Source organism: Arthrobacter ginsengisoli (assembly GCF_031456935.1).
Lineage (GTDB): Bacteria > Actinomycetota > Actinomycetes > Actinomycetales > Micrococcaceae > Arthrobacter > Arthrobacter ginsengisoli.
The window spans coordinates 1-112,980 of record NZ_JAVDVQ010000005.1 but is presented as its reverse complement, the minus strand read 5'-3'; the positions used below and the strand labels follow the sequence as shown (position 1 = coordinate 112,980).

Here is a 112,980-nt window from a genome sequence, read left to right as displayed (position 1 = left end):
ACACTGACGGCCAACCGCCAGAACGAGGCCAGTGCCAAGCAGAATGAGCAGGTCAAGAAGATCTCATCCTGGGCGGCCATTTTCTTTGCGCCGTCCTTTGTCGCCGGCGTCTACGGCATGAATTTTGACCGGATGCCCGAGCTGCAATGGAGCTTCGGCTACCCCATGGCTATCGGGCTGATGGCCGCCACTGCCGCGCTGATGTACGGCATCTTCAAGAAGAAGGGCTGGCTGTAGCCGGCGCGACCAACGCCGTGGCGGAAAGGGTCGGCGGAAAAGGACAGTCAGCGGCGCTGCCGTGCCAGTGCGACCAGCCGGCTGAAGGCCAGGACAAATACCGCCTCAATCAGCACCATGAGTCCCAGCAACAGCCACTGCTTTTCGCCAATGAAGACAACGGCACCGATCACGACCAGGACGGTTCCCAGGGTCAGCGCGTACACGGCGAAGCCGATGGCCACCTTCGCACTGCGGACCCCCGTACGGAACCCGAAGCCCGCGGGTTCGCCCCCGGGGAAGCCGGCCACGCGGTCGGGTCCGGCAGGCTTGAGCCTGTCGAATTCTTCCCACGGGTCGCGGTCTTGATCCTGTTCGGTCATGCTTCTATTATCCCGCGGCGGCGGCGGTCTGACGGTACCGGTTACCGTTCACCGCCGCCGGCCTGGGGCTTAAAGCCGCTAGGCCACGCGGACGGCGATTTCGCCCGGAGCCGCGCCCTCGACGCCGAACACCAGGTGGCGGTTGGCGATCTTTTCGCTGAAGAACCGGTCGTGGCTGACCACCACGACGGCTCCGGGGAAGTGCACCAGCGCGCGTTCCATGACCTGCGTGCTGGACATGTCCAGGTGGTTGGTCGGCTCGTCCAGCAGCAGCACCGAGGCGCCGGAGAGGAGGCACTGAGCCATGGCGACGCGCGCCTTTTGCCCGCCGGAGAGGTTCCCGATCTTCTGTTTGAGGTCCGCCTCGGAGAACTGGAACATCGCGAGGAAGCGGTTGACGGATTTCTTGGTGGCGCTGAACGCCAGGCTGTCGGGTAGGGCGTTGACCGCGTGGGATACCGTGTCGGCGTCGTCGAGGTCCTCTAGCATCTGGTTGTAGGAGACAAAGCCGGGTCCCTTGGCCCAGGCCACGTCACCGGAATCGGCTCGCTCTTCGCCGGTCAGCACCTTCAGCAGGGTGGACTTGCCGCTGCCGTTGGAGCCGAGGACCACGATCCGGTTGCCCCGGCGGATCTCGAAGGACAGGTCGTCAAACAGCAGCTTCTCGCCGTAGGACTTGCCCAGTCCCTCGACCCGGCAGAGGACGTCCTTGACGTGCAGGCCGCCGTAGATCTCGGTGACGATCTGGTCGACGGGCCGTGGCGTGCGGGACTTCTTGATCTTGGCCAGCTCGTTGCCCAGCCCGCGGCTGGCCGCCTTGGCCGCCTCGCGGCGGTCGGCGATCCCCTCGGCTTCAAAGGCCAGGAGCTCGGATTCGTGCACAAACTGCTGCTCAAGCGTCTTGAGGCGGAACTGTTTCTGGACCACGTACTCGGCGAAGTTGCCCGGGTATTCGTGCAGGTGGAAGTTTTCAACTTCGATGATCCGGGTGACGACGGCGTCCAGGAATTTTCGGTCGTGCGAGACGATGATTGCGGCACCCTTGAAGTCCCGGAACCAGCTTTCAAGCCATTCGACGCCGGCCACGTCCAGGAAGTTGGTCGGCTCGTCCAGCAGCAGCACGTCGGGGCCTTCGAGCAGGATCTTGGCCAGGGCGGCGCGGTTGCGCCAGCCACCGGAGAGCTCGTCGATCGCGCAGTTGCGGTGGGCCCCGTCGAAGCCCAGGGTGGTGAGGACGGTGTCGATGCGCCGCGGGTAGTCCCAGCCGTCGAGCCGGTCCATGTCCTCGAACAGCTCCGCCTGGCGGCCGATCAGTCGGTCGAGGTCGGCCTCCGGATCAGCCGCGATGGATGCGTCGATGCCGGCCAGTTCGGCCTCGATCGCCTTGATCTCGGAAAACAGCGCGTCCAGCACTTCAAGAATCGTGGCTTCCCCGTTGAGCTCGGAGAACTGGGAGAAGTAGCCCACTTTGGTCCCGAGTTCCAGCGTGACCGTTCCGGTGTCCGGTGCCACCTGGTCCAGGGCCAGTTTGAGGATGGTGGTCTTGCCGGAGCCATTCTTGCCGATCAGGCCCACCCGGTCGCCGGCCTCAAGGCGGAAGAAGGCCTCCCGGAGAATCTGGGTGTTGTCGAAGCGCACGCTGACGTCTTGCAGCCGGATCAGGCTCATGGGTATTTCACTCTCGATGTAGGGTTCGGAACGGCGTTGGCGCGTGTGGCGGGGCGCGGGACTAGCGGGCCGCGAGCCGCCACAGCGAGGTGACCTCGGCCGCACGGGCCTCAAACAGCGGATCGGTGCGGTCGGATGCCTTAGGGTGGGTTGGCTTGGTGTCGAACCGTTCCAGCACCGTCAGCCCTGCCGCCTCGAAGGCGCCCAGCAGCTCGTCACGGGTCCGCAGACCCAGGTGCTCGGCCAGGTCCGAGAGGATGAGCCAGGCCTCACCGCCCGGCTCCAGATGGTCGGAGACCTCGTTGAGGAAACGGAACAGCATCCTGCTGCCGGGGTCGTAGACCGCATTGTCCAGGGAGGAATGCGGCGTGGCCGGAATCCAGGGCGGGTTACACACGATGAGCGGTGCGCGGCCGGGCGGGAACATGTCGGTCAGGACGGCCTCCGCACGGTCCTGGAGCCCAAGATTCCGGAAGTTCTCGCGGGCGCAGGCAATCGCGCGGGGTTCGTTGTCCGTCGCCACCACGCGCTGGATTCCGCGGCGGGCGAGGACGGCAGCGAGCACGCCCGTGCCTGTTCCGACGTCGAACGCCAGCACATCCGACGGCAGCGGCGCGTCGGCCAGCAGGTCAACGTACTCGCCGCGGGTCGGGAAGAAGGTGCCGTAGTGCGGATGGATGCGGCCCTGGAGGGCAGGCACGTAGACGCCGTTCCGCCGCCACTCGTGGGCACCGATGGCCCCGACCAGCTCATGCAGGGACACCACCGACGGTTCGCCGATGTCCCCGTACGCCTCCCCGGCGGCCACCTGGATGTCCGGGGAGCGCCGCAGGGGCACCACCGGGCCCGGATTCAATGGAATCAGGAGCAGACCGAGAATGCGTGCACGGTGCGAGCGGGACTGGCGATGCCGGTAGAACTCATCGGCTGGGCTGTCGGCGGCCTTTTTCTTTCCGCTGCCCAGTCGCCGGTCCATGGCGTTGAGGATCTGCCGGGCGTTGTGGAAGTCGCCATGCCAGAGCATCGCGATGCCCTGGGACGCCATCCGGTTCGCCTCATCGGCTGTCAGCGAGTCCGTGACCACTTCCACGCGCGCCGGTGCGGGTCTGCCGTTCGCCGATCGCCATCGCGCCGATTTGCTCTGCCCGCCCTCGGCCCACGTCACGACGCCGGGCTCATCCGCCGCGGCTGTCCGCGGGGGCTTGCCGGTCGGCGTCGGGATTTCCTGGGGGCGGCCGGGCACGGCGGTGGCGATAAGAGTTCCAATCCCAGCGTCCGAGGGCGGAGACTGAAGGTTGCGGCGGGATTCGGCGGCGCCCGGATCCGGTCCAGGCTGTCGGACAGTCGTCCGGTCACGAACCGCGCTTGCTCAGGGCGGATGCTGCCACGTGACGTACCTTCTCAGGATACAGGCGAGGCCGGCAGCCATCCGCGACGGCCGCGGATGCCGGGGCCGGACATGCTCCATCACTGCGGGATGCGGCTCCGCACGATCTCGCTGACGGCCTTGCCGTCGAAGCGTCCGGCGACTTTGGCGGTCACCGGCTTCATCACGGCGCCCAGCTGGCGGATGGTCAGCTCGGTGCCACCGGCAGTGAGGCCAGCGATCACCTCGTCGACGATCGCCTCCACCTCGGCGGTGGTCAGTGCCTTCGGCAGGTAAGCCTCGATGATTTCGGCCTCAGCGATTTCCGCCGCCGCCCGCTCGGACTCCCCCGCCTCGGTGTAGATGCGGGCGGTGTCGCGGCGCTTGGCGGCTTCCTTTTGCAGCAGTGAGGTCACCTGGGCGTCGTCCAGCACAATTGGCGTCTTGCCGGACTTCTCGCGGGTTTCGATTTCGCCCAGGACGTTGCGCACCGTGGTGAGTGCGACCTTGTTGCGGTCCTTCATGTGGCTGACGACGTCGGCGTGCAGGCGTTCTTTCAGGGTGGTCATGATTCTCCTCGTCTCACTGGACAGGATATCGGGCCGCGCCGCCGAGGCAATCCGCCGGCAGGTCACCGGCTGCGGAGGGCCCGGCAGGCGCACGCCTGCTTCCTAGGTTGCCAGGGGCGCCGGAGGCGTCTGGCCGGCGAAGGGTTCCAGCCGCTCCTTGAACTCCTCCCGGTATGCGTCCGGCAGCAGCCCGTTCGCGCCATAGCTGAGCCTAAGCGTGTCCAGTTGCCAGCCCGATTCGGTGGGACGGGTGAGGCGTTCCTCAAGGCGCCCCGTGGCGTCCTTGGCGAGGTCTTGGAAGGTGAAAGACAGCCACTGACCGGCAGGTCCCTGCGCCATCCCGGATACGATCACCTGTGTCTCGGGCGTTTTCCCGCCAAGGTCACTCGTGCGCTGCTCATCAGTCCATTGGTCGAAGGTGTCGATGACGGGCGCCGAGTACCCGTGCCTGGCGATGACCGTCCCGATGATTGCCAACGTGCGCTGCTTGTCCGCCCAGGCCCGGGGCACGCTGGTGCTTTGTGAGGGAAGCGCGTTCATGGCAGTCAGAAGCGATTCACCTCCGAAGTAATTCTGGATCTGATGGACAAACGGGTCGAAAACTTCCTGCCCGTCCGGTGTGGGTGCCCATTCCAGCTGAAGCTGCGCCGTAAGGGCAGCCCTGACCTCCGCGATCATGTCCTGCCCGGCGGCAAGGCCCTCCTCGGGTGTGGGTCCTTGCAGAATTTTCTGGGGATCAACGTCGGCGATGCCAGGATAGTCGTGCCAGTACACGGTGCGCTCCCTGCCATCGGCGTCCGTGACCACAGTGACCCGGCCAACGGCCTGGCTGAACATGTTGTTCCCGGCTGCCACGGCGGGTATGCCGACCAGGGCGCCCGCGATGATGAAGATCGCTGCGGTCCACCGCCTCCGGCTGGACCGGGTTGTGGAGTTCCTGGTCATCTGCTCCCCCAAGCTGTTCGTACCCCGAGGCTACGATGCCGCCGCAGGACCGGACAGGGACGCGGGGTCTTCGGCCGCATCTTTCGGCGGCATCGCCGGTTCGGTGCGACCATGCAGCACCAGAGGCGGTATCACCGCGGCCGGGCTCCGGATCTCTCCGCCACCGAAGGGATCCTCACTGTGCACGGATTCCCCGCAAATGGTGGAGCTAAGGAGATTCGAACTCCTGACCTCTTCGATGCGAACGAAGCGCTCTACCAACTGAGCTATAGCCCCGAAGCAACGCCGGTCCCGAAGGAACGGCGTTGCCGGTGTCCCTAGGCTACAAACTATCCGCGCTCATTGCCAGCCAGCGGCTAAAAGTCTCACCGGCGTGGCGTTCCTGCGGAACCAGATTCAGCCCCGCGCGCAGGAATTTGCCCATCGCGCCGGGCAGCGGGAGCCGTACAAGCCGACCGCGGGACCCGGTGGCCGTCTTCCACTGCCGGGCGAACTCCTCCATCTCCTGGATCTCGGGGCCGCCTATGGTCCTGATGCTGTGGCGCACGCCCGCTGACGGTTCAAGGGCGGCCTCGAGCAGGGCCGCCGCGACGTAGGCCGGCGCAATCGGCTGGAACCGGGCACCCTTGACCACCGGGATGATCCGCAGCCTGGAGCCCGCGGCGAAGATCGATGCGAGCAGCGAATGAAACTGCGTCGCCCGGACCGCGGCCGTCTCAAATCCGGACAGCTCGTAGACCTGTTCCTTGGCTGCCTTCGAGGCGTAGTAGCCGAAGCTGCTCCGGTCACAATTGACGATGGACAGCACCAGTGCCCGGGCAGCGCCGGCGTCCTGGGCGGCGGCGAGCAGCCGCGCGCCGCCGTCGGCGAAGTTCTTCAGCGCCTTCCCGGAGCGACCCTCCAGGCAGTCGATCACGACGGCGGCCCCGGCCACGGCCGCTGCCAGCCCCTCGCCGGTCGTGACGTCGGCGGCGAAGTACTCCGCCCCTGCGGTCCGGGCCGGGGATCCCGGCGACGGCGGATTCCGGCAGAGAACAGCAACACTGTGACCTTCCTTGACCGCCAGCCTCACCACTTCACGGCCCACCTGGCCGGTTCCCCCGGCAACGCAAATTCGTGTCATGCCCTGAGGCTACCCGCCCGCGCCTGAATCCCCACCGCGAACTGCAGGTTATGGGATCTTCCGGGAGCGAAAAACCCCGGGCCGCCATTACTGGCTGCCCGGGGCTTGAAGGAATACTTAGGCCCGGCGTCGCTGCAGGACGTCGTCCAGGTTGCTCAGGGCACTCTGCGCCTTGCCCAGGGGTTTCGGTTCGGTCTCCCCGCCGAGGCTGCCGGCCGGCGTCTGCGGGAGACCCTGCTTGAGCGACGGCCTTCCGACGGCCTTCGGGGCTTCCGGCAGGTCGAGCGGCTCAGGGGCGGCCCGCTCCGCCTTCGGCGCTTCCACGTAGGTGGGCTTGGGGACTTCCACCGGCTCCCAGCTGGATCCCTCAGCGCCCGGAGACTCCTGGGGCCTGCGGACGGAAGTGTCGCCCGAGGCCACGGCTTCCGCGAGGGCCGCCTGGCGCAGTTCCTGGGCCGTCAGGGGCTTGGGTGCCGGTCTGCGGTCTGCGGCGTCGGCCTGGGCGTCAAAGAGCGGACTTTCAGCCCGCTCGCGGGGCTCCACGGACGGCTCCCACAGCGGCGCGCGCTCCGGGGCGGACCGGGCCGGGCGGGCCGGCGCGCTCATGGCCGAGCGGAACGCGGCGTTCATTCGGCGGCGGCGGTCCCGGACCGCGAGCCTGCGAAGCGTGAAGACGGCAGCCACTGCGCCGAGCAAGGCGACAGCGGGCAGCCATACCGGACCGAGGCCAAAGATTCGCAGGGCTGCCGACACAACACCGGTAAGCAGCGACAGCAGACCGGCCAGCGCGAGCGCCAACCGGCCGTAGCGGATCCTGAAGGCCGGGCCGGGAGCGGCGGTCCTGGGGCCGCCGTCGAGCACGCTGGTTCCCGGGACGGACTGGGGGCGCTGCGTAGTGGTCATGGGTTTCTCCTGCTGGGCCGTCATCTTCATGACGTTCCCGGCTTGCGGGGCTGCTGTTTCTAGATCGATGACGTCCGCCACAAGCTCGCCCGCAGGCTGCAGCTGGTGGCGTCCGTTCCGGAGTATGTAGGGGGCAACCCACACAATCCAGAGCGCAACAGCAATGACAAGGATCACAGAGCTGCTAAGAGGGAAGTCCACATCAAAACCGTATGAGCAATGCGCGGCACGGAGCCGCATTGCCCCCGGTGTGTCGCGGGGCGAACTATTAATTGCCTGGATTCACAACGAAAGTGCTGGTCAGGACCGGACTCGCGCTCACGCCGGGCGGTTCTGCAGCCAGCGTTCCAGCAGCCCTTCGGGCACTTCTTCCGAGGTCAGCGCGAAGCTCCTGTGATCGGCCCATTCGCCGTTGATATGGAGAAACCGCGGCCGGTAGCCTTCGTCGCGGAAGCCGAGCTTCTCGACCACCCGCAGGCTGGGACCGTTCTCGGGCCGGATGTTGATCTCCATCCGGTGCAGCCCGAGCCTCTGGAAGCAATAGTCCGTCACCAGCGCCACGGCAGTCGGGGCAATGCCCTGGCCCGCCCGGTCCTTATCCACCCAATAGCCCAGGGTGGCCATCATCGCCGAGCCCCACACGATTGAGGACACCGTCAGTTGTCCCACGATCACAGGTTCCCGGACTCCCGGCGTCCGCGCGGTGATTACAAACGGCAGGGCTGTTGCCTGAGCGGCCTGGGCCTTGAGCGAGCGCACCATCTGGCGGTAGTCAGGCAATCCGCCCCCGGGCAGCGGGTTGGACGCCTCCCAGGGGGCCAGCCACTCACTGTTGCGGGAGCGGACTTCTGTCCACTCCTTGCGGTCCCGGTACCGGATCGGGCGCAACACGAGGTCGCCGCTTTCCAGCGTGACCGGCCAGCTGAAGCCGCCCACCGCCGGAGCTACTTGGTCAGGCTGGGAGCAAGGCTCGCAGCGAAGCCCGGCAGCCACTCCCGCAGGCCGGGACCCAGGTCGTCGCTGTCGCAGGCAAGCTGGACGCAGGCCTTGAGGTAGCTGAGCTTGTCGCCGGTATCGTAGCGGCGCCCGCGGAACACGACGCCGTATACGCCATAGCCTTCACCTACGCCGGCGGCAAGCTCCTGAAGCGCGTCGGTGAGCTGGATTTCGCCGCCGCGTCCGGGCTCGGTGCGTTCCAGCACGTCGAAGACCGCCGGGTGAAGGACGTAACGGCCGATGATGGCGAGGTTGGACGGGGCATCTTTGACGTCGGGTTTCTCGACCAGGTGCTTGATCCGGACGTACTCTTCGCTGCCGATCGTCTCGATGTCGGCGCAGCCGTAAGCACTGATCTCGGAGGGCTCGACCTCAATGAGGGCAATCACCGATCCCCCGGTCTTCGCCTGGACCTCGATCATCGTGCTCAGCAATTCGTCGCGGGCGTCGATCAGGTCATCGCCCAGCAGGACCGCGAACGGTTCATAACCCACGTGCTGCTTCGCGCGGAGGACGGCGTGGCCCAGGCCCATCGGATCGCCCTGGCGCACGTAGTGGATATCACCAAGATTGCTGGCAGCCTGGATGGACTCCAGCTTGGCGGTGTCGCCCTTCGCCTCCAGGGTGGCTTCCAGCGTGGGGACGCGGTCGAAGTGGTCCTCCAGCGCGCGCTTGCTGCGCCCGGTGATCATCAGGATGTCGTTCAGCCCGACTTTGACGGCTTCCTCCACGACATACTGGATGGCGGGTTTATCCACTACGGGCAGCATTTCCTTGGGCATGGCCTTCGTGGCCGGGAGGAACCTGGTTCCGAGGCCAGCTGCGGGAATGACGGCCTTACGGACGGGAGCGTTGGGTGTAGTCACTCGACTAATCTAACGGAGGGACCAAACATTGCGTAATCATTCGGGCCGCCGGGAATCGCCGCTTCCCGGGCCGCATCACACGAAGGGGCAGTATGGCTTCGAAGGACGAGATCCGGGCCAGTCATCGGGCCAGGCGTGCCGCGCTGACGCGGGCCGGGCTGGAGAGCGCGGGTGCCGGCATTGCCCTGCACGGCCTCGCCTGGGCTTCTGACCTGACCAAAGGGGCACCAGGCACCTTCGCGGCCTATCTTGGCGTCGGTTCAGAGCCTCCCACCCTCCCCCTGCTGGCAGCCTTGCACGGGGCGGGGCACCGGATCCTGCTTCCGGTCTGCGAACCCGCCCTGGCGCTGAGCTGGGTGTACTGGACTCCGGCCTCCGAATTCGTCCGGAGCCGCTACGCGCCGATCCAGGAGCCCGTCGGGGAACGCCACGACACAATCGTCATGAAGCACGCCGCCGGCATCTTCCTGCCGGCCACCGCCGTCGACTTTTCGGGCAACCGGGTCGGGCAGGGCGGCGGCTATTACGACAAGTTCCTGGCCGCCTTGACCGATGTCATCCCCGCCGGGACCCAGGAGTCCGACGGCGGGTCGCTTCCGTCCCTGCCGACCGCCGCCGTCGTGTACGACGCCGAGGTGCTGCCCTCCGGCAGCATCCCGGCAGAGTCCTTTGACCGGAAAGTAGCGGCTGCCCTGACTCCGGGCGGTTTGCTGCGGCTGCAGCCGTAGGGCTCCTGGGGCGCCCGGCCGAGGTGATAGAATTAGCACTCAGGCCCTGCGACTGCTAAGGGACGGACCTCGCCGATCGCCAGATCGGCAGAGATCCCGTCCGGACAGCACGGGACCTGCTCGTTTGTCCCAGAGGAGGATTTCCAGTGCCCACCTATGCATACGCCTGCAAGGACTGCAGCCACGCCTTCGAGATCGTGCAGTCGTTCACCGACAGCTCCCTCACGGCCTGCCCCGAGTGCCAGGGCAACCTTCGCAAGAAGTTCAACAGCGTCGGTGTTGTCTTCAAGGGTTCCGGCTTTTACCGGACCGACTCCCGCGACGCCAAGGGCAGCACAGTCTCGCCGGCCCCCGCTCCCGCCCCGGCAGCAACTCCCGCACCCGCCACCGCTTCCGCCAGCTGAGGGTCCTTCGGGGCTGAGGCTGCCAGCCGAGCGCCTTCCGGTTCCCACTTCGGTTCCTTGCGGCCGCGGCAGTTTTCCACATAGCCGCGACTGCGCCCGCCGGCCTCCGTACGCCCGCGTAGCCTCGGATCATGGCCACAATCCCAGCTCCCCGGCCCTCGCTGAGCCTCATCACTGCGGCAGTCTTCGGTGTCTTTTTCGGTGGCGCTTCGCGCCCTTCACCGGTTCGCGGAATCGGCCGTTCCGCACGGCGCCGCCCACCCCGGCCGAACTCCGAAAGCCCTCCGCCGGGGCCACGACCCCCCGGCCAGCGTCCCCGAAGACAGCTGGTTCGGTGGCTGAACCGCCACCGGCGGCTGGCGGTCGCATTACTGCTGAGCATCGCCGCCGGCCTCACGGTGCAGGAGCTGACCCCCGCCCCGGCTGACACGGTCCCTGCGTCCGCCGCGGCACGGGACCTTCCTGCCGGGAAGACACTCGCGCCCGACGATCTGACCGTGCTGAGCGTCCCCCGCGGACTTGTCCCCGGGGGCAGCTATGGCAGCACTTATTCCCTGTCGGGAAAACAGTTGGCGGTGGCGCTCCGCAAGGGCCAGCTGCTTTCGGACTCCCAGCTACTGGGGCCCGGGCTGCTGGCGGGAAGCCCACAGGGATCGGCCGCCGTGCCGCTCCGGATGGCAGATCCCGCCTCAATCCAGCTGCTCTCCCCCGGGCAGCTGGTCAACGTGGTGATGACCAACGGCAACGACTTTGACCAGCCGGCGGCGTCCCAGGTGCTGGCCGCCGCGGTGCCGGTGCTGTGGACCTCAGGTCACGGCGGCGGGGCCGGGCCCTGGCTGGCGACCGGAGAAACCGATGGGCTCCTGGTGGTGGCTGCCGATGCCGAACAGGCGCGTCGTCTCGCCGGTGCGTCCACCCAGGGAAAGCTGTTCTTCGTTCTCGTGGGGGCCGCCCCAGGTTAGGCGGTCCGCCCCGTTACCCCCGGGCTGGGAGCCGCCGGGGCCCGCCCCGGAGGCCAGCCCGGTCCGGTGCACGGTCAGAAGGTTCCTAGCCCAGAAGATTCCTAGCCCCAGTGCGGGGGCTTCTGCTCCTGGAGCCACGAGTCGTGGTCGTAGCCGCCGGGCTCGTCGCCCCAGCGCCGCGGATCGTCTTCAGCGGCCTTGTTCGGCAGGACGCCGGCCGGGACCGCCGCCGGTGTTGCCGTCCGCGGTACACCGTTCTGGTCGCCTTGCTGCGATTCGCCCTTGGCCTGCGACGCGTCGTTGGTATGTACTTCGTCGTGGTTCTGTACTTCGCCGTTGTTCCGGGTGTCGCCGTTCACGTTCATGCGGCCGGCCTCCTTACTGCCCTGATCTGTTGTGTGCTGTTGCGCGCTGTCCGGACTTCCGTACGGGGCGCGCCCTTCCGAGGCCTGCGCTGCGTTGACGGCCAGGTTTTCGACGTCGTCGTCGAAGAAACCCGGTGACGGCTTCCGGTGCGTCGCGGCCGGCCTTTCCAGGCCCAGGTATCCACCGATGCGGTCGGCGCAGGCCGAAGGATCCGTGAAAACCTCTATGGTCCATAGTGGCATGTAGCGCCATCCGAGTCGCTCCAGGAGCTGCGGGCGGAGCCTGCTGCGTTCACGGACCGTCAGGCGGCGGTATTGCTCGGTGCCGTCGGACTCGATCGCCACGGGCCGGGGAATCTCGGCGTCGTCCTGCCCGAGGGTGCTCAGCGGGTCGGCGGCGGCCACCATGTTCAGGGCGCCGTCGTACTGGTGCCAGACGCGGGCACCCCGGGCCCGCAACCGGTCGCCGAGGTCGGCCACGAGCGGGTCCGCGCCAAGGGCCTGTTCGCTGGCAGCGGCCCGCGATGCCGGGCTGCCCAGATCGGAGTTGCCCGCGATTTCACGGTCCAGCAGCTCGTGGAAATCGACTGCGCCGTGGCTCAGCCGGGTCACGTCGAGGTCCTCGGGACGGAAGCAGCTCAGCACATGCAGGGAACGGCGTGCCCTGGTCATGGCGAGGGCGAACTTGGCCCGGCCGCCCTCCGCGGACAGCGGGCCCAGGTTGTGCAGCGCGCGTCCGTGCGGAGTGCGGCCGTAGCCCGGCGAGAAGATCACATGGTCGCGGACCAATCCCTGGGCGCGGTCCAGGTCCACCACCCGGAAGGATTCGTCCCCGGCGGTGAAGAAGCTGGCAAGCAGCGGATAATTGGGCAGCTGGAGCCGGATGGACTCGCCGATCCGGGCGGCGTGCCGGAGGCTGCCCGTGACGACTGCCAGCGATGTGCGCGGCCGCAGCCGGGCGTGCTCGAAGACAAGCTCCACCGCCCGGTTCACTTCGGCGACCACGGATTCGACGCCGTCCTGATCCGCGCTGGGCAGCCCGGTGCCGTCGGGCAGGTACTCCACGGTCAGGGCCCGGTCCAGCCCGGTGGCGGACTGGCCTTCCGGCAGGCGGCGCAGTCCGCCGTCGTAGAAGGCCTTGCTCAGCTGCCGCACGAGGTCTTCATCAACGGCGCGGTAGATGGTCCGCAGGTGCCAGGCGGGCAGCACGGTGGCCAGTGCCCGGTAGGCGCTCTCCACACCCTGGTGGGAGCTCTCGCCGGCGGCAAGCCGCTCGACACTGACAGTGAACGTCCGCGGGCTGGCGATCCGGTCGTCGCCAAAGGCTATGACCTGATTGGCGCGGGCGATGGCCGGCAGGACAGCCTGCAGCGACGTCGCCTCGGCATCGAGGATGACCACGGCGTCGAACCGCTGCTCCGCCGGCAAAACCGCCGTCAGGAGATACGGGCTGACCGACCACACCGGCACCAGCATCGGCAGTAGTTCCGCGGCCTGGCCGGTCAGGGCCGAAAGTGTGACCCGCCCGTCCTTGAGCAGGCTGCGCAGCAGTTCGGCCTGGCGGGGGTGTTCCGCGATCGCCGCCCGCCAGCGCTGTGCCAGTGTCCAGCGCAGCCGGGCCGCACCGCTGGCGATGTGGGCGTTGTCCGCGAGACGGTATTCGGCTTCGAGCTGGCGCAGGGCGTCGCCGTCGGACATGGCCAGGTAATCGTCCCCGCTGATCATGGCTTCCAGTGCCGACTGCCACCAGGCGAGCTCCAGCTCCGCCGCCACCGATCCGGCGGGCACCTCGCGCTCGGCAAGGTCGGCGAGGAGTTCGCCGAGGCCGTGCTCGCGCATGTTCTCCACCAGGAGCGTCCGCTCCGGCAGGGTCTCGAGCGTCCCGGTGTCGGCGACCAGCCGTTCCAGCCGTTCCATGAGTTCTTCATACGGCGTGCGGTGCAGCTCGCCGCCTGCCGCGGTATGCCGGACGGCCTGGCCCAGCTCGGCCAGCTCAGCTTCCAGCTCGCGGTACAGCGCAATGATCTCCCCGATGCCGGACGGGACCGCCGGGTGGCGCTGGGTCGTGGCGTAGTCGGACCACGCGGACCGCTGCTCCTGGACCAGGACCAGGGAGCTGTGCAGGTCGGCGATGTGGACGCCCGGGCGGACGTATTCCTTCGCGACGCGGCGCAGCCGGGAGCGCTGCATGGACGGCATCTCGATGCTCCGTTCGCGCCGCCAGGAGGAGGCTGCGGTGGCGGAAATTAGGTCGTGGACCGGGCGGTCGAAGATGTCCGGGGTGAATTTGTCGAGGCTTTCGCGCACCGCGACCAGCAGTTCAATCTGGTCGCCCCACTCGGCAAACGTGCGGCCCAGGCGGATCTCGGCGTGTTCCGCGACGCCGTTCATCCGTTCCCGCAATTTCGGCAGCTTCCCGGCCACGGAGCGGGCGACCTGCTGGGCTTCCTGGGTTTCCTTGCGGGTCAGCAGGCGGGCGCCGTGCCAGGGGCTTGTCGTCGAGGCCCGGCTGAAGCTTCCCAGTTCGGCCGCCCGGCGCAGCCGTTCGGCCAGTTCCTCGCGGTCCCGGATGCTGTCCAGCACACTGCGCTTAAGCCGGACGGTCGTGGCCGGTGCGGGCTGGATGGAGGTCAGCTCGGCCAGCGACTGCATCGCCTGGTACGGCGAGCAGCCCCAGCGTTGGCGGATGTTGTGCAGCGAGGCGACGTGGTCCCGCAGGGCGTGGCGGTGCTCGATCAGTGTGGTGTGCAGGTTGCTGAGCTGGGGTTCGAGGGATTTCTCGTTGCGCACGATGGCCCGGACCAGCTGGCCCTTGAGCTGCAGCGGCGTGACGTTGCCCGCCAGCTGGAAGAGGGTGGAGTCCAGACCGAGGGTGTCCAGCTCCGCGGAGATCTCGCCCAGGCTGGCACGCCGGTCCCCCACAACCAGGACAGTCTTGCCCTGGTCGACCAGGGCGCCGATGGTGTTGATGGCGGTCTGGGTCTGGCCGGTGCCCGGCGGGCTGCTGACCACGAGCGAGTCCCCGGCGCGGACGGCGTCGACGACGTACTGCTGGTCGGTGTCGGCGTCGAGCAGCAGCAGCTCGTCGGCGGGATCCCGGTCGTCGGTGCTCGGGAAGCGCCCGGCGGTGAGCTCCGGAACCTCCGGCGCCCCGCCGTCGGCGGCACGCGCCAGCGCCGCCACGAGGGGATGGCCCTCATTGATCCACGGGTCCTCGAGGCTTCCGGAGAGGTCGGCGAAGGTGGAGACGAGGAGGTTGTGCTCGATCTCGGCGCCGTGGATCGGCTGGATGAGCGTGCCGAGCCGGTCGAGGACCGGCTGCGGATCAAACCTGGCGGTGCTGTAGGCCATCCGGGTGACGGCACTGACATCGAAGACGATCCCGTGGATGGTCTTCAGGTGCCGGACCAGGGTGGGGTTGATCTTGGCCTGTTCGGTCAGCTGCAGTTCGTAGTCGTCCTCGCCGGGGCGGACCGTGAGCGAGATGGCGGTCAGCATGACCGGGGCCGAGATGCGCTGCGGTTTGCCTCCGACGGCGGACGTCCAGATGACCGTACCGGCCGAGAAGTATCCGGCATCGATGCCGCGGTCGTTGGTGAGCTCGAAGATCTTGGACCGCAGGTTGCGCGAGGCCCGCGCCGCGACGACGTACTGCTGGTGGTCACGGATCAAGGTGGAGAGCCTGGTGCGCCGGCCGGCCATCAACTGGGCCAGACCGGAGGGATGGGCATGGGTCAGGTCGATTGAGCCCTCGGGCGTCTTGGTGAAGCGCAGCATGGTATCTGCTCCGGTGACGGGTTTGAGCCCCGACAGCCATTTCCTGAGCTCCTCGGAGCCCTCGGGGTGGCCTTGACCAACTGACACTGCTGCCTTCTTTTCTGTGCTCGCGTTTACTCTGCTCACGTTTTCTGTGCCCGCGCCGGACGTCCTGGACCATACCGGCATGCTTTCGAGGGTAGCCCGAATCCGGCGCCGGTGAGACTCCGCAACACTGGCGCGACGCAAATTCGACCCGAATTCACCGGATCGCCGGCAGCGGCCCAGGTGGCTGCACAACTCCCTGCCGGGAAGAACCTGACAGACGTAAAATGGCCGGCCTCCTGCGGAGACCGGCCACTTCCCTAGCCGTTAGCAGGCTATTCCCATTCGATGGTTCCCGGCGGCTTGCTGGTCACGTCCAGCACGACGCGGTTCACGCCGTCCACCTCGTTGGTAATGCGGTTGGAGATCCTGGCCAGCAGGTCGTAGGGCAGCCGCGACCAGTCCGCCGTCATGGCGTCTTCGGAGGAGACCGGGCGCAACACGATCGGGTGGCCGTAGGTGCGGCCATCGCCTTGGACGCCGACGCTGCGGACATCGGCCAGCAGGACGACGGGCATCTGCCAGACCTCGTTGTCCAGCCCGGCAGCGGTCAGTTCCGCCCGCGCGATGGCGTCTGCCTTGCGCAGCAGGTCCAGCCGCTCCTTGGTGACTTCGCCGACGATCCGGATCCCGAGGCCCGGCCCGGGGAACGGCTGGCGTCCCACGATTTCCTGGGGCAGTCCAAGCTGGGCGCCGACCGCGCGGACCTCGTCCTTGAACAGGGCGCGCAGCGGCTCGACGAGTTCGAACTGCAGATCCTCCGGCAGGCCTCCCACGTTGTGGTGGCTCTTGATGTTCGCGGCACCTTCGCCGCCGCCGGATTCGACGACGTCCGGGTACAGGGTGCCCTGCACGAGGAACTTGATCTTCTCGCCGTGCGCTGCCGCCTCGGCGATGATGGCCCGCTCGGCTTCCTCAAAGGCGCGGATGAATTCGCGGCCGATGATCTTGCGTTTCGTCTCCGGGTCGCTGACGCCGGCAAGGGCCGACTGGAAGCGCTCCTGTTCGTTGGCGACGTAGAGCTTGACGCCGGTGGCCGCCACGTAGTCGCGTTCGACCTGTTCGGCTTCGCCTTCGCGCAGCAGTCCGTGGTCCACGAAGACACAGGTCAGCTGGTCGCCGACCGCGCGCTGGACGAGGGCGGCAGCGACCGCGGAGTCAACGCCGCCGGACAGGCCGCAAATGACCCGGGCGTCGCCGATCTGTTCGCGGACCCGCTCGACCTGCTCCTCGAGGATGTTGCCCGCGGTCCAGTTCGGTTCCAGCCCGGCGCCCTTGAACAGGAAGTTCTCCAGGACCTGCTGGCCGTAGGCCGAGTGCTTCACCTCGGGGTGCCACTGCACGCCGTAGAGCCGCTTCTCCTCGTTGGCGAAGGCGGCGACGTCAGCTCCGGCGGTCGTCGCGAGGACCTCGAAGCCGTCCGGGGCCTCGTGCACCGAGTCGCCGTGGCTCATCCAGGTGCTCTGGTGCTGGGGCATGCCGTCCAGAATGGAGCGGCCCGCCCCGATGGTGGTGGTCTCGGTGGCGCCGTACTCGCGGAGTCCGGTCTGGGCCACTTTGCCGCCCAGGGCGTTGGCCATGGCCTGGAAGCCGTAGCAGATGCCAAAAACCGGAACGCCGGCTTCGAACAGCTCCGCGCCGACGCTCGGGGCACCTTCGGCGTAGACGCTCGAGGGGCCGCCGGACAGAATGATCGCGGCGGGGTTCTTGGCCAGCAGCTGCTCGGTGCTGAAGGTATGCGGAACCACTTCCGAATACACGTTCGCTTCCCGGACGCGGCGGGCAATCAGCTGCGCGTACTGGGCACCGTAGTCAACAACCAGCACGGGCCTGTGGGACGTCTGGGATGCAGTGGGAGTAGTCACCGTCTAAGCCTACTTTGCGGCACCGTTCACCCGCACCTTGAGAAGCGGGCGCGGGGCCGGAAACGGCCGCCGGGTAAGCGAACTCACATAACAGGGCCCGACGTCGGCCGGCCGGCCGCTGCTCGCGCCGCCGCTCAGTAACGCTGCGGGGCCTCCGGGTTGGCGGCGAGTTCGGCCTCCACCTCGGCGTGGAACTTCTTCTCCACGAAGAAGGACAGGAACGGCACCACTCCGCCGAGCGCCAGGATGATCATCTTCGCAAACGGCCAGCGCATCAGCGACCACAGGCGGAAGGTGGACATGAGGTACACCACGTACATCCAGCCGTGCACAATCAGGACCGCGACGGAGAGGTTCACGCCGCCGATGACCCCGGGCGGTTCGGCGTCGGCGAATCCGAAGCCGAAAGGCTCGCCCGTGACGGCGTTGGTTCCGCCGGCGAAGAGATACTGGCCGAAGGCGTACCGGGCGATCAGTTCGGCGCAGAGCAGCAGAAGCATCGCGCCGGTCAGGTACGCGAGCACTTTGTAGAACTTCAACGCCGACCGGATCTGGGCCTCGGTTCCGCCAAAGCGCCGCTTCTTGCCGCGCGCGCTTCCGGTGGCGCTGGATTGCTGCGTCTGGACGGCAGGCTGGGGCTCGATCATGATTGCACTTTCGGTTCGGAGGGGTGCGGTTCGTGGGGGTCGGGTTCCGGGAGTCGCTGCGCCGCTGTTTCGTGCTCCTCGTCGAGGGCGTCCTCGAGCCCGCGGCGGTAGTCGTCCTTGACCAGGCGCCACCAGATGAACAGGGCGAAGCCGGCGAACACGACCCACTCCGCGGCGTAGAACAGGTTCAGCCAGTTGACCTTCTCGGCCGGGGGCTGCGGGCCGACGTTCAGCGGCTTCGTCTCCCCGCCGGACGCGGCGGCACTGACATCGCTGCCGCCGGCCAGCTCGGTGCCTGCGGCAACAAAGCCGGGGTAGCTGCTGATTTCCCAGATGTTGATGAGTTCCGCCACGGAGACGGCGCTGGCCCGGCCGGGCCCCGCGTCGGTGCCGGTCAGCGGCGCTTCGGACGGCAGCAGCCGTCCGGTCAGTTCAATGGTGCCCGACGGCGGCGCGGCGGCGTCCGCGGGGTCGGCGACCCAGCCGCGGGCGACCGGGATCCAGGTCTGCGGCGAGGCAGCAGCTCCGGTCAGGACGGGGGCGTCTTTGACGGCCAGGGCCGAAACGATCCAGTAGCCCGTGGCGCCGTCGTTCAGCCGGCCCGGGACCAGGACCTGCTTCTGCGGGTCGTAGCTTCCGGTGGCCGTGACGACCTGGTCAGCGACCGAACCGGGGAAGAACTCCCCGGGCCGGAGCACCGTGGTGAGCGGTTTGGGTTCCTCGGTCGTGGTGGCGACGGTCACCTCGGGCTGGGTCGAGCGGCCGAACTGCCACTGGCTGAGCAGCACAAACACCCCGGAAACGACGATCGCGAACACCAGTCCGGCGATCCAGCGGGGTTTGAGGGCAGTTTTCAGCACCCCTTAACCGTACTTCGTCCTCGTGTAGAACCACGAAACGAGGGTGGGCGGCCTGCCCACTCTAGGGGCAGCAGGGTCCCTGCGTGGCGACGGAGTCGACACGAAAGGGCCTGCCCCAATCTTCAGTGGTCGAAGAAGACCAGGCTGGAGTTGATGAGTTCCGCGATCACTTCAGGATCGTAGGCCCGGCGGAGCGATTCGCGGAACGATTCCTTCGACAGGGACCGGGCGAGGGTCGCCAGCACTTCGAGGTGCTCGGAAAAGGAACTGGCCGGGGTCGCGATCAGCAGGATCACGGTCGCGGGCCCGTCGGCGGCGCCGAAATCCAGCGCCCTGCCGTATTTCGTGACGCCGACGGCGATGGAGGTCCGGGAAACGAACTCACTGCGGGCATGGGGCAGGCCGATGCCGCCCGGCAGCCCGGTGGCCAGCTGGTGTTCCCGGGCGTTGACGTGCTTGAGGAAGCCCTCAAGGTCCGAAATGCGCCCGGCGGCGTGCATCCGTTCGGCCAACTGGGTGGCGGCGTCAATCTTGTCGGCGGCGTCCAGTTCGAGGATCACCATTCCGGGGGTGGTGAGCTCGGCGTCATACCGGTCCAATGGTTCCGCCAAGAGTCATCCCTTCGAAGTGGCGTCAGTGCGTCGGCAGGCCCGGGTCGGGGCTGCCGGCGGACGCTCCCGGTCAACGCAGCGGAACGATGTCCTCAACGCCCAATCGTGCAGCGTCAGCAGATTCGTCGTCCGGCTGTTCCTGGCTGAGCCGTTCCGCGTCGACCCGGGCCAGGTAATGCTTGATCTCGCCCTCGCGCTGCGCATCGCTCCAGCCGAGGACATCTCCCATCAGTTTAGCGACTACCGGTGCGGCGGATACACCGCGGTCCCAGGCCTCGATGGAAATCCGGGTCCGGCGGGTCAGCACGTCCTGGACGTGCCGGGCGCCCTCGTGGGTGGCGGCGTACACGGCTTCGGCGGCAAGGTAGTCGTCCGCGCCGGGCAGCGCCTCGCCCAGTTCCGGGTTCTCGGTGATGAGAGCCAGCACCTCCGGTGCCATCGCACCGTAACGGTTGAGCAGATGCTCGATCCGGGCCACATGGACCCCGGTTTCCTCGGCCATCCGGTTCCGTTTGTTCCATGCGGCCTTGAATCCGCTGGCGCCCAGCAACGGAATGGATTCCGTGCAGCTGGGCGGGACGCGTTCGTCCATGCTGCGGGTCGCCTCGTCGACGGCGTCCTTCGCCATGACCCGGTAGGTGGTCCATTTGCCGCCGGCCACCACGACGAGTCCGGGGACCGGGTGGGCCACGACGTGTTCGCGGGAAAGTTTGGCGGTGGAGTCGTTTTCGCCGGCCAGCAAGGGGCGCAGCCCGGCGTACACGCCCTCGACGTCCTCCCGGGTGAGCGGGCGTTTCAGCACCTTGTTCACATGTTCAAGGATGTAGTCGATGTCCTTGCTCGACGCGGCAGGGTGGGCCTTGTCGAGGTGCCAGTCGGTGTCGGTGGTGCCGATGATCCAGTGCCGGCCCCAGGGGATGACGAAGAGGACGGATTTCTCGGTCCGCAGGATCAGCCCCACGGTCGATTGGAAGCGGTCCCGCGGAACCACAAGGTGGATGCCCTTGGAGGCGCGGACCTTCAGTTGGCCCCGGTCAGTGACCATCGCCTGGGTTTCGTCGGTCCACACCCCGGTGGCGTTGATGACCTGTTTGGCTTTGATGTTGAAGCTGGAACCATCCTCGTGGTTGACCACTTTGGCACCCACCACGCGTTCGCCTTCCCGCACGAAGTCGACGACGGACATCTGGTTCACGGCGTGCGCCCCGTAGTACGCGGCGGTGCGGATCAGGTTGGCGGTGTACTTGGCGTCATCGACTTGGCCGTCGTAGTACCGGATGGATCCGACGAAGGCATCGTCCTTGAGGCTCGGCGCGGCCCGGAGCGTCCCCCGGCGGCTCAGGTGCTTGTGGAACGGCACGCCCCGGCGCTGTCCGGTGGAAATGGACATGGCGTCGTACAGGGCGATGCCGGCGCCGACGTAGGGCCGTTCGAGGAAAGGCTTGGTGAGCGGGTACAGGAAGGGCACCGGCCGGGCGAGGTGCGGGGCGAGTGCCGAGAGGATCAGCCCGCGTTCGTGCAGCGCCTCCTTCACCAGGGCGAAGTCGAGCATCTCCAGGTAGCGGAGGCCGCCGTGGATAAGTTTCGAAGAGCGGGAGGATGTACCCGCAGCCCAGTCGTTGGCCTCGACGATGCCGACGCTCAGGCCGCGCGTGACTGCGTCCAGGGCGGCGCCGGTGCCGACAATTCCGCCGCCGACAATCAGGATGTCCAGTTCCTTGCCCGGGTCCGTGGTGCCCCTGAGTACCGCAATTGAAGCTTCACGTTCCGCGGGCCCCAAGGCACCGCCGGCCCTGGGAGAACCGCCAGGATAACTGTTCATCTCACGCCTCCATCCGGATCAAAGCTCGTAGTGCACCACACTACTTCCAAGTTCTCCGGATGGGCAGGGGGCGTCAGTTGCCGGCGTACGGCGAAACGACGACGTCGACGCGCTGGAATTCCTTGAGGTCCGAGTAGCCGGTGGTCGCCATCGAACGGCGCAGTGCACCGATCAGGTTGGACGTTCCGTTGGTGTGGTGGCCGGGGCCGAAAAGGACCTCCTCGAGGGCTCCGACGGTACCGACGTTGACCCTGTCACCGCGGGGAAGTTCAAGGTGGTGTGCTTCCTGGCCCCAGTGCCAGCCCTTGCCAGGTGCCTCTGTGGCGCGGGCGAGGGCGCTGCCCAGCATGACGGCGTCGGCGCCCATGGCGATGGCCTTGACGATGTCGCCGGAGGATCCCATGCCGCCGTCGGCGATCACATGGACGTAGCGTCCGCCGGACTCATCCATGTAGTCGCGGCGGGCCGCGGCGACGTCGGAGATGGCGGAGGCCATGGGCGAGTGGATGCCGAGGGCGCGGCGGGTGGTGCTCGTGGCGCCGCCGCCGAAGCCGACCAGCACACCGGCGGCACCGGTGCGCATGAGGTGCAGGGCCGGGGTGTAGCCGGCGGCTCCGCCGACGATCACCGGGACGTCGAGTTCGTAGATGAACTGCTTAAGGTTCAGCGGCTCGTGGTCCTTGGAGACGTGCTCGGCCGAGACGGTGGTGCCGCGGATCACGAAGATGTCGACGCCGGCGGCCACGACGGTCTTGTAGTGCTCCTGGGTCCGCTGAGGCGTGAGCGAACCGGCAACCGTGACGCCCGCGGCGCGGATCTCCGCGAGCCGCGAGGTGATCAGCTCCGGCTGGATGGGGGCCCGGTAGAGCTCCTGCATGCGCCGCGTGACGGCGGGGCTGTTGGTTTCGTCCTGCAGGGCACCGATCTGGTCCAGTACGGCCTGCGGGTCCTCGTACCGGGTCCAGAGGCCCTCGAGGTCGAGAACACCGAGCCCGCCCAGACGGCCCAGGGCGATGACGGTTTCCGGCGACATGGCCGAGTCCATCGGCGCCGCGATGACCGGCATGTCGAACTTGTAGGCGTCGATCTGCCAGGCGACAGACACGTCCTTGGGGTCACGGGTACGTCGGTTGGGGACGATCGCAATGTCATCCAGGGAGTAGGCACGACGCCCACGCTTGCCACGGCCAATCTCAATCTCGTAAGTCACGTCCCCACTTTACTTGACCCTGACCTTGACCCGGCGTCAGGCCGCACCCCCGGGCCGCGGAGGGCGCGGCGGCGCGAGACTGTCACCTTGCGCTTCCTGGGTGTGGAGAACTCCTCGGTCAAAACCTACTTCTTCGTGGGCGACACCTCAGTGACGACCTCGTAGCATCAGGCCGGGCACCAGGAATAGGCATGCTCTCCCTTCCCGGGAGGACATGCCCATTCTTTATGCCCGCGAGTGGGCATAGCGGCACTTTGTCCACCGGACCTGGCTCGCGGAGGGCATGTCCCGCGGGTGGCTGACCGGGAGCAGAGGCTCCCGGCCCCGATCTGCCTCTCAGGCCCCTTCGGCCTCGTCCACGGCGAGCTGGGATTCGAACATGCGGAAGTAGCGGCCGCGCAGGGCCACGAGTTCCCTGTGGGTGCCCTGTTCCACGATCCGGCCGTCCTCGAGCATGTAGACGATGTCCGCCTTCTCGATCGTGGCGAGGCGGTGGCTGATGGCGATGAGGGTGCTGCTGCGGTCGGCGAAGAGCCGGGTGAAGATCCGGTGCTCCGCGAGGGCGTCGATGGCCGAGGTCGGCTCGTCCATGACCATGAAGGAGGCGTTGCGGTAAAAGTTCCGTGCCATCGCGAGCCGCTGCCACTGGCCGCCGGACAGCCCGCTCCCCTTCCGTCCGCGCGGATCCTCCATCCAGTTGCTCACGTGGTTGTCCAGCCCGTTGGGCAGTTTGTTGATGAATTCGAGGGCCTCGGCGTCGGCCGCGGCGCGGCGGATCCGCCCGTCGTCGCGCGGTACATCGACGTCGCCGAAGAAAATGTTCTCCGCCGCCGTGGCGAACTCGTACTTCAGGAATTCCTGGCTGAGCACCGCCAGATGGCGGTGCCAGGACTTCACGGCGACACCGGCGAGGTCGACGCCGTCGAGCAGCACCTGCCCGGTGTCCGGGCGGTAGAGCCCGGCCAGGATCCGGATCAGGGTGGACTTGCCGGCGCCGTTCTCCCCCACGATCGCGATGTGCTGGCCCCCGCGGATGGTCATCGAAATGCCCTTGATGACCTCCAGTTCGCTGCCCGTGTAGGTGAAGTGGATGTCCCGCAGCTCCACGGTCCGGGGCGCCTGCCGCAGCGGCGGGGCGTGGTCCGAGTGCACCGGCAGCGCCATGAACAGCTCGTAGTCCTTGAGGTTCGCGAGGTCCTCGTCGATCGAACTGAGCGAGGAAACGAGGCTGTTGGCGGTGGACAGCGCCCGGCTGACGATTTGCTGGACGTAGAGGAACTGCCCCACCGGCTGTGCCCGGGCGATGATCTGCCCGACCACCCAGATCAGCGACACGACCTCCGCGCCGTACTGCAGGGCGTCCGCGGCGAGCTGTTTGGGGATGTAGCGCTTCTGGAAATCCAGCCGCCGGCGTTCATCCGCGTCGCGCAGCCGGGAGCGGAGCTCCATGAGGTACCCGACGATCCCGTAGAGGCGCATCTCGGCGATGTGCTGGGGCCGCAGGAGGTTGGTCTCGATCATCCGCCGCTGCCGGCGGGAATCGATCTGGGTGTTCCAGTGCGCGATCTGCTCGCGGGAAAGCTTGAACTGCAGATAGACGCTGGGCACGATCGCCACCAGGACGATCACCGCGATCCACCAGCTGACCAGCAGCAGCGCACCGATCGCCAGGATCACCGAGACGAGCTGGGTGAAAATGGCCGCGATCCGGTCCAGGACCCGGGCATAGGAATCGGAGAAGCGCTTGGCCCGGTCGTACAGGTCCACCGTTTCCTTGTCGTCGTAACGCCAGAATTCCAGGGCCAGGAACCGCTCGTACATCAGGTCGCCGACGATCGCGCCGACCTTGAAGCTCATGAGCTGCTGGATGTACCGGTCCACGCTGCTGAACGCACCCCAGAACAACCCGAGCGCGGCCGTGATGATGACGTACACAACAGCCTGCTGCCCGGCCGCGGCGTCGCCGGCGTAGGCGGCCGCGAGGGCCGTGGTGGTCAGCGCGGCGAAGTAGGTGGTGACGAGCGGCAGCAGCGCCGAGATCAGCGAGCCCGCAACTTTCATCACGACGGCGGCAGGCGAGGCCCGGAAACTCACGCGGAGCACTTGCGCCACCGCGCGGGCGTACGGCCGCAGCGCCAGTTTGCGCTTCGGCTCACGGGCGGGCAGGAGTTCGGACATGCCTCCAGCCTAGGACACGGTCCTGCCCAACTAACTCGCAGCAGGGGCCGTTATGAGCGTCCAAAACGGCCCCTGCTGCGAGTCAGTTGGGTGAATGTGGCTGTGCGCGGTTAGCGCGAACCGTAGTTCGGTGCCTCCACCGTCATCTGGATGTCATGCGGGTGGGATTCCTTCAGCCCGGCCGCCGTGATCCGGACGAACTTCCCGCGGGCCTTCAGTTCCGGCACGGTCGGGGCACCGGTGTAGAACATGGTCTGGCGGAGGCCGCCGACCAGCTGGTAGGCAACCGAGGCCAGCGGGCCACGGTAGGCCACCCGGCCCTCGATGCCCTCCGGGATCAGCTTGTCATCGCCGGAGACGTCGGCCTGGAAGTAGCGGTCCTTGGAGTAGGAGGTGTTCTTGCCGCGGGTCTGCATGGCCCCGAGAGATCCCATGCCGCGGTATAGCTTGAACTGCTTGCCGTTGACGAAGATCAGGTCACCCGGGGACTCATCGCAGCCGGCCAGCAGGGAGCCGAGCATCACGGTGTCCGCGCCGGCAACCAGGGCCTTGCCGATGTCGCCCGAGTACTGCAGTCCGCCGTCGGCGATCAGCGGCACGCCGGCCGGGATTGCGGCCTTGGCGGACTCGTAGATGGCGGTGATCTGCGGGACGCCGACGCCGGCGACCACACGGGTGGTGCAGATCGACCCGGGACCCACCCCGACCTTGATGCCGTCGGCACCGGCGTCGATCAGCGCCTGGGCGCCTTCGCGGGTGGCGGCCTGGCCACCGATGATGTCCACGTGCGCCGCTGCCGGATCCGACTTCAGCCGGCGGATCATGTCCAGGACACCCTGGGAGTGGCCGTTGGCGGTGTCCACGAAGAGGGCGTCCACGCCGGCGTCGATCAGGGTCATGGCGCGCTCCCAGCCGTCACCGAAGAACCCGATGGCAGCGCCGACGCGCAGCCGGCCCTCCTCGTCCTTGGTGGCCAGCGGGTACTGCTCTGCCTTGGTGAAGTCCTTGGTCGTGATGAGGCCCTTGAGCCGGCCCTGGTCGTCAACGAGCGGGAGCTTTTCGATCTTGTTGGTCGCCAGCTTGTGCGAGGCTTCCTCACGGCTGATGCCGACGTGCCCCGTGACGAGGGGCATCTTGGTCATAACGTCGCTGACCAGGCGGATCGGGAAATCCGCTTCCGGCACGAAGCGGGTGTCGCGGTTCGTGACGATGCCCAGCAGCCTCATGCCCTCGTCGACGACGGGCAGGCCGGAGACCCGGTAGTGCGAGCAGATCTCGTCGAGTTCGGCCAGCGTGGCTTCCGGGCCGATGGTCAGCGGGTTGGTGATCATGCCCGATTCGCTGCGCTTGACCCGGTCCACCTGGTCCGCCTGGTCGGCGATGGAGAGGTTGCGGTGCACGACGCCGAGGCCGCCCTGGCGGGCCATGGCGATCGCCATCCGCGACTCGGTGACCGTGTCCATCGCGGCGGAGAGCAGCGGCGTCTGGACCGTGATGCGCTTGGAAATCCGGGAGGACGTGTCCGCTTCGGAGGGGATGACATCCGTGTGGCCGGGGAGCAGCAGCACGTCGTCGTACGTCAGTCCAATGAAGCCGAAGGGGTTGTGTTCGGGCTGGGTCATGAGTGCGCCTCTTACCTTGGTTCTGGGTTTCACGGGTAGGGGTTGCAACAGATGACCAGCCCGTCATTACGGGCATGGCCTGTGCAGAAGTGTTGAATAAATAGTAGAACCTTGGCGGCGATCCCCATATTCCGGGTCGCCAATGTGAGCAACGGCACCGCCCCGGGTGACACCGCCGCGTCACGTCCAGCCGGTCGCCGCCAGCAGTCGCTGTTCGAACATGGGGATCATGCTTTGGACATAAGTCTTGGTCAGATGGTTGTCGTCCTTGTACACGTACACGTTCCCGACGACGGCCGGGCAGATGCCGCCGGCGCAGATGAAGTCGCTCAGGTCCATCAGGTGCAGCCCCGGCACCTTCCCCCGGTATGCGTCCAGCGGCGAGGAGTCGGCCAGGGATTCGTGCAGCGGCACCTGGCACTTCGGGGCCTCGGGACCGTTCTTCTGGACGCATTCGGGCATGTTCATCGTGAAGCGCGGGTTGTCCCGGATGCCGACCACTTCCATGCCGGCGTCGGCGAAGGGTGTGATGCCTTCAAGGTAGTGCGGCACCTCCGTTTCGAACGGTGCGTCGATGTGGGTCAGCGAGGCCACGGTGAAGACGGCGTCGGGCCGGTGGTCCAGGACGTACTGCGCGCTGGCCTTGTTGAAGGCGTTGCACGCGGCGTCCCGGGCCGGGGACTCGCCGCCGAAGCGGCAGTTGCCCTTCAGCAGCGCAACGACCTCCCAGCCGTGGCTTCGGGCGATCGGCCCGAGCGCTGCCATGTACTGCTGGGCATGGGAATCGCCGAGCACAACGATGCGTTTGGTAACGGTGTCCGGGCGGCTGTTCTGCAGGCATCCCGCGAGCAGCGGATCGCCGGGCACGTTCCCGTCCGTGCAGAGCCCGTCGATGTCAGCCCACTCGTTTTTCATCGCGACCGGTGCCGGGATGATCTTCGCGGCCGGCGTCGGCCGGCCCGCATTCTCGGGCGACAGGGCGGCCGCGCCGGGAGTCAGTTCCTTCGGCTGCGCCGCGGCGACGGCCTCGTCCGCCATCAGCTGGCTCTGCCACACCGACACCGGGCCGGCCAGCAGCATGCCGCAGGCTGCGATCACTACGGCGGTACGCCAGACCCGGCGCTGCGGCCAGTGCCACTCGCGCAGCGGCTTCTCCACGAACCGGGTGGTCAGCACGGCCAGCACGATCGAGGCCGCGACAATCGCCAGGCCCTGGACCAGGTTCGGGCCGGCGACGCCCATCCCGGCGAGGCCAAGCACCAGCAACGGCCAGTGCCACAGGTACAGGGCGTAGGAATTGTCCCCGAGGGCCACGAGTGGCCTCCAGCTCAGGAACCGGTCGACGCCGAAGCGGCTCCCGCTCTGACCGGCCACGATGATGGCCGCCGCGGCCACCGTCGGCCACAGCGCAATGAAGCCGGGAAAGGAGCGGTCCACTGTGAGCAGGAGACCGCAGGAGAGCATCGCGGCGAAACCGGTCCAGCCGAGGGCAACGCGCAGCATTTTGCCCGGCCTGAGGTGCGGCAGCGCAATCGCCAGCAGCGAGCCGAGAGCGAATTCCCATAGCCTGGTGCGGGTGTCGAAATAGGCGTAGGACTGGTTCGTGGCAGTCTGCCCGATGGAGAACACGAGCGACACAACGAAGATCGCGCCGAACGCCGCGGCCAGCAGGGCGGGATAGCCCACCCGGTGCCCCCAGGGGGTCCGGCGGCGCAGGAACCGCCGCAGCAGGGCGGCCCCGGCAAAAATGAGCGGCCACAGCACGAAGACCTGGCCCTGGATGGACAGCGACCAGAAGTGCTGCAGCGGGCTGGCACCTGAGTGGTCCTGCGCGTAGTAGTCCACGGCAGAGTCCGCCAGTAGCCAGTTCTGCCGGTACAGCAGCGACGCCCAGGCCTGGTCCAGCACGTCCGGCCAGCGGTTCTCCGGCAGGATCGCGCGGGTTCCGGCCAGCACGCCGAGGATCACCACCACGACGGCGGGCAGCAGCCGCTTGAGCAGGTGGAGCCAGTGGCCCAGGAGGCGCAGGGGCTTGCCGCCCTCGACCTTGCGGGCGAAGCTGAGGGTCATCAGGAACGCCGAGATCAGCAGGAAGATGTCGACCCCGCCGGAGACCCGCCCGAGCCACACGTGGTAGGTGACCACCATAAGGACCGCGAGCGCCCGGAGGCCCTGGACTTCGGGCCGGTAGCCCGGTTTGGAGCGCGTTTGGGCACCCGGCTCCGCGGTCTGCGGGGTGGCTGCGTTTCGCTCGTTCGACACTCGTGACCCTCCAGGCCGGATTCCAAAGCATCAATGTTACCGAGCTGTAATTTTTCTGGCGAATCATGGCGGTGTCCGGAGCCGTCCGGCTGCCGCCTGGCCGCCGCTTCGCCGCCGTCCCGGGCGCTACCCTGTAACGAGCCAGAGGAGGCCGCATCGTGATCGCACAGCTGCGCATTTGTGTCCCGCCGGAATTGTCCGCCGCCGTGCTGGACTGCTGCCGCGGCCAGCTTGGCGTCGCGGAAGTTTCCCGCCAGCCTGGTGCTGCCGTCCTTCCCGCCGGGGACATCATCCACGTCCTGCTGGCACGGGAGTCAGTGGAGCGGCTGGTGGAGGAACTCCAGGCCCTGAACGTCCAGCAGAACGGTTCGATCTCGGTCTTCATGCCGGAGCTGGTGCTCTCCGACCGGGCGGACAAGGCCACCGCCGAGGCCCCCGGCGAAGGCGCAGACGCCGTGATCTGGGACGAGGTGTCCCGGCAGACGGGCGAGGACTCGCGGCTCACATGGAGCTATCTGGCCTTCCTGATTCTCGCGACCCAGCTGGCCGCCATCGGGATTGTCACGGATTCGACCATCGCCATTGTCGGGGCCATGGCGGTGGGGCCGGAGTTCGGCCCCCTCGCGGCCCTGGCCGTGGCACTCGTGCGGCGGCAGTGGCAGCTGGGCCGCCGCGCGGCCCTGGCGCTCGGCATCGGCTTTCCCGTCGCCATGCTGGCGGCGGCCTTCACGGCGTGGTTGTCCGTGCCGCTGGGTCTTTTTCCCGCCGACGTGCTCGACGGCGGATCCGCGGTCGAGTTCATTTACCACCCCGGACCCTATTCGCTGATCGTGGCCGTGCTGGCCGGGACCGCGGGGATGCTGTCGGTGATCAGCCGGCGGTCGGCTGCGCTGATCGGTGTCTTCATCTCCGTGACGACAGTCCCGGCCGCAGGCTTCGTGGCTGTGGCGCTGGTCCTGGGCGAGTACCAGAAGGCGGCCGGCTCGGCCCTGCAGCTGGGACTGAACCTGGTGGGGATCGTGGCGGCCGCGGTTGCCGTGCTGCTCTTCTACCGGCTGGTCACCAAACGCCTGCCCGAAGCCACCGCCCGGCGACTCAGGTGGCAGCGGACAAGGACTCGCGGGTGACGGGAACGGGGATCCGTCCGGCCAGGTAGCGGGCATCACGGCACGTGCCCGGAAGGGTGGCCGACAGCGCCGCGTACATGAACTCCTGGCCCAGGAAGAACAGCCCGGGGGAACTGGGCGCCACGCCACGATGCTGTCTGGGCAGTCCGCCGTCGTCGAGGAGTGCCGGATCAATCCAGCTGAAGTCCTCCCGGAAACCGGTGCACCAGATCACGTTCGAAACCTCCAGCCGGGTCCCGTCCGCGAGGACCGGAAGCCCGTTCTCCACCCCGGCGACGCGCGGCGCGAGCCGCACGCCGGCAGCGGCCAGATCCTTGGACTTGGTCCGGATCAGGGGCGCGGCGTGTGCTTTGAAGGCCGGCGCCACTTTGCGGCCGACGGGCGTGTTGAGAGTGAGCACGTGGATCCCGACGAACCGCACGACCGGCAGGGCGTATCGTGCCGCCGTCCTGCCATGTTTCACCGGAATCTCACCGCCGGGCCTACCGGCCACGATCGTGGGGTGGCTCCGGGACACTTCGAGGGCAATCTCCGCTCCCGAGTTCCCCAGCCCGACGATCAGGACAGGGCCTTCCTGGAGCTGCTGAGGGTTCCGATATGCACTGGAATGGAACTGGACAATGGTGGCTGCCAGTTCCGCGGCGAAACCCGGCACTTTGGGCGTCTGGCTGGATCCGGTGGCCACGACGACGTTGTGCGCCTTCCATTGGCGGCCGTTGGCGGCGGCGACGAAGCGGTCCTCCTCCCGCCACAGGTGTTCCACCCGGACTCCGGTGAGGACGGGCAGCTCGAATCTTGCCGCGTAGCCCTCGAGGTATCCGGCCAGGTCATCCTTGCTGGGGAAGGACAATGGATCCGCCGGGAACCGGGCGCCGGGGAGTCCGTCGTACTTTGCGGGCGTAAACAGCCGGAGCGACTCCCACCGCTGGCGCCAAGCGTCGCCGATCCGCGGATGTGCATCCAGGATCAGGAACGTCCGGTGTTGCTCTTTCAGGTAGTGGCCGATGGCAAGGCCTGCCTGCCCGCCACCGATGATCATGGTGTCCAGCGTGCCGGTCACGCCGTTGTTGTTCATGACTGCTCTCCTTAATCGTTCACTGGGATACTGACGGCTGAACCTTCCGTGGGCCGCCGTCCGGCCGGCCGTTGGGCCGCTTGTCGGGCCGGCTGTCGGGCTGGCTGTCGGGCTGGCTGTCGGTGCCCTGCCCGCCGGCACTGCCCTGCCCGCCGTCCCGGTAACGCAGCCACCATGCCAGCATCAGCGCGTACGCCAGGAGATAGGCCATGTGCAGGGTCCAGATGGGGCCGGCCGGAAGGTTGAAGACGTACACGGAATGGACGGCGTTGGCGACGTTGGTCAGCATCAGGTTCCCGAAGCTGTAGGAAGCCAGGTCCTTGGTCCGTGCCGCCTTGACCAGCATCGGCAGCATTCCGACGGCGAACAGCGCCGTGGAAAGTATGCCTGCGAGCACTGGGAGGTTCATGCTTTGAGGCTACGGCTGCGCGCCCGGGCTCCGCGTCGGCAGAATCATGCAAGTTCCCTCACGGCGCTGCTGCGTATTTCTGTGCAGGCGGAAAGGCGGTGCGGCTGAATCCCGCCGTGCGGGTTCTTAGCCTGCGAGCCCGTGCTCATACGCATAGCTGGTCGCGGCCGCCCGGGAAGTCAGGCCCAGTTTCAGGAAGATGTTGCTGAGGTGCCGGGCAACCGTCTTTTCACTCAAGAACAGTTCACCGGCGATGCCCCGGTTAGTCTTTCCGGTGGCCACCAGCTGGAGGATTTCGCACTCGCGGCGGGTGAGTGGACCGGCCGGGGCCGGCGTGCCTTCGCTCATCAGCGACGCCGCCCAGGTTGCCGCCGGTGCCGCTCCCAGCTCCAGCAGTGTTGTGTGGGCCGCTTCGAGGTGCATTAGCGCCGAGGCCTCATCGCCCAGGGCGCGGCAGGCGCGGCCGGCCAGCGCCTGGCAGCGTGCGGCCTCGAAGGGAACGCCCAATTCCTGCCACAGCCTCCACGCCTCGCGCAGGGATGCGGACGCGCCGAGGGCGTCGCCCCGGGCCAGACGGACCGCGCCGTCAGCCTGGCTGGCAAGGGCCCGGACCATGGGCTTGGGCGTTTCCCGGGCGAAGGCGGCCAACTCGTCCGCGCCGTTGCTGGCCGCGTCGAGGTCGTCGGCGGCGACCTCGATTTCCACCAGCGCGGGCAGCAGCTGCCGTCGGGTGCCGGGGGCCGTGGTGGCAGCCCGCCTGATGGCGGCCTGTGCCTTCGGTGCCTCGCCGCGGGCCAGGGCAAGGAGGGAAAGGCCCGGCTGGGGTTCATACCCGCTCCGGGCGGCCTGCCGGTAGGAGGCTTCGGCCGCATCCAGGTTGCCGGTAACCCGTTGGATGTCACCTTCCTCGACAAACGCGCCGTACAGCGCCTGCGGGTCTCCCCGTGCCGCAAGGGACTGGGCTGCCTTTGCTGCTTCCAGCGCTTCGGGCCAGGCACCGTGGAGGCGGAAGAGTTCGGCGCGGTGGGCCTGGCACTGGCCGCTGAAGGCCACCAGTCCAGGCTGGTTGAGGCACCAGTGGTCCAGGGCGGCTGTCCATTCCAGCGCACGCCCCAGGTCGAAGACCACGTGGCAGTATGCGATCACGGCGCAATACGCGATGCCGCAGGGTACCGGGGACAGCTCGCCGGCGGTGACGGCCACCATGACCTCGTCCAGCATCCCGAGCCCTTCATCGGCCCGGCCAAGCATGATGGTGGCCTGGCCTTTGCCCAGAAGGGAAAGTGCGGCCAGCTCCCGGTCCTGGAACCTTTGGCCGATGTCCGCCACCTGGGCAAAAATCTGCAGCGCGCCCGCAGGGTCACCGCCAAAGAGCTTGCCGACACCCATCGGGAGGAGCGTGAGGCCCTGCACGGCGCTGGGCTCGTGCAATTCATCCACGAGCCGCTGGCCGCGGGCCAACCATCCCCCCGCCCGGGACATCTCCCCCACGGTGATGAGATGTAAGCCCAGCCAGCCGGCACACCGGGCCGCGCCGACAACGTCGCCGACAACCAGGAACTCCTCATGGGCCCGGGTCAGCGAATCCAGGCCGGCAATGGTGTTTCCCGTGAGGATTTCTGCAGTTGCCAGCCGCTCAAGGTCAGTCGCCGGCAGTCCGCCGCGCTGGTCGGCATCACGGTAGCTCTGTTGGGCATCGGTCCAGCGCTGCTCGCGGAACGCTGATCGGCCCTGGTCCATGCCCGTCTCAGCGGACATCTGGCCTCCCTCCGGATACCATCAGCCCGGCCGGCGTCACAGCTGCCACTTGCCGGAAGCGCCGGCCCTTTAAGCGCCACGCTACGCCCGCGCCACATCGGGCACAACGGGCTCAATGCACAAAAAACCGGCCCAGCGGAGGCTGGACCGGTTTTTGTGCGCTGGCTGCAGCCTAGTGGCTGTGGCCTGCGTGCTCATCTTGGTCAGCAGGCTTCTCGACCACGAGGGTTTCCGTGGTGAGCACCAGTGCGGCGATGGAAGCCGCGTTGCGGAGGGCCGCACGCGTTACCTTCACGGGGTCGATGACGCCGGCCGCGATCAGGTCTTCATAGACGCCGGTCTTGGCGTTGAAGCCCTGGTTGTTCGCGGATTCGGCCACCTTGGCGACAACGACGTAGCCGTCGAAGCCGGCGTTCTGGGCGATCCAGCGCAGCGGCTGGGTCAGTGCCCGGCGGACGATGCCGACAGCGGCAGCTGCGTCACCCTCGAGGGCCTTGACGGCAGGGTCCTCGTCGAGCGCCTTGAGGGCGTGGATGAGGGCGGCGCCGCCGCCGGCCACGATGCCTTCTTCCAGGGCTGCGCGGGTCGAGGACACGGCGTCCTCGATGCGGTGCTTCTTTTCCTTCAGCTCGACCTCGGTGGCTGCGCCGACCTTGATCACGCCAATCCCGCCGGCCAGCTTGGCCAGGCGCTCCTGCAGCTTTTCCTTGTCCCAGTCGGAATCGGTGCGGGTCAGCTCGGCGCGCAGCTGGGAAACCCGGGCTGCGACGTCTTCTGCCGAACCGGCACCGTCAACGATCGTGGTGTTGTCCTTGGTGATGGTGATGCGCCGGGCGGTGCCCAGCACCTCCAGGCCGACCGTGTCCAGGCTGAGGCCCAGTTCCGGCGAGACAACCTGTGCGCCCGTGAGGGTAGCGATGTCCTGCAGCATGGCCTTGCGGCGGTCGCCGAAGCCCGGAGCCTTGACGGCAACGACGTTCAGGGTGCCGCGGATGCGGTTGACGATCAGCGTGGAGAGTGCCTCGCCGTCGACGTCCTCGGCGATGATGAAGAGCGGCTTGGAGCTCTGCAGCGCCTTCTCCAGCAGCGGCAGGAAGTCCTGGACCGAGGAGATCTTGCCCTGGTTGATCAGGATCAGGGCGTCTTCGAGGACAGCTTCCTGGCGTTCCGCGTCGGTGACGAAGTACGGGGACAGGTAGCCCTTGTCGAACTGCATGCCCTCGGTGAGGACCAGTTCGGTCTGCGTGGTGGAGGATTCCTCGATGGTGATCACACCATCCTTGCCGACCTTGTCGAATGCCTCGGCGAGGAGCTCGCCGATCTCGTCGCTCTGGGCGGAGATGGAGGCGACGTTGGCGACCTGGGTGCCTTCGACCGGGCGGGCGTTTTCGAGCAGGCGGGCGGCGATGGCCTCAACAGAGACCTCGATGCCGCGCTTGATCTGGCCCGGGGCGGCGCCGGCCGCAACGTTGCGGAGGCCTTCCTTGACCAGGGCCTGTGCCAGCACGGTGGCGGTGGTGGTGCCGTCGCCGGCGACGTCGTTGGTCTTGGTGGCGACCTCCTTGGCAAGCTGCGCGCCAAGGTTCTCGTACGGGTCGTCCAGCTCGACTTCACGGGCGATGGTGACACCATCGTTGGTGATCGTGGGGGCGCCCCACTTCTTGTCCAGCACGACGTTACGGCCGCGCGGGCCAAGCGTCACCTTGACCGTATTGGCGAGCTTATCGATGCCGGCTTCAAGCGACCGGCGGGCAGCGTCGTTAAACGCAAGCTGCTTTGCCATGGTTTTGTCCTTTCAAGACAGAACCCCGCGCGACTGACCCGTCAAAGAAGGATCGGCGGCGCGGGGTCCAAGAGAGTTACTTTACGACGATCGCCAGGACGTCGCGGGCGGACAGTACGAGGTACTCGGTGCCGCCGGTCTTGACTTCAGTTCCGCCGTACTTGGAGTAGATAACAACGTCACCGACGGTGACGTCGATCGGAACGCGGTTGCCGTTGTCGTCAAAACGGCCGGGGCCTACTGCGACAACTTCGCCTTCCTGCGGCTTTTCCTGCGCGGAGTCCGGGATAACCAGGCCGGAAGCCGTGGTCTGCTCGGCTTCGAGCGGGCGGACAACAATACGATCCTCAAGAGGCTTAATAGAGACCGACAATGACCTCTCCTTTTCGTCAGCAAATTCGTGGACATTAAAGCTGTGGGGCCAAGGCGTACAAACCGTCGTCGCGGTGCCGGCAGCAGCCTGGCTGATAAAGCTTCAGGTGTTAGCACCCTCCTAGGGAGAGTGCTAATGACGACTCTATGTAAGGAGTTAGCACTCGGTCAAGGCGAGTGCCAGAATTACGTTCCCGGTGAACGCCGGCCCCTCACCGGACATGCCCTCCCGTGACCTCCGGCAATGGACATTTCGGCATTATGTCCAGTTCCTGCGCTGAGGGGTGGACATGCCCACCGGGTGCGGAATGCCTGGGAGGACATGCCCATCCTTGGCTGCGGCCTGTGGACACTTGGGCATTGTGCTCGCCGCCGGCGCCGAAGGAGGGACATGTCCACCGGGTGCGGAATGCCCAGGAGGACATGCCCATCCCTGACTGCGGCCAGAGTGCTCTCTGCCGGCGCCGAGGGGTGGACATGCCCACCGCGTGCGGAATGCCCAGGAGGACATGCCCACCCTCGGCTGCGGCCAGGGGACACTTGGGCATTATGCTCGCCGCCGGCGCCGAAGGATGGACATGTTCACCGGGTGCGGAGTACCCAGGAGGACCTGCCCACCCTTGGCTGCGGCCAGGGGACACTTGGGCATTGTGCTCGCCGCCGGCACCGAAGGATGGACATGTCCACCGGGTGCGGAGCGGCGCCGCCGGACTACCGTCCGCCGAGGTCCTCGAAGTCGACGTCCTCACCGGTCTCCCCGTCGTCGGAACCCGCCTCGTTCCGGTGCCGGTACAGCACCAGGCCGCCGGCCGCGGCCAGGACAAAGCCCAAGACGAGGAAGACGACGCCGCCGGCGCGGACCCCGGCGTAGCTCTCGCGGATCGCCTTCGCCTCGTCGGTGGCGTCCGTGACGGCCTTGCCGCCGACCGAGTAGACCGTGGCGTTGAAGGAATCCAGGAGGAAGATAATGACCAGCAGCGCCGCGCAGACGACGGCGATAACGCCGCCGGCGATGAGCGCCGGCCGGGCGTAGCGGGCCAGTCCCTGGCGGGCGGGAGCGCCGCCGTCGGCGTCCTGCCGGGCGGCGTCGACCGTCTGGTAGCTTTCGTCCGTGCTGCTGGTTGCCGTGCCGCTGTCTTCCATGCCGTCAAGCCTATCGGGCGCACGGTCTCAACCTCGCCCTGAACTAGGCTTGATTGCATGGCTGACGCACCGCAGGACCAGATTGCCCCGCTCCTCAACCCCGAGGGCTGGGAGCTGCTGGCATCACTCGGGCCGTACCGGGAGGACGAGGCGTTCCGTCTCAACGCCTCCCTCCGGAAGGCCGGCCACTCCCCCGAGCTCGTCTCCGCGGTGCTCACCCAGTCCCGGCTGCGGACCAAGGCCGAGGCCAAGTTCGGCGAGTTCGCCCGGCAGATGATCTTCACCCAGGCGGGCCTGGAGCAGGCCACCCGGCTCACCGTGGCGGCCCGGCACGCGCAGCGCTTCGCGGAAGCCGGCGTGCAGCATGTTGCGGATCTTGGCTGCGGCCTCGGCGCCGACGCCATGGCACTCGCCTCCCTGGACATCCAGGTCACGGCCGTGGAAATGGACGAGACCACCGCCGCCTGCGCCACCATGAACCTGATCCCGTTCCGGAACGCCACCGTGGTCCACTCCGATGCGACGGCGTTTGCGCTCGACGGGATCGACGGCGTCTGGCTCGACCCGGCACGCCGGACCACCTCCACGTCGGGCACGAAGCGGCTGTGGGATCCGGAGGACTTCTCCCCTCCGCTGTCCTTCGTCGAGTCCCTGGCCGGAGCCGGCCTGGCCGTGGGGGTCAAGATGGGCCCGGGCATGCCGCACGATTCGGTGCCCCGGGACTGCGAAGCCCAGTGGGTTTCGGTGGGCGGGGACGTCACCGAAGTGGCGCTGTGGTTCAACGCGGTCCGGCGCCCCGGGATCCGGCGGGCCGCCCTGCTGCTCGGCCCCGCGGGCGCGTCGGAACTCAGCAGCGCCGAGGACTTCGACGGCGGCCCGGCCGCCCCGGTGGGTCCGGTCGAGGGTTACCTCTACGAGCCCGACGGCGCCGTCATCCGCGCCGGGCTGGTGGCCGATGTCGCGCTCCAGCTGGGCGGGCACCTCGTGGACGAGCACATCGCCTACATCTGCGCCCCGGAACTTCAGGACACCCCGTTTGCCCGGGCCTACAAGGTCCTGGAGGTGATGCCGTACAACGTCAAGGCGCTGAAGGCCTGGGTTAAGGACCAGGGCATCGGAGTGCTGGACATCAAGAAGCGCGGCACCTCGGTCACCCCGGAGGAACTGCGCAAACAGTTGTTGCCCGGAGGGCACAAGGGCCGGGGCAAGAACACAGCCACCCTGGTCCTCACCAGGATCGGCGAGGAGCGGGTGGCCATTTCGGTCCAGCCGGTCTAGAACCGGCGCCGCCGGCTGGCCATATTCCCGGTTTCCGGGAGGCTACTGGGCCCGCATAAAGTCCTCGGCCGCCCGGACCTGCTCGTCGCCGGGCCGGATCCCGGTGTACAGCACAAACTGTTCCAGCGCCTGGATGGTCGCCACCTCCGCGCCGGTGATCACGGTCTTGCCGGCCGCCCGGGCGGCCTTGATCAGCGGCGTCTCGGCCGGCAACGCGACGACGTCGAACACCACCGTCGCGGCGTCGATCGCCGACGGCGGGAAGGACAGGGAATCGGCGTCCGGGCCGCCCGCCATGCCCACCGGCGTGACGTTGATGATCATGTCGGCCCGCCCGGCGGCGGACGGATCGACGTCGGCGCGCCAGGCGAAGCCGTAGAGCCCGGCGAGCGCCCGGCCGGCTTCCTCGTTGCGCGCTATTACGGTGACGTTCCGGAAGCCGGCGTCGCGCAGTGCCGCGGCGGTGGCCTTCGCCATGCCGCCGGCGCCCTTCAGCAGCACCGAATAGGAGGCGGGCACGGCGTTGCGCTGCAGCAGCTGCTCGATCGCCGTGTAGTCGGTGTTGTAGGCGGTGAGCGTGCCGCCGTCGTTGACGATGGTGTTGACCGAGTCGATCGCTTTCGCGGACGGATCCATCACATCCACGAGGGCAATGACATCCTCCTTGTAGGGCATCGACACTGCGCAGCCGCGGATCCCGAGTCCGCGCACACCGGCGATCGCCTGTGCGAGGTCTGTCGGGGCGAAGGCCTTGTAGATCCAGTTCAGGCCGAGCTGTTCATACAGATGGTTGTGGAAGCGCGTCCCGTTGTTGCTCGGCCGGGCCGAGAGCGAGATGCAGAGGGTCATGTCTTTGTTCAGGATGGGCACCACTCCATTAAACGCCAGGCCGGTCCGGCGTGGCCCGCTCCCGGACGCGGTGTTGCCGTCCGATTATTTTTGTGAACACTTTCACGTTTCGGGTGCAGTCCGGCCAGCGGCTCCACGCCGCCCCTGCACTAGACTTGAGCCACCGTTGCCCCGCCAACTGTCCGGCGAATCCGCCGATGACGTTGCCGGCCGGGGCATGGATACGGACAGTGCAACAACGAAGGGACCACATGAAGATTGATTTCGCTTCATCCAGGCAATCAACTCTTGGTGTGGAATGGGAACTTGCCCTCGTCGACGCGGAAACCGGGGAGCTGGCCTCGGTGGCCAAGGAGGTTCTCCGCGGTGTCGCCGCGAGGCATCCCGAACTGAACGAGGACGACGAGCACCCGCACATCAAGCAGGAGCTGCTGCTGAACACGGTGGAGCTTGTGACCGGGATCTGCAACACCGTGGCCGAGGCCAAGGCGGACCTGAGCAGCTCCCTCGCCGCCGTCCGTGACGTCACCGATCCGATGGGCGTCGAGATCTTCTGCGCCGGCAGCCACCCCTTCAGCCCCCCGCAGCTGCAGCCGGTGACGGACAAGGAGCGTTACGCCAAGCTCATTGACCGCACGCAGTGGTGGGGCCGCCAGATGGTGATCTACGGTGTCCACGTGCATGTGGGCCTGGACAGCCGGGACAAGGTCCTCCCGGTTCTGGATGGCCTCGTGAACTACTTCCCGCAGTTCCAGGCGCTCTCCGCCTCGAGCCCGTTCTGGGGTGGCGAGGACACCGGCTACGCCTCGCAGCGCGCCCTGATGTTCCAACAGCTGCCGACGGCCGGCCTGCCCTTCCAGTTCGCCAGCTGGGCGGACTTCGAGTCCTATGCCCAGGACATGTTCACCACCGGTGTGATCGACTCGCTCTCGGAAATCCGCTGGGACATCCGGCCGGTTCCGCATTTCGGCACCATCGAGATGCGCATCTGCGACGGCCTGGCCTCGCTGGAGGAAGTCGGCGCCATCGCCGCGCTGACGCAGTGCCTCGTCGACGAGTTCTCCACAACGCTGGACAACGGCGGCACCATCCCCACCATGCCTCCGTGGCATGTGCAGGAGAACAAATGGCGGGCGGCGCGCTACGGCCTGGACGCCATCATCATCCTCGACGCCGCAGGCAACGAGCAGCTCGTCACCGACCACATCCGCGAAACGGTCGCGCGGCTTGAACCCGTCGCGGTGAAACTGGGCTGCACCGCAGAACTGGCCGACGTCCTGAAGATCATCGACCGCGGCTCCGGGTACCAGCGGCAGCGGCGCGTGGCGGAGGAACACGGTGGCGACCTGCGCGCCGTCGTACTGGATCTGGTCCAGCAGATGCGCAAGGGCCCCGCAGCCTAGGCCCCGGGACCGCTCCGCGGGACCGCGTCAGGCCGAGACGGTGGTCACCGGCATCGAGGAATCCGGTGCGAAGGCGATACCGCTCGGCGCGATCCCCGCCATCACCAGCTGGGCGCCGAGCGCCGCGACCATGGCACCGTTGTCCGTGCACAGGGCCAGCGGCGGGACGGTCAGCCGGATGCCGGCGGCGCTGCAGCGCTGTTCGGTGAGCTGGCGCAGCCGGGAATTCGCCGCCACGCCGCCGCCCAGCAGCAGTTCGGTGATGCCGTTCTCCCGGCACGCCAGCACCGCCTTGGACGTAATGATGTCCACCACGGCCTCCTGGAAGGCCGCGGCGACGTCCGCCACCGGAACCGGCTCGCCGCGGGCCTCGAACTGCTCCACGCAGCGGGCGACGGCGGTCTTAAGTCCGCTGAACGACCAGTCGTAGCGGTGCGGGCCGGGCTCGTCCGCAGTCCCCATGTATTTGGGCTGGCTGAGGCCGCGCGGGAAGCGGATCGCCTTGGCGTTTCCGGCGCGTGCCAGCCTGTCGATGGCCGGGCCGCCCGGATAGCCGAGGCCCAGCAGGCGCGCCACCTTGTCGTAGGCCTCGCCGGCGGCGTCGTCGATTGTGGACCCGAGGAGTTCGACGTCCCCGGTGATGTTCCGGATCCGCAGGATTTCGGTGTGCCCGCCGGAGACCAGCAGGGCGCCCAGGTTGTCCGGCAGGGTGTTGCCCTGCGGGCCGATCTCCTGCGGGCCGCCGTCGTCCGTCCGGAGCAGCCCGACGCCGACGTGCGCGACGAGGTGGTTGATCGCGTAGAGCGGTTTGCCCGTGGCGACGGCGAGCGCCTTGGCCGCGCAGACGCCCACCATCAGGGCTCCCGCGAGCCCCGGACCGGAGGTGACGGCGATCGCGTCGATCTCATCCAGGGTGACCCCGGCTTCGGCCAGCGCCTCGCGGAGCGTGGGCACGAAGGCGTCCAGGTGGGCGCGGGAGGCGATCTCGGGAATCACGCCGCCGAACCGGACATGCTCCTCCATCGAGGAGGACACCGTGTTGGTCAGCAGCTGCGTGCCGCGGACAATCCCGACGCCGGTCTCGTCGCAGGAGGATTCGATGCCGAGGACCAGCGGCCGGCCACCGTTCTGGGTGCTGTTCATGGGCGGTCTGCTTCCCTGGGCGTGGTGTCGGTTTCGCGGATGCCGGCTTCGGGCGTGCCGGGTTCGGGCGTGCCGAGCCGCAGCCGCATGATCAGCGCGTCGACGCCGTCGCGGTAGTAGCGCCGCCGCACGTGGATCTGTTCGAAGCCGTAGCGGTGGTAGAGCTGCTGGGCGCGGGGGTTGTCGGCCCGGACCTCCAGGAGCACGTCCGCGGCGCGGCGCCGCCGGCTTTCCCGGATGAGTTCGGTGAGCAGCGCCGAACCGATCCCCCGGCCTTCCTGCTCCGGGACGACGGCGATGGTCTGGACGTCCGAGATCGGCTCGATGCACATCAGCCCCGCGTAGCCCACGATCGTCCCGGCCCGCTCGGCCACGAGGTAGTGCCTCGTTTCGGCCTGCGCCAGCTCGTCGACGAACATCTTCAGCGGCCAGGCGTCCACCGGGAAGAGCCTGCGCTCCAGTTGATGCACGGCGGGGATGTCCGCCGGGGTCATCTCCCGCAGGGTCACACCCGCCGGCGCCCCTGCGGGGCCGCTGGCGGGATCCCCAGCCGGGGCGTTCACAGCGCCCTCTTCCGCGGCCCGGGAACCTGGGCGTCGGACTCGCGCAGGTAGAGCGGTGTGGAATCGAGCAGCCGCTCCCCGGCCGCGAGCCGGGCAAGGGCGAACTGCCCCAGCGAAAGGGCCTCCGGTTGGCGGGAGCTGAATTCGGGGACCGCCTTGACGACGTCGGCATAGAGGCCCGCGCCGGCGCCGTAGACCGGAAGATCGGGCAGGTCCGCGGCGTAGCCGACGTGCGGGCCGTCCACGAGCTGCGGCAGTTGGGCGCCGGTGAGGGCATACCGGGCCCAGTAGACCTCTTTCCGCCGCGCATCCGTGGCGACGATGAACTCCGGCGCCGCAGCGGTGGACTCCGCCACTTCCAGCGCGATGGCATCCAGGCTCATCAGTCCGTACAGCGGTTTGCCCCACACGAATGAGAGGGTGCGGGCCGTGACGATGCCGGAGCGCAGGCCGGTAAACGGGCCCGGCCCCACCCCGGTGACGACGGCGTCGACGTCGGCGCCGCTCAGGCCAGCCTCGGCGAGGAGCGCCTCGATGCCGGGGGCCAGCACTTCGGCGTGGCTCCGGGTGTCCTCGGTGGAGAAGCTGCCCACGAGCGTCTCCGGGGCGTCATCGGAGACGAGCGCGGCGCTGGCCACGGCCGAGGTGTCAATGGCAAGGATCAGCATCAGGTCCCTTCCGGGGTGTGGGGCGCGGGCAGGGCGGGCGCGTCCACCCAGCGGGGGCCGAAGCCCCGGATCACGATCGTGCGGGGTTCGTCGTCGTCGTCAGTGTCGAAGTCCAGCACGCCGGGATCCCCGGCGGCCGCCATGTCCCCGGCGGTTTCCGGGGCGTGCGCTGTTTGCGGGGCGGGGACCGCGGCGTGCGGGACGGCACCCAGGCTGCGGACCAGGTCCACCTCGAGTCGGCTCTCGCTCAGGTGCTCCACCCGGCCGCGGCCCCATTCGACCACGGTCACGGCGCTGTCCAGGGTGTTTTCGAGGTCGATATCGTCGATTTCCGAGGCTGACCCGAGCCGGTACGCGTCAACGTGCACGAGGTCGGGGCCGCCGGGGCGCGGACCGCCGGGAAGGTTCGGGTGGATGCGGACCAGCACGAAAGTCGGTGAGATGATGCCGGCCCGGACGCCCAGCCCCTCGCCGAGGCCCTGGGTGAAGGTGGTCTTCCCCGCTCCCAGTTCGCCGGTCAGGACCAGCAGGTCGCCGGCCTCCAGCTGCGCACCGAGGCCGGCCGCGAGGGCGTGGGTCTCGTCCGCGGTCCGGACTTCCAGGCTCCGTTCCCAGGCCGCCGCGCTCACGGCCGGTTCTCGTCGCTGGCGGGTTCTTCATTGATGTAGCGGCGGGGCACGCGGGGGCTGATCCGGGTGACGATCTCGTAGTTGTTGGTCCCGGCAGCCCGGGCCCAGTCTTCTGCGGTGGGGCCGCCGTCGCCGCCGTTGCCGAACAGCACCGCCTCGGCGCCGAGAAGGCTGGGCCCGCCGGCTGACACGTGGAGCGGGCCGAGGTCGATCACCATCTGGTCCATCGCGATGCGTCCCACCACCGGGTAGTTCACGCCGCTGACGCGGACCGGACCTCCGGTGGCGATCCGCGGGACGCCGTCGGCGTAGCCGAGCGGGATCAGGCCCAGGGTGCTCGCGCTGCCCGTGCGGTAGTTCAGGCCGTAGGACACACCCTGGCCGGCCTGGACATCCTTGCAGTGTGAAACGACGGTGCGGACGGTCATTGCCGGGCGCAGGCCCAGCTCGTCCGGGCTCTGCCCCTCGAAGGGCGAGAGCCCGTAGAGTCCCAGTCCGACGCGGACGAGGTCAAAGTGCGTGTCGGGCCGGGACAGGGTGGCCGGGGTGTTGGCGAGGTGCCGCACCTCGGGGTCGACGCCGGCGTCCTGGGCGATGGCGAGGGCCTCTCGGAAGGCCGCCAGCTGGTCGTCGGTTTCCGGGCGCTCGGGTTCGTCGGCGACCGCCAGGTGGGAGAAGATCCCGACCACCCGCAGCAGGCCCTGGTCCTGGTACTCCATGGCTTCGCCGACGAGGCTGTCCCAGGCATCCAGGGTCGCCCCGTTGCGGCCGAGCCCGGTGTCCACTTTCAGGTGCACGCGGGCCGGCCGTTCCTGCTCGCGGGCGGCCGCCACAATGCGTTCCAGTTCCCAGCCCGAGCAGCCGACGTCGATCCCCGCGGCCACGGCGGCGGCGAAGTTGCTCTCCGGGGTGTGCAGCCAGGCCAGCAGCGGCGCCTCGATGCCGGCGGCGCGCAGGGCCAGGGCCTCGGAAATGTGGGCCGTTCCCAGCCAGTGGGCGCCGGCGCTGATCGCTGCGCGGGCCACAGGAACGGCGCCGTGCCCGTACGCGTCGGCCTTGACCACGGCCATCACCCGGGCCGGCGAGGCCACGGCGGCCAGATGCCGGACGTTGTGCCGGATGGCTTCGAGGTCGATTACTGCCGAGCGTTCCTCGGCATAGGCGGGCAGGGACTCCGGGACGGGCCGGAAATCACCGGTTGCTGCTGGGTAAGTCACTTAACGATTCTAGGGGTGGCAGCGCGCGGGGCTGAATTCGGGCCCCGCACCGGCACCCCGCCCCGCCGCAGCCCCAGCCGCCCCGGCCCCAGCCCCAGCCCCAGCCCGTGGGACATGCTCAGTGTTCGCGCCCGGGCCTGCGCACAATGCCACCAGGTCCATTCCCCACCCCGGCCGCGGGACATGTCCAGCGGCCACCAGGTCCACGGCGAGCCAAACCCCTGCCCTCCCCTGTCCGCCCGCGTCCGCCCGTGGGACATGCTCAGTGTTCGCGGCCGCGGCTGCGCACAATGCCACCATGTCCATTCCCCGCCCCGGCCGCGGGACATGTCCAGCGGCCACCAGGTCCAGAGCGAGCCAAACCCCTGCCCTCCCCTGTCCGCCCGCGTCCGCCCGTGGGACATGCTCAGTGTTCGCGCCCGGGCCTGCGCACAATGCCACCATGTCCATTCCCCGCCCCGGACGGAGGGCATGTCCCCCCGGGGGCGAGCCGGGAGGGAAGGGCCTATGCGTCCGAAAGGTGCGCGATGGTCGCCGTCGCCCGCCGCTGCGCTTCCGGCGGCACATCACGGACGATGTCCTCAAGGAAGCGGTAGCGCCGAAGCCATTGGCTGCTCTGCCGTTCCTTCCGGGCGTTGGCCCGCTGCCACCAGTCGGCGATGTCCCCCCAGCCCGGTGCGGCCAGCGAGCCGCCGACCTCCTGCACGGCGAGGGCGGCGCAGAGATTGGCGAAGCGCAGGCGGTCGCCGAGCGGCCACCCGGCCAGGCAGCCGACGATGAAGGCGGCGCCGAAACAGTCGCCCGCCCCGGTCGGATCGTACGCGGACACCGGCAGCGAGGGCACCCACTCCTCTTCGCCCGTTTGGGAGTCCACGGCCATTGCCCCCTGCGCCCCCAGGGTCACGACGGCGACCGGCACCTTCTCCGCCAGGGCGTAGAGCGCCGCCCACGGATTGTCGTGGCCGGTGAAGGACATCGCCTCGTGCTGGTTCGGCATAAAGGCGTGGAAGTACTGCAGGTTGTCCAGCCGGGTGGGGGACCAGACGCCGGTGGGGTCCCAGCCGACGTCGCCGAACAGCAGGACGCCGGCCTTGTACGCGTCCAGCGCCCACGGTTCCAGTGCCTCACCGAGCTCGGCGACGGCGGCGAGCGCGGGCGGGGGGCAGCCGACCAGCTCGCTGGAACTCACCGGGGCCGGGTGGCCGTGCGTGACCATGGAGCGGTCTTGCTCCACACTGAGCGACACCGTGACCGGCGAGTGCCAGCCGGGCACGCGCCGGGACAGTGACAGGTCCACGTGTTCCTGGCCGGCCAGGATCTTCCAGTTGTAGTCGCCGTAACCGTCGTCGCCGAACGCGGCCGCCAGCCCGGTCCGCAGCCCGAGCCGGGCCGCGGCGATGGCCTGGTTGGCCACGCCGCCGGGGCAGCTGCCCATCCCGTCGCTCCAGATCTCGGTGCCCGCGACCGGCGGGTGCGGCAGCCCGGTGAAGATGATGTCCTGGAAGACGGTCCCGGTCAACAGCAGGTCGAAGCCGTCCGCCGTCGGGGTTCGGACGGCGGAAAGCGGGTCAAAACGCCGCGTCGGCATCGCGTCCATGTATGGCACATTACGCCGTCCCGGTACCGCTGGAAAGGCATCGGCCGGGCCGGCACGGGCCACTGTGCATAGACTGTCGGCATGCGGCTGATGATTGCCGGGGGCGGCGGGTTCCGCGTACCGCTGGTCTACCGGGCGCTCTGCGCGGGACCCTTCGCCGGGCTGGTCCGGGAACTGGTGCTGTACGACGTCGATCCGCGCCGCCTCGCCGCCATCAACGCGGTGCTGGCCTCACTCGCGGGGCAGGCACCCGGCGCCGCGCCGCGTCCCGCGGTGCGGGCCACCACCTCACTCGACGAGGCGCTCGACGGCACGGACCTGGTCTTCGCCGCGATCCGCCCCGGCGGGACGGCCGGCCGCACCGCCGATGAACGGGTGGCCCTGGACCTGGGACTGCTCGGCCAGGAGACCACGGGAGCCGGCGGCATCTCTTACGCCCTGCGGTCCATCCCGCGCATGCTCGAACTCGCAGAACAGATGCGGCGCCGCTGCCCGGACGCGTGGCTGCTGAACTTCACCAACCCGGCCGGCATTGTCACCGAGGCCCTGGTGCCGGTGCTCGGCCACCGGGTGGTGGGCATCTGCGATTCGGCCAGCGGGCTGGTCCACCGGGCGGCGCGCGCCGCCGGCGTCGAGCTTCCTGAGGGCAGGCTCGACGGCGTGGGCTACTACGGCCTGAACCATCTCGGCTGGCTGTACCGGCTGGAGTCCGGCGGCCGCGACGTGCTGCCCGGGCTGCTGGCCGACGCCGGCGCGTTGGCCGGCTTCGAGGAAGGCCGCCTCTTTCCGCAGCCCTTCCTGGCGGCACTGGGGTGCCTGCCGAACGAGTACCTCTATTACTTCTACGAGACGCAGCGTGCCCTGGCCGGTATCCGCTCCGCCGCGACGACCCGCGGGGAGTCCATCGACCGGCAGCAGTCCGAGCTGTACCCGCGGCTCGCGGCGGCCGGACCCGAGGCCTACCGGCTGTGGGACGCCGCACGCCGTTCCCGCGAAGAGGGCTACCTCGCCGAGGCCCGCACCGCCGGCGAGCGCCGGGATGAGACGGACCTGGCCGGCGGCGGCTACGAACGGGTCGCGCTCGCCGTCATGCGTGCCCTCTCCGGCGGCGGTCCGGCGGAGCTGATCCTGAACACCCCCAACACCACCGGCGGCGCCGGTGCCCCGGCGGCGATTCCGGGACTGCCAGTGGACGCCGTCGTCGAAGTCCCCTGCACGGTGACACCCGACGGCGTCGTGCCGCTGCCGCAGGAGCGCCCGGCGCCGGCCCAGCTGGCACTGCTCCGGCGGGTGAAGGACGTCGAACGGCTCGTCGTGACGGCCACCCGCCGGGGCGCCGGGACCACCGGGCCTGGCCGCCGGGACGCGGCGCGCGCGGCCTTCGCCGGGCACCCGCTGGTCGACTCCGCGGACCTCGCGGACCAGCTGATGGCCGGCTACGAGGCCGCCTTCCCGGAGCTGGGGACGCTCTGGTCCGGGGAGTCCTGAGGCGCCGGCGCCAGATGTCGTCAGCCGGCAGCCTGGTTGCCGCTAAAGCCTGCGGTACATCAGGTGCAGGCCCACGTAGCCCAGCCGCGGGTGCAGGAATGCCTCCGGAATGGTCGCCAGCACCTCAAAACCCATGGACTGCCAGGCGGCAACAGCCCGGACGTTGCTTTCGACGACGGCATTGAACTGCATGGCCCGGAACCCGGCCGCCCTGGCCGCGTCCAGCGAATAGGCACACAGCGCACGGGCCACGCCCTTGCCGCCGTGCGCCGGGTGGACCATGTACCCGGCATTAGCGACGTGGCTTCCGCCGCCGCCCTGGTTCGGGTGCAGCTCGCCGGTGCCAAGAACGACCCCGTCGAGTTCCCCGCGCCCCGCCGCGACGAAAGTCTGGCCCGGCGGCTGGTTGAACCAGCGTTCCCCGGCCTGGTACTCGGTGGTGTCCCGGTCCCAGGTGAAGGTCTCGCCGGCCCTGATCACGGGCTCGAGGATCTCCCAGATCGCCGGCCAGTCCGCGCCGGTGGCCGGGCGGATGTCCCAGCCGGGGACGGAGGAATCCGTTTCTTCGCGTGTGCTCACAGCCGTCACGTTAGCAGCACGCCCGGCCCTGTGACCGGCGCCGCCCACCGGCCTGTGAACCCGCGGGAACTTCAGGAGTAGTGTTTTATCGAAATGCAGTTCCGGCAGGCTCCTTTAGGGGCACGCTTCACCGGGACCGGTTTCACCACAACGTGTCCATCCGGACGTGTTCCACCAGGACGTGTCCGGAGAGGGAGGGAGACAGATGTCGCTGGTCCGCCGTGTGGCTTTCCTGTCCCTGCACACCTCCCCGATGGAGCAGCCCGGGTCAGGCGACGCCGGGGGCATGAACGTGTACATCCGCGCCCTCGCCGCGGCCCTCGCCGAAACCGGCGTCGAAGTGGAGATCTTCACCCGGTCCACGTCCGCCGGACAGGCCGCCGTCGAGCACCCTTCCCCCGGCGTCTGCGTCCACAACGTCCTGGCCGGTCCGACCCGGAAGCTGCCCAAGGAGGAACTGCCCGAACTGCTGCACAGCATGGTGGCCGAAATCGACCGGATCCGGCAGCTCCAGCCGCACGGCCGCTACGACGTGATCCATTCGCACTACTGGGTTTCCGGGGTGGCCGGGCTCGAGCTCGGTAGCCTCTGGGGCCGTCCCCTCGTCCACACCATGCACACCATGGCCAAGGTGAAGAACCTGCTGCTGGTCGCCGGTGAGCAGCGCGAGCCGCGCCGGCGCGAGGACGGCGAGCAGCGGATTGTCGACGGCGCCACCCGGCTGGTCGCCAACACGGGCACCGAAGCGGCGGAACTGGTCTCGCACTACCACGCGGACAACGACCGCATCGATGTGGCACCGCCCGGCGTCGACCTGGAGATCTTCACCCCGGCCTTCCGCAGCCGGGCCCGGGCCGCCCATGGGGTGCCGCCGGGCCGCTTCCACCTGTTGTTCGCCGGGCGGATCCAGCGCCTCAAAGGTCCGCAGATCCTGGTGAAGGCCGCCGCCCTGCTGCGGGCACGGCGTCCGGACATCGACCTTCAGCTGACCATCCTCGGCGCGGTCAGCGGGGCCAAGGACTTCGATTTGAAGGCGCTGATCAGCGCCGCGGGAATGGACGACGTCGTCACCCACCATCCGCCGGTCAGCGCACCGAAGCTCGCCGGCTGGTTCCGATCCGCCGACGTCGTGGTGATGCCGTCCTACAGCGAATCCTTCGGTCTCGTGGCGCTCGAAGCCCAGGCCTGCGGAACGCCGGTGGTCGCCACCAAGGTCGGCGGGCTGTCCCGTGCCATCTTCGACGGCCGGACCGGGTTGCTCGTCGAGGGCCACAAGGCCGCCGACTGGGCCGACGCCCTGGAAGCCCTGTACGACGACCCTGCGACCCGCGCGGACATGGGCCGCGCGGCCGCCCTGCACGCGGAGGGATTCGGCTGGCAACACACCGCCGCGGTCACGCTGGAGAGCTACCACACGGCCATCAGCCAGTACTTTGGAAACCTGACCATTCCGGTGGGCCACACGCCCTCAACCGGAACCATGGGCCGGTAGCAGCGGCCCGCCACCACCGGCCGGAACATCCACCGGCGCCACGAGCCAAAGGACAACGATGTCTGAATCGACGATTCCCGCCGGTACCGCCGCGCCGAGTGACCTGGAGATCGCGCAGCGTGCCACGATGAGGCCGATCGAGGAGATTGCCGCGGCGGCCGGGATCAACGCCGAAGCCCTCGAGCTCTACGGCAGGTACAAGGCAAAGATCGATCCGGCCAGGCTCGCCGCTTCGAAGGCCGGCGGTGTCTCCCGCGCCCCCGGCAAGGTGGTGCTGGTTTCCGCGATGTCGCCCACCCCCGCCGGCGAGGGCAAGTCCACCACCACGGTGGGCCTGGCGGATTCCCTGGCCCGGGCCGGCCACAGGGTGATGATCGCGCTGCGGGAACCGTCGCTCGGCCCGATCCTGGGGATGAAGGGCGGCGCCACCGGCGGCGGCTATTCCCAGGTCCTGCCGATGGACGAGATCAACCTCCACTTCACCGGCGATTTCCACGCCGTCACCTCGGCGAACAACGCCCTGATGGCCCTCGTGGACAACCACATCTACCAGGGCAATGAACTGAACATCGACCCGCGCCGGATGACGTTCAAACGGGTGCTGGACATGAACGACCGGTCCCTGCGCGAGGTCGTGATCGGCCTCGGCGGCCCGACGCAGGGCACCCCCCGGCAGGACGGCTTCGACATCACCGTGGCCTCGGAGATCATGGCGGTGTTCTGCCTCGCCACCGACCTGGCCGACCTGCGGGAACGGCTCGGCCGGATCACCTTCGGCTACACGTACGACCGGCAGCCGGTCACCGTGGCCCAGCTGGGTGTCCAGGGGGCCCTGACCATGCTGCTCAGGGACGCCCTCAAACCGAACCTGGTGCAGACCATCGCCGGGACCCCGGCCCTGGTCCACGGCGGGCCGTTCGCCAACATCGCCCATGGCTGCAACTCCCTGATCGCGACCCAGACCGCCCGCAGCCTGGCGGACATCGTCGTCACCGAGGCCGGCTTCGGCGCCGACCTGGGCGCGGAAAAGTACATGGACATCAAGTCCCGCGTCGCCGACGTCGCCCCGTCCGCCGTCGTGGTGGTCGCGACGATCCGGGCCCTGAAGATGCACGGCGGCGTCCCCAAGGACCAGCTCAGGGAGCCCAACGTGGACGCGCTGGCCGCCGGCGTCGTGAATCTTCAGCGCCATGTGCGGAACGTGGAGAAATTCGGCATCACCCCGGTGGTGGCGATCAACCGGTTCGCCACGGACACCCGGGAGGAGCTGGACTGGCTGCTGGAATGGTGCGCCGCGGCGGGCGTCCAGGCGGCCGTGGCCGATGTCTGGGGCCGCGGCGGAGGCGGCGACGGCGGCGATGAACTCGCCGCCAAGGTTGCCGCGGCGGTTGATGCGCCGCATACCTTCCGGCACCTGTATCCGCTGGAGATGTCCGTGGAGGACAAGATCCGGACGATCGTGCAGGAAATTTACGGCGCCGACGGAGTGGATTTCTCCGTTCCGGCGCTCAAGCGGCTCGCGGAGATCGAGAAGAACGGCTGGTCCGGCTTCCCGGTCTGCATGGCGAAGACGCAGTATTCCTTCACCGACGACGCGAGCAGGCTCGGCGCCCCGAAGGGTTTCACCGTGCACGTCCGCGACCTCATTCCGAAGACGGGCGCCGGCTTCATCGTGGCCCTCACCGGCGCGGTCATGACGATGCCTGGACTGCCCCGGGTGCCCGCGGCGATGCGCATGGACGTCGACGCCGCCGGCAACCCCGTCGGCCTCTTCTAGCCCCTCCCCAGCCCCTCCCCAGCCCCTCCCACCTCCCGTTGCGCTATCACTTTTGGGGGTCATTTCGGCGGAATGCCGACCAAAAGTGATAGCGCAACGGGTCCTTGTGGATAACCGGAGCGGGGATCCGGCGTTGGGATAAGAATGGTCCGCATGCACCCACCAGCAGCCCTGCCGGCCCACCTCGCCTCAGCCCCGTTCACGGTCTATGAGGCCCGGGCTGCCACCCTGGGCAGCTCCCGGCTCCGCGCCTCCGATCTCGCGACGGCCGGCCGGCTGATCTATCTGCCTACCGGCTGGGAATTTGAACTCCGCGGCCTGGCCCGTGCCCTGTCGGCCGCGACGCCGGGCGCGTGGATATCGCACCTCACGGCCGCAATGTTGCTGGGCCTGTGGCTCCCGTCGTGGTTCCGCGGTTGCCAGGAACTGCATCTCAGCAAACCCAGGGCGCTGCCGCCGGTCCGGCGAGAGGGTGTAGTCGGACATACCGTCCTGGCGTTCAACGACGAGCTCATGGTCTGGGACGGAATCCGGATTTCAACGCCGGCCCGGACCTGGCTGGACCTTGCCCGGATCCTGCCCCTGACCGATCTCGTGGCGGTGGGCGACCAGTTGGTGCGGCAGCCCCGCCCTGAGCTCGAGGGCCGCACGGAGCCCTGGGCGACACGTCCCCAGCTTGCGGCGATGCTAAGACGGCATCCGAAACTGAAGGGAATCGTGAAGGCCCGCCAGGCCCTCGAGCTGATCCGGCCGGGCTCCGACTCCGCGCCGGAAACGGTCCTTCGCCTGGCGTTGACCGGGGCCGGGCTCCCGGAGCCCGAGTTGCAGCTTCGGATTGTGCCGGGTGACCCCTACTCCCCCGCTGCGGACCTCGGCTACCGGCGCCAACGGATCGCCATCCAGTACGACGGCGGCCATCACCGCACGCGCGAACAACAGTCCCGCGACAACCGCCGCGACGAATCGTTCAACGCGGCCGGCTGGCGTTATTTCAAGTTCAACGCCGACGATCTGGCCGATGACTTCCGCGGCGCGGTTCTCCGGGTGCGCGCCGCCCTGCGCCCCCGTTAAACGCCCGTTGCCCTATCACTTTTGGCGGCCAAACCAGGGGTTTGGGCACCAAAAGTGATAGGGCAACCGGGGGCGGAGGAGGCGGGGTTAGCGCTCGAGGTCGCCGCGGATGAAGGCCTCGACCTTGTCGCGGGCGAGGTCGTCGTTGAACTGCTCCGGCGGGGACTTCATGAAGTAGCTCGACGCCGACAGCAGCGGTCCGCCGATGCCGCGGTCCAGGCCGATCTTGGCGGCGCGGATGGCGTCGATGATCACGCCGGCGGAGTTGGGCGAGTCCCAGACCTCAAGCTTGTATTCGAGCGACACCGGGGCGTCGCCGAAGTTGCGGCCCTCGAGGCGGACGAAGGCCCACTTGCGGTCATCGAGCCACTGGACGTAGTCCGACGGGCCGATGTGGACGTCGCGCGGCGCGATGTCGGCTTCCACGTTGGACGTGACGGCCTGCGTCTTGGAGATTTTCTTGGACTCGAGGCGGTCACGTTCCAGCATGTTCTTGAAGTCCATGTTGCCGCCGACGTTCAGCTGGTACGTGCGGTCCAGGGTGACGCCGCGGTCCTCGAACAGTTTGGCCATGACGCGGTGCGTGATGGTGGCACCGATCTGGCTCTTGATGTCATCGCCCACGATCGGGACACCGGCGGCGGTGAACTTGTCCGCCCAGGCCTTGGTGCCGGCGATGAAGACCGGCAGGGCGTTGACGAAGCCAACCCCGGCGTCGATCGCGCACTGGGCGTAGAACTCCGCGGCTTCCTGCGACCCGACCGGCAGGTAGCAGACCATCACGTCGGCCTTGGCGTCCTTGAGGGCCTGGACGACGTCGACCGGCTCTTCCGCGGACTGCTCGATGGTCTCGAGGTAGTACTTGCCGAGCCCGTCCAGGGTCGGGCCGCGCTGGACGGTGACGCCGGTCGGCGGGACGTCGGCGATCTTGATGGTGTTGTTTTCGCTCGCCAGGATGGCGTCGGCCAGATCCAGGCCCACCTTCTTGCCGTCGACGTCGAAGGCGGCGACGAACTCGACGTCGTTGACGTGGTACTGGCCGAACTCGACATGCATCAGCCCCGGAATCGTGGCCTTGGGGTCGGCATCCCGGTAGTACTCAACGCCCTGGACCAGTGAAGTGGCACAGTTACCTACGCCGACGATTGCAACACGAATCGGATGTGAAGACACGGAACTCCTTTGGGAACAAACTTCAATGCCCGGCACGGCCGCGCTCTGATGCGCGGCGGCGGCTGACGGGCATGGCGCCGTACGGCGCCCTTAGTATTCTAGTCAACGGCACCGGCGGGCTGCTTGTTCCCGCCCGCCGGTGCCGATTGTGTTACTTGAGGGGGCGGCCGGCTACTTCTGGGCCCACAGATTGATGTCGGACTCGACGGCGAACTCGTCGATCGCCGTCAGCTCAGCGGCGGTGAAGTCGAGGTTGTTGATCGCCGACAGGGTGTCCTCCAGCTGCCGGACGCTGGACGCGCCGACCAGCGCGGAGGTCACGGACGAGCCCTTGCTTTGCTCGCGCAGGATCCAGGCGATGGCCAGCTGCGCGAGGGTCTGCCCGCGGCCCTCGGCGATCCGGTGCAGGCCCCGCACCCGGTCCAGTTTGTCCTCCGTGATGCTGTTTTCGTCCAGCGACTTCTCCTGCGCGGCGCGTGAATCGGCCGGGATCCCGTTCAGGTAGCGGTCGGTGAGCATGCCCTGCGCCAGCGGCGAGAACGCGATCGAGCCGGCCCCCACCTGGTCCAGCGCCTCGTACAGGTTGGGGCTGCCGTTTTCCGTCCAGCGGTTCAGCATGGAGTAGCTCGGCTGGTGGATCAGCAGCGGGGTGCCGAGCCCCTTCAGGATCCGGGCGGCCTCCAGGGTCTGTTCCGGCGTGTAGGAGGAGATGCCCGCGTACAGGGCCTTGCCGGAGCGGACGGCGGAGTCCAGGGCGCCCATGGTCTCTTCCATCGGCGTTTCCGGGTCCGGACGGTGGCTGTAGAAGATGTCCACGTAGTCCAGGCCCATCCGGTTCAGCGACTGGTCCAGGCTGGCGAGCAGGTATTTGCGGGAGCCCCATTCGCCGAACGGGCCCGGCCACATGTCGTAGCCGGCCTTGGTCGAGATGATGAGCTCGTCGCGGTAGGGCGCGAAGTCATCCCTGAGGTGGCGGCCGAAGTTGGTCTCCGCGGATCCGGCCCGCGGCCCGTAGTTGTTCGCCAGGTCGAAGTGGTTGACGCCCAGGTCGAAGGCCCGGCGCAGGATGGCCCGCTGGGTCTCGAACGGTTTGTCGTCGCCGAAGTTGTGCCACAGGCCAAGCGAAATGGCCGGGAGCTTCAACCCGCTGCGGCCCACGCGGCGGTAGGGCATGGAGTCATACCGGGTCTCTGCTGCAACATAAGTCATACGTACTATCCTGTCCTATTTGGAGATGATGGCGGCGCTGTGGCCGGGCAGGGCGAGCTGGCCGCCCTCCAGGAGCACGCCGTCGTCGGTGGCGAGGGCCACCGAGGAGCCGGAAACGGCGATCCGGCGCGGTTCGGCGGAGAAGTTCATCGCCACCTCCACGCTGCCGCGGCGCAGGCGGAGCCAGCGGTCGGCCTCGCTGAAGGCCACCGCGGTGTCCTCGAAGCCGAGGCCGGCAAGCTCCGGCGTCGAACGCCGCAGCGCGATCAGCTTCCGGTACAAGTCCAGCAGGCGGGCGTGGTCGCCCTCGGCGGCTTCGGCCCAGTTGAGCCGGGAACGGGTGAACGTCTCCGGGTCCTGCGGGTCGGGCACGACGGCGGGGTCCCAGCCCATCCGCTCGAACTCCCGGATCCGTCCCTCCGCGGTGGCCTTCCCAAGTTCCGGTTCCGGGTGCGAGGTGAAGAACTGCCACGGCGTGCTGGCGCCGTATTCCTCCCCCATAAAGAGCATCGGCGTGAACGGCGACGTCAGGGTTGCGACGGCGGCAAGCGCCAACTGCCCGTAGCCCAGGGTCTGGGACAGCCGGTCGCCCGTGGCCCGGTTGCCGATCTGGTCGTGGTTCTGGCTGCAGACCACGAGGGCTGCCGGGTGGACCAGGGACGTGTTGATGGGCCGGCCGTGGTGCCGGCCGCGGAAGCTGGAGTAGCTGCCGTCATGGAAGAAGCCGTCCACCAGGACCTTCGCCAGCGCGCCGATGGAGCCGAAATCCTCGTAGTAGCCGGTCGTCTCACCGCTGACGTTGACGTGCACGGCATGGTGGAAGTCATCGCTCCACTGCCCGGCGAGGCCGTAGCCGTTGACGTCCCGCGGGTAGAGCAGCCGCGGATCGTTGAGGTCCGACTCGGCGATCATCGTGGCCGGGCGGCCGGTCCCGGCGGCGATCTCGTCCGCGAGCGCCCCGAACTCCTCAAGCAGGTGGACGGCCCGCTCGTCCTTGAAGGCGTGCACGGCGTCGAGCCGCAGCCCGTCCACGTGGTAGTCCCGCAGCCACATGGCGGCGTTCTCGAGGATGTAGCGGCGCACGACGTCGGAGCCGGGGCCGTCGAGGTTCACCGAGTCGCCCCAGGTGTTGCCCTCCCCCGGTTTCAGGTACGGCCCGAAGCGTCCGAGGTAGTTTCCGCTGGGTCCGAGGTGGTTGTAGACCACGTCCTGGATGACGCCCAGCCCGGCGGCATGGGCGGCGTCGACGAAGCGCTGGTACGCGGCGGGTCCGCCGTAGCCTTCGTGCACGGCGTACCAGAGGACGCCGTCGTAGCCCCAGTTGTGGGTGCCGTTGAAGCCGTTCACCGGCAGCAGCTCCACGAAATCTATGCCGAGCTCCACGAGGTAGCCGAGCTTCCCGATCGCCGCATCCAGCGTGCCCTCGGGCGTGAACGTGCCCAGGTGCAGCTCGTAGATCACACCGCCTTGCAGCCCGCGGCCCTGCCACTGCCCGTCCGCCCACGCGTGGCTGCCGGCGTCGAAGGTCCGGGACAGGGCGTGGACGCCCCCGGGCTGCCGCCGCGACCGGGGGTCCGGCAGCGGTGTGGTGTCCCCGTCGAGCAGGTAGCCGTAGTCCACCTCCCCGGCGGCCGGGGCGTCCGCCGCGGCCCACCACCCGCCGCCGTCCGGGCCGTCGCCGGGAAGCCGGCTCATCGGGTACTCCCGGCCGGCGGCGAGCAGCGTGACGGTGTGCGCGTCCGGCGCCCAGACGTTGAAGCGGTCGGTTCCCTGTGCAGGCAAAGTCATGGCGTTCTTCCGTTCCCCGGTGCGGGTTTTGTCAGTCGGTGCGGTCAGGAGGTGAGGTCAGGACGTGCGGTCAGGAGGTGGGCACCAGCAGCGCCACCGGGTAGGCGCCGAGGATGTCGGCCAGCGGCACGGAGCCGGCGGCGAAGGTGTTCCCGGTCAGCTCGTCCGCCATGTCCACGGCGAGTTCGACGGCGGTGTCCTGCCAGCCGCCCTGCCGCTCCAGTCCGCGGGGCAGCCGGGTAGCGAGCGTGAGGGCCCCGGCGGCCGCGGCGCTGCCGCGGTCAAAGCCGATCAGGTGCCCGGCGGCCGGCCCGGTGGCCGCGACGGGGCGGTAGCCCGTGAACAGCTCCGGGCGGTCCCGGCGCAGGCGCAGCGCCCGCGAGGTGACCAGCAGTTTCGCGGCGTCGTCGGTGTACGACGCCGGGCGGTCGCCGGCGTCGAGCGCTGCCAGCGCCGCGCGCCGGGCGGCGTAGTCGAACGGCCGGCGGTTGTCCGGATCCGTCAGCGAGCGGTCCCAGAACTCGGTGCCCTGGTAGACATCCGGGACCCCGGGCATGGTCAGCTGCACCAGCTTGGCCCCCAGTGAGTTGACGGCACCGTAGGGCGCCAGCAGCTCCACCAGGGATTCCAGTTCGGCACGGACCGCGGGGTTGTCAAAGGCCGCGTCGACGGCGGCTGCGAGCTGCTTCTCGAAGGCCTCGTCCGGGTCCAGCCAGTCGGTCGAGTTGCCGGCCTCGCGGGCCGCCTTCCGCGCGAAGTACTGAAGCCGTTCACGGTCCGCGGGCCAGGCACCCGCAACGGCCTGCCACAGCAGGTTCGCCAGCGGCCCGTCGGGCAGCGGCGCCAGGTCCTGCAGCCGGGCCAGGGCGGCTGTCCACTCGCCCGCCAGCTCCGCGAGCACCGAGATCCTGGCGCGGGTGTCTTCGCTGCGTTTGGTGTCGTGCGTGCTCAGCGTGGTCATCGACAGCGGGAGCTCGGCCTGCCGGCGGGTCATCCGGTGATGGAACTCCTCCGGCGCGACGGCGAACTCGGTGGGATCGGCCCCGACCTCCGTCAGCGTGCCCAGCCGGGTGTAACGGAAGAACGCGGTGTCTTCCACGCCCTTGGCCATGACCATGCCGGAGGTCTGCTGGAAGCGGCGCCCCAGCTCGGCGCCGTCCTCCGGACCGGCGTCCAGCAGCAGCGGCAGCAACAGCCCGACGGCGTCGGCCAGCCCGGGATGACGCCGGACGGCCAGTCCGCACGCCTCCCGCAGGACGTCGGCGCCCTCCGGAAGGTAGCTGCGGTAGACCGGGAAGGCAGCAATGATTTCGGACAGCGCGTCGGCAGCCGCTTCGACCGTGAGGCCCGCGCCGGGCGGCACCAGCCGCGCCAGCCGGAGCATCTCGGAGTGCAGGATGCCGTCCGTGATCCGGCGCTTGGTGCCCCGGATCATTTCCTCGTAGTCGGCGGGCGAGCCGCCGCGCAGTTGGGCGTCGAGGGTGTCGAGCGTTTCCTGCCCGGCGGGGTCAACGAAGAGCCGGTCCACGTCCGCGAGGGCGTCGTAGCCGGTGGTTCCCTCGCAATCGAAGCCGGCGGGAAGCACCTCGCCGGGCTCGAGGATCTTCTCGATCAGCAGGTAGCTGCCGCCCGTGACTTCCCGGAGCCCGCGCAGGTAGCCTTCCGGGTCGGCCAGGCCGTCCGGGTGGTCGATCCTCAGTCCGTCGACCAGCCCGTCGCGGAACCAGCGGACGATCTCGGCGTGGGCCTCATCGAAGACCTCCGGGACCTCGACGCGGATGCCGGCGAGGCTGTTGACCGCGAAGAACCTGCGGTAGTTCAGCTCGTTGTCCGCCCGGCGCCAGCCGATCAGCTCATAGTACTGCCGGTCGTGGACCTCGCGGGGGTCATCCCCCTCGGCGTAACTTCCCGCCGCGAGCGGGAAGCGGTGGTCGTAGTACCGCAGCTCGCCATCCCTGATTTCCAGCGCGTCGACGTCGGAGTCCGATCCCAGCACGGGGATCCGGATCCGGCCGCCGCCGAAGTCCCAGTCGACGTCGAACGCCGGGGCGTAGCGGGACTGCCGGCCCTCCTGGAGCAGGGACCACCACCACGGGTTCTGGGCGGGGGTGGCGACGCCGACATGGTTGGGCACAATGTCGACGAGCACGCCCATGCCGGCCTCCCGTGCCGCCTTCGACGCCGCGATCAGGCCCTCGGGACCGCCGCGGTCCGGATCGATCGCGGCGGGGTCGGTGACGTCATAGCCGTGGTCCGAGCCCTTCTCCGCGGTCAGGATCGGCGAGAGGTAGATCCAGTCCACGCCGAGTGACTTCAGGTAGGGCACGGTCTCGGCGGCATCCTGGAGCGTGAAGCCGGGCCGGATCTGCAGCCGGTAGGTGGAGACGGGAGTCCTCATTTGGCCGGCCCCTTCGGCGTCTTCGGCTTGTCAGCCTCCGACTTTTTTCCAGAGCCCTTCGAGGCGGCCTTGGCGGAGCCCTTGGCCGAACCCTTGGCAGCGGGTTTCGCGGCCGGCTTCGACGCCGGGGCCTCGGGAGCGTGGTCCGCCGCGGCCTCCGGAACCGGTACCGGTGCGGGTTCCGCCACGACCTTGGGAGCGGGTTCCGCCGCGACCTTGGGAGCCGGCTCCGCCGGATCGGCTGCGGCGGGACGTGCCGCCCCGTGCTCGGCGTCCTCGTGTTCGGCCATCGCGGCGAGCGAAGCGGCCGCGGAGTAATCCACTTCCACCTCGGGGCCGGAGTGGGCACGGAGCACCACCATGGACTTGGCGGCGAGTTTCAGCACCGACCGTGCCTTGAGCGGTTGCTCGGTGTCTGCCTGGTCCGCGGTGTCCACCAAGACGTCCCAGAACTTTGAGTACTCCTCCGCCGGCAGCGCAAAGTCCACGTCGTCGTCGTGGGCGTTGAAAGCGAGCAGGAAGCTGTCATCGGTGATCCGGCGGCCGCGGGAGTCCTGCTCCTGGATGCCGTGGCCGTTGTAGAACACGCCGATGGTCCGGCCGAAACCGCTGTCCCAGTCCTCCGGCAGCATTTCGGTGCCGTCCGTTTTCAGCCAGACGATGTCCGGCAGCTTCTCGCCCTCGCCGCGGCGTACCGGTCGGCCGTCGAAGAAGCGGCTGCGCCGGAACGTCGGGTGGTCGTGCCGGATCTTGTTGACGACGGCGGTGAACTCCACCAGCGGCTGGTCCATGGCCTCCCAGTGGACCCAGCTCAGCTCGGAGTCCTGGCAATAGGTGTTGTTGTTGCCCTGCTGGGTGCGGCCAAGCTCGTCACCGTGCAGCAGCATCGGGACACCCTGCGAGAGCAGCAGGGTGGCGATGAAGTTGCGCTGCTGGCGGGCACGGAGGGTCAGGACGGTGTCCTTGTCGGTGTCGCCCTCTGCGCCGCAGTTCCAGGACCGGTTGTGTGATTCGCCGTCGTTGTTGCCCTCGCCGTTGGCGTCGTTGTGCTTCTCGTTGTAGGAGACGAGGTCGCGCATGGTGAAGCCGTCGTGGGCGGTGACGAAGTTGATCGAGGCCACAGGGCGCCGCGCCGAGCTTTCGTACAGGTCCGCCGAGCCCGTCAGGCGGGAGGCGAATTCGCCCAGCGTGGAGGGCTCGCCGCGCCAGAAGTCGCGGACCGTGTCGCGGTATTTGCCGTTCCATTCGGTCCACTGCGGCGGGAAGTTACCCACCTGGTAGCCGCCCGGGCCGATGTCCCAGGGCTCTGCGATCAGCTTCACCTGGGAGACCACCGGGTCCTGCTGGATGAGTTCGAAGAAGGTGGACAGCTTGTCGACGTCGTAGAACTCACGGGCCAGCGTGGAGGCGAGGTCGAAGCGGAAGCCGTCGACGTGCATCTCCAGCACCCAGTAGCGCAGGGAGTCCATCAGCAGCTGGAGCGAGTGCGGGTGCCGGACGTTGAGCGAGTTGCCGGTGCCGGTGTAGTCCATGTAGTGCTTCAGGTCGTCGTCGACGAGGCGGTAGTAGGCCTGGTTGTCGATGCCTTTGAAGGACAGCGTGGGACCGAGGTGGTTGCCTTCCGCGGTGTGGTTGTAGACCACGTCCAGGATCACCTCCATGCCGGCCTTGTGCAGCTCGCGGACCATGGCCTTGAACTCCTGGACCTGGTGGCCGACGTCGCCGGAGGAACTGTAGGTGTTTTGCGGGGCGAAGAAGCCGATGGTGTTGTAGCCCCAGTAGTTGTTGAGGCCCTTCTCCTCGAGCGTGCCGTCGTTGACGAACTGGTGGACCGGCATGAGCTCGATCGCGGTGACGCCGAGCTTCTTCAGGTGGTCAATCACCGCCGGGTGCGACACTCCGGCATACGTGCCGCGCTGGGCTTCGGGAACCTCCGGGTGCAGCTCGGTCAGGCCCTTGACGTGGGCCTCGTAGATGACCGATTCGTGGTAGGGGATCCGCAGCTGGCGGTCACCGTCCCATTCGAAGAACGGGTTGATCACCACGCCGTGCATGGTGTGCGGGGCCGAGTCGCTGTCGTTCCGGGAGTCGGGGTTGCCGAACTCGTAGGTGAAGAGTGCCGGATCCCAGTCGATCTGGCCCTGGATGGCCTTCGCGTACGGGTCGAGGAGCAGCTTGTTCGGGTTGAAGCGGTCGCCGCGCTCCGGCTCGTAGGCGCCGTGGACCCGGTAGCCGTACTTCTGTCCCGGCTGGATGTGCGGCAGGTAGCAGTGCCAGACGTAGCCGTCGACCTCGGTCAGTTCAAGCCGGGTCTCGCTCAAGTCATCGGCGAGGAGGCACAGCTCCACCCGCTCGGCACGCTCGCTGAACAGGGCAAAGTTGGTGCCAGTGCCGTCAAAAGTAGCTCCCAGCGGGTAAGCCGTTCCGGGCCAGACTTCCATGTGTTCTCCTCGTGCATATGCGGACAATCTCTAGACAGACTACTGGTAAGTAGGGTTATCATCCCGATCGGGACGTTTCACCCGCTCTGCATCACATCGTCCGCAGCACCTCCGGGACGGCGTCGGAAATGGCACTGGCGGTCACCGGTCCGCCAGCGGAGGCGAGGCTCCCGGCGCGGCCGTGGACGCTGGCGGCCATTGCGGCGATAGCCCCCCATCGTGCGTCCGGATCGATGCCACGTTCAGCGAAATGGCCGACGTCGGCACCCAGCCGGGCAAGCAGTGCACCGATAACCCCTGCCAGCACGTCGCCGCTTCCTGCCGTGGCCATCCAGGGTGTGCCCTCGGCCTGGCTGTAGAAGTCCTGGAAGGGCGAGGCAACGAGGGTGGTCGCTCCCTTCAGCAGCACCGTGGCTTCCGTCAGGCCCGCAGCCCGCCGCACGGCGCTTAGCGTGGATGCCTCCACCGCCGCGCGGTCCAGGCCAACCCCGAGGCGCTGGAGCAATGACGCCAGTTCGCCGGCGTGGGGCGTCAGGATTACTTGCGGGGCCAGCACATCAGGCAGGGCCGGCAATGCGCCGGCGTCGGCAATCGTCGGCAGGCCCGAGTCTGCGGCGTCGCGGGCGCGCTGCAACTGCTGCTCATCGGAGTCATCCAGCCCGGAGCCCACGAGCCAGGCCTGGACGTGCGTCCCGGCCACGGTTCCGGCGCTGCAGACAATCTCAGGACACGCCTGGCGGACGAGATCTGCGACGTCCGGCGGGCCGAGGTAACGCACCATGCCGGCGCCGGCTGCCAGGGCGCCCTTGCAGGCCAGCACAGCTGCGCCGGGATAAGCGCTGGAGCCTGCGACCACCCCGAGCACTCCCCTGGAGTACTTGTGCGCCCGCCGCTCCGGTCTGGCCAGCAGGGCGGAAAGATCCCCGGCCTCAAAGCGGCACAGGGCGGGCCACGGGAGCCCGGCTTCGATGCCGATGGGGACAACCTGCACCCGGCCGGCAAAGTCCGCCCCGGGATCGGCCAGCAGCCCGGCCTTGGCCGCCCCGAAGGTCACGGTCAGCTCGGCGCGGAGCACGGGGGCGTGGGCTTCGCCGGTGTCGGCGTCCACGCCGCTGGGAATGTCGCAGGCCACGACCAGTCCGGGACGGGCACGTCCCAGCGCTTCGACCAGCTCCGCGGCGGGGCCCCGCAGCCCGCCCTGCGCGCCGGTGCCGAGGACTGCGTCTATGACGACGCCGGATGCCGCGGCGGCCGCCGTCGCCTCTGCCATGTTCTCCGGCGTCAGGCGGACCACCCGGCCGCCGGCCTTCTTAAAGGCCGCGAGTCCTTCCGGGTGGGCGTCGCCCGCGGTGAGCACCGCCGTCGTCCGCAGGCCGCGGCGGGCCAGCATGGCGGCCGCGAAAAGCCCGTCGCCGCCGTTGTTGCCCTTGCCGGCGAGTACCGTGACGCTGGCGCCGTAGAGCCGCTGCCGGCCGCCGCGCAGTTCGCGGACCACCGCATTGGCCAGGCCGTAGGCGGCGCGCTGCATCAGAACAGCGCCCACACCGTTGTCCAGAAAGCTCTTTTCAGTCTCTCGTATCTGGGTTCCGGTGTAGGCGCTGATCATGGTTCCAGTCCATTCGCGGTGCAGTCGCTGCGGGAAAGTCCGGCTTTAGCCGGGCCCGTAATAGTCAGCCTTCGGCGATGACGGTCGCCGTGGCGATGCCGCCGTCGTGGCTCATCGAGAGGTGCCAGCGTTTGACGCCCTTCGACTCCGCGACGGCCAGCACCGTGCCCTTGACCTGGACGGTGGGCCCGTTCTGGTCCAGCCCGATCCAGCAGTCCTGCCAGTTCATGCCGGCCGGGGCGCCGAGGACTTTGGCCACGGCCTCCTTGGCGGCGAACCGGGCGGCCAGGGACCGGGTGTTCAGTTCGCGTTCCGCGGGGACGAACAGCCGGTCGCGCAGCCCGGGGGTGCGCTCGAGCTGCCGGCCGAACCGTTCAATGTCTACGACGTCTACGCCAATGCCAACAATCATGGCGTTATTCTACGGTCACGCTCTTGGCCAGGTTGCGAGGCTGGTCGACGTCGTAACCCTTGGCGGAGGCCAGGGCCAGGGCAAAGATCTGCAGCGGGACCGTGGTCAGCAGCGGCGCCAGCAGGGTGGGGGTCTCCGGGATGTAGAAGACGTGCTCGGCGTAGGCCTTGACGGCCTCGTCGCCTTCTTCCGCGATCACGATCGTCTTGGCGCCGCGGGCCCGGACTTCCTGGATGTTGGAGACAACCTTGGCGTGCAGCGAGTCGCGGCCGCGGGGCGAGGGAACCACCACGACGACCGGCTGGCCCTCCTCGATCAGCGCGATCGGGCCGTGCTTGAGTTCGCCGGCGGCGAAGCCCTCGGCATGGATGTAGGCGAGCTCCTTGAGCTTGAGCGCGCCCTCCATCGCCACCGGGAAGCCGACGTGGCGGCCCAGGAACAGCACGGACTTGGCGTCGGCCATGGACTCGCCGAGTTCCTTGATCTGCGCCTGGTTATCGAGGATCTGCTGGATCTTCGCGGGGATCTTGTTGAGGTCCGCGAGGACGTCCTTGATCTCGCCCTGGAACTTGTTGCCGCGCAGCTGGGCCAGGTAGAGGCCCAGGAGGTAGGCGGCGGTGATCTGCGCCAGGAAGGCCTTCGTGGAGGCGACGGCGATTTCCGGGCCGGCGTGGGTGTAGAGCACGGCGTCGGATTCGCGCGGGATCGTGGAACCGTTGGTGTTGCAGATCGAGACCGTCTTGGCGCCCTGTTCCTTGGCGTAGCGGACGGCCATCAGGGTGTCCATGGTCTCGCCGGACTGGGAGATCGAGACGATCAGGGTGTTCTCGTCGACGATCGGGTCGCGGTAGCGGAATTCGTGCGAGAGCTCCACCTCGGTGGGGATCCGGCACCAGCGCTCGATCGCGTACCTGGCGACCTGTCCGGCGTAGGCGGAGGTACCGCAGGCCAGGACGATGATCTTGTTGACGTTCTTGAGCAGTTCCGGATCGATTCGGAGCTCGTTGAGGGTCAGCCTGCCGTTGATGTCCGAGCGGCCCAGCAGGGTCTGCAGCACGGCGTTGGGCTGGTCGTGGATTTCCTTTTCCATGAAGGACGGGAAGCCGCCCTTTTCCGCGGAGGCCGGATCCCAGTCGACGTGGTATTCCTTACCTTCGGCCGGGGCGCCGTAGAAGTCCGTGATTTCCACGGTGTCGGCGGTGATCGTGACGATCTGGTCCTGGCCGAGTTCGACGGCGCGGCGGGTGTAGTCGATGAAGCCGGAGACGTCGGAGCCGAGGAAGTTCTCGCCGTCGCCGAGGCCGACGACGAGCGGGGAGTTGCGGCGGGCGGCCACCACGATGTCGGGCTGGTCCGCGTGGACGGCGAGCAGCGTGAAGGCGCCTTCCAAGCGCTGGCAGGCGAGCTGCATGGCCTTGGTGAGGTCGCCCTTGGCCGAGCCGCCGTGGAGCTGGTTGCGGTAGATGTCGCCCAGCAGCGCGGCAGCAACTTCGGTGTCGGTTTCGGACTGGAACTCCACGCCCTTGCGCACGAGTTCCAGCTTGAGCTCGGCAAAGTTTTCGATGATGCCGTTGTGGATCAGGGCCAGTTTGCCCTCATCGGCCAGGTGCGGGTGGGCGTTCTGGTCCGTCGGGCCGCCGTGGGTCGCCCAGCGCGTGTGACCGATGCCGGTCAGCGAGTCAGGCAGCGGGTTGGCCTCGAGTTCGGCGATCAGGTTTTTCAGTTTCCCGGACTTCTTGCGGGACGAAATAGTCCCGTCAGCTACCACGGCGATGCCGGCAGAGTCGTAGCCCCGGTATTCCAAGCGCCGCAGTCCCTCAAGGACAACGTCCAGGGCGTTGTGTCCAGTATTTACCCGGCCAGCGGAGTGGCCCACATATCCAACGATTCCACACATGGACTAAAGCCTAGCGGGTTTCCCGGACAGCGGACGTAGGATGAACGGCCGTAAGACGCCGTTCGCCGCCCACTTTGCGCGTCCCCGGGCCGTCCATTTCGCTCTCGGCCCGGCGCGGGGCAGAATCTCTAGGGTGACTTTGCAACGCAATGAAGCGAACGGCGACGGCGGTTCCCCGTTCGTGGAGCTGGACCGGCAGACCTGGTCCCGGCTCGCTGCCCAGATGGAGCAGCCCCTCAACCGGGAGGACGTCCTCCGGCTTCGCGGCCTCGGCGATCCGCTGGATATGAAGGAAGTCCGCGAGGTCTACCTCCCGCTGTCCCGCCTGCTGCACCTGTATGTCGAGGCGGCCGGCCAGCTCCATGCGGCAACCACCACGTTCCTGGGCGAACAGACCCAGCGCACACCCTTCGTGATCGGCGTCGCCGGATCGGTGGCCGTGGGCAAATCGACCATCGCCCGCGTGCTCCGCGAGATGCTGCGCCGCTGGCCCGGCACCCCGAATGTTGAGCTCATCACCACGGACGGTTTCCTGTACCCGCTGGCGGAACTCAAGCGGCGGCAGCTGCTGGAGCGCAAGGGGTTCCCCGAGTCCTACGACCGCCGCGCCCTGCTCCGCTTCGTGAGCGAGGTCAAGGGCGGCGCCGAGGAGGTCCGCGCGCCCTGGTACTCCCACGTCACTTATGACATCGTCCCCGGCAAGGAAGTGGTGGTGCGCCGCCCCGACGTGCTGATCGTCGAGGGGCTGAACGTCCTGGCCCCGGCCCGGCCGCGGCATGACGGCCGGCAGGGCCTGGCCGTGAGTGACTTCTTCGACTTTTCGATCTACGTTGATGCCAAAACGTCCTACATTGAGGAGTGGTACGTGGACCGCTTCCGCAAGCTGCGGACCACCGCGTTCGCCCAGCCGGAGTCCTACTTCCACCGCTACGCCACGCTCTCGGACACCGAGGCGGAAGAGACTGCCCGCGACATCTGGAAGCGCATCAACGAACCAAACCTCGAGGAAAACGTGCTCCCCACCCGCGGCCGCGCGCAGCTGGTCCTCACCAAGGACGTTGATCATTCCATCCGCCGCATGCTGCTCCGCAAGGTCTAGCACAGGTGTGCCACGAAGCTTCCGCGCCGGCTCCGGCGCCGGGCCCCGGTTTACGCACCCCGGGCCGGCGGGCCTTCAACCGGCTGCTGCTCGCGGGAACCGGCCTCGCCGCCCTGAGCGCCTGCTCCCCCGAAGCCGCCACGCCCTCGCCGTCGGCCGCCATTTCTGCGTCAGCGCCGACGTCGACGACTGCGGGCGCCACGGCAACGCCGGCCGGCGCCGCCGGCGGCACGCCGTCGGCTGAGCCCCCGCCGGACAGTTCCGCGGCGCCGGCACCGGAGACCGCCCCGCCCTCCCCGGTGCCCGCCGCCGCGCTCCGGCACTCGCTCACGGACCCGGCGAGCCCGTGGGTCGTCGTGAACAAGCACCGGCCGCTCTCCCCCGCCGCCTACGTGCCGGCGGACCTGGTCCGGCCGCGCGTGCGCCTGGCCACCTCCGGCGAAGCGGCGCTGCTCAACAGCACGACGGCGGCGGCGGCGGAGCGGATGTTCGCCGCTGCGGCAGGGGCCAGCGTCATCATCACCCTCGCGAGCGGCTACCGATCTTTCAACACCCAGATCGCCACCTACAACAGATGGGTGAATGCGGAGGGACAGGCCGCGGCGGACACCGCCTCCGCCCGGCCCGGATACTCGGAACACCAGACCGGCTGGTCCTTCGACATCGGCGACGGCAGCGGGCGGGACAGCTTCACCCCCGCGTTCGCCAACCAGCCGGCGGCGGTCTGGGTGAAGGCCAACGCCCACCTCTTCGGCTTTGTGGTGCGCTACCCGTGGATGTTCCATGAGATCACGGGCTATTTCTACGAGCCGTGGCACCTTCGCTACGTGGGCGTGGAGGCCGCGGGCGAGATGAACACCCGCGGCATTGCGACGCTCGAGGAGTACTTCGGTCTCGAAGCGGCGCCGGCCTACCTGTAGCGGCCGGGAACCCGGGCGTTGGGCCCCGACACGGAGCAGGAACCTTACCTCTGCGACACGGCGTGTTCACGCGGCTGGGCTAGTTTGGGCACATGCTGACCGGATTCAAGAACTTTATTCTCAAGGGCAACGTCGTAGACCTTGCCGTCGCAGTCGTCATCGGCGCCGCGTTTGGCGCCGTGGTAACGGCACTGGTCCAGAGCGTGTTGATGCCGTTCATCGCCGGTCTGGTGGGCTCGCCCAACTTCGACAGCTTCGCTGTCGTGACCCTGAACGGCAACGACATCAGGTTTGGTGTGTTGCTGACGGCAATCGTCAACTTCCTGATGGTCGCGGCCTCGATTTACTTTGTGGTTGTTGTTCCCATGAACCACATGGTCGAACGGCGCAACCGCCGCCTCGGCATCAACCCGGAGGTCACGGACGAGGCCGGCGAGGATCCTCAGATCGCCCTGCTGACCGAAATCCGTGACTCCCTGCAGCAACGCCAACTGTAGTCCTGGACAAAACCGGATAGCTCACCTGACAACGAACGGCCCGCCTCTCGAGGCGGGCCGTTCGTTGCTTAAGACCGTATGTCGTTCAAACAGCTCTGCGTCGGTCCTCAGTCGGCGACGAGCTCCAGGGCCAGTTCGGTCCGGACCACCTGCGCCAGGCGTTCCGCGACGGCCTGGGCGGTCTCCTGGGACGCCGCCTCCACCATGACGCGGACTACCGGTTCGGTGCCGGAGGGGCGCAGGAGCACGCGGCCGGTGTCACCGAGCTCGGCCTCGGCGAGGGCCACGGCCGCGGCCAGGACTTCATCGCCCTTGACCCGGGAGCGGTCCACGCCCTTGACGTTGATCAGGACCTGCGGGAGCTTGGTCATCACCGCGGCCAGTTCCTTCAGCGGACGGCCCGTGAGTGCCACCTGGGCGGCAATCTGCAGGCCGGTCAGGACGCCGTCGCCCGTGGTGGCGTGGTCGGCGAAGATCACGTGACCGGACTGCTCGCCGCCGAGGTTGAAGCCGCCTTCGCGCATCCCCTCCAGCACGTAGCGGTCGCCGACGCCGGTCTCGCGCAGGCTGATGCCGGCCTCGCGGAGCGCGATCTTCAGTCCGAGGTTGCTCATCACGGTCGCGACGAGGACGTTGTCCGTGAGCTTGCCGGAGGCCTGCATCGCGACAGCGACGATCGCCATGATTTCGTCGCCGTCGACCTCGTTTCCTTCGTGGTCCACGGCGAGGCAGCGGTCAGCGTCGCCGTCGTGGGCAATGCCCAGGTCGGCGCCGTGTGACAGAACGGCCTGCTTCAGCGGGCCCAGGTGGGTGGAGCCGACGCCGTCGTTGATGTTGAGGCCGTCCGGTTCGGCGCCGATGAGAATGACCTCGGCGCCGGCGTCCTTGAAGACCCGGGGGGAACAGCCGCTCGCCGCGCCGTGGGCGCAGTCCAGCACGATTTTGAGTCCGTCCAGGCGGTGCGGGAGGGTGCCGAGCAGATGGACAATGTAGCGGTCCTCGGCGTCGGAGAAGCGCTGGATCCGGCCGACGTCGCCGCCGACCGGGCGGCGCGGCTCCTTGCCGAGCTGCGACTCGATTGCGTCCTCCACGTCGTCGGGCAGCTTCTGGCCGCCGCGGGCAAAGAACTTGATGCCGTTGTCCGGGGCGGGGTTGTGCGAGGCGGAGATCATCACGCCGAAGTCCGCGTCCAGGTCGGCCACCAGATAGGCCGCGGCCGGGGTGGGCAGTACGCCGGCGTCATAAACGTCGATCCCGGAGCTGGACAGCCCGGCCTCCACGGCAGCCGCGATGAACTCACCGCTGGCGCGGGGGTCCCGGGCAACCACGGCGCGCGGCCGCGTTCCACTCGTGTTGCGGTCATGGCCGAGCACGACGGCGGCGGCCTGGGCCAGCTGCATCGCCAGTTCGGCCGTGAGCAGGCCGTTAGCCAAACCCCGGACACCATCTGTTCCAAATAATCTAGACATCGGCTCAAGTTTAGACGATGAGGGAGGCGCTCCCGGTCGCGGGGTCACCTTCCAGGCCCTCGAAGACGCCCCTGGACCGGCGTCTTCGCTGATTAAACGGCGAAAGCCCGCCCCGCCACAAAGGGGCGGAACGGGCTTTCGGAAGCGGGTTTAGCGCTTGGAGTACTGCTGAGCCTTACGGGCCTTCTTGAGACCGGCCTTCTTGCGCTCGATGACGCGGGCGTCACGACGCAGGTAACCGGCCTTCTTCAGGGTGGCGCGGTTGTTCTCGGTGTCGATCTCGTTCAGGGAACGGGCGATGCCGAGGCGCAGGGCACCGGCCTGGCCGGAGATGCCGCCACCGTGGATACGGGCGATGACGTCGTAGGCACCGTCAAGATCGAGGATCTTGAAGGGCTCGTTGACGTCCTGCTGGTGCAGCTTGTTCGGGAAGTAGTTGGCCAGCTCGCGGCCGTTGATGGTCCACTTGCCGGTGCCGGGCACGATGCGAACACGTGCGACAGCTTCCTTGCGACGGCCAACTGCTGCGCCGGCAACCGTGAGGGCCGGGCGTTCCTTCTTGGGCGCTTCTGCTTCCGCAGGACCGCTTTCCGAGGTGTAGCTGGTCAGGTTTTCCTCAGCCACAACGGCCTCGGTGGTCAGTTCTTCGTTCTGAGCCACGATTCTCCTTGATAAAAAGTTGGTTGGTGGCCAGGACTACTGGGCGACCTGGGTGATTTCGTACGTCTTGGGCTGCTGGGCGGCGTGGGGGTGCTCGGCACCCTTGTAGACCTTCAGCTTGCCCAGCTGCTGTGCAGCGAGGGAGTTCTTCGGGAGCATGCCCTTGATGGCCTTCTCCACGGCGCGGACCGGGTTGGACTCCAGCAGCTCCGCGTAGGTGACGGAGGTCAGGCCGCCCGGGTAACCGGAGTGGCGGTATGCGCGCTTCTGCTCCAGCTTGGCGCCGGTGAGGGCAACCTTTTCAGCGTTGATGATGATGACGAAGTCGCCCATGTCCATGTGGGACGCAAAGGTGGCCTTGTGCTTGCCGCGCAGCAGGATTGCGGTCTGGCTGGCGAGACGACCAAGGACAACGTCGGTGGCGTCAATGACGTGCCACTGGCGGTTGATATCGCCGGGCTTCGGGGTGTACGTACGCACGGTGTTTGCCTCGTTCTTGTTCTGGCGTTCTTGTTTTAGGCGTCACGCGGAGGTGCACCTACTATCTATGCGCTACCGGAACAGAGGTGAGGGCTCTATGTAACCAGTCATCCTGAAATCTCGAATGTGCACGCTGGGTAGTTATCCTGCAACCGGATTCCCAAGCGGGCACGCATCATCGAGAAGGACACGCACAACGACTACCAATAATAGCGGATGAGCAGTCACTGGGTCAAAATGGGGTGTCCGGATGCATTCTGCCCGCCCCCGGCCCGCCGCATCCCTGGAGGAACCGTGTTCGACACCGCCGCTGCTGGCTCCGCTTCGCCGCTGTTTATTGTCGGGGTCGGCTTCGCCGGCCTGTGCCTGGGACTGATCGCCGACGCTCTGGTCCGGCGCGTCCTCCCCCAGCTGGCCGGCGAAGCCACCACGAGGCTGAGGATTACGACGGCGGCAGTGACCTTTGTGCTCTCGGCCCTGCTGGCGTGGCGCTTCGGAAGCGCGGCAGAACTTCCCGCCTATGTATTGCTTGGCATTTTCGCCGTTCCGCTGGCGCGGATCGATATTGAGCATCATTTGCTGCCGAACCGGCTCGTGGGGCCCCTGCTGGGGGCCGGCCTGGCGCTCTTGGCGTTCGCTTCCCTGGCCCAGGGAGCTGTGGGTGACCTGATTCGCGGAGCCGCGGGGTCCGCAATCTTGTTCGTTTTGTACCTTATTTTGGCCTTGACCAGTAGAAATGGCCTCGGAATGGGCGATGTGAAGCTCGCGGCACCACTTGGACTGTACTTAGGCTACCTAGGCTGGGCGCAGGTGTTCTATGGAGGGGCCCTGGCGTTCGTTGTGGGCGGCCTCGCCTCCGTGGTCCTGGTGCTGAAAAACCGCGGAAACAAGCCAAAAGAGGTGGCCTACGGTCCCTCGATGCTGGCAGCGGGACTCGCCATCATCCTGCTTCTTCCGTAACTCCAGTCACTGCCGTATCTCTGCCATCACTGATAAGCCGGCGCACCAAACCAAGTAGTTGTCGCCCATATTGCCGACATTAACTGAGTACACACCCGGATTGCCACAGGTGGTACCTCCTTTTCCATCCCAAAAAATCGAGTATTCCGATTCATTGCTGCGCCGTTAATCGCCATGCAATTGTTGTCCCAACGGAACTCCGGGGGTTTAGCAACAGGGGAATTGCTGGAATTCCGTTATTCACTCAAAACTCTGGAAAAGGAACTTAAAATGACTGGTCTCATGGTTTCAATGCTCGCTTTCGTCGCCGGCGTCAAGGACAAGATGGAATCCGAAAAGGGCGCCACCGCCGTTGAATACGGCCTCATGGTCGCACTCATCGCCGTCGCCATCATCGGCGGTGTCAGCCTCCTTGGAGACAACCTCCTGGCAATGTTCGAGGGCATCGCCGCCGAAATCGTCGCACCCTAATTTAGGGCACGAGCGGAAGCCCCGGGGCGGGGCGGCGGCAGTTCGGGCGACAGCTCCAGTGCCACCGCCCCGCCCCGGGGCTTCTTTTACTGCGTATATGCGCAGGGTTGCCAGGTCTCAAGGTTCAGGAGGGGTCGTGAACGGTCTCAGATTCAAGGCGAAAATCACCGCATTGCAAGTGATTGACGTTGGTTATTCAGTGCGTTCGCTGCAAAGCGGCGCCACCGTAGTCGAGTTCGCACTCATGGTCGGCTTCATTGCCACCGCAATCGTTCTTGCCGTCGGTTTGATCGGACAACAGCTTATTCCTGGCTTCCCGGCCGCTACGGCCGGCCTGCGATGAAACCCCGGGTCAAGACGCAAGGCAGGAAGAAATCTAAGGAATTGGGAGCTGTCGCCGTCGAATTCGCCTTGATTCTCCCCATCTTCCTGGCGCTAATTCTGGGAGTCGTAGAATTCGGTCGCGCCTTCAGTATTCAGGTTTCCATGGCAGAGGGCGCTCGCGAAGCGGCCAGATACATGGCGATCCACTACGCCACAGAGGCCGATGCCGAGGCTACCGCCCGGGATAGGGCAATGTTCGCGGCCAACCCCATTGCCGGTTTGCAGCCGGGCGATGTCGCAATTACTGCCTGCGAGCCGGGCCTAGACACCGTCGTCACGATTACAGCCGATACAGCATACCTGACTGGGCTTCCAACGCTGCTTCCCTTTCTACCGGACATCATGAACATTTCAGCACGAGGGGTAATGCGATGTGGAGGATAGTCACGAAAACGTCGGTCGCCGTCGACAGTAGCGAAAGCGAGCGAGGGGTAATCGCGCCCCTCGCTGCGATTCTTATGGTGGCTCTCCTGGGATTCGGAGCTCTTGCCGTAGACGTAGGTGCAATTTACTCAGAGAAGGCGCAGCTGCAGAACGGCGCCGACTCAGCGGCACTCGCGGTTGCGCAAGCATGCGCAAAGTCTACGTGCCCTGTCGATCCAAAAGGTATGGCAGCGCCGCTCGCCAATGGAAACGCTCTCGATGGGTCAAGCAACGTTGTCTCAGCCACCGTCAACGCCGGCACAGTCGACGTAACGACTGCCACGCCCGAGGCTGGCGGGGAGCATTTTTCGCTTTATCTGGCGCGTGTCCTCGGCATCAACTCTGTAGAAGTTGAGGCCTCAGCCCAGGCACAATTTGGGGGCACATGGGCAGCCAATGTTGTGCCTATCGCATTTTCGAAGTGCGAAGCCGGCCTATCTCTCACGCCAGGATTGCAGTTCTTTCCGATCCATGGCGTGGACGAAGGGCCGGGTAAGTCAAAAAAGAAGAAGCCGCCAGTCTGCCCGTACAAGTCCAGTTCAGGATCCGAACTCCCTGGTGGATTTGGCTGGTTGGACGACGACGACAATGACTGTTCCGTGTTGGTAAACATTTTGGAAGATGAAGGATGGGTTGGAAGCGACCCGGGTAGCGATTTCAATGGTGACTGCTCCGCAATGTTCACAGATTTTGTTCTGAAGCTCGACGCCAAAAAGGACGTGGAAGTCCTTATTCCTATCTTTGATGACTCTGTTGGCACTGGCGAACATGCGGAGTTCAAGATTCTCGCCTTCGGCGCAATTTCACTGCGCGGCTGGAATCTCAGCGGCGGGACCAAAACCCCCGAGAACTATATGAAACCCGATGCAACAACGCTTAAATCCAGCCTCGGACTGGGCGAAGACGATCGCGGAATCTACGGCAAATTTGTCAGAATCGTAACGCTGGACGAAGCGGCTATTCTCGGGGGGCCTAAGGACTACGGCGCTGATGCAGTGAAACTCACTAATTAGTAGAGGCATCAAAACACAATTCGCAATTATCGGATAAGGGGACTGAACATTGAAAACACGCCTACTGGGAGGCATCGTCGCATTTGTGCTGGCAATAGTTGGCACTGTTTTATTGGTTTCATACGTTTCAGCATCAGAGGCGAGGGCCCAAAAGGACCTTCAGCCCGTCGATGTACTAGTCGTCCAACAACAGGTTGCCAAGGGCGCTGATCTCGACGCGGTCAGGGGCGCCGTGAAGCTCACCTCGCTTCCTTCGGCGTCGGTGCCCAACGGCGCCCTCAAGAGCCTGGAAGGCCTGAATGGGAAAGTCGCCGCAGTAGATCTGCTGCCCGGCGAAGCGCTACTGGGTGCACGGCTGGCTGAGCCTGAGAGCTTGTCCGCGCCAGGCTCGGTTCCGGTTCCGGAGGGAATGCAAGAAATCTCGGTTCAGTTGGAGGCCCAGCGGGTGGTCGGCGGGCGCATCGCAGCCGGCGACACCGTGGGCATCGTCGTCCTCTTCGACAAGGGAGCCGTGAAGGACTCGCCGGATGTGGAGTCCGGCCAGCAGATCTTTCACAAAGTCCTTGTAACGAGCGTCCAGCGTTCCCTGGCGAAGACAGCTGCAAAGACTACCGAAGGGAACACGGCTGAGGAGCAGGCCAATACGGAATTGCCCAGCGGACAGCTGATCGTAACCTTTGCCCGCAACGACGCTGATGCAGCGAAGATCGCCTTCGGTGCCAACTTCGGCACCCTGTGGCTGACCAAAGAACCCTCATCTGCAACTGAAGGCGCGCCGCTAATTGTCAAGAAGCCGGAGCTGTACCGATGAGCAGATTCGTAGCCATCACAGCAGAGCCCGATTTCGAAGCCCGTGCCAGGCAGGCGGCTTCCCGCCTGCACGGAACATTTCACGGAATCGTAGCCAGCTTCCTGCCGCCGGGCCCGGACGACGTCCTGCGCATGGTCTCCGGCGATCTCGTCGAAGTCATCCTGCTGGGACCGGGCCTCTCGGTAGATGACTCCATTCGGCTTGCCAGTCTCTTCGACCTCCAGTACCCGGAGATCAGCGTGGTGCTGGTGACCGATAGCGATTCCAATATTGCTTTGCCCGCGATGCGGGCCGGAATCAGGGACCTCCTGGAACCAAGCGCCGACGTGGACGCCATCCACGTCATGCTTGAACGCGCCAGCCTCGCGGCTGCGGGACGCCGGCGAGGCCTCGGGAACAGCGTCGAGCCGTCGACGGGGAACGGAAGAATCATCGCCGTCATGTCGCCAAAGGGCGGCGTGGGAAAAACGACCGTCACCACCAACCTCGCGGTCGGGCTCGCAAAATTGGCGCCTATGGGCGTTGTGGTGGTCGACCTGGACCTGCAGTTTGGCGACGTGGCGTCCGGACTCATGCTTGAGCCGGATAAGACAATCTCCGACGCCGTAAAAGGTGCGGCCGCGGGCGACAGCCTGGTGCTCAAGTCCTACCTCACGCTGCACCCTTCAGGCATCTACGCACTATGCGCACCCCTCAACCCGATAGAGGCCGATCAGATAACAGGGGAACAGGTCTCCAGGCTGCTCGTCCAGTTAGCCAGCGAATTCAAATACGTTGTGGTGGACACCGCACCCGGGCTCGGGGAACATGTCCTCGCGACGCTCGAACAAGCCACGGACGGTTTATGGGTATGCGGAATGGACATACCGAGCATCAAGGGCCTCCGGACTGGGTTCGCACTCCTGACGGAGCTGGGCTTGCTGCCCCCGAACCGCCACGTGGTTCTCAACTTTGGTGATCGTCGAAGCGGACTGACACTTCAGGACGTCGAAGCAACCATTGGATGCCCTGTGGATGTTGTGCTCCCCCGGTCCCATGCCGTGCCGTACTCCACGAACAAGGGGGTGCCGCTGCTCCAGGAGGCATCCAGGGACTCCGTGGCAAAGGGCCTGCGTCGGCTCGTCGAGCGGTTCGACCCGAACTGGGAGCAACGGCCCCACAAGAAACTTCACCGAAGGGCGGTAGTCCAATGACACTCGCAGATCGCTTCGAAGCCGTCCGCGGCCAGGAAAGCAAGCAACCAGTAGCCCCTCGAACTGAGATCCCGTGGGCAGGGAAGGCTCAGAACGAGTCCGCCTGGAATGAGCCAACCCCCAAGGATCACAGCGCTGAAGCCAACGACGCATTATCAGCAGTCAAGGAACGCGCCGGCGCATCGCTCTATGAGCGCATGGGCAGCCGGATCACAGACTCGTCGCTGGATGAGGCTGAATTGCATGATTACGCCAAGGGCGAATTGCGAGCCATCATCGAAGAGGATGAGATTCCGCTGTCCTCGGGCGAACGGCAGCGTCTCGTTCAGGAGATCCTCGATGATGTGATCGGCCTCGGCCCGTTGCAGAAATTCCTGGCCGATGATGCAGTGACCGAAGTAATGGTCAACGGCCCGGAGAAAATCTATGTGGAACGTGGCGGCAAGCTCTTCCTTACCGGTTCCCGCTTCACATCCGAGGAACACTTGCGGCGGATTATCGAGCGGATTGTCACTAAGGTCGGCAGAAGAATCGACGAATCGTCTCCTCTCGTGGATGCTCGCCTGTCCGACGGTTCGCGTGTCAACGCCATCATCCCGCCGCTGGCCGTCAACGGCTCATCGCTGACGATCCGAAAATTCGGCCAGGTGCCGCTGACGGTCAACGACCTTATAGGGTTTGGCACGATCTCCCCGGAGATCGCCGAACTGCTGAATGCCTGCGTCCATGCCCGGCTCAACATCATCGTGTCCGGAGGCACCGGGACTGGCAAGACGACCTTGCTCAATGTCTTGTCTTCTTTCATTCCCGCTGATGAGCGGATCGTCACTATCGAGGACGCCGTCGAGCTTCAACTGCAGCAGGAACACATTGTCAGGCTCGAAAGCCGGCCGAGGAACATCGAAGGCAAGGGCGAGATCAGCATCCGGGAACTCGTCCGCAACTCCCTGCGCATGCGCCCGGACAGAATCATCGTTGGCGAAGTCCGCGGCGGCGAGACCCTGGACATGCTGCAGGCTATGAACACCGGCCACGACGGTTCAATTTCAACCGTCCACGCCAACACCCCGCGCGACGCCATCGCCAGACTCGAGACCCTGGTCCTCATGGCAGGAATGGACCTTCCGCTCCGCGCCATTCGCGAACAGATCGCCTCGGCAGTCAACCTCATAGTGCACATCTCGCGCCTACGCGACGGCACCAGACGAGTCACCCACGTCACGGAAGTCCAGGGGATGGAGGGTGACGTGGTCACGCTTCAGGACGCGTTCACTTTTGATTACAGCGCGGGGATGGACGCGAACGGACGGTTCCTTGGGCGGCCGATTCCCACTGGTGTCAGACCCCGTTTTGTGGATCACTTCGCGGAATTGGGTATCGCACTTTCCCCGGCCGTCTTCGGGAATTCGCCGATTGGCGGTGGATACCGGTGAACCCCGATAGCCCACTTCTGTTGATTCTTGGCGTCCTCCTTTGCTTTGCCGCCTTGGTGTTCCTCCTCGTGGTGACACTTCGTGGCCGTGAATCCAACATCGACGTGTCGCGCAGAAGGCCTGGGGTTGCCGAGCAACCGTCGGTGCTCACCCGGGTTGCGGAATCTGCATCTTCTTTTGTCGACCAGAAAGTCGGCAAGAACGCCAGCTTCGGCTCCGCAAACTCGCTGGAGGAAGCGGGGCTGCGCATTCGCCAGGCAGACTACATTCTCCTGCTCGGATGTATCGCCGTCACGGCGGGCATCATCGGATTCGTCCTGGCCGGGGTGGGACTGGCTCTGCTCTTCGTGCTGTTGACGCCCATCGGCGGCATGCTGTTCCTGAACATTATGGCTGGCAACCGTCGTGCGAAGTTCGAATCGCAGCTTGGCGACACCCTACAGATGCTCTCCGGCGGACTGCGGGCTGGTCACAGTCTGCTTCGAGCCGTGGACGCGGTCTCACAGGAGTCAGACGCGCCGACTTCGGAGGAATTCGCACGTCTAGTAAACGAGACCAGGCTGGGACGAGACCTGAAGGAATCCATGGCCGACTCAGCCCGGCGCATGAGGAGCGAGGACTTCGACTGGACGGCCCAGGCGATAGAGATTCACCGGGAAGTCGGAGGCGACTTGGCCGAGGTGCTGGACCATGTGGGAGAGACTATCCGCGAACGGATGCAGATCAAGGGCCAGGTGCAGTCCCTTAGTGCCGAGGGCAAGCTGTCAGCCTATATTCTCATCGCTTTGCCCGTCGGGATCTTTTTATTCCTTAGTTTCGCCAACCCGGGGTACCTCGGCGTCATGTACACCAGCGTGCTCGGCTGGGTAATGCTCGGGTTTGCAGTTGTACTGCTGGCTCTCGGCTCCTTTTGGCTGAGCCGTGTCGTCAAGATCAAGTTCTAGGGGGAACAAACATGAGCGTAATGGCCTGGTTTATAGTGGCAATCATCGTTGTTCCCTGTTCGGTATTGGTGTGGGCAGTAATTTCAGTCGACCGCACAGGCCTTGCTGCTGTCCGGAGCAACCTGGGACGCAGCAAGGGATCATCCGTGGACATTTCGGGCGGTGTCGCTGCCCCAATGCTCGCGCAGTTGGGTCAGCGTCTGGCTCCGAAGGGGTATCCAGCCTGGCTGGACAAGTTACTCGCCAAGGGGGGAAGGCCGGCAGGCATGCCACTGGAGCGGCTCCTGGTGATCAAGCCGGCACTTGCCCTGGTGGCTGGCCTCGTGGGGATCTTGTATGTCGTCAAAACCCCAACGGGAACAACCATCCTGCTGGCGTTGTCCGTGACTGTGCTCGCGTACTTCGTGCCGGACTTGCTCCTGCACAGCCGGGGGGCTAAACGCCAGGAAGCCATTGAACTGGAGTTGCCCAGCACCTTGGATCAAATGCTGATTTCGGTGGAGGCCGGACTTGGCTTTGAATCAGCAATGGCGCGCGCGGGCCAGAACGGATCGGGCCCGCTCGCCGCGGAACTTCTCCGGACGCTGCAAGACATGCAAGTCGGCAGGAGCCGCCGGGAAGCATACCTCGCCATGGCTGACCGCACCGGAGCCGCTGACCTCCGGAGCTTCGTGAGGGCCGTTGTCCAGGCGGATGTGTACGGCATCGCGATAGCAAGCGTCCTCCGGACGCAGGCCAAGCAAATGCGAATCAAGAGGCGGCAGCGCGCTGAAGAGAAGGCAATGAAGCTTCCCATCAAGGTGCTGTTCCCCTTGATGCTGTGCATCCTGCCCGTGCTCTTCATCGTCATCCTCGGGCCGGCCGTCATCAATATCGTCGCGGCCTTCTCCAACATGTAGGGACAACCACAGCGCCTACCCCAGCACCCCAAGACCGGACCCCCTCGGACCCCAGAGCCGAGGGGGTCCTTTTGTGTCCGGTAACTTAGTCCAGCTCGAGTGCAGATTATGTGCAGAAAACCCACAGGATATGTGCAGTTTGGGAAGCCTTGGCACAGGATGTGGCAAGCAGCGTAACTTCGCGCGAATTGCATTGCTAGCTTTCTGGCATAGCTGGTGTCTGGCCAGCCTCCCAACTCGCTCAGGAGCTCACGTGCTATCTCTTATCGCAACCCTTCAGACCCTCGGATTTGCCGCCAAGAATCGCCTTCGCGACGAGAGGGGTGCAACCGCAGTCGAATACGGCCTTATGGTCGCCCTCATCGCCGTAGCCATCATCGTTGGCGTTACCCTCCTTGGCGACAACCTGCAGGATATGTTCAATGGCATCGCAGGGAACATCGCACCGAAGACCCCGTAGCACCGGGCTGCAACTCAGGACAGGCCGATTGGTGCGGTGAAGGGTGTCATTCCTTCACCGCACCTCCGTTCGTGGCTTTCTGCCGGAACACCGACCGGCTACAGTATCCATCCGTTGAAAGGTCGCCACACATGCGTCAGGGCAGGGAGCGTGGCGCTGTCGCAGTGGAGTTCGCACTCCTTGCGCCGGTCCTGATCATGCTGCTGCTGGGCATCATGGAATTCGGGCGGGCGTACAACGTACAGATCTCACTCACGAATGCCGCCCGCGAAGGCGCCCGCGTTATGGCGATCACCAACGACCCGGCGGCTGCCCGCAGCGCCGTCCGAACTGCCCTGGGAACGCTTAAACCGGTCCTGGCCGACGACAAAATCGACTTCGCCGCATCCGCTCCAACCGGGGCAAAGACCTGCTCCGCTGCGGCCCAAATGTCCGTGACGGTCAGCTATACGCTAAACACGATGACCGGCATTGCCGGGCCGTTTTCCATGCGAGGCCAGGGGGCCATGCTGTGCGGCGGATAGCACATCCGGGAATCCGGGAGCGCGGCGCGATCAGCGTGGTGGTCGCGATCGTCATGGTGTGCCTGCTGGGCTTCGCCGCCCTGACCGTCGACGTGGGCGTCATCTACGCCGAGCGGGCCCAACTGCAGAACAGTTCGGACGCGGTGGCTCTGATGGTGGCCCAAAAGTGCGCCAAGAGTCTCAGCGATCCCGAATGTTCCGGCACGTGGCCTCGCCCGACCGAGCGTGTCGCCCAATTGGCGAACGGCAACGCCGTGGACGGCCTGAACGACGTCAAATCGATCACACTCGACAAATCCAAGAGAACTGTCTCGGTGGACTCCGGGTCGAAAGAATCGGGAAGCGCCGCCAACAGCGTCTCTCTGTACTTCGCGAAAATCCTTGGCGTTACCACCGCCGAGGTCGCTGCCACGTCGCACGCCCAATGGGGGATCCCGTCCAAGGGCATCATGATCCTTCCGCTGGCCATTGCGGAGTGCAAGTTCAATATTGATCCGGTCTCCGGCGTGGGAGCCATGCAAACACTAATATTGGATAAGGACCCTTGCGTCAACAAGAATATTCCAGGCGGATTTGGCTGGATCAACGAAGCGGTTCCCGACGACCGCTGCGGTATCACAATGACCGCCAGCAATGCGAGCGACGCTGCCATGTGGTTCACGAGCAGCACAGGGGCTCCCCCGCCGTCCCCCTGCACAGCCAATGACCTAAGCCAGATTAATGACCGCACCGTGCTCTTCCCGCTATTTGACGAAGCGACTGGAAACGGCTCCAGCGGCAAGTATTTTGTGAAGGGATTTGCCGCCTTTCATGTCACGGGATATAACCTTTCGAATTTTTCTTGGCCGGAGAAAAACAGCATTCCTAACAAGGGATTGAGGGGTTATTTCGTCAAATTCGTCTCGCTATCCCAAGCCCTCGAACTTGGCAGCGGACCGGATTACGGTTCGGCCGTAGTCCGTCTCAGCATTGGAGCACCTTCATCGTGAAATCCCGACTACTCGCCGGAGTGGCAGCGGTGGTCCTGGCCGTCGTCGGAGCCATCCTCGTCGTGTCCTACGCCAGCGGTGCGGACGCGCGGGCCGTCAAGGCCCTTGATCCTGTGGAAGTCCTGGTGGTGGCGAAGCCTGTACCGGCCGGCACGTCCGTGGAAAGCCTGCTGCCCTTCCTGACTGCCCAGACACTTCCCGGCACCGCCGTGGCCAAGTCCGCGCTGCGCAGTCTCGACACCTTCGCCGGCAAGGTCACCGCCGTCGAGCTGCTTCCGGGTGAGCAACTTGTCGCGGAACGGCTGACCGCACCGGAAACCTTGCAGTCCAGCGGAGCCGTGCAGGTACCGGAGGGGCAGCAGGAGATCTCGTTCCAGTTGGATCCCCAGCGAGTTGTCGGCGGACGACTGGTGGCCGGGGACCACATCGGCATCTTCATCTCGTTGAAAACTGGGGGCATCGAGGCGAAACCGGACAAGGAGACCACGCAGTTGACACTCCACAAGGTCCTGGTGACGTCGGTGCAGCGGGCGGCCAGCGCCGCCCCGTCTCCCGAGCCCTCTGCCAGCGGCCCAACGGCCCCGGTCGAAGATACGTCGCTGCCCACAGGATCACTGCTGTTGACGGTCGCGGTAACAGACGTGGAGGCCACCAAGATCGTCTATGGCTTGGAATTCGGCTCACTGTGGCTGAGTAAAGAGCCGCTCGACGCCAAGGACAGCGGCCGCCCTGGAATCATGACGAAACCGGAAGTGTACAAATGAGCCGTTTTGTACTGATCACGCCCAATGCCGACTTCGATTCCCGCGTCCGTCTGGCTCTGGCCGGAAGCCTGCCGGGGGGCCTGCAGACCTTCCCCTTCGTGAATCCTTCAGATCCCGGGGAGTTGTTCGCGAAACTTGACCAGCAGCGTCCCGAGGTCCTCATTCTTGGACCGGATGTGCCCGTGGACGACGCCCTGCGGTTGGCCACGATCTTTGACGTTCAGCTGTCCGAGCTCAGCATCATCCTGGTGGGCGAACCGGACCCCGATTTCCTGTTGCTGGCCATGCGCGCCGGCATCCGGGATGTTCTCAGCCCACACGCCGACGCTGCCCAGATCCGGGTCATGCTGGAACGAGCCTGCCAGTCCTTTGCCAGCAAGAACCGGTCGGCAGCCGTCCAACAGCCGGACGCCCCGAGGGGTCTGGTGATCGGGGTCTTCTCGCCCAAAGGCGGAGTGGGCAAAACCACAATTGCCACCAATATCGCCATCGGGCTGGGGCAGGTGGCCCCCATGAGCGTTGTGATCGTTGACCTGGACCTGCAGTTCGGGGACGTCGCCTCTGGCCTGTACCTCCACCCGGAGCACACCGTGACCGATGCGGTCTCCTCCGCGGCGAGCCACGATTCCCTGGTCCTTAAGGCCTTCCTGACCGTGCACCCCGGCAATATCTATGCTCTCTGCGCCCCGAGGAGCCCCGAAGAAGCGGACAACATCACACCCGAGCAGGTGACGCACCTGCTCGGTCAGCTTGCCGAACAGTTCCAGTACGTCATCGTGGACACTGCCCCCGGGTTACCGGAGGTGGGTCTGGCGGCCATGGAGCAGTGCACGGACATTGTCTGGGTGACCGCCATGGATGTTCCCAGCATCCGCGGGCTGAGGTCCGGCCTCGAAATCCTCCGGCGCCTGGACCTCCAACCTGAAACGCGTCATGTCGTGCTGAATCTGGCCGATTCCGCATCAGGTCTCAGCGTTCAGGATGTCGAAGCCACCATCGGTGCGCCAGTTGACATCAGTATTCCGCGGTCCAAGGCCGTAGCGTTCTCCACAAACCGGGGCATCCCGGTACTCCAGGAGGGCCGCAAGGACCCGGCCGTCAAAGGGCTCCGGCAGCTGGTTGAACGGTTCGATCCTGCGTGGCGTGCCAGGGCAAAAAGGAAGCTGCACCGCAGAGTGGTGGTCCAGTGAAGCTTTCTGAACGTCTCGCCGCTGCTGAGGGCGGTCCCGCTGCCGCGCCCAGGCTCGCTCCGGAGCCCGGCCGGGCCGCCCACGCCGCGCCTCCCAACCTGCTCAAGGCTCCCGCGCCCATGGAGCGGCCGCGCACCCCGATCGCAGCCCCCACGTTCGAAGAGCAAACGGATGCGCACCGCTCCGCTGGCCCGCAGGCGGTGGATGTCTTCGCTGCCCTCAAGCAGCGCGCGGCCACTGCCTTGTTCGAGCGCATGGGCGGGCGTTTCAACGATTCTGCCCTCACGGAAGACGATTTGCGTTCATCCGCCCGGGAAGAACTCACCCGCATCATCGACGCCGAACAGGTCCCGCTGTCCGGCGAGGAACGCCTCCGGCTGGTCCAGGACGTGGCAGACGATGTACTGGGCTACGGACCGTTGCAACGGCTCCTCGATGATTCCGCCGTAACGGAGATCATGGTCAATGGCATGGACCAGATCTACGTTGAACGCCACGGAAAACTTACGCTGACCGAGTCGCGGTTCAGTTCCGAAGACCATCTGCGCAAGGTGATCGAGCGCATTGTCTCCAAGGTGGGCCGCCGCATCGACGAATCATCCCCGCTCGTGGATGCACGACTGGAGGACGGGTCGCGTGTCAACGCCGTCATTCCGCCCCTCGCGGTGGGCGGCTCCTCGCTGACGATCCGAAAATTCAGTAAAGTCCCGCTCACGGTCCAAAACCTCATCGAGTTCGGGACCCTGACACCTGAGATGGCGGAGCTCCTTGACGCGTGTGTCAAGGCAAAGCTCAACATCATTGTCTCCGGCGGCACAGGTACCGGTAAGACCACGCTGCTGAACGTTCTGTCATCGTTCCTGCCCCATGATGAGCGGATCGTGACGATCGAGGACGCCGTCGAACTCCAAATCCAGCAGCGCCACGTCGTACGCTTGGAAAGCCGGCCGCCCAATACCGAAGGCAAAGGCGAGGTCACCATCCGTGAGCTGCTGCGAAACTCCCTCCGCATGCGTCCGGACCGGATCGTGGTAGGTGAGGTCCGCGGCGGGGAGTCGCTGGACATGCTGCAGGCCATGAATACCGGCCACGACGGCTCGCTGTCCACGGTGCACTCCAACTCGCCCCGAGACGCCGTCGCCCGCCTGGAAACCTTGGTCCTGATGGCGGGAATGGACCTGCCGCTCCGCGCCATCCGGGAGCAGATCGCCTCCGCCGTCAACCTGATCATCCAGATCTCCCGACTGCGCGACGGCAGCCGCCGCATCACGCATGTCACGGAGGTGCAGGGCATGGAAGGGGACATCGTCACGCTGCAGGACGCCTTCGTCTTCGACTACTCTGCCGGTGTCGACGCCCACGGCCGGTTCCTCGGCAAACCGGTCCCCACCGGCATCCGGCCCCGGTTCATCGACCGATTCGAAGATTTTGGCATCCATGTCTCACCCGCCGTGTTCGCCGCTCCCCTGGCGCCAGCCGGAAGGCAGTGATCCGACCTTGACGATCCTGCCCCTAGGCGTTGGCCTGTTCTCGGTTGCCCTTTTCCTGCTCGGTTTCGTTTTGCTCGCCCCGCGAAGGGCGCGCGTGCCGCTGGACCGGCGTCAGCCCGCCCAGAACCAAGCAGACTCGCAGTTGACCCGGTTCGCTGGCTCCGCGGTCCATCTGGTTGACGGCTACTTCTCCCAGCGAAAGGTGCGGCTGTTCAGCAGGGAAGCACTCGAAAACGCAGGCCTCCGGATGGGCCAGTCCGACTTCTTTGTGTTGGTGCTGGCTGGCGCCTTCGTCGGCGCCTTGGCAGGATTTATTGTCGCCGGCCCGTTGCTGGCAATCCTGTTCGTCCTGCTGGCGCCCTTGGCGGGGCACCTCGTGATCGGCTTCCTCACCGGCAAACGCCGTGCCCTGTTTGACCAACAACTCGGCGACACCCTTCAACTGCTCTCCGGCGGGCTCAGGGCAGGCCACAGCATCCTGCGGGCCATTGACGCGGCCGCCGCCGAGTCGCTCAGCCCCACTGCGGAAGAGATGCGGCGGGTGATCACCGAAACGAGCCTCGGCCGCGACCTCCAGTCATCCCTCACCGATACGGCCGAGCGGATGCGCAGCGATGACTTTGTCTGGATCGCCCAGGCCATCCAGATCAACCGGGAAGTGGGCGGGAACCTCGCCGAAGTACTGGACCAGGTGGGCGAAACCATCCGCGAACGCAGCGAAATCAAGGGCCACATCAAGTCCTTGGCGGCCGAGGGAAAGTTCTCCGCGTATATCCTGATGGCCATGCCGTTCGGCATCGTCGCGATGCTTATGGTGGCCAATCCAGGCTATATGAACTCCATGGTCACGCACCTGCTGGGCTGGATCATGATCGGCGCGTCCCTGGTCATGATGACGATCGGCGGTCTGTGGATGCGCAAGATCATCGATCTGAAGTTCTGAGCTGCCCATGGACCCCTCGGTACTGCTCGCCCTGCTGTTGGTTTCGCTGCCGCTCGGGTATCTGGTGTGGGGAGCTCTTTCCGTGGACCGCAAGTCCCACCGGGCCATCCGCGAGCTGCTCGCAGCCGGCAGAGAGACCGCAGATTTCACCGCGGCACCACGGACCTCACTACTGGAATGGATCGGATACCGTCTGACGCCGGCCGGCTATGTCCGCAAACTCGATAAGCTGCTGTCCCTGGCGGGCCGCCCCACCTCCCTTCCCCTGGGACGTGTGCTGGCAGCCAAGCCCCTGCTCGGCCTGGCCGGTGCACTGCTGGGCTGGTACATCAGTGCCACGGGCTCCACACCCATCATCAAGCTGGTGGGCCTCTTCGTGGTCCTGCTGGGCTACTTTATCCCCGATCTGATGCTCCACAGCAAGGGCCAGGAACGCCAGAAGGCGATGCAGCTGGAACTGGCCAACACCCTCGACCAGATGCTCATCTCCGTGGAGGCGGGCCTGGGCTTCGAAGGAGCCATGGCCCGCGCCGGAGAGAACGGCAAGGGCCCGCTCGCCGAGGAACTGGTCCGGACGCTGCAGGACATGCAGGTCGGCCGGAGCCGCCGTGAGTCCTATCTGGCGCTGGCGGAGCGGACAAGCATTCCTGAACTGCGCAGCTTTGTCCAGGCCGTTGTCCAGGCGGACACCTACGGTATCGCCATCAGTAGGGTGCTCCGGATCCAGGCCAAGGTAATGCGGGTTAAGCGGCGGCAGCGGGCCGAGGAAAAGGCCATGAAGCTCCCGGTCATGATCCTGTTCCCCCTGCTGTTCTTCATCTTCCCGGTGCTCTTCATTGCCATTCTTGGCCCTGCAGTGATCAACGCGATCGATACGTTCAGCGGGTAGTAGCGACAACAGGCCGCCGTGCCGGGCGGGAACCGCAGGGCAGTACTCAGGAATCTCGGAAAACCGCAAGTTTGCCACAGGAAAATGCCAGCGTGGGAAGCATCAACCGGGGCAGGCAGTAGCGTGGACCCATGTCCTTTCAAGGAGCTCCAGACGAGGGCGATGCAGTCAGCGGCCTCGCCGCCGACGCCTCCTCCGGCGGCGCGGGTCTGGCCCCCGCGGCGACCGCGGACGCGGCCAAAGACACGGCGTCCCCGCTCGTGGACCCCGCTGCCCTTGAGGAACTCGGGTCACAGCTGGACAGCCTGGCGGTGGCCCAGGGATTCGCGCGGGACTACACCATGCTGTGGAACCACCGTTATGAAGCGCTCGCCACGTCCCTCGACAGCGGGGACGAGGCCGCCGCCCTGGACGCGGTCCTGAGCCTGAAGACAGCCTCGGCGATGGTCGGCGGGATCCGGCTGGCCGAGCTGGCCAGGGAGCTCGAGGACGCAATCCGCGGCCGCGACGACGAACTCGCGCGGTCACTCCTGCGTGAGGTCGCAGCGAGCGGCAACGCAACAGTCGACGAGCTGCAGCTCAGCTACCAGCTCCGGGACAGTTAATCCTGCGCCGGCGCGAGCCGGTACCCCACGCCGCGGACTGTCTGGAGCCACCGGGGCTGCAGCTGATCCTCGCCCAGCTTGCGCCTCAGATTGCCGATATGCACCTCGACGGCACGCTCGTCCGATTCACTGATGTACGCGTCCACGCCGTAATGCTCACCCCGCACCACCCGCACCAGGTCGGTCTTGGTCCGGACGGCGCCGGCCGCCTTCAGCAGGGCATGCAGGAGATCGAACTCGCTGCGGGTCAGGCTGGTGGGACTGCCGGCCAGCGTGACGGACCGGGTCTGCGGGTTCAGGACGAGCCCGTTGTGCCGGAGCACCGCGTCGTGGGGCGGTACCGGGCCGATCGCAGGCGCCGGTCCCCGCTCCCGCGGCCTGCCGGCCGCGTCCATCCGCGGCCTGCGCATCATCGCAGCCACCCGGGCCCGAAGTTCGCGCGGCCGGAACGGTTTGGTCATAAAATCGTCCGCGCCGGTATGCAGTGCCGTGAGTGTGTCCAGCTCGTCCTCCCTCGCGGTCAGCATAACCACATAGGCGTCGCTGAACTGCCGGATCCGGCGCAGGACTTCAAAGCCGTCAATATCGTGGAGGCCAATATCCAGGGTGACGACGCTGGCCTTCTGGCTCCGCACGACCTCAACCCCCTCACGCCCGCTGGCTGCGCCGTGGACGTCGAATCCCGCCTGGCTCAACACAGCTTCGACGAGATGACGCACGTCGTCGTCGTCCTCTACAACGACTGCAACTCCCAAATCAGTCATGGCCCCCCTCACCTCTGATACAGCGGCATCCACCCCCACAGCGGCCGCGTCGGTACTGCTACGCACCCATGGTGCGCCAGTATTGTCAGAATACCCACGCAATAGCGCTAATTAGTGTTTAGGCACAGCCGCGGCAACAAATATTCATCGTCTGTCAAGATAACGTGACGAATGCTGTTAAATTGGAGCGGGAAGAAAGGAGCGCGGCTTCATTGGGTAAACAACAAGGGGCACGGACCCTTCAGGGCAGCCTGGCGGGAATCCCCCAGGCTGCGCAGCTGGCGCTATTGCGGCTAACCGGTCGCCGGGAGGCCGAACTCCACGCCCTCCTCGCGGACAGCCTCGACCGTGAACAACGGCTCAGCGACCAGGTCGCCGGAGTGGTCGAGGCCCTGGCGGCCAAGGACCACCTGGTCTCCACCGTCTCGCATGAGTTCCGCACCCCGTTGACGTCCATCATCGGCAACCTGGACCTGGTCCTTGGCGAAGCGGCCGAACTCTCCCCCGCTGCCGTGCGCCGGCTCGAAGTCGCCCAGCGGAACGCCGAACGGTTGCTCGCGCTGGTCTCGGACCTGCTGGTCTCCGCCGACTCCACGCTGCCCGTCCACCCGCGCCGGACCGATCTGGCCAGCCTGGTCGAAGCCAGCCTCGGCTCGGCCCAGGCCCAGGCCCACAATTCCCAGGTTTCGCTCTCCATGGATATTCCCGCCCCGCTCTGGGCGGAGGTGGATCCGCTGCGGATCAGCCAGGCCGTCGACAACCTCGTCTCCAATGCCATCAAGTACACCCCCGACGGCGGCACCGTCCACGTGTCGGCCAGCACGGCGGAGGGCCGGGTGCTGCTGCATGTGGAGGATGACGGTATGGGCATGACAGCCGCCGACGCCGAACGGGTCTTCACCCGCTTCTTCCGCAGCGCTGCGGTCCGCGACGGCGCGATTCCGGGCGTTGGGCTGGGCCTGTCCATCACCAAGGCAATCGTGGAACGGCACGGGGGCTCCATCACCTGCAGCACACTTCCCGGCTGCGGGAGCACCTTCACCGTGGAGCTTCCCGCCCAGGCGGCCACCCCGGCGTTCTAGACCGCCGTCAGAAGGTTGCGGTGGAGGCCCGCGCTACTGGCGCAGCGCGCGCGTCAGCTCCGCCCGGGCCAGCAGCCCGCTTGCCGAGGGGTACGCCACTTCCTCAAGCACCAGCGGGTGCGGGGCCGAGAGCACGGACTTCGCATCGCGCCGGCGGTCGAGCAGCCGCTGGTACAGCCACCCGGGCGCCTCGATGCCGGCCCCCACGTAGAGCGCCGATCCCACCAGGGACCTCACCATGTTGTGGCAGAACGCATCCGCCTGGACCGTCGCCACGATCACCCCGTCCGTGCCGCGGGCAAACTCGAAGCGCTGCAGCTCACGGATGGTCGTGGCGCCTTCCCGCGGCTTGCAGTAGGAGCGGAAATCCTGCAGCCCCAGCAGCTCCGAGGCGCCTTCGTTGAGCAGCCCGACGTCCAGCGGTTCCCGGTGCCACAGGGTGGAGGTGCGGCCAAGCGGGTCCCAGAGGGCGGGTCCGTCCGCGATCCGGTAACTGTACCGGCGCCAGAGCGCGGAGAACCGCGCGTCGAAGCCTTCGGGAGCGATGGCGACCCGGTGGACCTCGATGGACCCGGTCAGGTCCCCAAGCCCGCGGCTGAGGGCGCCGCGGAGGCGGCGCAGCAGGGCAACTGCGGGGTCCAGCTCCACACCGCGGTTGAGGCCCAGCCACTCCGTCTCGCTGAGGTCGACGTGGACCACCTGGCCGCGGGCGTGCACGCCGGCGTCGGTCCGCCCGGCGACGGTGACCCGGACGGGCCGCCGGATCAGCATCGCGAGGGCCTCTTCGAGCGTGCCCTGGACAGTACGCCGGCCGGGCTGGACGGCCCACCCGCTGAAGGGGCCGCCGTCGTACGCCAGATCAAGCCGGATACGCAAAAACCCGCCGCCCCCTCGAGCGGGGGCAACGGGTTTCTGGTGGTTCATAGACTTAAGTCTACTGCCCAAAGAAGGCCAGACTACTCAGCGTCGCCGGCCTGCGCAGCGTCGCCGCCGGCAGGGGCGAAGCCGGCAGCAGCTGCCGACTCAGCGGAGTCGAACCAGACTTCAGCAACCGTGCTGTCGTACCAGCGGGAGCCCGGAACGTGGAACTTCATGGAGTCCTCGTTGCCCTTGACAGCGAAGCCCTCAGGAGCAACATTGTCAGCAGTAGCAGGCTTGGAGCCGGCGTACTTGGACTCGGCAGCCTCGGTCTCAACAACCTCGGCCTCGGCGGGAGCTTCCTCGGCAACCGGAGCAGCCTTGGCGGCAGCCTGGGTAGCCTCGGCCACAACGGCCTGCTTGGCGGAAACCGGCTCGAGAACCAGTTCGATGACAGCCATGGGGGCGTTGTCGCCCTTGCGGTTGCCGATCTTGGTGATGCGGGTGTAGCCGCCGTTGCGGTTCTCCACTGCCTGTGCAATGTCGGTGAACAGCTCGTGGACGATGCCCTTGTTGCTGATCAGGCCGAGTACACGGCGGCGGGAAGCCAGGTCGCCACGCTTGGCGAAAGTAACCAGGCGCTCGGCGTAGGGCTTCAGTCGCTTGGCCTTGGTCACCGTGGTGGTGATCCGCTTGTGCTCGAACAGTGCTGCGGACAGGTTCGCGAGCATAAGACGCTCGTGAGCCGCTCCGCCTCCGAGGCGCGGACCCTTAGCGGGGGTAGGCATAATAGTTTCTCCTCATATGGAAGCCGTTGGGCTGCGCACACCGTGGTGCATCCAGCCGGCGGGCCAAGATCTGTTTGTTAGAGCTCGTCGTCGCTGAAAGCGGCGTCGTCCTCTTCAATTGCTGCGGCGCGTGCTGCGAGGTCAAAACCGGGAGGCGAGTCCTTGAGGGACAGGCCCAGTTCAACCAGCTTTGCCTTGACCTCATCGATGGACTTCGCACCGAAGTTACGGATGTCCATGAGGTCGGCCTCGGAGCGGGCCACGAGTTCACCCACGGTGTGGATGCCCTCACGCTTGAGGCAGTTGTAGGAACGGACGGTGAGGTCCAGATCCTCGATCGGCAGGGCCATGTCTGCTGCCAGGGCAGCATCCGTCGGCGACGGGCCAATCTCGATACCTTCAGCTGCGGTGTTCAGCTCGCGGGCCAGACCGAACAGTTCCACCAGGGTGGTACCTGCCGAAGCAACGGCATCGCGCGGGGCGATGGCCTGCTTGGTCTCGACGTCGACAATGAGCTTGTCGAAGTCAGTGCGCTGCTCAACACGGGTGGCTTCCACGCGGAAAGTAACCTTCAGGACCGGCGAGTAGATCGAGTCGACCGGAATGCGGCCGATCTCGGAGTCGCCGGACTTGTTCTGAGCTGCCGAAACGTAGCCGCGGCCGCGCTCGATGGTCAGTTCGAGTTCGAACTTGCCCTTCGAGTTCAGCGTGGCAATGTGCAGATCCGGGTTGTGGAATTCGACGCCGGCCGGCGGAGCGATGTCCGCGGCGGTGACGACTCCCGGGCCCTGCTTGCGCAGGTAAGCAACAACCGGCTCGTCGTGCTCGGAGGAAACCGAGAGGTTCTTGATGTTCAGGATGATCTCGGTGACATCTTCCTTGACACCCGGAACCGTGGTGAACTCGTGCAGCACGCCATCGATCCGGATGCTCGTGACAGAGGCACCGGGGATGGAGGAAAGCAGGGTACGGCGGAGGGAGTTTCCGAGGGTGTAACCGAAACCGGGCTCCAGCGGTTCAATGATGAACCGTGAGCGGTTTTCGGAGACGACCTCTTCGGAGAGGGTGGGGCGCTGTGCAATGAGCACTTAGGTTTCCTTTCGGCGAGCATCCGCTATATGACGCAACACAGGTGGTGGAAAGATCGGTCTGAAGACTTAACGCGGCTGGGCTTGCCCGGACCCGTGAGGGCCCGGGCAAGCACCGGTGCGTTGGAAAGCCTTAGACGCGGCGGCGCTTCGGCGGACGGCAGCCGTTGTGGGCGCTGGGGGTGACATCCTGGATGGATCCAACCTCGAGGCCAGCGGCCTGCAGCGAACGGATAGCCGTTTCGCGGCCCGAACCCGGGCCCTTGACGAATACGTCAACCTTGCGCATGCCGTGCTCCTGCGCACGCTTTGCGGCGGCTTCGGCGGCCATCTGGGCTGCGAACGGGGTGGACTTACGTGAGCCCTTGAAGCCAACCTCACCGGATGAAGCCCAGGAGATGACAGCGCCATTCGGATCCGTGATGGAAACGATGGTGTTGTTAAAGGTGCTCTTGATGTGCGCCTGGCCCAGCGCGATATTCTTTTTGTCCTTCTTACGCGGCTTGCGAACCGCGCCACGAGTCTTCGGGGGCATTTTTTCTCCTACAGAAAGTTATCGGGGGAAGACGAGCGGTTTAGCGCGTCTTCTTCTTGCCTGCGACGGTGCGCTTCGGGCCCTTGCGGGTACGCGCGTTCGTCTTCGTACGCTGTCCGCGCACTGGCAGGCCCTTACGGTGGCGAATACCTTCGTAGCTGCCGATTTCAACCTTGCGGCGGATATCAGCTGCTACTTCGCGGCGAAGGTCACCCTCAACCTTGTAGTTGCCTTCAATGTAGTCACGCAGCTGGACGAGCTCGGCGTCGGACAGGTCCTTGACCCGAACGTCCGCGCTGATGCCGGTGGCAGCCAGGGTTTCGTGTGCACGGGTCTTGCCCACGCCGTAGATGTAAGTAAGCGCAATTTCCAACCGCTTTTCGCGGGGAATGTCTACGCCAGCGAGACGAGCCATAGTGGCAGTGCTCCTTGAATAAACCGGAGGTCGTAGGCAGTACACCCGCACGTTCTGTGCGGCCCCAGCCTCCGACCGGGGGTCAGCTGTCCGGACTCGTTCTAGCTCAGTGTCCCAGATCAGCTTGTGCTGCCTTTATTTACTTGCGTGGGTTAGCAACCCAGGATTTCCCGAAGAGGGAAATTAGCCCTGGCGCTGCTTGTGGCGCGGGTTCTCGCAGATCACCATGACCCGGCCATTACGGCGGATCACTTTGCACTTTTCGCAGATCTGCTTGACGCTCGGCTTGACCTTCATGGCGTTCCTTTGCGTGTTGCAGTTGGTCGCTGGACCGGCCTTGGCTATTGCCCTGGCCGCCCAGTGTTTACTTGTAGCGGTAGACGATACGACCACGTGTCAGGTCGTACGGGCTCAGCTCCACCACTACCCGGTCCTCAGGGAGAATCCTGATGTAGTGCTGGCGCATCTTTCCAGAGATGTGTGCCAGAACGATGTGCTTGTTGGTGAGCTCAACGCGAAACATCGCGTTAGGCAGCGCCTCAGTCACAACGCCCTCGATCTCAATGACCCCGTCCTTCTTGGCCATACCCTCCGCTAACTGTTGTTTGCCGCAGCCCTTCGGCTTGCACCGGAAATCACCGCGGACGTTTTTGATTGATTGGCTGATGCCTCCCGGCCCCAAAAGGGCACAACAGGGCAGACAACCAACAGACAACACTACGCCATTACGGCCCGAATGTTAAATCCAGCAATCGTAGCGTACTCAGCGTCCGTATGCACCAAATTCGCCCCCCGGCGTGCTCACGGAGTCCGCGGAGGTGATCCCGTCGAGGATTGCCAGCCGCACGACGTCGGCTGCCGCACTCTGGAGGGTGATGAGACTCACCTGCCGGGCCGTCTCGCTGCTGCGGTCCAGGGCGAGCGCGCCGGTGGCGAGGCAGAAGACGGTGTCCCCGTCGGCCAGGGTGTGGCTCGGGTTCAGCGCCCGGGCCAGGCCCGCGTGCGCCGCGGACGCCGTGCGCTTGCACTCGGCCTTGTCCAGGACGGCATTCGTGGCGACGACGACGAGCGTGGTGTTCAGCGCGGGTGGTGCCGAAACCCTCGGCGTGCCCGCTCCTTGGTCGCTGAGACGCGCGCTGCCGGGTTCCCGCCGCTGCGGCGATGTGCCGAAGGGTAGTCCAAGCGCGTTGACCACCGCAAGGGCCCCAACCACGACGCCGTTGTCCAGGGTGATGGAGGCGGTGCCGACTCCTCCCTTGTATTTCCCCCGGCCGATGGCTGCCCCGGTGCCGGCGCCGACGTTGCCCCGTTCGACGTCGTGCGTGATGGGGCGGACGGCGGCGTCCGCGGTGGCCGCGTAGCCCATGGCCTCGTCCGGGCGGGCGGTGAAGTCCCCGCCGCGCCCGAGGTCGAAGATCGCCGCGGCCGGCACGATCGGGACCACACCGCCGGGTACGGCGAAGCCACGGCCGTTCTCCTCGCACCAGCGCTGGGCACCGTGGGCGGCGGCGAGGCCGAAGGCACTTCCACCGGTGAGCACAACGGCGTCCACGGTACGGCTCAGCGTGGTGGGGTCGAGGGCATCCGTTTCGTGCGTCCCGGGGCCGCCGCCGCGGACATCGACGGAGCCCACCGTTCCGGCCGGAGGCAGCACCACCGTCACTCCGGTCAGCCACCCGTCCCCCGTCTTGCCGGCATGGCCGACCCTCAGTCCCGGTACGTCCGTAATCGCAGTCATGGCTCCATTGTGCCCTCCGGCAGCCGGGACCTAGGGAATCGGGACGGGCACGACGCCGAGCGGCGCCAGTTTCGCGGCTCCCCCGTCGGGCGCGGAGAGCACCCAGATGCCCTTGTCGTGGACCGCCACGGAGTGCTCCCACTGGCAGGACCGCTTGCCGTCGGTGGTCACGACCGTCCAGTCGTCGTCCAGCACCGCGGTTTCGATGCTGCCGCGCACCAGCATCGGTTCGATGGCCAGGCACAGTCCGGGACGGATCTTGGGGCCGCGGTGGTTGGTGCGGTAGTTCGGCACGTCCGGGGCCATGTGCATCTCGGAGCCAATCCCGTGACCCACGTAGTCCTCGAGGATGCCAAGGGCCTTGCCGGGCACGGAGGAGACGTAGTCGTCCACGGCGTTGCCGATGTCGCCGACGAACTTGCCCGTCGCCAGGGCGGCAATCCCGTGCCACATCGCGGCCTCGGTCACGTCCGAGAGCCGCTGGTCCTCGGGGTCGACGGTGCCCACGATCACGGTGCGGGCGGAATCCGAGTGCCAGCCTTCCAGGATCGCGCCGCCGTCGATCGAGATGATGTCCCCGTCCTGCAGGACCCGGCCGCCGGGGATGCCGTGCACGACTTCCTCGTTGACCGAAGTGCAGATCGTGGCGGGGAAGCCATGGTAGCCGAGGAAGTTCGACGTGGCGCCGGCGTCCTTGAGCACGGCGGCGAACACGGCGTCGAGGTCCTTGGTGGTCTTCCCCGGCGCGGCCGCCGCAACGGCGGCGTCCAGGGCGCGGCTGAGCACGAGCCCGGCGGCGTGCATCAGGCGCATCTGGGCGTTGGTCTTGTATTCGATGCGTGGCTGGCCGAATGCCATCCGCAACTTCCTTTCACTGGGGCGGTGCCGCCCGGAGGGACGGCCAAATGGCTGAGGCCCCTCCCGGTGTCCCGGGAGGGGCCTCGAAGTCCGTGGGCGGTCAGGCCGACTGGGCCTCTTTGATGGCCTGCATAACGCGGTCGGTGACCTCGTCGATGCCGCCGATGCCGTCGACGCGGGTCAGGATGCCGCGGTCGGCATACTTGGCGACGACAGCCTCCGTCTGGCCGTGGTACAGGTCCAGACGGTGCCGGATAACGGCTTCGTTGTCGTCGGTGCGTCCGGTTTCCTGCGCCCGGCCCAGCAGGCGGGTGACGAGTTCCTCGTCGTCCGCTGTGAGCTGCAGGACGACGTCGAGCTTCTCGTCGCCGTCGGCGAGGATCCCGTCGAGGTAGTCCACCTGCGCGGTGGTGCGCGGGTAGCCGTCCAGGAGGAAGCCGTTCTCGACGTCGTCCTCGCTGAGGCGGTCGCGGACCATCTTGTTGGTCACGCTGTCCGGGACAAAATCGCCCGCGTCCATGTACTTCTTGGCTTCAATGCCAAGCGGCGTTTCGCCCTTTACGTTGGCGCGGAAGATGTCTCCCGTGGAGATCGCAATGACGCCGAGGCGCTCTGAAATGCGCTCCGCCTGCGTTCCCTTGCCGGATCCGGGAGGTCCGATAATCAACATTCTCGTCATCGCAAAAGCCCTTCGTAGTGACGCTGCTGTAGCTGCGCATCAATTTGCTTGACGGTCTCCAAACCGACGCCGACCATGATCAGGATCGAGGTGCCACCGAACGGGAAGTTCTGGTTGGCATTGATCAGGACCAGTGCGACCAGCGGGATCAGTGCCACAAAGCCCAGGTACAAAGCACCGGGGAGGGTGATCCTGGAAAGCACATACTGCAGGTAGTCCGCGGTCGGCTTGCCGGCACGGATACCCGGAATGAAGCCGCCGTACTTCTTCATGTTGTCAGAAACTTCTTCAGGGTTGAAAGTGATCGCAACATAGAAGTACGTAAAGAACACAATCATGGCGAAGTAGAGCGCCATGTAGATGGGGTGGTCACCCCGGGTCAGGTTGTTGTTGATCCACTCAACCCAGGGTGCAATCGGCTCGCCCGGAGCCGGCTGGTTGAACTGGGAGATCAGGCCCGGCAGGTACAGCATCGAGGAAGCGAAGATGACGGGCACGACGCCGGCCATGTTCACCTTGATCGGGATGTACGTGCTGGTGCCGCCCACGGTGCGGCGGCCGATCATCCGTTTGGCGTACTGCACCGGGATGCGGCGCTGGGACTGCTCCACAAAGACCACCGCGGCCACGGTCAGCAGGCCGATGACCAGGACCATAAAGAACGTGCCCGGGCCCTGCGAGGTCCAGATGGCCCCCAGCGAGCCGGGGAAGCTCGACACGATGGACGTGAAGATGAGCAGCGACATGCCGTTGCCGACACCCTTTTCAGTCACCAGCTCACCCATCCACATGATCAGGCCGGTGCCGGCCGTCAGCGTGATGATGATCAGGATCGTGGTGACGACGCTGTCGTCCGGGATGATTGGAAGCTGGCAGTTCGGCAGCAGCTGGCCGGAACGGGCCAGGGACACCAGCGTCGTGGCGTTCAGCAGGCCCAGGGCGATGGTGAGGTAGCGCGTGTACTGGGTCAGCTTCGACTGGCCCGCGGAACCTTCCTCATAGAGCTCCTGGAAACGCGGAATGACCACCCGGAGCAGCTGGACGATGATGCTTGCCGTGATGTACGGCATGATGCCCAGGGCGAAGATGGACACCTGCAGCAATGCACCACCGCTGAACAGATTCACGAGCTGGTAGATGCCGCCCGAGGTCTGACCGTTCTGCAAGCATTGCTGGACATTCTGGTAGCTCACACCAGGCGAGGGGATGAAGGCACCCAAGCGGAAGATTGTGATGATTCCCAGCGTGAACAACAACTTGCGTCGCAGATCAGGCGTGCGAAAGGCCCGGCCAAATGCGCTAAGCAAGCGTCCTCCTGAGTAATAAGTAAAGTCGTGTGAGATAGGTCAAATAAACCCAACAACCGAGTCTAACGGGTGGACGCGCCCTGCGAACAATCGCAGGGCCGGGAAAAAATGAAAAACTCCCGGCACCACGGGCGTGAGCCCCGGTACCGGGAGTTTCCACAACGGGCATCCGCCCCGCCGCCTCGTTAGAGGGCGGTGGTGGTTCCGCCTGCTGCAGCAATCTTTTCTGCGGCGCTGGCCGAGAATGCGTGGACGGTGACGTCAACCTTGACGGTGATGTCGCCGGTGCCCAGCACCTTGACGGGCTGGTTCTTGCGAACGGCACCCTTTTCGACCAGGTTCTCCACGGTGACTGCGCCACCTTCCGGGAACAGCTCGTTGAGCTTGTCCAGGTTTACAACCTGGAACTCAACCCGGAACGGGTTCTTGAAGCCGCGCAGCTTCGGCAGGCGCATGTGCAGCGGCAGCTGGCCGCCGGCAAAGCCAGCCTTGATCTGGTAGCGGGCCTTCGTACCCTTGGTACCGCGACCGGCGGTCTTACCCTTGGAACCTTCACCACGACCAACACGGGTCTTGGTGGTCTTGGCACCCGGGGCGGGACGCAGGTGGTGAACCTTCAGTGCGTTCTGCTTCTCAGCAGCGGCGCCCTGTGCCTTTTCGGCGGTGTTCTTCTCTGCCATTTACTTCGCCTCCTCTACCTTTACCAGATGCGGAACCGTGTTGAGCATTCCGACGGTCACAGCGTCGGCGGTGCGGACAACGGTGTGTCCGATCCGCTTCAGGCCGAGGGACCGCAGGGTGTCGCGCTGGTTCTGCTTGCCGCCAATGGCGGACTTGATCTGAGTGATCTCCAACTGTGCATCGGAGACAAGCACGTTCTTAGCCATGACTCAGACACCTGCCTTCTGGTTCAAAAGCGCCTTCACCATTGCCGGCGGAGCGATCTCGTCGAGCGGGAGGCCGCGGCGTGCTGCCACTGCTGCCGGCTCTTCGAGGCGCTTCAGCGCGTCAACGGTCGCGTGCACGATGTTGATGGCGTTGGAAGATCCGAGCGACTTGGAGAGGATGTCGTGGATGCCCACGCACTCCAGTACTGCACGGACCGGACCACCGGCGATAACACCGGTACCGGCGGAAGCCGGACGCAGCATGACGACGCCTGCGGCGGCTTCACCCTGAACGCGGTGCGGGATGGTGCTGCCGATGCGGGGGACGCGGAAGAAGGACTTCTTGGCTTCTTCGACGCCCTTCGCGATGGCGGCGGGAACTTCCTTGGCCTTGCCGTAGCCGACGCCGACCATACCGTTGCCGTCACCGACGACGACGAGGGCGGTGAAGCTGAAGCGACGACCACCCTTGACGACCTTGGAAACACGGTTAATGGTTACGACGCGCTCTACGAACTGGCTCTTTTCGGCTTCGCGGCCACCATCGCGGCCACCACGGCCACCACGGTCGCCACGGCCCTGGCCGCGGTCGCCACGCTCGCCACGACGAGCGCCACCACGGGCGGCGTCAGTGGTAGCAGGCGCAGCGGTCTCAGTTGCCGGAGCAGCTACAGCTTCAGTCACCTGAATGTCCTTTTCGTTATTTTCGGTCACAGTGACAGCCCACCTTCACGTGCGCCGTCAGCGACGGCGGCGATCCGGCCGTGGTACTTGTTACCACCGCGGTCGAAGACAACTGCTTCGATGCCGGCAGCCTTGGCGCGCTCGGCGACGAGCTCGCCAACGCGCTTGGCCTTGGCAGTCTTGTCACCTTCGAATGCACGAAGGTCGGCTTCCAGAGTGGAGGCGCTCGCTACGGTCAGGCCCTTGGTGTCATCGACAACCTGGACGAATACGTGGCGTGCCGAACGGTTGACGACCAGACGAGGACGTACAGCCGTTCCGGAGATGCGCTTGCGGATACGAAGCTGGCGACGGCTGCGCTGGGCAGACTTGCTCTTGTTCGTACGCTTCTTGTTAATTGCGATCGCCATGGTTACTTACCAGCCTTTCCGACCTTGCGGCGGATGACTTCGCCTGCGTAGCGGATGCCCTTGCCCTTGTAGGGGTCCGGCTTCCGCAGCTTGCGAATGTTGGCAGCAACCTCGCCGACCTGCTGCTTGGAGATGCCTGAAACAGAGAGCTTGGTCGGGGTCTCTACTGCAAAGGTGATGCCGTTCGGTGCCGTGATGTTAACCGGGTGGCTGTAGCCCAGAGCGAACTCCAGGTCAGAACCCTTGGCCTGAACGCGGTAACCGGTACCGACGATTTCAAGCTTCTTCTCGTAGCCTGCGGTGACACCCTGGATCATGTTGGCGATCAGGGTGCGGGTCAGGCCGTGCAGCGAACGCGAGGCGCGCTCGTCGTTCGGGCGGGCGACAGTCAGGGTGCCATCTTCCAGGGAAACCTCGATCGGGCTGGCCACAGTGTGGCTCAGCTCGCCTTTGGAACCCTTGACGCTGACGACAGAGCCGTCAACCTTGACCTCAACGCCGGCAGGAACGGTGATGGGGAGACGTCCAATACGTGACATTATTCTCTTCCTTTCCCGTTACCAGACGTAAGCGAGGACTTCGCCGCCCACGCCCTTCTTGCCGGCCTGCTTGTCAGTCAAGAGGCCGGAAGAGGTGGACAGGATTGCGACACCCAGGCCACCGAGCACGTGCGGCAGGTTGGTGGACTTTGCGTAAACGCGCAGTCCCGGCTTGGAAATACGACGAACGCCAGCGATTGAACGCTCGCGGTTCGGACCGAACTTGAGCTCGAGGGTCAGCTTCTTGCCAACCTCAGCGTCTTCTTCTTTCCAGGAGGCGATGTAACCTTCGGCCTTCAGGATGTCGGCAACGCGTGCCTTGAGCTTGCTGTACGGCATAGACACGGTGTCGTGGTATGCCGAGTTTGCGTTGCGCAGACGCGTAAGCATGTCTGCGACGGGATCTGTCATTGTCATGGTGGGCTCTTGCCCTTCCTCATAACGGTTTCCGCCGTGCAGTTTCTCCCGAACACAATTCTGGAGATGCGCGGACGGACCTTTTACGTAGCTAGATTAATCTTCGGTCTTGAACGGGAAGCCAAGCGCCTTGAGCAGCGCGCGGCCTTCGTCGTCGGTCTTGGCAGTGGTCACGACGGTGATGTCCATGCCGCGGACGCGGTCGATGGAATCCTGGTCGATCTCGTGGAACATAACCTGCTCGGTCAGACCGAAGGTGTAGTTGCCGTTGCCGTCGAACTGCTTGCCGCTGAGGCCCCGGAAGTCGCGGATACGCGGCAGAGCCAGCGTGACCAGACGGTCCAGGAATTCCCACATGCGGTCCCCACGCAGAGTTGCGTGTGCACCGATCGGCATGCCTTCGCGCAGCTTGAACTGTGCGATCGACTTGCGGGCCTTGGTTACCTGCGGCTTCTGGCCGGTGATCAGGGTGAGATCGCGGACAGCGCCGTCGATCAGCTTGGAGTCCTTGGCGGCATCTCCAACACCCATGTTCACAACGACCTTGACCAGACGGGGAACCTGGTTGACGTTCTCGTACTTGAATTCCTCAACGAGCGAGCTCTTGATGGAATCCGCGTACTTGGTCTTCAGACGAGGAACGATCTTGCTTGCCGGAGTCTCGAGAGTCTCAGTCATTAGATGTCCTTCCCTGAGCTCTTGGCCACGCGGACACGCACTTCGCGCTTCACGCCATCGCGCTCAACGGTCTCGGTGCGGAAACCGACGCGGGTGGGCTTCTTGGTGGACGGGTCAACCAGAGCCACGTTGGAGATGTGGATCGTAGCCTCGACGACTTCGATGCCACCGGTCTTGGTGCCGCGCTGCGACTGACCGACCTTGGTGTGCTTGGTTACGCGGTTAATGCCCTCGACCAGCACGCGGTTGGTCTCGGGGAAGACGCGCAGGACCTTGCCCTGCTTGCCCTTGTCGCCGCCACGCTCAGCCTTGGCGCCAGTGATGACCTGAACCAGGTCACCCTTTTTGATCTTAGCCATGGACTAAAGCACCTCCGGAGCCAGAGAAACGATCTTCATGAACTTCTTATCGCGAAGTTCACGACCAACCGGTCCGAAGATACGGGTACCGCGGGGGTCACCGTCGTTCTTCAGGATCACAGCTGCGTTCTCGTCAAACTTGATATAGGAACCATCCGCACGGCGGCGTTCCTTCTTGGTACGGACGATGACAGCCTTGACGACGTCGCCCTTCTTTACGTTGCCGCCCGGAATTGCGTCCTTGACGGTAGCGACGATTACGTCGCCAATGCCTGCGTAGCGACGGCCAGATCCACCGAGAACGCGAATGGTAAGGATTTCCTTAGCACCCGTGTTGTCGGCGACCTTGAGTCGCGACTCCTGCTGAATCACTATTTACTCCTTGCGTCGCGCTGGTTCTCAGACCGAAATTCTTCCTACGGAATGAGCCTTGCGGAACGGTTGATCGGGGTGTCTCTTGACCTGCCTGGATTTTGCCAGACCAGGCCTAAACTCCCGTGCCAAAAACATTTGCTTCCCGGGCGGATTCCGACGAGTCGGGGCGCAAGGGGGCACTATGCCGTGGCACGCTTGTTTACGAGGTTGATGACGGCGCACAGAGGGCGCCATACAAACTCAAAATCTTAGCACGTTTCGGCCGCCACAGCAGAATCAGCCCTTACCACAGACGACGGCGTCACGCACGGCAGGCTTTCGCCCCGCCGGCCGCCGCACTCCCCCGGAAACGGAGAAACCCCCGCTCCCAGAAGGGAACGGGGGCTTCTCGACTTACAGCGAGGCCGCAGGTGTTACTTGGCCTTCTCGAGGATCTCCACCAGACGCCACCGCTTGGTAGCGGAGAGCGGGCGGGTCTCGGCGAGGAGAACGAGGTCGCCGATGCCGGCGCTGTTCTCTTCGTCGTGAGCCTTGATCTTCGTGTTGCGGCGAAGGACCTTGCCATAGAGGGCGTGCTTCACACGGTCCTCGACCTGGACAACGATGGTCTTTTCCATCTTGTCCGAGACCACATAGCCGCGCTTCGTCTTACGGTAACCGCGCTCGTCAGCCTTAGCTGCGCCGGAAACAGTTTCCGTCACGTTCTCGTCCTTTTCACTCACTTGGCGTCCTCCTCGGACTCAACCGTTTCAGCCTTGTCAGCCTTCTTGGTTGCAGCCTTCTTGGACTTCTTTTCTTCCTTGGCTTCCACAACCGGTGCGGCAACCTCGGCACGAATGCCCAGCTCGCGCTCACGGAGAACGGTGTAGATGCGGGCGATGTCCTTCTTTACCGCGCGCAGACGACCGTGGTTCTCCAGCTGACCGGTGGCGGACTGGAAACGCAGGTTGAACAGCTCTTCCTTGGCCTTACGGAGTTCTTCAACGAGTCGCTCGTTGTCGAAACCGTCCAGCTGTGCGGATGCAAGTTCTTTGGATCCTACTGCCATTTCTATTCACCACCTTCGCGACGCAAAATGCGTGCTTTCAACGGGAGCTTGTGGATTGCCAGGCGCAGGGCCTCGCGAGCAACCGATTCCTCGACACCGGAGATCTCGAAGAGAACCCGGCCCGGCTTGACGTTTGAGACCCACCATTCCGGAGAACCCTTACCGGAACCCATGCGGGTTTCGGCCGGCTTCTTCGTCAGCGGACGGTCCGGGTAGATGTTGATCCAGACCTTTCCGCCACGCTTGATGTGGCGGGTCATCGCGATACGGGCAGACTCGATCTGACGGTTCGTGACGTATGCCGGGCTCAGAGCCTGGATACCCCATTCACCGAAGGAGACCTTGGTGCCGCCCGTTGCAGCGCCGGTACGACCCGGGTGGTGCTGCTTACGGTGCTTGACTCGACGTGGGATAAGCATTTAAGCCTGTCCTCCTTCTACTGCCTGTGCCGGTGCGGCAGAAGCTGCATCAGCCGCCGGAGCTTCGGCAGCAGCGGGTGCAGCCTCAGCCGGACGGTCGGTACGACGGCGGCGGTCACCACGGTCAGCGCCACCCGGGCGGCCCGGGCGGTCGCTGGCACCACGGCCACGGGACGGAGCAGCAGCTGCCTGCTGAGCCAGTTCCTTGGCGGTGACGTCACCCTTGTAGATCCAGACCTTCACGCCGATGCGGCCGAAGGTGGTCTTGGCCTCGTAGAAGCCGTAGTCGATGTTCGCGCGGAGGGTGTGCAGGGGCACACGGCCTTCGCGGTAGAACTCCGAGCGGGACATTTCTGCGCCGCCCAGTCGACCCGAGCAAGCGATCCGGATGCCCTTGGCACCGGCACGCTGTGCGGACTGCATGGCCTTCTTCATCGCACGGCGGAACGCCACGCGGGAAGTCAGCTGCTCAGCAACGCCCTGGGCAACAAGCTGTGCTTCCATCTCGGGGTTCTTGACCTCGAGGATGTTCAGCTGGACCTGCTTGCCCGTGAGCTTTTCGAGCTCGCCGCGGATGCGGTCTGCTTCTGCACCGCGGCGGCCGATAACGATGCCCGGACGTGCCGTGTGGATATCCACACGGACACGGTCGCGGGTGCGCTCGATTTCAACCTTGGCGATGCCGGCGCGCTCCATGCCCGTGGACATGAGCTGGCGGATGCGGATGTCTTCGCGAACGAAGTCCTTGTACCGCTGGCCGGCCTTGGTGCTGTCAGCAAACCAGTGCGATACGTGATCGGTGGTGATGCCGAGTCGGAACCCGTGCGGGTTAACTTTCTGTCCCACTTAGCGAGCCTCCTCTTTCTCCGGGGTAGCGACTACCACGGTGATGTGGCTCGTGCGCTTCTTGATCTGAAATGCACGACCCTGGGCTCGCGGCTGGAACCGCTTCATGGTCGGGCCTTCATCAACAAACGCTTCGCTGATGATGAGGTCACCTTCGTCAAACGCCACGCCGTCGCGGTCCGCGAGGACCCGGGCGTTGGAGATTGCCGACTGAACTACCTTGAATACCGGCTCTGAAGCTGCCTGGGGGGCAAACTTCAGAATTGCCAGAGCCTCATTCGCTTGCTTACCACGAACAAGGTTGACGACGCGCCGGGCCTTCATAGGCGTTACGCGGATGTGACGCGCAATTGCCTTGGCTTCCATTGCTTTCCTTCTCTCGTCTTTGACGTAAGTGCAGGCGCCTAGCGGCGCTTGCCCTTACGGTCGTCCTTGACATGGCCGCGGAATGTCCGCGTGGGAGCGAATTCGCCGAGCTTGTGCCCGACCATCGACTCAGTGACAAACACGGGGATGTGCTTGCGTCCGTCGTGTACGGCAATCGTGTGGCCGAGCATGTCGGGGACGATCATCGAACGGCGGGACCAGGTCTTGATGACGTTCTTGGTGCCCTTTTCGTTTTCCCTGGCTACCTTCACAAAGAGGTGCTGGTCAACGAAAGGACCTTTTTTCAGGCTGCGTGGCATGTGTCCAGGCTCCTATCGCTTGTTCTTGCCAGTACGACGGCGACGAACAATAAGCTTGTCGCTCTCTTTGTTGGGACGGCGGGTGCGGCCTTCGCGCTTACCGTTCGGGTTGACCGGGTGACGTCCACCGGACGTCTTACCCTCGCCACCACCGTGGGGGTGATCGACCGGGTTCATGGCGACACCACGGACGGTCGGGCGAACGCCCTTCCACCGCATACGGCCGGCCTTACCCCAGTTGATGTTCGACTGCTCGGCGTTGCCGACCTCGCCGACGGTTGCGCGGCAGCGCACGTCAACGTTGCGGATTTCACCGGAAGGCAGACGCAGCTGGGCGAAACGGCCTTCCTTTGCCACGAGCTGGATCGATGCGCCGGCGGAGCGGCCCATCTTGGCGCCGCCACCCGGACGCAGTTCAACTGCGTGGATTACGGTACCGACCGGGATGTTGCGCAGCGGAAGGTTGTTGCCGGGCTTGATGTCAGCGTCGGCACCTGCCTCTACCGTGTCACCCTGGGCCAGCTTGTTCGGGGCGATGATGTAACGCTTGGTGCCATCAACGTAGTGCAGGAGGGCGATGCGAGCCGTGCGGTTCGGATCGTACTCGATTTCGGCAACGCGGGCGTTGACGCCGTCTTTGTCGTGGCGACGGAAGTCGATCAGACGGTACTGGCGCTTGTGGCCACCACCCTTGTGACGGGTCGTGATCTTACCGGTGTTGTTACGGCCACCCTTTTTCGGGAGGGGACGTACCAACGACTTTTCCGGCGTCGACCGCGTGATTTCAGTGAAGTCCGCTACGCTCGAGCCGCGACGGCCCGGGGTAGTCGGCTTATATTTACGGATTCCCATAATTTATTTCCTCGTTAAAGTGGTCTCCGCTACGAGAGCGGACCGCCGAAGATGTCGATAGTGCCTTCTTTGAGGCTCACAATTGCACGCTTGGTGTTCTTGCGGGTACCCCATCCGAATTTGGTGCGCTTGCGCTTACCGGCACGGTTGATGGTGTTGATCGAGTCGACCTTGACGGAGAAGATTTTCTCCACGGCCAGCTTGATCTCGGTCTTGTTCGAGCGGGGGTCCACCAGGAAGGTGTACTTGCCCTCATCGATCAGGCCGTAGCTCTTTTCCGATACGACGGGTGCAAGCACGACGTCGCGCGGGTCTTTGATGGTGGCTGCACTCACTTGGCATCCTCCTCGTTCTTTGCCACTGCCTTGGAAGCAACGAATGCTTCGTAGGCAGCCTTGGTGAAGACAACGTCATCGGAGACGAGAACGTCGTAGGTGTTCAGCTGGTCTGCGTACAGAACGTGAACATCAGTGAGGTTGCGCACGGAGAGTGCAGCAACATCGTTGGCGCGCTCGATGACAACGAGCAGGTTCTTGCGCTCGGAGACACCCCGCAGGGTAGCCAGTGCTGCGCTGGAGGACGGCTTGGTGCCGGGTACCAGTTCAGCAACGACGTGGATGCGGCCGTTACGGGCGCGGTCAGAGAGAGCGCCGCGCAGTGCAGCAGCAATCATCTTCTTGGGGGTGCGCTGGCTGTAGTCACGCGGCGTGGGGCCGTGGACAACGCCACCACCGGTCATGTGAGGAGCACGGATTGAACCCTGACGGGCGCGGCCGGTGCCCTTCTGCTTGAACGGCTTGCGACCTGCACCGGAAACCTCGGCGCGGGTCTTGGTCTTGTGGGTACCCTGGCGAGCAGCAGCGAGCTGGGCAACGACGACCTGGTGCAGCAGCGGCACGTTGGTCTGTACGTCGAAGATCTCTGCAGGCAGGTCAACCTTGACAGTGCTAGTCATTGAACTAGGCTCCCTTCACGGCGGTGCGTACGAGTACGACCTGGCCGCGGGCGCCGGGGACGGCGCCCTTGATCAGGAGCAGCGACTTCTCGACGTCAACCGCGTGGACCGTGAGGTTCAGCGTGGTGTGACGAACGGCGCCCATGCGGCCGGCCATTTTCATGCCCTTGAAGACGCGGCTCGGGGTGGATGCGCCACCGATTGAACCGGGCTTACGGTGGTTCTTGTGGGCACCGTGGGAAGCTCCAACGCCGTGGAAGCCGTGACGCTTCATAACACCGGCGAAGCCCTTACCCTTGGTGGTGCCAACGACGTCGATCTTCTGGCCGGCTTCGAAGAGCTCTACGGAGAGCTCCTGGCCCAGCTCGTAAGAGTCAGCATCTGCAGTGCGCAGTTCTACGACGTGGCGGCGAGGCGTGACGCCTGCCTTTTCAAAGTGACCAGCCAGCGGCTTGGTGACCTTGCGGGGATCGATCTGGCCGTAGCCGATCTGAACGGCGACATAGCCATCAGTGTCTGCATTGCGCAGCTGCGTGATGACGTTCGAGTCAGCCTGGACCACAGTGACGGGGATGAGCTTGTTGTTCTCGTCCCAGACCTGGGTCATGCCGAGCTTCGTGCCCAGCAGGCCCTTTACGTTACGGGTTGCGGTCATAGTCTCTCAGCACCTCCCTACAGCTTGATTTCGATGTTCACGTCGGCCGGCAGGTCGAGACGCATAAGCGAATCAACAGCCTTCGGCGTGGGGTCGATAATGTCGATCAGACGCTTGTGAGTACGCATTTCGAAGTGCTCACGGCTGTCCTTGTACTTGTGCGGAGAGCGGATGACGCAGTAGATGTTCTTCTCCGTCGGCAGCGGCACAGGGCCAACTACCGTGGCGCCTGCGCGCGTGACCGTCTCAACGATCTTCCGTGCTGAAGAGTCAATGACCTCGTGGTCGTATGACTTCAGCCGGATGCGGATTTTTTGTCCCGCCATGTCGCCTGACTCTCTTTCGTTAGTGCTGCTCCAGTGAGGGCTGCTCTGTTTACTTGCGTGTTGCATGTGGCTGCCGAGGCAATTGAAGTCGTAACTACCACCCGCCGCACAAGCTGAATCCGGAAGAATCCGGGTTCCTCAACCTGCCGGCGTAACCGACCCCCGCGGTCGGGCGTGTCGCGCTTTTCACGCGTACTCGTCCGCAGTTCCATGGGGAGTGGGTTATGTTTGGTCTCCCACCTGGACCCTGACACCCGGCATTATCCGGATCGGGACGCGAAGGAGCGCTTGAACAACTCATCTAGTATGCCGGAATTAACGGGCAGAAGCGAATCAGTGGCAAAGCGGGGCGGTCCGCGCAAGCCGGCTCGCCCGGCCGCCTGCCGAAGGCAATGAGCGGACGACGGCGGGACGGGCCGCTCATTGCCTTCGGCGGGCGGCGTGGGGATGATAGGGGCTATGACTGTGCAGGACTCTGTAGCAGTTCAGGCCCTTGCCGCGCGCCTGAGCCCCGAATTCAAGCTCGGCGTTGCCTCCGCCGCCTTCCAGATCGAGGGATCCCTCGCGGCCGGCGGCCGTGGTCCCTCCGGCTGGGACGCCTTCGCCGAGAAACCCGGCAGCATCCGGGACGGCCACTCCCCCGCCGTCGCCTGCGACCACTACAACCGCAGTCCCGAAGACATCGAACTGATGCGCACGCTCGGCATCGACTCCTACCGCTTCTCTATCTCCTGGCCGCGGATCCAGCCTGACGGTACCGGGCCGTTCAACACCGTGGGGCTCGACTTCTACGACCGGCTGATCGACCGGCTGCTGGCAGCCGGGATCTCCCCGATGGCAACCCTGTACCACTGGGACACCCCCCTGCCGCTGGAACACCGCGGCGGCTGGTTGAACCGTTCGACGGCGGAGCGGTTCGCCGAATACAGTGCCGCGGCCGGCGAGCGCTTCGGCGACCGCGTGGCCCAGTGGGTGACGCTGAACGAACCGGCCTCGGTGACGCTGAACGGCTATGCCCTCGGCGTCCATGCCCCGGGCCGCGACCTGCTCTTCAATGCCCTGCCCTCGGTCCACCACCAGCTCCTCGGCCACGGGCTCGCCGTGCAGGCGCTGCGGGCGGCGGGAGTCTCCGGCGCCGTGGGCGTCACCAACCTGCATTCCCCGGTCCGGCCGGCGTCCCGTTCGGTGACGGACCGGTTCCTGGCCAACATCTTTGACCTCGTCCTGAACCGGGTCTATGCGGACCCCATCCTGCTGGGCAGCTATCCGAAGGTGCCGCTGCCCGCGAAGCCCTGGTTCCGTTCGCTGGGGAAGATCACCGACGCCGACCTGCGGACCATCCACCAGCCCCTCGACTTCTACGGGCTGAACTACTACTACCCGGTGAAGGTCGCGACCGGCGCCGGCCGGGGAGAAAGCCCGGTGGGCACCGCGGGGGCGATGCTGAAGATGCCGTTCCATATGGCGGCATTCCCGGAGTACGCGACCACGGGTTTCGGCTGGCCGGTGGCCCCGGACCATCTGGGGCCGCTGCTGCGGGAACTGAAGGACAGGTACCGCGGAGCGCTCCCGCCGCTGTACATCACCGAAAGCGGCGCCAGCTTCCCCGAGCCCGACCATGTGTCCGGACCCATCGCGGACACGGAGCGGATCAGCTACATCGCATCCCACCTGGGCCATGCCCTGGACGCCACGGCGCCCGGCGGCATCGCCGAGGACGTTGAACTTCTGGGCTACTACGTCTGGACCCTGATGGACAACTTCGAGTGGGCGGCCGGCTACTCGCAGCGCTTCGGCCTGGTCCACGTGGATTTCGACACGCAGGCACGCACGCCCAAGGATTCCTACTACTGGTATCAGGCGCTCAGCCGGGCGCGCAAGGGCTGAACCAGCCGTGCCCGGGTGCGCCCGGCCCGGGGGGCCGGTCGCCTAATTGTTCTTGTTGGCCCGGTTGATGCGCTTGGCCCGCTCAATCTCCTGGCGGAAGTGCTTCCTGGCCCAGAAGACAGCGGCGACGACGGCAACGGCCACCAACAGGAAAATAAACCAGCCCATTGTGAGCTCCCTTCGATGGGAGCAACAATATCAGCGCGGGGCCCCCGTCAGCCATGCTCCGCCGGCTCCCGCTGCCGGGCCGGCTCGACAGCCTCAGGCCTGCTGCGGTTCAGCCTCCAGACCGCCAGCGCTATGAGGGCCGCGGCGATGAGGGCGAGCAGCGCAAAGGTGTACTGGCGCGTCGCCCACAGGATGCACAGCGCCACGCCCGCTGCGCCCCACCGGACAAACATCCGTTCGCCCGAGGCCAGTCCGGCCATGAGCAGGACGGCCAGCAGCGCCAGGACCCAGAGTTGCCGGCCCGGATCGCCGCCAAAGATGATCCCCAGCCCGGACAGCGTCAACAGTCCGGCGCCGCCGGACCACAGCACACGGCCCGCGCTGCGGAACCCGGACACCAGGCGAAGGGCGCCCAGCACTCCGGCGAGAACCACATACCACTGCAGGGTCCAGAACCAATCGGGCCCATCGGAGCCTGGGCCGGGTCTGGTGAACAGTACCGCGCGCTGCACCGCCGCCGTCGTGGCAAAGAGTCCCAGTTCCGCAGCCAGCCTGCGCGATCCCGCCGGCACTTCGGCGCAGCACACTGCGGCGATGGCCGCCACGAGCGCAGCCCCGGCCCAGGCGGTCCCGTCCCACACCTGCCCGGCGCCCGCGGCGAGGCCAAGCCCGAGGATCGCCGCCCCCGCCATTGACCAGCGCCGGACCGGATCGGTGGCCAGGGCGTCGCGGCGCAGCCAGCGGACGGCGTACAGCGATGCCGCGGCCGGGGCGCAGCCGGCCAGCCACGGCAGGTAGCTGCCCCAGACACCCGGCACGGCTGCCAGCATCTCGCCCGCCGCCAGCGTGGCACCTGCCAGCACCGCCCCCACGGCCGGCACGTAGAGCCCCGGCCAGCGTTCCAGCCGCGACGCCGCGAAACAGACAACTGCCAGCACCAGCACCGAAGCCCCGGTCAGCCATTCAGCGGCGAGCGGCGCCAGCAGCAGGGCGGACCCGACGAAGGCGCCGGAGGCCACCAGCCAGAGCCAGCGTTCGACGTCGGCCCGCGCGTCCCGGCGGAACAGCAGCCCGGCTGCGGTGGCTGCCACCGACAGCACTAGGAGCACCGCCACGACGCCGTCATGGCTCAGCAACGGCTGGTCCAGGGCGCCGCCGGGAGACGAGCCGCCGTCGAACTGCACCAGCGGTCCCAACGCCACGGTGCCGAGCCCGGCAGCGTAGACCGCCAGGTAGGCCGCGCCGCGGGCTGCAAACACCCGGCTGGCCACCGCGGCGCAGACCAGCAGCAGCGCCGCGTGCAGCAGGACGACCCAACGGCCGCCGTCGTCGGGCTCCGCCACCAGAAAGCCGAGCGGAAGCACCGCCTGGGCGGCGAGTGCGATCCATACCGCCGCCTGCTGGAACGGGATTTCCACCAGGCGGTGCCGCATGAGCCAGCGGATCGCGTGCTGGGCTGCGAGGACCAGTCCGAAGGTCACCGAGACGGCGGTGGCCGAGACCGTCGCGTCGTAGCTCAGGACAAGCGCCAGCGCCAGGGTCAGCACCCGGGCCGAAGCGAAGTAGCCGCCCTTGGCGGTGCGCGAGGGGGCGGCCATCACCATGACGGCGCTGAAGCCGGCGAAGATGCCCAGCACCAGCCCGACGTCGGGCGCCGAGCCGGCACGGGCCAGCAGCAGCACCGCCAGCACCGCCGGGGCAAACACTGCCGCCGCGGGACGCAAGCGCAGCCAGTACCCCGCCGCCGCCGCGCTGAGCGCAATCACGACGGCGGCAGCAGTCAGCTGCCAGCTCCCGGATGGCCGGTAGGACAGGGCGGAGGCCGTGAGGGCAGCCAGCGCGGCGGCCTGCAGCACCAGCACCGCGGCGGCGTCGGTGAGCACGCCGCGGGGCGCCCTGCCCCTGGTCTCGGCCAGCAGGGGGAACGCCAGCTGCAGCCCCAGCACCACCACCGCAAGCGAAGCTGCCACGACCTCTTCGCTGCCGAGCAGCAGCGGACCGGCAGCCTGCCGGAGCTGCTGGAAACCCGTCAGAACCAGGACAGTGCCGGTCCCCCGTGCCATCCACCAGTAGCGCCACCGCTGTTGCAGCGCGCCGCGCCGCAGGGCAGTCAGCACCAGATAAAGCACCGTCAGGGCCAGGCTGATGTTGCCGGCCAGCAGCGAGACGCCGGCAAACGCCATGCCGGCCAGCGCTGCGGCCATGCCGAGGGGCAACAGTGCACGGACACCGGTCCGCCGCGATGATCCGGCGGCCCCTTCCCCGGAGAGTGCCCAGCCGACGCCCAGGGATGCCAGGAGTTGGAGCACAACGGCTGCGCCGGTGAGCGATCTGCCCTGGCCACCGTCCATGAGGGCCAGGACGGCGAGGGCGGGGAGCGCCGCGAGCGAGAACGCGGCCAGGCTCGCGTCGGGGACCAGCGACCGCACGCCCGCCCGGACCAGGGCCGCCGTCGTGAGTTGCTGCAGCACGAGGGCCAGCAGGAAAGCGGACACCACCGGAACCGTGGCGGTGCCGCCGCCGGCCACGGCCGCGACGACCGCGGGAACGGCCAGCGTGACAGCGATGCGGGCGGCGAGAACGAAGTGCGCGCGCAGTGGCTCCGTCGGGGGCAGGGAGCGCACGGCCCAGAACAACGCCACCAGCAGCAGGAACCCGGCGTGGGTCCAGCCGCCGGTGCTGGCGCCGAAAACCGCAGCCAGCAGCAGGGCAGCCACCGGCGCCCCTTCCGCCAACCCACCCAGGCCCAGCGCGAGGGCCATGCCGGTGAGCAACGCCAACAGCAGCGGCACCCATACCGGCACGTCCACGGCTGGGCCGGCGTCGGCCTCGAACCGGCTCGCCGCGGCCCAGAGCAGGGTCAGGAGCAGTTGCAGCCCGAAGGTGCCGAGCACGTCCACCCGCCGGCGGCCGGCCGGGCCCAGCAGCGTGGCCGGAACAACCTTCAGCTCTGACGCCAGCAGCACGGCCTGCAGGGCTGCCAGCATGAGTGCGGCCAGCAGCGCCCACGGCAGGCTGTCACCCGCAGCCCAGGCTCCGGCTGCGGCCGCCACGGTGAGGCTCAGCCGCGCGCCGTAGTACTGGGCGACCCGGAACCGGCTCTGCGGAACCGCGGCCAGCACCGCGAGGTAAGCGCCACACAGGAACATGATGAGCGCGTACTCGCCCTTGCCCAGCAGCAGGGACACGCAGGTCACGGCAACTGCGACGGACGGGACCACGAAGGGATGCAGGTCCATCAGGGGTTTGAGGAACACGGACGGCATCCAGCGCGGACGCATCAGGGCGAACAGCGTCAAAAGGACCGCTGCGGCGATCAGGGCCGCGAAGTACCAGACCAGGGCTCCACCGAGGACCGAAATCCCGGACCACGCCGTCGACGCCACGAAGGTCAGCGACAGGTAGGCGAGGACCTTGCTGTCCATCCGGACGGCGGCGGCAACATAGGCCACCGTGCCGATGACCGAGGTGACCAGCCACGCGGTGGGGCCTTCATGAAGGATGAAGTTGTACAGGGCCAGGCCGGCCACCGGGATCAGGGCCAGGCCGGTTCCTGCGAACGCGACGGCGGCGGGCCTCAGCCGCGGGGCCCGCGGGTGCAGGAACAGGCCGCCGGTATAGAACAGCGCCGTGATGGCGGCGACGCCGGCGAAGCGGAGGACCTCCGGGAGCGAGGTGCCTACGAACAGGGCACCGGCAGCCACCAGCAGGAGGCTGGCGACGTACAGCGTGATGTTGATGTTCTGCCGGTCCCGTTTCTCCTTGCGGGCAGCCCGCTCCGCGGCGGACTCCAGGGGAACAGCCGGGCGCGCGGGCGGCGGAACGGACCGCTGGATTTGCCGTGGCCGGAGTGGGTCGTGCGGTGCAGTCCGGACCAGCGGGAACGGCTGGCGGTCCCCCGCCGGCGGGGCCGGCGGGAGTGGCTGGGCCGGCTGGGCCGCCGGTTGAGGCGTTCCTCCTGCGGGCAGGATGGTTGCCGCCCGCTGCTCCCGGGCGGTCTGGCCGTCCCGCCAGCCCTGGAGGTGCCCGGCCCGGAAGCCGGCCGCGAAGGCGCCGCGGCTCACCTCCTGGCCGCGGCGGCGTTCCTGCGCCCGCCCCCGGCGGTTGCCCACCAGCAGGGCGCCGATCACCAGCAGCAGTAAAAGCAGGGTCTGGACAGGACTCGGCATCAGGATCCTTCATCACTCCGGCTGTCCGGACCCGCCCAGCCCCCATTAAATCCATTGACTAGATGAAATATAGCACTAGATGAGTAAGTCCTATTGCTGGGAACGGGCGTGGAGGCTTTTAAAGTAAGGCGGAGAGTGTTAAGCCGGGTTTGTGAACACTCAACTAAACACTCTCCTGACCACACTTTACGTCTACTTGGATGACCACGTCCTGCCGGATC

General features: G+C 66.4%; 113 protein-coding genes and 1 tRNA gene (1 of these 114 only partly in view). 35 read left to right on the top strand and 79 right to left on the bottom strand.

Features of this window, described 5'->3' with window-relative positions; all coding sequences use genetic code 11:
• Window positions 1–237 carry the 3' end of a magnesium/cobalt transporter CorA gene (corA, locus tag J2X01_RS07780; protein WP_310055227.1) on the top strand. The gene continues 759 nt to the left of window position 1, outside the view, so the window shows 237 of its 996 coding nt (coding positions 760–996); its start codon lies off the left edge, out of view; its stop codon occupies window positions 235–237.
• 47 nt (window positions 238–284) lie between these two features.
• Here corA and J2X01_RS07775 read toward each other — a convergent pair whose 3' ends face one another.
• From J2X01_RS07775 to galU, 10 genes are all read right to left on the bottom strand, one after another.
• Window positions 285–599, bottom strand: a complete 315-nt coding sequence (locus tag J2X01_RS07775; protein ID WP_310055225.1) for a hypothetical protein — start codon at window positions 597–599, stop codon at window positions 285–287.
• Window positions 600–677: 78 nt separating this feature from the next.
• Window positions 678–2,267 (bottom strand): ABC-F family ATP-binding cassette domain-containing protein, encoded by a 1,590-nt coding sequence (locus tag J2X01_RS07770; protein ID WP_310055222.1) that lies wholly within the window; start codon window positions 2,265–2,267, stop codon window positions 678–680.
• Window positions 2,268–2,328: 61 nt separating this feature from the next.
• On the bottom strand, window positions 2,329–3,432 hold the full coding sequence (locus tag J2X01_RS07765; protein ID WP_310055596.1) for a methyltransferase: 1,104 nt from the start codon (window positions 3,430–3,432) through the stop codon (window positions 2,329–2,331).
• A gap of 302 nt (window positions 3,433–3,734) precedes the next feature.
• The gene (locus J2X01_RS07760; RefSeq protein WP_310055219.1) at window positions 3,735–4,202 is read right to left on the bottom strand and encodes a GatB/YqeY domain-containing protein; all 468 of its coding nucleotides are present in this window, start codon (window positions 4,200–4,202) and stop codon (window positions 3,735–3,737) included.
• Between the two features lie 102 nt (window positions 4,203–4,304).
• The gene (locus tag J2X01_RS07755; protein WP_310055217.1) at window positions 4,305–5,147 is read right to left on the bottom strand and encodes a hypothetical protein; all 843 of its coding nucleotides are present in this window, start codon (window positions 5,145–5,147) and stop codon (window positions 4,305–4,307) included.
• Window positions 5,148–5,347: 200 nt separating this feature from the next.
• A tRNA-Ala gene (locus J2X01_RS07750) sits at window positions 5,348–5,423 on the bottom strand.
• A gap of 46 nt (window positions 5,424–5,469) precedes the next feature.
• The gene (locus J2X01_RS07745) at window positions 5,470–6,270 is read right to left on the bottom strand and encodes an SDR family oxidoreductase (RefSeq protein WP_310055214.1); all 801 of its coding nucleotides are present in this window, start codon (window positions 6,268–6,270) and stop codon (window positions 5,470–5,472) included.
• Window positions 6,271–6,387: 117 nt separating this feature from the next.
• Window positions 6,388–7,350, bottom strand: a complete 963-nt coding sequence (locus tag J2X01_RS07740) for a hypothetical protein (RefSeq protein WP_310055212.1) — start codon at window positions 7,348–7,350, stop codon at window positions 6,388–6,390.
• Window positions 7,351–7,491: 141 nt separating this feature from the next.
• Window positions 7,492–8,109, bottom strand: coding sequence for a GNAT family N-acetyltransferase (locus tag J2X01_RS07735; RefSeq protein WP_310055209.1), 618 nt, complete (start codon window positions 8,107–8,109; stop codon window positions 7,492–7,494).
• Between the two features lie 8 nt (window positions 8,110–8,117).
• Complete coding sequence (gene galU, locus J2X01_RS07730; RefSeq protein WP_310055206.1) at window positions 8,118–9,035, bottom strand: UTP--glucose-1-phosphate uridylyltransferase GalU; 918 nt, start codon at window positions 9,033–9,035, stop codon at window positions 8,118–8,120.
• A gap of 92 nt (window positions 9,036–9,127) precedes the next feature.
• Between galU and J2X01_RS07725 the strand changes: the two genes are divergently transcribed.
• From J2X01_RS07725 to J2X01_RS07715, 3 genes are all read left to right on the top strand, one after another.
• Window positions 9,128–9,763, top strand: a complete 636-nt coding sequence (locus J2X01_RS07725; RefSeq protein WP_310055204.1) for a 5-formyltetrahydrofolate cyclo-ligase — start codon at window positions 9,128–9,130, stop codon at window positions 9,761–9,763.
• Window positions 9,764–9,909: 146 nt separating this feature from the next.
• The gene (locus tag J2X01_RS07720; protein ID WP_310055201.1) at window positions 9,910–10,167 is read left to right on the top strand and encodes an FmdB family zinc ribbon protein; all 258 of its coding nucleotides are present in this window, start codon (window positions 9,910–9,912) and stop codon (window positions 10,165–10,167) included.
• A gap of 398 nt (window positions 10,168–10,565) precedes the next feature.
• Window positions 10,566–11,129 (top strand): RcpC/CpaB family pilus assembly protein, encoded by a 564-nt coding sequence (locus J2X01_RS07715; RefSeq protein ID WP_310055198.1) that lies wholly within the window; start codon window positions 10,566–10,568, stop codon window positions 11,127–11,129.
• A gap of 101 nt (window positions 11,130–11,230) precedes the next feature.
• Here J2X01_RS07715 and J2X01_RS07710 read toward each other — a convergent pair whose 3' ends face one another.
• The 10 genes from J2X01_RS07710 to J2X01_RS07665 form a co-directional block, all read right to left on the bottom strand.
• Window positions 11,231–15,358, bottom strand: coding sequence for an AAA family ATPase (locus tag J2X01_RS07710; RefSeq protein WP_310055195.1), 4,128 nt, complete (start codon window positions 15,356–15,358; stop codon window positions 11,231–11,233).
• Between the two features lie 272 nt (window positions 15,359–15,630).
• On the bottom strand, window positions 15,631–17,220 hold the full coding sequence (guaA, locus tag J2X01_RS07705; RefSeq protein ID WP_310055191.1) for a glutamine-hydrolyzing GMP synthase: 1,590 nt from the start codon (window positions 17,218–17,220) through the stop codon (window positions 15,631–15,633).
• Window positions 17,221–17,354: 134 nt separating this feature from the next.
• Complete coding sequence (locus tag J2X01_RS07700) at window positions 17,355–17,867, bottom strand: DUF3817 domain-containing protein (protein WP_310052569.1); 513 nt, start codon at window positions 17,865–17,867, stop codon at window positions 17,355–17,357.
• Window positions 17,864–18,727, bottom strand: a complete 864-nt coding sequence (locus J2X01_RS07695; protein ID WP_310052567.1) for an SURF1 family protein — start codon at window positions 18,725–18,727, stop codon at window positions 17,864–17,866. The genes J2X01_RS07700 and J2X01_RS07695 overlap by 4 nt, the downstream gene beginning before the upstream one ends.
• Window positions 18,728–18,849: 122 nt before the next feature.
• On the bottom strand, window positions 18,850–19,338 hold the full coding sequence (locus tag J2X01_RS07690) for a PTS sugar transporter subunit IIA (protein WP_310052565.1): 489 nt from the start codon (window positions 19,336–19,338) through the stop codon (window positions 18,850–18,852).
• Window positions 19,339–19,408: 70 nt separating this feature from the next.
• The gene (locus tag J2X01_RS07685) at window positions 19,409–21,160 is read right to left on the bottom strand and encodes a glycerol-3-phosphate dehydrogenase/oxidase (protein ID WP_310052563.1); all 1,752 of its coding nucleotides are present in this window, start codon (window positions 21,158–21,160) and stop codon (window positions 19,409–19,411) included.
• Window positions 21,161–21,233: 73 nt separating this feature from the next.
• Window positions 21,234–22,370, bottom strand: coding sequence for a GuaB3 family IMP dehydrogenase-related protein (locus J2X01_RS07680; RefSeq protein WP_310052560.1), 1,137 nt, complete (start codon window positions 22,368–22,370; stop codon window positions 21,234–21,236).
• Between the two features lie 336 nt (window positions 22,371–22,706).
• Window positions 22,707–24,548, bottom strand: a complete 1,842-nt coding sequence (locus J2X01_RS07675; protein ID WP_310052557.1) for an ABC transporter ATP-binding protein — start codon at window positions 24,546–24,548, stop codon at window positions 22,707–22,709.
• A gap of 110 nt (window positions 24,549–24,658) precedes the next feature.
• Window positions 24,659–26,170, bottom strand: coding sequence for an IMP dehydrogenase (gene guaB / locus J2X01_RS07670; RefSeq protein WP_310052554.1), 1,512 nt, complete (start codon window positions 26,168–26,170; stop codon window positions 24,659–24,661).
• A gap of 180 nt (window positions 26,171–26,350) precedes the next feature.
• Window positions 26,351–28,432, bottom strand: a complete 2,082-nt coding sequence (locus J2X01_RS07665) for an acyltransferase family protein (RefSeq protein ID WP_310052551.1) — start codon at window positions 28,430–28,432, stop codon at window positions 26,351–26,353.
• Between the two features lie 158 nt (window positions 28,433–28,590).
• Between J2X01_RS07665 and J2X01_RS07660 the strand changes: the two genes are divergently transcribed.
• Window positions 28,591–29,559 carry a DUF389 domain-containing protein gene (locus J2X01_RS07660; RefSeq protein WP_310052547.1) on the top strand — a complete coding sequence of 323 codons (969 nt, stop codon included), beginning with the start codon at window positions 28,591–28,593 and terminating at the stop codon, window positions 29,557–29,559.
• Here the strand turns inward: J2X01_RS07660 and J2X01_RS07655 are convergent.
• The 6 genes from J2X01_RS07655 to J2X01_RS07630 form a co-directional block, all read right to left on the bottom strand.
• Window positions 29,528–30,634, bottom strand: a complete 1,107-nt coding sequence (locus J2X01_RS07655; protein WP_310052545.1) for a flavin-containing monooxygenase — start codon at window positions 30,632–30,634, stop codon at window positions 29,528–29,530. The two genes, J2X01_RS07660 and J2X01_RS07655, sit on opposite strands and share 32 nt — an antisense overlap.
• Before the next feature lie 19 nt (window positions 30,635–30,653).
• Window positions 30,654–31,043, bottom strand: a complete 390-nt coding sequence (locus J2X01_RS07650; RefSeq protein ID WP_310052542.1) for a hypothetical protein — start codon at window positions 31,041–31,043, stop codon at window positions 30,654–30,656.
• A gap of 126 nt (window positions 31,044–31,169) precedes the next feature.
• Entirely contained in the window at window positions 31,170–32,801 is a 1,632-nt protein-coding gene (locus tag J2X01_RS07645) for a helix-turn-helix transcriptional regulator (RefSeq protein WP_310052540.1), read from the bottom strand.
• 172 nt (window positions 32,802–32,973) lie between these two features.
• The gene (gene groL / locus J2X01_RS07640; protein ID WP_310052538.1) at window positions 32,974–34,584 is read right to left on the bottom strand and encodes a chaperonin GroEL; all 1,611 of its coding nucleotides are present in this window, start codon (window positions 34,582–34,584) and stop codon (window positions 32,974–32,976) included.
• 76 nt (window positions 34,585–34,660) lie between these two features.
• Window positions 34,661–34,957: a co-chaperone GroES gene (groES, locus tag J2X01_RS07635; RefSeq protein ID WP_024367421.1), complete on the bottom strand. Its 297-nt coding sequence runs from the start codon at window positions 34,955–34,957 to the stop codon at window positions 34,661–34,663.
• A 710-nt stretch (window positions 34,958–35,667) separates the two neighbouring features.
• Window positions 35,668–36,099 (bottom strand): hypothetical protein, encoded by a 432-nt coding sequence (locus tag J2X01_RS07630; RefSeq protein WP_310052536.1) that lies wholly within the window; start codon window positions 36,097–36,099, stop codon window positions 35,668–35,670.
• A 57-nt stretch (window positions 36,100–36,156) separates the two neighbouring features.
• Here J2X01_RS07630 and J2X01_RS07625 point away from each other — a divergent pair, with 57 nt between their 5' ends.
• Complete coding sequence (locus J2X01_RS07625; protein ID WP_310052534.1) at window positions 36,157–37,377, top strand: THUMP-like domain-containing protein; 1,221 nt, start codon at window positions 36,157–36,159, stop codon at window positions 37,375–37,377.
• A 42-nt stretch (window positions 37,378–37,419) separates the two neighbouring features.
• On the opposite strand, the gene J2X01_RS07620 is transcribed toward J2X01_RS07625, so the two are convergent.
• Window positions 37,420–38,247 (bottom strand): shikimate 5-dehydrogenase, encoded by an 828-nt coding sequence (locus J2X01_RS07620; protein ID WP_310052531.1) that lies wholly within the window; start codon window positions 38,245–38,247, stop codon window positions 37,420–37,422.
• 230 nt (window positions 38,248–38,477) lie between these two features.
• Between J2X01_RS07620 and J2X01_RS07615 the strand changes: the two genes are divergently transcribed.
• The gene (locus J2X01_RS07615; RefSeq protein ID WP_310052529.1) at window positions 38,478–39,629 is read left to right on the top strand and encodes a glutamate--cysteine ligase; all 1,152 of its coding nucleotides are present in this window, start codon (window positions 38,478–38,480) and stop codon (window positions 39,627–39,629) included.
• Between the two features lie 27 nt (window positions 39,630–39,656).
• Here the strand turns inward: J2X01_RS07615 and tsaD are convergent, their stop codons facing one another.
• The 6 genes from tsaD to J2X01_RS07585 form a co-directional block, all read right to left on the bottom strand.
• Window positions 39,657–40,772: a tRNA (adenosine(37)-N6)-threonylcarbamoyltransferase complex transferase subunit TsaD gene (tsaD, locus tag J2X01_RS07610; protein ID WP_310052527.1), complete on the bottom strand. Its 1,116-nt coding sequence runs from the start codon at window positions 40,770–40,772 to the stop codon at window positions 39,657–39,659.
• A complete protein-coding gene (rimI, locus tag J2X01_RS07605) occupies window positions 40,769–41,266 on the bottom strand; it encodes a ribosomal protein S18-alanine N-acetyltransferase (RefSeq protein WP_310055594.1) in 498 nt (165 codons plus the stop codon). Before rimI ends, tsaD begins: the two co-directional genes overlap by 4 nt.
• Window positions 41,267–41,331: 65 nt before the next feature.
• Window positions 41,332–42,003: a tRNA (adenosine(37)-N6)-threonylcarbamoyltransferase complex dimerization subunit type 1 TsaB gene (tsaB, locus tag J2X01_RS07600; protein ID WP_310052524.1), complete on the bottom strand. Its 672-nt coding sequence runs from the start codon at window positions 42,001–42,003 to the stop codon at window positions 41,332–41,334.
• Window positions 42,003–42,632, bottom strand: coding sequence for a tRNA (adenosine(37)-N6)-threonylcarbamoyltransferase complex ATPase subunit type 1 TsaE (gene tsaE, locus J2X01_RS07595; RefSeq protein WP_310052521.1), 630 nt, complete (start codon window positions 42,630–42,632; stop codon window positions 42,003–42,005). Before tsaE ends, tsaB begins: the two co-directional genes overlap by 1 nt.
• A complete protein-coding gene (gene alr, locus J2X01_RS07590; protein WP_310052519.1) occupies window positions 42,629–43,849 on the bottom strand; it encodes an alanine racemase in 1,221 nt (406 codons plus the stop codon). Before alr ends, tsaE begins: the two co-directional genes overlap by 4 nt.
• A gap of 505 nt (window positions 43,850–44,354) precedes the next feature.
• Window positions 44,355–45,446, bottom strand: a complete 1,092-nt coding sequence (locus J2X01_RS07585; protein WP_310052515.1) for a carbohydrate kinase family protein — start codon at window positions 45,444–45,446, stop codon at window positions 44,355–44,357.
• A gap of 81 nt (window positions 45,447–45,527) precedes the next feature.
• On the opposite strand from J2X01_RS07585, the gene J2X01_RS07580 reads away from it, so the two are divergent.
• Window positions 45,528–46,934, top strand: coding sequence for a family 4 glycosyl hydrolase (locus tag J2X01_RS07580; protein WP_310052513.1), 1,407 nt, complete (start codon window positions 45,528–45,530; stop codon window positions 46,932–46,934).
• A gap of 42 nt (window positions 46,935–46,976) precedes the next feature.
• Here the strand turns inward: J2X01_RS07580 and J2X01_RS07575 are convergent, their stop codons facing one another.
• Complete coding sequence (locus J2X01_RS07575; protein ID WP_310052511.1) at window positions 46,977–47,513, bottom strand: GNAT family N-acetyltransferase; 537 nt, start codon at window positions 47,511–47,513, stop codon at window positions 46,977–46,979.
• Between the two features lie 205 nt (window positions 47,514–47,718).
• On the opposite strand from J2X01_RS07575, the gene mshA reads away from it, so the two are divergent.
• The 3 genes from mshA (at window position 47,719) to J2X01_RS07560 (ending at window position 51,853) form a co-directional block, all read left to right on the top strand.
• Window positions 47,719–49,005: a D-inositol-3-phosphate glycosyltransferase gene (mshA, locus tag J2X01_RS07570; protein WP_310052509.1), complete on the top strand. Its 1,287-nt coding sequence runs from the start codon at window positions 47,719–47,721 to the stop codon at window positions 49,003–49,005.
• 58 nt (window positions 49,006–49,063) lie between these two features.
• The gene (locus J2X01_RS07565) at window positions 49,064–50,782 is read left to right on the top strand and encodes a formate--tetrahydrofolate ligase (protein WP_310052508.1); all 1,719 of its coding nucleotides are present in this window, start codon (window positions 49,064–49,066) and stop codon (window positions 50,780–50,782) included.
• A gap of 153 nt (window positions 50,783–50,935) precedes the next feature.
• Window positions 50,936–51,853, top strand: a complete 918-nt coding sequence (locus tag J2X01_RS07560; protein WP_310052506.1) for a DUF559 domain-containing protein — start codon at window positions 50,936–50,938, stop codon at window positions 51,851–51,853.
• 87 nt (window positions 51,854–51,940) lie between these two features.
• Here J2X01_RS07560 and J2X01_RS07555 read toward each other — a convergent pair whose 3' ends face one another.
• From J2X01_RS07555 to glmS, 8 genes are all read right to left on the bottom strand, one after another.
• A complete protein-coding gene (locus J2X01_RS07555) occupies window positions 51,941–53,026 on the bottom strand; it encodes an inositol-3-phosphate synthase (RefSeq protein ID WP_310052504.1) in 1,086 nt (361 codons plus the stop codon).
• Window positions 53,027–53,197: 171 nt separating this feature from the next.
• A complete protein-coding gene (mgrA, locus tag J2X01_RS07550) occupies window positions 53,198–54,235 on the bottom strand; it encodes an L-glyceraldehyde 3-phosphate reductase (RefSeq protein ID WP_310052502.1) in 1,038 nt (345 codons plus the stop codon).
• 15 nt (window positions 54,236–54,250) lie between these two features.
• Complete coding sequence (treZ, locus tag J2X01_RS07545) at window positions 54,251–56,023, bottom strand: malto-oligosyltrehalose trehalohydrolase (RefSeq protein WP_310052499.1); 1,773 nt, start codon at window positions 56,021–56,023, stop codon at window positions 54,251–54,253.
• Window positions 56,024–56,093: 70 nt separating this feature from the next.
• Window positions 56,094–58,421, bottom strand: a complete 2,328-nt coding sequence (gene treY / locus J2X01_RS07540; protein ID WP_310052496.1) for a malto-oligosyltrehalose synthase — start codon at window positions 58,419–58,421, stop codon at window positions 56,094–56,096.
• Entirely contained in the window at window positions 58,418–60,862 is a 2,445-nt protein-coding gene (gene glgX / locus J2X01_RS07535) for a glycogen debranching protein GlgX (protein ID WP_310052494.1), read from the bottom strand. The genes treY and glgX overlap by 4 nt, the downstream gene beginning before the upstream one ends.
• A gap of 91 nt (window positions 60,863–60,953) precedes the next feature.
• On the bottom strand, window positions 60,954–62,468 hold the full coding sequence (locus J2X01_RS07530; RefSeq protein WP_310052492.1) for an NAD(P)H-hydrate epimerase: 1,515 nt from the start codon (window positions 62,466–62,468) through the stop codon (window positions 60,954–60,956).
• 64 nt (window positions 62,469–62,532) lie between these two features.
• Window positions 62,533–62,880 (bottom strand): holo-ACP synthase, encoded by a 348-nt coding sequence (locus J2X01_RS07525; protein ID WP_024366340.1) that lies wholly within the window; start codon window positions 62,878–62,880, stop codon window positions 62,533–62,535.
• Between the two features lie 4 nt (window positions 62,881–62,884).
• A complete protein-coding gene (gene glmS, locus J2X01_RS07520) occupies window positions 62,885–64,777 on the bottom strand; it encodes a glutamine--fructose-6-phosphate transaminase (isomerizing) (protein WP_310052489.1) in 1,893 nt (630 codons plus the stop codon).
• A 133-nt stretch (window positions 64,778–64,910) separates the two neighbouring features.
• Between glmS and coaA the strand changes: the two genes are divergently transcribed.
• The 3 genes from coaA to mscL all read left to right on the top strand — a co-directional run bounded on the left by coaA (window position 64,911) and on the right by mscL (window position 67,293).
• Window positions 64,911–65,876, top strand: coding sequence for a type I pantothenate kinase (gene coaA / locus J2X01_RS07515; RefSeq protein ID WP_310052486.1), 966 nt, complete (start codon window positions 64,911–64,913; stop codon window positions 65,874–65,876).
• A 5-nt stretch (window positions 65,877–65,881) separates the two neighbouring features.
• Complete coding sequence (locus J2X01_RS07510) at window positions 65,882–66,796, top strand: M15 family metallopeptidase (RefSeq protein ID WP_310052483.1); 915 nt, start codon at window positions 65,882–65,884, stop codon at window positions 66,794–66,796.
• Window positions 66,797–66,888: 92 nt separating this feature from the next.
• A complete protein-coding gene (gene mscL, locus J2X01_RS07505; protein WP_310052481.1) occupies window positions 66,889–67,293 on the top strand; it encodes a large conductance mechanosensitive channel protein MscL in 405 nt (134 codons plus the stop codon).
• 107 nt (window positions 67,294–67,400) lie between these two features.
• Here the strand turns inward: mscL and glmM are convergent, their stop codons facing one another.
• The 3 genes from glmM to rplM form a co-directional block, all read right to left on the bottom strand.
• Window positions 67,401–68,762: a phosphoglucosamine mutase gene (gene glmM, locus J2X01_RS07500; RefSeq protein ID WP_310052478.1), complete on the bottom strand. Its 1,362-nt coding sequence runs from the start codon at window positions 68,760–68,762 to the stop codon at window positions 67,401–67,403.
• A gap of 150 nt (window positions 68,763–68,912) precedes the next feature.
• Window positions 68,913–69,422, bottom strand: coding sequence for a 30S ribosomal protein S9 (rpsI, locus tag J2X01_RS07495; protein WP_024367144.1), 510 nt, complete (start codon window positions 69,420–69,422; stop codon window positions 68,913–68,915).
• A gap of 36 nt (window positions 69,423–69,458) precedes the next feature.
• Window positions 69,459–69,902 carry a 50S ribosomal protein L13 gene (gene rplM, locus J2X01_RS07490; protein WP_024367145.1) on the bottom strand — a complete coding sequence of 148 codons (444 nt, stop codon included), beginning with the start codon at window positions 69,900–69,902 and terminating at the stop codon, window positions 69,459–69,461.
• Between the two features lie 294 nt (window positions 69,903–70,196).
• Between rplM and J2X01_RS07485 the strand changes: the two genes are divergently transcribed.
• The 19 genes from J2X01_RS07485 (at window position 70,197) to J2X01_RS07390 (ending at window position 86,287) form a co-directional block, all read left to right on the top strand.
• On the top strand, window positions 70,197–70,862 hold the full coding sequence (locus tag J2X01_RS07485; RefSeq protein WP_310052473.1) for a prepilin peptidase: 666 nt from the start codon (window positions 70,197–70,199) through the stop codon (window positions 70,860–70,862).
• A gap of 270 nt (window positions 70,863–71,132) precedes the next feature.
• Window positions 71,133–71,333, top strand: a complete 201-nt coding sequence (locus J2X01_RS07480; RefSeq protein ID WP_310052469.1) for a Flp family type IVb pilin — start codon at window positions 71,133–71,135, stop codon at window positions 71,331–71,333.
• Between the two features lie 136 nt (window positions 71,334–71,469).
• Window positions 71,470–71,676: a Flp family type IVb pilin gene (locus J2X01_RS07475; protein WP_310052466.1), complete on the top strand. Its 207-nt coding sequence runs from the start codon at window positions 71,470–71,472 to the stop codon at window positions 71,674–71,676.
• Window positions 71,673–72,101 carry a TadE family protein gene (locus J2X01_RS07470; protein ID WP_310052464.1) on the top strand — a complete coding sequence of 143 codons (429 nt, stop codon included), beginning with the start codon at window positions 71,673–71,675 and terminating at the stop codon, window positions 72,099–72,101. Before J2X01_RS07475 ends, J2X01_RS07470 begins: the two co-directional genes overlap by 4 nt.
• Window positions 72,089–73,153 (top strand): pilus assembly protein TadG-related protein, encoded by a 1,065-nt coding sequence (locus J2X01_RS07460; protein WP_445344433.1) that lies wholly within the window; start codon window positions 72,089–72,091, stop codon window positions 73,151–73,153. Before J2X01_RS07470 ends, J2X01_RS07460 begins: the two co-directional genes overlap by 13 nt.
• Window positions 73,154–73,202: 49 nt before the next feature.
• Window positions 73,203–73,964 carry a Flp pilus assembly protein CpaB gene (gene cpaB / locus J2X01_RS07455; protein WP_310052461.1) on the top strand — a complete coding sequence of 254 codons (762 nt, stop codon included), beginning with the start codon at window positions 73,203–73,205 and terminating at the stop codon, window positions 73,962–73,964.
• Complete coding sequence (locus tag J2X01_RS07450) at window positions 73,961–75,157, top strand: CpaE/TadZ family protein (RefSeq protein WP_310052459.1); 1,197 nt, start codon at window positions 73,961–73,963, stop codon at window positions 75,155–75,157. The genes cpaB (J2X01_RS07455) and J2X01_RS07450 overlap by 4 nt, the downstream gene beginning before the upstream one ends.
• The gene (locus J2X01_RS07445; RefSeq protein ID WP_310052457.1) at window positions 75,154–76,590 is read left to right on the top strand and encodes a TadA family conjugal transfer-associated ATPase; all 1,437 of its coding nucleotides are present in this window, start codon (window positions 75,154–75,156) and stop codon (window positions 76,588–76,590) included. The genes J2X01_RS07450 and J2X01_RS07445 overlap by 4 nt, the downstream gene beginning before the upstream one ends.
• A complete protein-coding gene (locus J2X01_RS07440; RefSeq protein ID WP_310052454.1) occupies window positions 76,587–77,534 on the top strand; it encodes a type II secretion system F family protein in 948 nt (315 codons plus the stop codon). The genes J2X01_RS07445 and J2X01_RS07440 overlap by 4 nt, the downstream gene beginning before the upstream one ends.
• Window positions 77,535–77,800: 266 nt before the next feature.
• Window positions 77,801–78,433 carry a type II secretion system F family protein gene (locus J2X01_RS07435; RefSeq protein WP_310052453.1) on the top strand — a complete coding sequence of 211 codons (633 nt, stop codon included), beginning with the start codon at window positions 77,801–77,803 and terminating at the stop codon, window positions 78,431–78,433.
• A gap of 253 nt (window positions 78,434–78,686) precedes the next feature.
• On the top strand, window positions 78,687–78,893 hold the full coding sequence (locus J2X01_RS07430) for a Flp family type IVb pilin (protein ID WP_310052451.1): 207 nt from the start codon (window positions 78,687–78,689) through the stop codon (window positions 78,891–78,893).
• Window positions 78,894–79,024: 131 nt separating this feature from the next.
• Window positions 79,025–79,417 (top strand): TadE/TadG family type IV pilus assembly protein, encoded by a 393-nt coding sequence (locus J2X01_RS07425; RefSeq protein ID WP_310052449.1) that lies wholly within the window; start codon window positions 79,025–79,027, stop codon window positions 79,415–79,417.
• Window positions 79,405–80,406: a pilus assembly protein TadG-related protein gene (locus J2X01_RS07420; RefSeq protein ID WP_310052447.1), complete on the top strand. Its 1,002-nt coding sequence runs from the start codon at window positions 79,405–79,407 to the stop codon at window positions 80,404–80,406. Before J2X01_RS07425 ends, J2X01_RS07420 begins: the two co-directional genes overlap by 13 nt.
• On the top strand, window positions 80,403–81,170 hold the full coding sequence (cpaB, locus tag J2X01_RS07415) for a Flp pilus assembly protein CpaB (RefSeq protein WP_310052444.1): 768 nt from the start codon (window positions 80,403–80,405) through the stop codon (window positions 81,168–81,170). Before J2X01_RS07420 ends, cpaB (J2X01_RS07415) begins: the two co-directional genes overlap by 4 nt.
• On the top strand, window positions 81,167–82,360 hold the full coding sequence (locus tag J2X01_RS07410) for a CpaE/TadZ family protein (protein ID WP_310052441.1): 1,194 nt from the start codon (window positions 81,167–81,169) through the stop codon (window positions 82,358–82,360). The genes cpaB (J2X01_RS07415) and J2X01_RS07410 overlap by 4 nt, the downstream gene beginning before the upstream one ends.
• Window positions 82,357–83,850 (top strand): TadA family conjugal transfer-associated ATPase, encoded by a 1,494-nt coding sequence (locus tag J2X01_RS07405; RefSeq protein ID WP_310052439.1) that lies wholly within the window; start codon window positions 82,357–82,359, stop codon window positions 83,848–83,850. Before J2X01_RS07410 ends, J2X01_RS07405 begins: the two co-directional genes overlap by 4 nt.
• A gap of 7 nt (window positions 83,851–83,857) precedes the next feature.
• Window positions 83,858–84,793, top strand: coding sequence for a type II secretion system F family protein (locus J2X01_RS07400; protein WP_310052437.1), 936 nt, complete (start codon window positions 83,858–83,860; stop codon window positions 84,791–84,793).
• A 7-nt stretch (window positions 84,794–84,800) separates the two neighbouring features.
• The gene (locus J2X01_RS07395; RefSeq protein WP_310052435.1) at window positions 84,801–85,682 is read left to right on the top strand and encodes a type II secretion system F family protein; all 882 of its coding nucleotides are present in this window, start codon (window positions 84,801–84,803) and stop codon (window positions 85,680–85,682) included.
• A gap of 131 nt (window positions 85,683–85,813) precedes the next feature.
• A complete protein-coding gene (locus tag J2X01_RS07390; RefSeq protein ID WP_310052433.1) occupies window positions 85,814–86,287 on the top strand; it encodes an Hpt domain-containing protein in 474 nt (157 codons plus the stop codon).
• Here the strand turns inward: J2X01_RS07390 and J2X01_RS07385 are convergent.
• Window positions 86,284–87,051, bottom strand: coding sequence for a response regulator transcription factor (locus J2X01_RS07385; RefSeq protein ID WP_310052431.1), 768 nt, complete (start codon window positions 87,049–87,051; stop codon window positions 86,284–86,286). The two genes, J2X01_RS07390 and J2X01_RS07385, sit on opposite strands and share 4 nt — an antisense overlap.
• A gap of 212 nt (window positions 87,052–87,263) precedes the next feature.
• Here J2X01_RS07385 and J2X01_RS07380 point away from each other — a divergent pair, with 212 nt between their 5' ends.
• On the top strand, window positions 87,264–88,133 hold the full coding sequence (locus J2X01_RS07380; protein WP_310052429.1) for a sensor histidine kinase: 870 nt from the start codon (window positions 87,264–87,266) through the stop codon (window positions 88,131–88,133).
• A 33-nt stretch (window positions 88,134–88,166) separates the two neighbouring features.
• On the opposite strand, the gene J2X01_RS07375 is transcribed toward J2X01_RS07380, so the two are convergent.
• The 31 genes from J2X01_RS07375 to rpsJ all read right to left on the bottom strand — a co-directional run bounded on the left by J2X01_RS07375 (window position 88,167) and on the right by rpsJ (window position 106,535).
• On the bottom strand, window positions 88,167–89,057 hold the full coding sequence (locus tag J2X01_RS07375) for a tRNA pseudouridine synthase A (RefSeq protein ID WP_310052425.1): 891 nt from the start codon (window positions 89,055–89,057) through the stop codon (window positions 88,167–88,169).
• A 32-nt stretch (window positions 89,058–89,089) separates the two neighbouring features.
• Window positions 89,090–89,779, bottom strand: coding sequence for a 50S ribosomal protein L17, sunset domain variant (rplQ, locus tag J2X01_RS07370; RefSeq protein WP_310052422.1), 690 nt, complete (start codon window positions 89,777–89,779; stop codon window positions 89,090–89,092).
• A 77-nt stretch (window positions 89,780–89,856) separates the two neighbouring features.
• The gene (locus J2X01_RS07365) at window positions 89,857–90,867 is read right to left on the bottom strand and encodes a DNA-directed RNA polymerase subunit alpha (protein WP_018773683.1); all 1,011 of its coding nucleotides are present in this window, start codon (window positions 90,865–90,867) and stop codon (window positions 89,857–89,859) included.
• A 133-nt stretch (window positions 90,868–91,000) separates the two neighbouring features.
• A complete protein-coding gene (gene rpsK, locus J2X01_RS07360; RefSeq protein WP_018773682.1) occupies window positions 91,001–91,402 on the bottom strand; it encodes a 30S ribosomal protein S11 in 402 nt (133 codons plus the stop codon).
• 40 nt (window positions 91,403–91,442) lie between these two features.
• On the bottom strand, window positions 91,443–91,817 hold the full coding sequence (gene rpsM / locus J2X01_RS07355) for a 30S ribosomal protein S13 (protein WP_024366110.1): 375 nt from the start codon (window positions 91,815–91,817) through the stop codon (window positions 91,443–91,445).
• 183 nt (window positions 91,818–92,000) lie between these two features.
• Window positions 92,001–92,114 carry a 50S ribosomal protein L36 gene (gene rpmJ / locus J2X01_RS07350; RefSeq protein ID WP_009358722.1) on the bottom strand — a complete coding sequence of 38 codons (114 nt, stop codon included), beginning with the start codon at window positions 92,112–92,114 and terminating at the stop codon, window positions 92,001–92,003.
• 67 nt (window positions 92,115–92,181) lie between these two features.
• Entirely contained in the window at window positions 92,182–92,403 is a 222-nt protein-coding gene (gene infA / locus J2X01_RS07345; RefSeq protein WP_009358723.1) for a translation initiation factor IF-1, read from the bottom strand.
• Between the two features lie 177 nt (window positions 92,404–92,580).
• Complete coding sequence (locus tag J2X01_RS07340) at window positions 92,581–93,555, bottom strand: P1 family peptidase (protein ID WP_310052413.1); 975 nt, start codon at window positions 93,553–93,555, stop codon at window positions 92,581–92,583.
• Between the two features lie 30 nt (window positions 93,556–93,585).
• The gene (gene map / locus J2X01_RS07335; protein ID WP_310052411.1) at window positions 93,586–94,413 is read right to left on the bottom strand and encodes a type I methionyl aminopeptidase; all 828 of its coding nucleotides are present in this window, start codon (window positions 94,411–94,413) and stop codon (window positions 93,586–93,588) included.
• Between the two features lie 100 nt (window positions 94,414–94,513).
• The gene (locus J2X01_RS07330; protein WP_310055591.1) at window positions 94,514–95,083 is read right to left on the bottom strand and encodes an adenylate kinase; all 570 of its coding nucleotides are present in this window, start codon (window positions 95,081–95,083) and stop codon (window positions 94,514–94,516) included.
• Between the two features lie 5 nt (window positions 95,084–95,088).
• Window positions 95,089–96,399 (bottom strand): preprotein translocase subunit SecY, encoded by a 1,311-nt coding sequence (secY, locus tag J2X01_RS07325; RefSeq protein ID WP_310052409.1) that lies wholly within the window; start codon window positions 96,397–96,399, stop codon window positions 95,089–95,091.
• A gap of 185 nt (window positions 96,400–96,584) precedes the next feature.
• A complete protein-coding gene (rplO, locus tag J2X01_RS07320; protein ID WP_310052407.1) occupies window positions 96,585–97,079 on the bottom strand; it encodes a 50S ribosomal protein L15 in 495 nt (164 codons plus the stop codon).
• On the bottom strand, window positions 97,080–97,286 hold the full coding sequence (gene rpmD / locus J2X01_RS07315; protein WP_160664304.1) for a 50S ribosomal protein L30: 207 nt from the start codon (window positions 97,284–97,286) through the stop codon (window positions 97,080–97,082).
• 3 nt (window positions 97,287–97,289) lie between these two features.
• Window positions 97,290–97,970 carry a 30S ribosomal protein S5 gene (gene rpsE, locus J2X01_RS07310; RefSeq protein WP_307460639.1) on the bottom strand — a complete coding sequence of 227 codons (681 nt, stop codon included), beginning with the start codon at window positions 97,968–97,970 and terminating at the stop codon, window positions 97,290–97,292.
• Window positions 97,971–97,996: 26 nt separating this feature from the next.
• Window positions 97,997–98,380: a 50S ribosomal protein L18 gene (rplR, locus tag J2X01_RS07305; protein WP_069949291.1), complete on the bottom strand. Its 384-nt coding sequence runs from the start codon at window positions 98,378–98,380 to the stop codon at window positions 97,997–97,999.
• 2 nt (window positions 98,381–98,382) lie between these two features.
• The gene (gene rplF / locus J2X01_RS07300) at window positions 98,383–98,919 is read right to left on the bottom strand and encodes a 50S ribosomal protein L6 (RefSeq protein WP_310052401.1); all 537 of its coding nucleotides are present in this window, start codon (window positions 98,917–98,919) and stop codon (window positions 98,383–98,385) included.
• Between the two features lie 18 nt (window positions 98,920–98,937).
• Window positions 98,938–99,336, bottom strand: a complete 399-nt coding sequence (rpsH, locus tag J2X01_RS07295) for a 30S ribosomal protein S8 (RefSeq protein WP_137323512.1) — start codon at window positions 99,334–99,336, stop codon at window positions 98,938–98,940.
• A 96-nt stretch (window positions 99,337–99,432) separates the two neighbouring features.
• A complete protein-coding gene (gene rplE, locus J2X01_RS07290) occupies window positions 99,433–100,014 on the bottom strand; it encodes a 50S ribosomal protein L5 (RefSeq protein WP_056425240.1) in 582 nt (193 codons plus the stop codon).
• Window positions 100,014–100,373, bottom strand: coding sequence for a 50S ribosomal protein L24 (rplX, locus tag J2X01_RS07285; protein WP_056425237.1), 360 nt, complete (start codon window positions 100,371–100,373; stop codon window positions 100,014–100,016). The genes rplE and rplX overlap by 1 nt, the downstream gene beginning before the upstream one ends.
• Window positions 100,374–100,376: 3 nt before the next feature.
• A complete protein-coding gene (gene rplN / locus J2X01_RS07280) occupies window positions 100,377–100,745 on the bottom strand; it encodes a 50S ribosomal protein L14 (RefSeq protein WP_003803789.1) in 369 nt (122 codons plus the stop codon).
• 416 nt (window positions 100,746–101,161) lie between these two features.
• Window positions 101,162–101,470, bottom strand: a complete 309-nt coding sequence (gene rpsQ, locus J2X01_RS07275; RefSeq protein WP_310052392.1) for a 30S ribosomal protein S17 — start codon at window positions 101,468–101,470, stop codon at window positions 101,162–101,164.
• Window positions 101,467–101,796: a 50S ribosomal protein L29 gene (rpmC, locus tag J2X01_RS07270; protein WP_091563107.1), complete on the bottom strand. Its 330-nt coding sequence runs from the start codon at window positions 101,794–101,796 to the stop codon at window positions 101,467–101,469. The genes rpsQ and rpmC overlap by 4 nt, the downstream gene beginning before the upstream one ends.
• A 2-nt stretch (window positions 101,797–101,798) precedes the next feature.
• Window positions 101,799–102,215 carry a 50S ribosomal protein L16 gene (gene rplP, locus J2X01_RS07265; protein WP_310052389.1) on the bottom strand — a complete coding sequence of 139 codons (417 nt, stop codon included), beginning with the start codon at window positions 102,213–102,215 and terminating at the stop codon, window positions 101,799–101,801.
• Window positions 102,216–103,061, bottom strand: a complete 846-nt coding sequence (gene rpsC, locus J2X01_RS07260; RefSeq protein ID WP_310052387.1) for a 30S ribosomal protein S3 — start codon at window positions 103,059–103,061, stop codon at window positions 102,216–102,218.
• Window positions 103,062–103,427 carry a 50S ribosomal protein L22 gene (gene rplV / locus J2X01_RS07255; protein ID WP_003803798.1) on the bottom strand — a complete coding sequence of 122 codons (366 nt, stop codon included), beginning with the start codon at window positions 103,425–103,427 and terminating at the stop codon, window positions 103,062–103,064.
• Between the two features lie 38 nt (window positions 103,428–103,465).
• Window positions 103,466–103,747: a 30S ribosomal protein S19 gene (gene rpsS / locus J2X01_RS07250; protein WP_018773666.1), complete on the bottom strand. Its 282-nt coding sequence runs from the start codon at window positions 103,745–103,747 to the stop codon at window positions 103,466–103,468.
• A gap of 12 nt (window positions 103,748–103,759) precedes the next feature.
• Window positions 103,760–104,599, bottom strand: a complete 840-nt coding sequence (rplB, locus tag J2X01_RS07245) for a 50S ribosomal protein L2 (protein WP_024366131.1) — start codon at window positions 104,597–104,599, stop codon at window positions 103,760–103,762.
• Between the two features lie 29 nt (window positions 104,600–104,628).
• The gene (gene rplW / locus J2X01_RS07240) at window positions 104,629–104,934 is read right to left on the bottom strand and encodes a 50S ribosomal protein L23 (RefSeq protein ID WP_024366132.1); all 306 of its coding nucleotides are present in this window, start codon (window positions 104,932–104,934) and stop codon (window positions 104,629–104,631) included.
• A complete protein-coding gene (rplD, locus tag J2X01_RS07235; protein WP_024366133.1) occupies window positions 104,931–105,554 on the bottom strand; it encodes a 50S ribosomal protein L4 in 624 nt (207 codons plus the stop codon). The genes rplW and rplD overlap by 4 nt, the downstream gene beginning before the upstream one ends.
• A 4-nt stretch (window positions 105,555–105,558) precedes the next feature.
• Complete coding sequence (rplC, locus tag J2X01_RS07230) at window positions 105,559–106,209, bottom strand: 50S ribosomal protein L3 (protein ID WP_024366134.1); 651 nt, start codon at window positions 106,207–106,209, stop codon at window positions 105,559–105,561.
• A gap of 17 nt (window positions 106,210–106,226) precedes the next feature.
• Window positions 106,227–106,535 carry a 30S ribosomal protein S10 gene (rpsJ, locus tag J2X01_RS07225; RefSeq protein WP_024366135.1) on the bottom strand — a complete coding sequence of 103 codons (309 nt, stop codon included), beginning with the start codon at window positions 106,533–106,535 and terminating at the stop codon, window positions 106,227–106,229.
• Window positions 106,536–106,994: 459 nt separating this feature from the next.
• Here rpsJ and J2X01_RS07220 point away from each other — a divergent pair, with 459 nt between their 5' ends.
• Window positions 106,995–108,422 (top strand): GH1 family beta-glucosidase, encoded by a 1,428-nt coding sequence (locus tag J2X01_RS07220; RefSeq protein WP_310052380.1) that lies wholly within the window; start codon window positions 106,995–106,997, stop codon window positions 108,420–108,422.
• A gap of 42 nt (window positions 108,423–108,464) precedes the next feature.
• Here J2X01_RS07220 and J2X01_RS07215 read toward each other — a convergent pair whose 3' ends face one another.
• Together J2X01_RS07215 and J2X01_RS07210 are read right to left on the bottom strand one after the other, a co-directional pair.
• Window positions 108,465–108,590 carry a hypothetical protein gene (locus J2X01_RS07215; RefSeq protein ID WP_310052378.1) on the bottom strand — a complete coding sequence of 42 codons (126 nt, stop codon included), beginning with the start codon at window positions 108,588–108,590 and terminating at the stop codon, window positions 108,465–108,467.
• Between the two features lie 47 nt (window positions 108,591–108,637).
• Window positions 108,638–112,759 (bottom strand): hypothetical protein, encoded by a 4,122-nt coding sequence (locus tag J2X01_RS07210; RefSeq protein WP_310052376.1) that lies wholly within the window; start codon window positions 112,757–112,759, stop codon window positions 108,638–108,640.
• Window positions 112,760–112,980: the final 221 nt, after the last annotated feature.

Excerpts from the sequence above, each read along its gene's own strand:
- J2X01_RS07215 (WP_310052378.1), bottom strand. The coding sequence starts at position 108,590 with ATGGGCTGGTTTATTTTCCTGTTGGTGGCCGTTGCCGTCGTCGCCGCT.
- J2X01_RS07340 (WP_310052413.1), bottom strand. The coding sequence starts at position 93,555 with ATGACTGCGATTACGGACGTACCGGGACTGAGGGTCGGCCATGCCGGC.
- rplQ (WP_310052422.1), bottom strand. The coding sequence starts at position 89,779 with ATGCCTACCCCCGCTAAGGGTCCGCGCCTCGGAGGCGGAGCGGCTCAC.
- glgX (WP_310052494.1), bottom strand. The coding sequence starts at position 60,862 with ATGGAAGTCTGGCCCGGAACGGCTTACCCGCTGGGAGCTACTTTTGAC.
- rplR (WP_069949291.1), bottom strand. The coding sequence starts at position 98,380 with ATGGCGATCGCAATTAACAAGAAGCGTACGAACAAGAGCAAGTCTGCC.
- J2X01_RS07210 (WP_310052376.1), bottom strand. The coding sequence starts at position 112,759 with ATGCCGAGTCCTGTCCAGACCCTGCTTTTACTGCTGCTGGTGATCGGC.
- J2X01_RS07470 (WP_310052464.1), top strand. The coding sequence starts at position 71,673 with ATGAAACCCCGGGTCAAGACGCAAGGCAGGAAGAAATCTAAGGAATTG.
- rpsH (WP_137323512.1), bottom strand. The coding sequence starts at position 99,336 with ATGACAATGACAGATCCCGTCGCAGACATGCTTACGCGTCTGCGCAAC.
- J2X01_RS07625 (WP_310052534.1), top strand. The coding sequence starts at position 36,157 with ATGGCTGACGCACCGCAGGACCAGATTGCCCCGCTCCTCAACCCCGAG.
- J2X01_RS07445 (WP_310052457.1), top strand. The coding sequence starts at position 75,154 with ATGACACTCGCAGATCGCTTCGAAGCCGTCCGCGGCCAGGAAAGCAAG.
- rpmC (WP_091563107.1), bottom strand. The coding sequence starts at position 101,796 with ATGGCAGTAGGATCCAAAGAACTTGCATCCGCACAGCTGGACGGTTTC.
- J2X01_RS07450 (WP_310052459.1), top strand. The coding sequence starts at position 73,961 with ATGAGCAGATTCGTAGCCATCACAGCAGAGCCCGATTTCGAAGCCCGT.
- rpsJ (WP_024366135.1), bottom strand. The coding sequence starts at position 106,535 with ATGGCGGGACAAAAAATCCGCATCCGGCTGAAGTCATACGACCACGAG.
- J2X01_RS07685 (WP_310052563.1), bottom strand. The coding sequence starts at position 21,160 with ATGAACAGTTATCCTGGCGGTTCTCCCAGGGCCGGCGGTGCCTTGGGG.
- rpmD (WP_160664304.1), bottom strand. The coding sequence starts at position 97,286 with ATGGCTAAGAACGTGCTTGTCTCCGATGCACAGTTGGAGATCACTCAG.
- J2X01_RS07390 (WP_310052433.1), top strand. The coding sequence starts at position 85,814 with ATGTCCTTTCAAGGAGCTCCAGACGAGGGCGATGCAGTCAGCGGCCTC.
- J2X01_RS07375 (WP_310052425.1), bottom strand. The coding sequence starts at position 89,057 with ATGAACCACCAGAAACCCGTTGCCCCCGCTCGAGGGGGCGGCGGGTTT.
- rpsK (WP_018773682.1), bottom strand. The coding sequence starts at position 91,402 with ATGCCCCCGAAGACTCGTGGCGCGGTTCGCAAGCCGCGTAAGAAGGAC.
- rplO (WP_310052407.1), bottom strand. The coding sequence starts at position 97,079 with ATGGCAGAGAAGAACACCGCCGAAAAGGCACAGGGCGCCGCTGCTGAG.
- rimI (WP_310055594.1), bottom strand. The coding sequence starts at position 41,266 with ATGACCCCGGCGGACATCCCCGCCGTGCATCAACTGGAGCGCAGGCTC.
- mscL (WP_310052481.1), top strand. The coding sequence starts at position 66,889 with ATGCTGACCGGATTCAAGAACTTTATTCTCAAGGGCAACGTCGTAGAC.
- J2X01_RS07700 (WP_310052569.1), bottom strand. The coding sequence starts at position 17,867 with ATGATCGAGCCCCAGCCTGCCGTCCAGACGCAGCAATCCAGCGCCACC.
- mgrA (WP_310052502.1), bottom strand. The coding sequence starts at position 54,235 with ATGACTTATGTTGCAGCAGAGACCCGGTATGACTCCATGCCCTACCGC.
- J2X01_RS07435 (WP_310052453.1), top strand. The coding sequence starts at position 77,801 with ATGCCACTGGAGCGGCTCCTGGTGATCAAGCCGGCACTTGCCCTGGTG.
- guaB (WP_310052554.1), bottom strand. The coding sequence starts at position 26,170 with ATGACCCAGCCCGAACACAACCCCTTCGGCTTCATTGGACTGACGTAC.
- J2X01_RS07530 (WP_310052492.1), bottom strand. The coding sequence starts at position 62,468 with ATGATCAGCGCCTACACCGGAACCCAGATACGAGAGACTGAAAAGAGC.
- J2X01_RS07615 (WP_310052529.1), top strand. The coding sequence starts at position 38,478 with ATGAAGATTGATTTCGCTTCATCCAGGCAATCAACTCTTGGTGTGGAA.
- J2X01_RS07725 (WP_310055204.1), top strand. The coding sequence starts at position 9,128 with ATGGCTTCGAAGGACGAGATCCGGGCCAGTCATCGGGCCAGGCGTGCC.
- J2X01_RS07775 (WP_310055225.1), bottom strand. The coding sequence starts at position 599 with ATGACCGAACAGGATCAAGACCGCGACCCGTGGGAAGAATTCGACAGG.
- tsaD (WP_310052527.1), bottom strand. The coding sequence starts at position 40,772 with ATGAACAGCACCCAGAACGGTGGCCGGCCGCTGGTCCTCGGCATCGAA.
- mshA (WP_310052509.1), top strand. The coding sequence starts at position 47,719 with ATGTCGCTGGTCCGCCGTGTGGCTTTCCTGTCCCTGCACACCTCCCCG.
- J2X01_RS07330 (WP_310055591.1), bottom strand. The coding sequence starts at position 95,083 with ATGTTGATTATCGGACCTCCCGGATCCGGCAAGGGAACGCAGGCGGAG.
- rplX (WP_056425237.1), bottom strand. The coding sequence starts at position 100,373 with ATGGCTAAGATCAAAAAGGGTGACCTGGTTCAGGTCATCACTGGCGCC.
- J2X01_RS07645 (WP_310052540.1), bottom strand. The coding sequence starts at position 32,801 with ATGTCCGCTGAGACGGGCATGGACCAGGGCCGATCAGCGTTCCGCGAG.
- rplD (WP_024366133.1), bottom strand. The coding sequence starts at position 105,554 with ATGACTAGCACTGTCAAGGTTGACCTGCCTGCAGAGATCTTCGACGTA.
- J2X01_RS07755 (WP_310055217.1), bottom strand. The coding sequence starts at position 5,147 with ATGACCAGGAACTCCACAACCCGGTCCAGCCGGAGGCGGTGGACCGCA.
- rplE (WP_056425240.1), bottom strand. The coding sequence starts at position 100,014 with ATGACTGAGACTCTCGAGACTCCGGCAAGCAAGATCGTTCCTCGTCTG.
- J2X01_RS07480 (WP_310052469.1), top strand. The coding sequence starts at position 71,133 with ATGACTGGTCTCATGGTTTCAATGCTCGCTTTCGTCGCCGGCGTCAAG.
- glmS (WP_310052489.1), bottom strand. The coding sequence starts at position 64,777 with ATGTGTGGAATCGTTGGATATGTGGGCCACTCCGCTGGCCGGGTAAAT.
- J2X01_RS07580 (WP_310052513.1), top strand. The coding sequence starts at position 45,528 with ATGCGGCTGATGATTGCCGGGGGCGGCGGGTTCCGCGTACCGCTGGTC.
- J2X01_RS07655 (WP_310052545.1), bottom strand. The coding sequence starts at position 30,634 with ATGAACAACAACGGCGTGACCGGCACGCTGGACACCATGATCATCGGT.
- J2X01_RS07630 (WP_310052536.1), bottom strand. The coding sequence starts at position 36,099 with ATGGAAGACAGCGGCACGGCAACCAGCAGCACGGACGAAAGCTACCAG.
- J2X01_RS07770 (WP_310055222.1), bottom strand. The coding sequence starts at position 2,267 with ATGAGCCTGATCCGGCTGCAAGACGTCAGCGTGCGCTTCGACAACACC.
- J2X01_RS07425 (WP_310052449.1), top strand. The coding sequence starts at position 79,025 with ATGCGTCAGGGCAGGGAGCGTGGCGCTGTCGCAGTGGAGTTCGCACTC.
- rpsS (WP_018773666.1), bottom strand. The coding sequence starts at position 103,747 with ATGCCACGCAGCCTGAAAAAAGGTCCTTTCGTTGACCAGCACCTCTTT.
- rplC (WP_024366134.1), bottom strand. The coding sequence starts at position 106,209 with ATGACCGCAACCCGTAACGTAAAGGGCCTGCTGGGCACGAAGCTCGGC.
- rpmJ (WP_009358722.1), bottom strand. The coding sequence starts at position 92,114 with ATGAAGGTCAAGCCGAGCGTCAAGCAGATCTGCGAAAAGTGCAAAGTG.
- J2X01_RS07565 (WP_310052508.1), top strand. The coding sequence starts at position 49,064 with ATGTCTGAATCGACGATTCCCGCCGGTACCGCCGCGCCGAGTGACCTG.
- J2X01_RS07385 (WP_310052431.1), bottom strand. The coding sequence starts at position 87,051 with ATGACTGATTTGGGAGTTGCAGTCGTTGTAGAGGACGACGACGACGTG.
- rpsM (WP_024366110.1), bottom strand. The coding sequence starts at position 91,817 with ATGGCTCGTCTCGCTGGCGTAGACATTCCCCGCGAAAAGCGGTTGGAA.
- rplV (WP_003803798.1), bottom strand. The coding sequence starts at position 103,427 with ATGGAAGCCAAGGCAATTGCGCGTCACATCCGCGTAACGCCTATGAAG.
- groL (WP_310052538.1), bottom strand. The coding sequence starts at position 34,584 with ATGGCAAAGCAGCTTGCGTTTAACGACGCTGCCCGCCGGTCGCTTGAA.
- map (WP_310052411.1), bottom strand. The coding sequence starts at position 94,413 with ATGGCATTCGGCCAGCCACGCATCGAATACAAGACCAACGCCCAGATG.
- rplP (WP_310052389.1), bottom strand. The coding sequence starts at position 102,215 with ATGCTTATCCCACGTCGAGTCAAGCACCGTAAGCAGCACCACCCGGGT.
- infA (WP_009358723.1), bottom strand. The coding sequence starts at position 92,403 with ATGGCCAAGAAGGACGGGGTCATTGAGATCGAGGGCGTTGTGACTGAG.
- J2X01_RS07410 (WP_310052441.1), top strand. The coding sequence starts at position 81,167 with ATGAGCCGTTTTGTACTGATCACGCCCAATGCCGACTTCGATTCCCGC.
- glmM (WP_310052478.1), bottom strand. The coding sequence starts at position 68,762 with ATGTCTAGATTATTTGGAACAGATGGTGTCCGGGGTTTGGCTAACGGC.
- J2X01_RS07745 (WP_310055214.1), bottom strand. The coding sequence starts at position 6,270 with ATGACACGAATTTGCGTTGCCGGGGGAACCGGCCAGGTGGGCCGTGAA.
- J2X01_RS07525 (WP_024366340.1), bottom strand. The coding sequence starts at position 62,880 with ATGATTGTTGGCATTGGCGTAGACGTCGTAGACATTGAACGGTTCGGC.
- tsaB (WP_310052524.1), bottom strand. The coding sequence starts at position 42,003 with ATGCTGATCCTTGCCATTGACACCTCGGCCGTGGCCAGCGCCGCGCTC.
- J2X01_RS07650 (WP_310052542.1), bottom strand. The coding sequence starts at position 31,043 with ATGAACCTCCCAGTGCTCGCAGGCATACTTTCCACGGCGCTGTTCGCC.
- J2X01_RS07585 (WP_310052515.1), bottom strand. The coding sequence starts at position 45,446 with ATGGACGCGATGCCGACGCGGCGTTTTGACCCGCTTTCCGCCGTCCGA.
- J2X01_RS07560 (WP_310052506.1), top strand. The coding sequence starts at position 50,936 with ATGCACCCACCAGCAGCCCTGCCGGCCCACCTCGCCTCAGCCCCGTTC.
- J2X01_RS07460 (WP_445344433.1), top strand. The coding sequence starts at position 72,089 with ATGTGGAGGATAGTCACGAAAACGTCGGTCGCCGTCGACAGTAGCGAA.
- rplF (WP_310052401.1), bottom strand. The coding sequence starts at position 98,919 with ATGTCACGTATTGGACGTCTCCCCATCACCGTTCCTGCCGGCGTTGAG.
- J2X01_RS07220 (WP_310052380.1), top strand. The coding sequence starts at position 106,995 with ATGACTGTGCAGGACTCTGTAGCAGTTCAGGCCCTTGCCGCGCGCCTG.
- rplB (WP_024366131.1), bottom strand. The coding sequence starts at position 104,599 with ATGGGAATCCGTAAATATAAGCCGACTACCCCGGGCCGTCGCGGCTCG.
- treZ (WP_310052499.1), bottom strand. The coding sequence starts at position 56,023 with ATGACTTTGCCTGCACAGGGAACCGACCGCTTCAACGTCTGGGCGCCG.
- J2X01_RS07395 (WP_310052435.1), top strand. The coding sequence starts at position 84,801 with ATGGACCCCTCGGTACTGCTCGCCCTGCTGTTGGTTTCGCTGCCGCTC.
- J2X01_RS07760 (WP_310055219.1), bottom strand. The coding sequence starts at position 4,202 with ATGACCACCCTGAAAGAACGCCTGCACGCCGACGTCGTCAGCCACATG.
- J2X01_RS07675 (WP_310052557.1), bottom strand. The coding sequence starts at position 24,548 with ATGTCCGAACTCCTGCCCGCCCGTGAGCCGAAGCGCAAACTGGCGCTG.
- treY (WP_310052496.1), bottom strand. The coding sequence starts at position 58,421 with ATGAGGACTCCCGTCTCCACCTACCGGCTGCAGATCCGGCCCGGCTTC.